General features: G+C 70.6%; 105 protein-coding genes (1 of these 105 running past the window's edge). 82 read left to right on the plus strand and 23 right to left on the minus strand.

The features are described from left to right. The 13 genes from Dac01nite_RS04735 to Dac01nite_RS04795 form a co-directional block, all read left to right on the plus strand. Positions 1-276: hypothetical protein (locus tag Dac01nite_RS04735; RefSeq protein WP_203653775.1), on the plus strand; the 276-nt coding region annotated here is incomplete at its 5' end. 11 nt (positions 277-287) lie between these two features. Next, a complete protein-coding gene (gene tsf, locus Dac01nite_RS04740; RefSeq protein WP_203653776.1) occupies positions 288-1127 on the plus strand; it encodes a translation elongation factor Ts in 840 nt (279 codons plus the stop codon). 57 nt (positions 1128-1184) lie between these two features. Then, positions 1185-1934, plus strand: coding sequence for a UMP kinase (pyrH, locus tag Dac01nite_RS04745; RefSeq protein WP_203653777.1), 750 nt, complete (start codon positions 1185-1187; stop codon positions 1932-1934). A 31-nt stretch (positions 1935-1965) separates the two neighbouring features. After that, positions 1966-2523, plus strand: a complete 558-nt coding sequence (gene frr, locus Dac01nite_RS04750) for a ribosome recycling factor (RefSeq protein ID WP_203653778.1) — start codon at positions 1966-1968, stop codon at positions 2521-2523. A 32-nt stretch (positions 2524-2555) separates the two neighbouring features. Further along, positions 2556-3752 (plus strand): phosphatidate cytidylyltransferase, encoded by a 1197-nt coding sequence (locus Dac01nite_RS04755; RefSeq protein ID WP_203653779.1) that lies wholly within the window; start codon positions 2556-2558, stop codon positions 3750-3752. Continuing rightward, a complete protein-coding gene (gene rlmN / locus Dac01nite_RS04760; RefSeq protein ID WP_203653780.1) occupies positions 3749-4858 on the plus strand; it encodes a dual-specificity RNA methyltransferase RlmN in 1110 nt (369 codons plus the stop codon). Before Dac01nite_RS04755 ends, rlmN begins: the two co-directional genes overlap by 4 nt. Next, positions 4858-5412, plus strand: a complete 555-nt coding sequence (locus Dac01nite_RS04765; protein ID WP_203653781.1) for a DivIVA domain-containing protein — start codon at positions 4858-4860, stop codon at positions 5410-5412. Before rlmN ends, Dac01nite_RS04765 begins: the two co-directional genes overlap by 1 nt. Further along, the gene (dxr, locus tag Dac01nite_RS04770) at positions 5409-6560 is read left to right on the plus strand and encodes a 1-deoxy-D-xylulose-5-phosphate reductoisomerase (protein WP_203653782.1); all 1152 of its coding nucleotides are present in this window, start codon (positions 5409-5411) and stop codon (positions 6558-6560) included. Before Dac01nite_RS04765 ends, dxr begins: the two co-directional genes overlap by 4 nt. Before the next feature lie 25 nt (positions 6561-6585). Next, positions 6586-7896 carry a M50 family metallopeptidase gene (locus Dac01nite_RS04775; protein WP_203653783.1) on the plus strand — a complete coding sequence of 437 codons (1311 nt, stop codon included), beginning with the start codon at positions 6586-6588 and terminating at the stop codon, positions 7894-7896. A 47-nt stretch (positions 7897-7943) separates the two neighbouring features. Continuing rightward, positions 7944-9098: a flavodoxin-dependent (E)-4-hydroxy-3-methylbut-2-enyl-diphosphate synthase gene (gene ispG / locus Dac01nite_RS04780; RefSeq protein ID WP_203653784.1), complete on the plus strand. Its 1155-nt coding sequence runs from the start codon at positions 7944-7946 to the stop codon at positions 9096-9098. Further along, the gene (locus Dac01nite_RS04785; RefSeq protein WP_203653785.1) at positions 9095-10018 is read left to right on the plus strand and encodes a GNAT family N-acetyltransferase; all 924 of its coding nucleotides are present in this window, start codon (positions 9095-9097) and stop codon (positions 10016-10018) included. Before ispG ends, Dac01nite_RS04785 begins: the two co-directional genes overlap by 4 nt. Before the next feature lie 482 nt (positions 10019-10500). Then, positions 10501-12555, plus strand: coding sequence for an S-layer homology domain-containing protein (locus Dac01nite_RS04790; protein ID WP_203653786.1), 2055 nt, complete (start codon positions 10501-10503; stop codon positions 12553-12555). A gap of 127 nt (positions 12556-12682) precedes the next feature. After that, on the plus strand, positions 12683-14476 hold the full coding sequence (locus Dac01nite_RS04795; protein WP_203655154.1) for a proline--tRNA ligase: 1794 nt from the start codon (positions 12683-12685) through the stop codon (positions 14474-14476). Positions 14477-14479: 3 nt separating this feature from the next. On the opposite strand, the gene Dac01nite_RS04800 is transcribed toward Dac01nite_RS04795, so the two are convergent. After that, positions 14480-15469 carry a DUF4439 domain-containing protein gene (locus Dac01nite_RS04800; RefSeq protein WP_203653787.1) on the minus strand — a complete coding sequence of 330 codons (990 nt, stop codon included), beginning with the start codon at positions 15467-15469 and terminating at the stop codon, positions 14480-14482. Positions 15470-15555: 86 nt separating this feature from the next. Here Dac01nite_RS04800 and rimP point away from each other — a divergent pair, with 86 nt between their 5' ends. The 19 genes from rimP to Dac01nite_RS04895 all read left to right on the plus strand — a co-directional run bounded on the left by rimP (position 15556) and on the right by Dac01nite_RS04895 (position 34364). Further along, positions 15556-16029 (plus strand): ribosome maturation factor RimP, encoded by a 474-nt coding sequence (gene rimP, locus Dac01nite_RS04805; RefSeq protein WP_203653788.1) that lies wholly within the window; start codon positions 15556-15558, stop codon positions 16027-16029. Next, positions 16029-17045, plus strand: a complete 1017-nt coding sequence (nusA, locus tag Dac01nite_RS04810) for a transcription termination factor NusA (RefSeq protein ID WP_203653789.1) — start codon at positions 16029-16031, stop codon at positions 17043-17045. The genes rimP and nusA overlap by 1 nt, the downstream gene beginning before the upstream one ends. Before the next feature lie 24 nt (positions 17046-17069). Next, positions 17070-17351, plus strand: coding sequence for a YlxR family protein (locus Dac01nite_RS12185; RefSeq protein ID WP_203653790.1), 282 nt, complete (start codon positions 17070-17072; stop codon positions 17349-17351). 135 nt (positions 17352-17486) lie between these two features. Beyond that, positions 17487-20174: a translation initiation factor IF-2 gene (gene infB / locus Dac01nite_RS04820; protein ID WP_203653791.1), complete on the plus strand. Its 2688-nt coding sequence runs from the start codon at positions 17487-17489 to the stop codon at positions 20172-20174. Beyond that, a complete protein-coding gene (gene rbfA, locus Dac01nite_RS04825; RefSeq protein ID WP_203653792.1) occupies positions 20174-20626 on the plus strand; it encodes a 30S ribosome-binding factor RbfA in 453 nt (150 codons plus the stop codon). Before infB ends, rbfA begins: the two co-directional genes overlap by 1 nt. Then, a complete protein-coding gene (gene truB, locus Dac01nite_RS04830; RefSeq protein ID WP_239066522.1) occupies positions 20589-21542 on the plus strand; it encodes a tRNA pseudouridine(55) synthase TruB in 954 nt (317 codons plus the stop codon). The genes rbfA and truB overlap by 38 nt, the downstream gene beginning before the upstream one ends. Positions 21543-21550: 8 nt before the next feature. After that, positions 21551-22525, plus strand: a complete 975-nt coding sequence (locus tag Dac01nite_RS04835) for a bifunctional riboflavin kinase/FAD synthetase (protein ID WP_203653793.1) — start codon at positions 21551-21553, stop codon at positions 22523-22525. 39 nt (positions 22526-22564) lie between these two features. Continuing rightward, on the plus strand, positions 22565-23338 hold the full coding sequence (locus Dac01nite_RS04840; protein ID WP_373307234.1) for an amino acid ABC transporter ATP-binding protein: 774 nt from the start codon (positions 22565-22567) through the stop codon (positions 23336-23338). 48 nt (positions 23339-23386) lie between these two features. Then, positions 23387-24259, plus strand: a complete 873-nt coding sequence (locus tag Dac01nite_RS04845) for a glutamate ABC transporter substrate-binding protein (protein WP_203653794.1) — start codon at positions 23387-23389, stop codon at positions 24257-24259. Positions 24260-24317: 58 nt separating this feature from the next. Next, entirely contained in the window at positions 24318-24971 is a 654-nt protein-coding gene (locus Dac01nite_RS04850) for an amino acid ABC transporter permease (protein ID WP_203653795.1), read from the plus strand. Beyond that, positions 24968-25894 (plus strand): amino acid ABC transporter permease, encoded by a 927-nt coding sequence (locus Dac01nite_RS04855; RefSeq protein ID WP_203653796.1) that lies wholly within the window; start codon positions 24968-24970, stop codon positions 25892-25894. The genes Dac01nite_RS04850 and Dac01nite_RS04855 overlap by 4 nt, the downstream gene beginning before the upstream one ends. A 95-nt stretch (positions 25895-25989) precedes the next feature. Continuing rightward, entirely contained in the window at positions 25990-26829 is an 840-nt protein-coding gene (locus Dac01nite_RS04860) for a glutamate ABC transporter substrate-binding protein (RefSeq protein ID WP_203653797.1), read from the plus strand. Between the two features lie 107 nt (positions 26830-26936). Further along, entirely contained in the window at positions 26937-28037 is a 1101-nt protein-coding gene (locus Dac01nite_RS04865) for an alcohol dehydrogenase catalytic domain-containing protein (protein WP_203653798.1), read from the plus strand. Positions 28038-28127: 90 nt separating this feature from the next. Beyond that, positions 28128-28397: a 30S ribosomal protein S15 gene (gene rpsO, locus Dac01nite_RS04870; RefSeq protein WP_203653799.1), complete on the plus strand. Its 270-nt coding sequence runs from the start codon at positions 28128-28130 to the stop codon at positions 28395-28397. A 307-nt stretch (positions 28398-28704) separates the two neighbouring features. Continuing rightward, on the plus strand, positions 28705-30915 hold the full coding sequence (locus Dac01nite_RS04875) for a polyribonucleotide nucleotidyltransferase (protein ID WP_203653800.1): 2211 nt from the start codon (positions 28705-28707) through the stop codon (positions 30913-30915). A 137-nt stretch (positions 30916-31052) separates the two neighbouring features. Then, the gene (locus Dac01nite_RS04880) at positions 31053-31673 is read left to right on the plus strand and encodes a sugar O-acetyltransferase (protein ID WP_203653801.1); all 621 of its coding nucleotides are present in this window, start codon (positions 31053-31055) and stop codon (positions 31671-31673) included. 42 nt (positions 31674-31715) lie between these two features. Beyond that, positions 31716-33038: a M16 family metallopeptidase gene (locus tag Dac01nite_RS04885; RefSeq protein ID WP_203653802.1), complete on the plus strand. Its 1323-nt coding sequence runs from the start codon at positions 31716-31718 to the stop codon at positions 33036-33038. 105 nt (positions 33039-33143) lie between these two features. Then, entirely contained in the window at positions 33144-33887 is a 744-nt protein-coding gene (gene dapB, locus Dac01nite_RS04890) for a 4-hydroxy-tetrahydrodipicolinate reductase (RefSeq protein ID WP_373307236.1), read from the plus strand. After that, positions 33888-34364: a hypothetical protein gene (locus Dac01nite_RS04895; protein WP_203653804.1), complete on the plus strand. Its 477-nt coding sequence runs from the start codon at positions 33888-33890 to the stop codon at positions 34362-34364. It abuts the gene before it with no gap. A gap of 66 nt (positions 34365-34430) precedes the next feature. On the opposite strand, the gene Dac01nite_RS04900 is transcribed toward Dac01nite_RS04895, so the two are convergent. Next, entirely contained in the window at positions 34431-34925 is a 495-nt protein-coding gene (locus Dac01nite_RS04900; RefSeq protein WP_203653805.1) for a GNAT family N-acetyltransferase, read from the minus strand. A 41-nt stretch (positions 34926-34966) separates the two neighbouring features. On the opposite strand from Dac01nite_RS04900, the gene Dac01nite_RS04905 reads away from it, so the two are divergent. Next, positions 34967-35734, plus strand: coding sequence for a ZIP family metal transporter (locus Dac01nite_RS04905; RefSeq protein ID WP_203653806.1), 768 nt, complete (start codon positions 34967-34969; stop codon positions 35732-35734). 4 nt (positions 35735-35738) lie between these two features. Here Dac01nite_RS04905 and Dac01nite_RS04910 read toward each other — a convergent pair whose 3' ends face one another. From Dac01nite_RS04910 to Dac01nite_RS04935, 6 genes are all read right to left on the minus strand, one after another. Beyond that, positions 35739-36062 (minus strand): AzlD domain-containing protein, encoded by a 324-nt coding sequence (locus tag Dac01nite_RS04910; protein WP_239066523.1) that lies wholly within the window; start codon positions 36060-36062, stop codon positions 35739-35741. Continuing rightward, a complete protein-coding gene (locus Dac01nite_RS04915) occupies positions 36059-36748 on the minus strand; it encodes an AzlC family ABC transporter permease (RefSeq protein ID WP_239066524.1) in 690 nt (229 codons plus the stop codon). Before Dac01nite_RS04915 ends, Dac01nite_RS04910 begins: the two co-directional genes overlap by 4 nt. A 67-nt stretch (positions 36749-36815) precedes the next feature. Continuing rightward, entirely contained in the window at positions 36816-37412 is a 597-nt protein-coding gene (locus tag Dac01nite_RS04920; protein ID WP_203653808.1) for a GNAT family N-acetyltransferase, read from the minus strand. Beyond that, positions 37400-38023 (minus strand): GNAT family N-acetyltransferase, encoded by a 624-nt coding sequence (locus tag Dac01nite_RS04925; protein WP_203653809.1) that lies wholly within the window; start codon positions 38021-38023, stop codon positions 37400-37402. The genes Dac01nite_RS04920 and Dac01nite_RS04925 overlap by 13 nt, the downstream gene beginning before the upstream one ends. 144 nt (positions 38024-38167) lie before the next feature. Beyond that, positions 38168-38683, minus strand: coding sequence for a dihydrofolate reductase (locus Dac01nite_RS04930; protein WP_203653810.1), 516 nt, complete (start codon positions 38681-38683; stop codon positions 38168-38170). A gap of 10 nt (positions 38684-38693) precedes the next feature. After that, complete coding sequence (locus Dac01nite_RS04935; RefSeq protein WP_203655162.1) at positions 38694-39503, minus strand: thymidylate synthase; 810 nt, start codon at positions 39501-39503, stop codon at positions 38694-38696. Between the two features lie 97 nt (positions 39504-39600). On the opposite strand from Dac01nite_RS04935, the gene Dac01nite_RS04940 reads away from it, so the two are divergent. Further along, entirely contained in the window at positions 39601-40155 is a 555-nt protein-coding gene (locus tag Dac01nite_RS04940; protein WP_203655294.1) for a hypothetical protein, read from the plus strand. Here the strand turns inward: Dac01nite_RS04940 and Dac01nite_RS04945 are convergent. Then, positions 40152-40826: a GAP family protein gene (locus Dac01nite_RS04945; protein ID WP_203653811.1), complete on the minus strand. Its 675-nt coding sequence runs from the start codon at positions 40824-40826 to the stop codon at positions 40152-40154. The two genes, Dac01nite_RS04940 and Dac01nite_RS04945, sit on opposite strands and share 4 nt — an antisense overlap. Beyond that, complete coding sequence (locus tag Dac01nite_RS04950) at positions 40827-42527, minus strand: SulP family inorganic anion transporter (RefSeq protein ID WP_203653812.1); 1701 nt, start codon at positions 42525-42527, stop codon at positions 40827-40829. 132 nt (positions 42528-42659) lie between these two features. Between Dac01nite_RS04950 and Dac01nite_RS04955 the strand changes: the two genes are divergently transcribed. The 6 genes from Dac01nite_RS04955 (at position 42660) to Dac01nite_RS04980 (ending at position 52665) form a co-directional block, all read left to right on the plus strand. After that, positions 42660-44531 carry an alkyl/aryl-sulfatase gene (locus Dac01nite_RS04955; protein ID WP_203653813.1) on the plus strand — a complete coding sequence of 624 codons (1872 nt, stop codon included), beginning with the start codon at positions 42660-42662 and terminating at the stop codon, positions 44529-44531. A 47-nt stretch (positions 44532-44578) separates the two neighbouring features. Further along, a complete protein-coding gene (locus Dac01nite_RS04960; RefSeq protein ID WP_203653814.1) occupies positions 44579-44917 on the plus strand; it encodes a cupin domain-containing protein in 339 nt (112 codons plus the stop codon). A 196-nt stretch (positions 44918-45113) separates the two neighbouring features. After that, positions 45114-46010, plus strand: a complete 897-nt coding sequence (dapA, locus tag Dac01nite_RS04965) for a 4-hydroxy-tetrahydrodipicolinate synthase (RefSeq protein ID WP_308438277.1) — start codon at positions 45114-45116, stop codon at positions 46008-46010. A gap of 7 nt (positions 46011-46017) precedes the next feature. Then, positions 46018-47700 carry a ribonuclease J gene (locus tag Dac01nite_RS04970; protein ID WP_275404519.1) on the plus strand — a complete coding sequence of 561 codons (1683 nt, stop codon included), beginning with the start codon at positions 46018-46020 and terminating at the stop codon, positions 47698-47700. A gap of 70 nt (positions 47701-47770) precedes the next feature. Further along, positions 47771-50407: an FtsK/SpoIIIE family DNA translocase gene (locus tag Dac01nite_RS04975; protein WP_203653816.1), complete on the plus strand. Its 2637-nt coding sequence runs from the start codon at positions 47771-47773 to the stop codon at positions 50405-50407. Next, positions 50392-52665 carry a putative bifunctional diguanylate cyclase/phosphodiesterase gene (locus tag Dac01nite_RS04980; protein WP_203653817.1) on the plus strand — a complete coding sequence of 758 codons (2274 nt, stop codon included), beginning with the start codon at positions 50392-50394 and terminating at the stop codon, positions 52663-52665. The genes Dac01nite_RS04975 and Dac01nite_RS04980 overlap by 16 nt, the downstream gene beginning before the upstream one ends. A gap of 48 nt (positions 52666-52713) precedes the next feature. Here the strand turns inward: Dac01nite_RS04980 and Dac01nite_RS04985 are convergent, their stop codons facing one another. Next, a complete protein-coding gene (locus Dac01nite_RS04985; protein ID WP_203653818.1) occupies positions 52714-54063 on the minus strand; it encodes a CapA family protein in 1350 nt (449 codons plus the stop codon). A gap of 55 nt (positions 54064-54118) precedes the next feature. Here Dac01nite_RS04985 and pgsA point away from each other — a divergent pair, with 55 nt between their 5' ends. From pgsA to Dac01nite_RS05040, 11 genes are all read left to right on the plus strand, one after another. Then, positions 54119-54724: a CDP-diacylglycerol--glycerol-3-phosphate 3-phosphatidyltransferase gene (gene pgsA / locus Dac01nite_RS04990; RefSeq protein WP_203653819.1), complete on the plus strand. Its 606-nt coding sequence runs from the start codon at positions 54119-54121 to the stop codon at positions 54722-54724. Continuing rightward, a complete protein-coding gene (locus Dac01nite_RS04995; RefSeq protein WP_203653820.1) occupies positions 54711-55223 on the plus strand; it encodes a CinA family protein in 513 nt (170 codons plus the stop codon). The genes pgsA and Dac01nite_RS04995 overlap by 14 nt, the downstream gene beginning before the upstream one ends. Before the next feature lie 101 nt (positions 55224-55324). Beyond that, positions 55325-55633, plus strand: a complete 309-nt coding sequence (locus Dac01nite_RS05000; RefSeq protein ID WP_203653821.1) for a helix-turn-helix domain-containing protein — start codon at positions 55325-55327, stop codon at positions 55631-55633. After that, positions 55633-55866, plus strand: a complete 234-nt coding sequence (locus Dac01nite_RS05005) for a DUF3046 domain-containing protein (protein ID WP_203653822.1) — start codon at positions 55633-55635, stop codon at positions 55864-55866. The genes Dac01nite_RS05000 and Dac01nite_RS05005 overlap by 1 nt, the downstream gene beginning before the upstream one ends. A 222-nt stretch (positions 55867-56088) precedes the next feature. Continuing rightward, positions 56089-57195 (plus strand): recombinase RecA, encoded by a 1107-nt coding sequence (gene recA / locus Dac01nite_RS05010; RefSeq protein ID WP_203653823.1) that lies wholly within the window; start codon positions 56089-56091, stop codon positions 57193-57195. Further along, positions 57195-57713, plus strand: coding sequence for a regulatory protein RecX (locus Dac01nite_RS05015; RefSeq protein ID WP_203653824.1), 519 nt, complete (start codon positions 57195-57197; stop codon positions 57711-57713). Before recA ends, Dac01nite_RS05015 begins: the two co-directional genes overlap by 1 nt. Positions 57714-57740: 27 nt before the next feature. Next, the gene (gene rny / locus Dac01nite_RS05020) at positions 57741-59201 is read left to right on the plus strand and encodes a ribonuclease Y (protein ID WP_203653825.1); all 1461 of its coding nucleotides are present in this window, start codon (positions 57741-57743) and stop codon (positions 59199-59201) included. Between the two features lie 2 nt (positions 59202-59203). Next, a complete protein-coding gene (gene miaB / locus Dac01nite_RS05025) occupies positions 59204-60745 on the plus strand; it encodes a tRNA (N6-isopentenyl adenosine(37)-C2)-methylthiotransferase MiaB (RefSeq protein ID WP_203653826.1) in 1542 nt (513 codons plus the stop codon). Between the two features lie 55 nt (positions 60746-60800). Next, a complete protein-coding gene (gene miaA, locus Dac01nite_RS05030; RefSeq protein WP_203653827.1) occupies positions 60801-61706 on the plus strand; it encodes a tRNA (adenosine(37)-N6)-dimethylallyltransferase MiaA in 906 nt (301 codons plus the stop codon). A gap of 71 nt (positions 61707-61777) precedes the next feature. Next, complete coding sequence (gene dapF / locus Dac01nite_RS05035) at positions 61778-62674, plus strand: diaminopimelate epimerase (RefSeq protein WP_203653828.1); 897 nt, start codon at positions 61778-61780, stop codon at positions 62672-62674. 3 nt (positions 62675-62677) lie between these two features. Then, positions 62678-63265: a YdeI/OmpD-associated family protein gene (locus Dac01nite_RS05040; protein ID WP_203653829.1), complete on the plus strand. Its 588-nt coding sequence runs from the start codon at positions 62678-62680 to the stop codon at positions 63263-63265. On the opposite strand, the gene Dac01nite_RS05045 is transcribed toward Dac01nite_RS05040, so the two are convergent. Beyond that, the gene (locus Dac01nite_RS05045; protein WP_239066525.1) at positions 63262-63882 is read right to left on the minus strand and encodes a class I SAM-dependent methyltransferase; all 621 of its coding nucleotides are present in this window, start codon (positions 63880-63882) and stop codon (positions 63262-63264) included. The two genes, Dac01nite_RS05040 and Dac01nite_RS05045, sit on opposite strands and share 4 nt — an antisense overlap. A gap of 61 nt (positions 63883-63943) precedes the next feature. Here Dac01nite_RS05045 and hflX point away from each other — a divergent pair, with 61 nt between their 5' ends. From hflX to Dac01nite_RS05060, 3 genes are read left to right on the plus strand one after another with little or no spacing between them, the layout of a single operon-like run. Beyond that, positions 63944-65437, plus strand: coding sequence for a GTPase HflX (hflX, locus tag Dac01nite_RS05050; RefSeq protein ID WP_203653831.1), 1494 nt, complete (start codon positions 63944-63946; stop codon positions 65435-65437). Further along, positions 65434-67476, plus strand: a complete 2043-nt coding sequence (locus Dac01nite_RS05055) for an ATP-dependent DNA helicase (protein WP_275404520.1) — start codon at positions 65434-65436, stop codon at positions 67474-67476. The genes hflX and Dac01nite_RS05055 overlap by 4 nt, the downstream gene beginning before the upstream one ends. Before the next feature lie 17 nt (positions 67477-67493). Further along, the gene (locus Dac01nite_RS05060; RefSeq protein WP_203653832.1) at positions 67494-67712 is read left to right on the plus strand and encodes a hypothetical protein; all 219 of its coding nucleotides are present in this window, start codon (positions 67494-67496) and stop codon (positions 67710-67712) included. Here Dac01nite_RS05060 and lexA read toward each other — a convergent pair. Next, positions 67709-68413: a transcriptional repressor LexA gene (lexA, locus tag Dac01nite_RS05065; RefSeq protein ID WP_203653833.1), complete on the minus strand. Its 705-nt coding sequence runs from the start codon at positions 68411-68413 to the stop codon at positions 67709-67711. The two genes, Dac01nite_RS05060 and lexA, sit on opposite strands and share 4 nt — an antisense overlap. Before the next feature lie 175 nt (positions 68414-68588). On the opposite strand from lexA, the gene Dac01nite_RS05070 reads away from it, so the two are divergent. Then, positions 68589-68981: a LysM peptidoglycan-binding domain-containing protein gene (locus Dac01nite_RS05070; RefSeq protein WP_203653834.1), complete on the plus strand. Its 393-nt coding sequence runs from the start codon at positions 68589-68591 to the stop codon at positions 68979-68981. A 156-nt stretch (positions 68982-69137) separates the two neighbouring features. Further along, positions 69138-69608, plus strand: a complete 471-nt coding sequence (gene nrdR / locus Dac01nite_RS05075) for a transcriptional regulator NrdR (protein ID WP_203653835.1) — start codon at positions 69138-69140, stop codon at positions 69606-69608. A gap of 73 nt (positions 69609-69681) precedes the next feature. On the opposite strand, the gene Dac01nite_RS05080 is transcribed toward nrdR, so the two are convergent. Continuing rightward, positions 69682-71769 carry a DEAD/DEAH box helicase gene (locus Dac01nite_RS05080; RefSeq protein WP_203653836.1) on the minus strand — a complete coding sequence of 696 codons (2088 nt, stop codon included), beginning with the start codon at positions 71767-71769 and terminating at the stop codon, positions 69682-69684. An 83-nt stretch (positions 71770-71852) separates the two neighbouring features. Next, the gene (gene serA / locus Dac01nite_RS05085; protein ID WP_203653837.1) at positions 71853-73058 is read right to left on the minus strand and encodes a phosphoglycerate dehydrogenase; all 1206 of its coding nucleotides are present in this window, start codon (positions 73056-73058) and stop codon (positions 71853-71855) included. A 91-nt stretch (positions 73059-73149) separates the two neighbouring features. Between serA and Dac01nite_RS05090 the strand changes: the two genes are divergently transcribed. Continuing rightward, positions 73150-73947, plus strand: coding sequence for a hypothetical protein (locus tag Dac01nite_RS05090; protein WP_203653838.1), 798 nt, complete (start codon positions 73150-73152; stop codon positions 73945-73947). A 162-nt stretch (positions 73948-74109) separates the two neighbouring features. Here the strand turns inward: Dac01nite_RS05090 and Dac01nite_RS05095 are convergent, their stop codons facing one another. Next, complete coding sequence (locus Dac01nite_RS05095) at positions 74110-76320, minus strand: HelD family protein (protein ID WP_203653839.1); 2211 nt, start codon at positions 76318-76320, stop codon at positions 74110-74112. Between the two features lie 209 nt (positions 76321-76529). Between Dac01nite_RS05095 and Dac01nite_RS05100 the strand changes: the two genes are divergently transcribed. Next, positions 76530-77453, plus strand: a complete 924-nt coding sequence (locus Dac01nite_RS05100; RefSeq protein ID WP_203653840.1) for a PAC2 family protein — start codon at positions 76530-76532, stop codon at positions 77451-77453. A 144-nt stretch (positions 77454-77597) separates the two neighbouring features. Beyond that, entirely contained in the window at positions 77598-77801 is a 204-nt protein-coding gene (locus Dac01nite_RS05105) for a cold-shock protein (RefSeq protein WP_203653841.1), read from the plus strand. A 97-nt stretch (positions 77802-77898) separates the two neighbouring features. Here the strand turns inward: Dac01nite_RS05105 and Dac01nite_RS05110 are convergent, their stop codons facing one another. After that, entirely contained in the window at positions 77899-78675 is a 777-nt protein-coding gene (locus tag Dac01nite_RS05110; RefSeq protein WP_203653842.1) for a spermidine synthase, read from the minus strand. Between the two features lie 87 nt (positions 78676-78762). Between Dac01nite_RS05110 and Dac01nite_RS05115 the strand changes: the two genes are divergently transcribed. Beyond that, positions 78763-79152: an SCO2097 family morphological protein gene (locus tag Dac01nite_RS05115; protein WP_203653843.1), complete on the plus strand. Its 390-nt coding sequence runs from the start codon at positions 78763-78765 to the stop codon at positions 79150-79152. Positions 79153-79187: 35 nt separating this feature from the next. On the opposite strand, the gene Dac01nite_RS05120 is transcribed toward Dac01nite_RS05115, so the two are convergent. The 3 genes from Dac01nite_RS05120 to Dac01nite_RS05130 are packed head-to-tail and all read right to left on the minus strand — an operon-like array spanning position 79188 to position 83753. Then, a complete protein-coding gene (locus Dac01nite_RS05120) occupies positions 79188-81377 on the minus strand; it encodes a transglutaminase TgpA family protein (RefSeq protein WP_203653844.1) in 2190 nt (729 codons plus the stop codon). Between the two features lie 2 nt (positions 81378-81379). Then, a complete protein-coding gene (locus tag Dac01nite_RS05125; protein ID WP_203653845.1) occupies positions 81380-82699 on the minus strand; it encodes a DUF58 domain-containing protein in 1320 nt (439 codons plus the stop codon). Positions 82700-82736: 37 nt separating this feature from the next. After that, complete coding sequence (locus Dac01nite_RS05130; RefSeq protein ID WP_203653847.1) at positions 82737-83753, minus strand: AAA family ATPase; 1017 nt, start codon at positions 83751-83753, stop codon at positions 82737-82739. 236 nt (positions 83754-83989) lie between these two features. Here Dac01nite_RS05130 and mraZ point away from each other — a divergent pair, with 236 nt between their 5' ends. The 11 genes from mraZ (at position 83990) to murC (ending at position 97107) form a co-directional block, all read left to right on the plus strand. Further along, complete coding sequence (mraZ, locus tag Dac01nite_RS05135; RefSeq protein WP_239066526.1) at positions 83990-84457, plus strand: division/cell wall cluster transcriptional repressor MraZ; 468 nt, start codon at positions 83990-83992, stop codon at positions 84455-84457. 106 nt (positions 84458-84563) lie between these two features. Beyond that, complete coding sequence (gene rsmH, locus Dac01nite_RS05140; RefSeq protein WP_203653859.1) at positions 84564-85547, plus strand: 16S rRNA (cytosine(1402)-N(4))-methyltransferase RsmH; 984 nt, start codon at positions 84564-84566, stop codon at positions 85545-85547. Continuing rightward, positions 85544-85960: a cell division protein FtsL gene (gene ftsL / locus Dac01nite_RS05145; protein WP_203653860.1), complete on the plus strand. Its 417-nt coding sequence runs from the start codon at positions 85544-85546 to the stop codon at positions 85958-85960. The genes rsmH and ftsL overlap by 4 nt, the downstream gene beginning before the upstream one ends. A 95-nt stretch (positions 85961-86055) precedes the next feature. Beyond that, positions 86056-87849: a peptidoglycan D,D-transpeptidase FtsI family protein gene (locus Dac01nite_RS05150; RefSeq protein ID WP_239066527.1), complete on the plus strand. Its 1794-nt coding sequence runs from the start codon at positions 86056-86058 to the stop codon at positions 87847-87849. 11 nt (positions 87850-87860) lie between these two features. Next, positions 87861-89507: a UDP-N-acetylmuramoyl-L-alanyl-D-glutamate--2,6-diaminopimelate ligase gene (locus Dac01nite_RS05155; protein WP_203653862.1), complete on the plus strand. Its 1647-nt coding sequence runs from the start codon at positions 87861-87863 to the stop codon at positions 89505-89507. Further along, entirely contained in the window at positions 89504-90880 is a 1377-nt protein-coding gene (locus Dac01nite_RS05160) for a UDP-N-acetylmuramoyl-tripeptide--D-alanyl-D-alanine ligase (RefSeq protein ID WP_203653863.1), read from the plus strand. Before Dac01nite_RS05155 ends, Dac01nite_RS05160 begins: the two co-directional genes overlap by 4 nt. Beyond that, positions 90877-91974 (plus strand): phospho-N-acetylmuramoyl-pentapeptide-transferase, encoded by a 1098-nt coding sequence (gene mraY, locus Dac01nite_RS05165; RefSeq protein ID WP_203653865.1) that lies wholly within the window; start codon positions 90877-90879, stop codon positions 91972-91974. Before Dac01nite_RS05160 ends, mraY begins: the two co-directional genes overlap by 4 nt. Beyond that, complete coding sequence (gene murD, locus Dac01nite_RS05170) at positions 91971-93350, plus strand: UDP-N-acetylmuramoyl-L-alanine--D-glutamate ligase (protein ID WP_203653873.1); 1380 nt, start codon at positions 91971-91973, stop codon at positions 93348-93350. Before mraY ends, murD begins: the two co-directional genes overlap by 4 nt. A gap of 10 nt (positions 93351-93360) precedes the next feature. After that, positions 93361-94578, plus strand: coding sequence for an FtsW/RodA/SpoVE family cell cycle protein (locus Dac01nite_RS05175; RefSeq protein WP_203653881.1), 1218 nt, complete (start codon positions 93361-93363; stop codon positions 94576-94578). After that, positions 94571-95686, plus strand: coding sequence for an undecaprenyldiphospho-muramoylpentapeptide beta-N-acetylglucosaminyltransferase (gene murG, locus Dac01nite_RS05180; RefSeq protein ID WP_239066528.1), 1116 nt, complete (start codon positions 94571-94573; stop codon positions 95684-95686). The genes Dac01nite_RS05175 and murG overlap by 8 nt, the downstream gene beginning before the upstream one ends. Next, complete coding sequence (gene murC, locus Dac01nite_RS05185; protein WP_239066529.1) at positions 95683-97107, plus strand: UDP-N-acetylmuramate--L-alanine ligase; 1425 nt, start codon at positions 95683-95685, stop codon at positions 97105-97107. The genes murG and murC overlap by 4 nt, the downstream gene beginning before the upstream one ends. A gap of 12 nt (positions 97108-97119) precedes the next feature. On the opposite strand, the gene Dac01nite_RS05190 is transcribed toward murC, so the two are convergent. After that, the gene (locus Dac01nite_RS05190) at positions 97120-97533 is read right to left on the minus strand and encodes a hypothetical protein (protein ID WP_203653883.1); all 414 of its coding nucleotides are present in this window, start codon (positions 97531-97533) and stop codon (positions 97120-97122) included. Here Dac01nite_RS05190 and Dac01nite_RS05195 point away from each other — a divergent pair. The 10 genes from Dac01nite_RS05195 to Dac01nite_RS05240 all read left to right on the plus strand — a co-directional run bounded on the left by Dac01nite_RS05195 (position 97520) and on the right by Dac01nite_RS05240 (position 104902). Then, entirely contained in the window at positions 97520-98251 is a 732-nt protein-coding gene (locus Dac01nite_RS05195) for a cell division protein FtsQ/DivIB (protein ID WP_203653892.1), read from the plus strand. The genes Dac01nite_RS05190 and Dac01nite_RS05195 overlap by 14 nt on opposite strands. A gap of 274 nt (positions 98252-98525) precedes the next feature. Next, positions 98526-99698: a cell division protein FtsZ gene (gene ftsZ, locus Dac01nite_RS05200; protein ID WP_203653894.1), complete on the plus strand. Its 1173-nt coding sequence runs from the start codon at positions 98526-98528 to the stop codon at positions 99696-99698. A 7-nt stretch (positions 99699-99705) separates the two neighbouring features. Continuing rightward, positions 99706-100425 (plus strand): peptidoglycan editing factor PgeF, encoded by a 720-nt coding sequence (gene pgeF / locus Dac01nite_RS05205; RefSeq protein WP_203653902.1) that lies wholly within the window; start codon positions 99706-99708, stop codon positions 100423-100425. Positions 100426-100527: 102 nt separating this feature from the next. Further along, on the plus strand, positions 100528-101010 hold the full coding sequence (locus Dac01nite_RS05210; protein WP_239066530.1) for a cell division protein SepF: 483 nt from the start codon (positions 100528-100530) through the stop codon (positions 101008-101010). A gap of 19 nt (positions 101011-101029) precedes the next feature. Then, positions 101030-101326 carry a YggT family protein gene (locus tag Dac01nite_RS05215; RefSeq protein WP_203653904.1) on the plus strand — a complete coding sequence of 99 codons (297 nt, stop codon included), beginning with the start codon at positions 101030-101032 and terminating at the stop codon, positions 101324-101326. A 122-nt stretch (positions 101327-101448) separates the two neighbouring features. Then, the gene (locus tag Dac01nite_RS05220) at positions 101449-102318 is read left to right on the plus strand and encodes a DivIVA domain-containing protein (protein WP_203653911.1); all 870 of its coding nucleotides are present in this window, start codon (positions 101449-101451) and stop codon (positions 102316-102318) included. A 114-nt stretch (positions 102319-102432) separates the two neighbouring features. After that, positions 102433-102885 (plus strand): TraR/DksA family transcriptional regulator, encoded by a 453-nt coding sequence (locus Dac01nite_RS05225; RefSeq protein ID WP_203653912.1) that lies wholly within the window; start codon positions 102433-102435, stop codon positions 102883-102885. Then, positions 102882-103490: a signal peptidase II gene (gene lspA / locus Dac01nite_RS05230; protein ID WP_203653914.1), complete on the plus strand. Its 609-nt coding sequence runs from the start codon at positions 102882-102884 to the stop codon at positions 103488-103490. The genes Dac01nite_RS05225 and lspA overlap by 4 nt, the downstream gene beginning before the upstream one ends. Then, entirely contained in the window at positions 103483-104400 is a 918-nt protein-coding gene (locus Dac01nite_RS05235) for an RluA family pseudouridine synthase (RefSeq protein WP_239066531.1), read from the plus strand. The genes lspA and Dac01nite_RS05235 overlap by 8 nt, the downstream gene beginning before the upstream one ends. A gap of 4 nt (positions 104401-104404) precedes the next feature. Continuing rightward, complete coding sequence (locus tag Dac01nite_RS05240) at positions 104405-104902, plus strand: GNAT family N-acetyltransferase (protein WP_203653918.1); 498 nt, start codon at positions 104405-104407, stop codon at positions 104900-104902. A gap of 135 nt (positions 104903-105037) precedes the next feature. Here Dac01nite_RS05240 and hrpA read toward each other — a convergent pair whose 3' ends face one another. Beyond that, positions 105038-109255, minus strand: coding sequence for an ATP-dependent RNA helicase HrpA (hrpA, locus tag Dac01nite_RS05245; RefSeq protein WP_203653927.1), 4218 nt, complete (start codon positions 109253-109255; stop codon positions 105038-105040). Between the two features lie 287 nt (positions 109256-109542). Here hrpA and dnaE point away from each other — a divergent pair, with 287 nt between their 5' ends. Beyond that, positions 109543-113085, plus strand: coding sequence for a DNA polymerase III subunit alpha (dnaE, locus tag Dac01nite_RS05250; protein WP_203653929.1), 3543 nt, complete (start codon positions 109543-109545; stop codon positions 113083-113085). Between the two features lie 95 nt (positions 113086-113180). Here dnaE and Dac01nite_RS05255 read toward each other — a convergent pair whose 3' ends face one another. After that, positions 113181-113765, minus strand: partial view of an SDR family oxidoreductase gene (locus tag Dac01nite_RS05255; protein ID WP_203653931.1) — the 3' portion only. 276 nt of this gene lie beyond the right edge of the window; the window shows 585 of its 861 coding nt (coding positions 277-861); the start codon falls outside the window, past its right edge; the stop codon is at positions 113181-113183.

The following is a 113765-nucleotide window of genomic DNA, read 5'->3' on the forward strand; positions in this document are numbered from 1 at the left end:
CCCAAGGCTGACGAGAAGGCTGACGAGAAGGCCGAGGAGCCCAAGGCTGACGAGAAGGCCGACGAGAAGGCCGAGGAGCCCAAGGCTGACGAGAAGGCTGACGAGAAGGCCGAGGCCGACGACGCGGAGGACAAGCCCGCGAAGAAGCCCGCCGCCAAGAAGCCCGCTGCGAAGAAGGCGCCGGCCAAGAAGCCGGCCGCCAAGAAGACCACCACGGCTGCCGACAAGGCGGACGAGCCCACCGAGGCCGCTGCCGACGCCGCCGACGAGAAGTAAGGGAATCGCACATGGCGAACTACACCGTTGCCGACATCCAGGCACTGCGTGAGCGCACCGGCGCCGGCATGCTCGACGTCAAGAAGGCGCTCGACGAGGCGGAGGGCGACCTGGACAAGGCCGTCGACATCCTGCGCGTCAAGGGCCTGAAGGGCGTCACCAAGCGCGAGGGCCGCTCGGCCTCCGAGGGCCTCGTCGCCGCGTCCATCCAGGACGTGGACGGCGGTCAGGTGGGCACGCTCATCGAGCTCAACTCCGAGACCGACTTCGTGGCCAAGAACGACAAGTTCGTGGCGCTCGCGGACCAGGTCCTCGCCACGGTCGTCGCCTCGGGCGCCGACTCGGCAGAGGCCGCGCTCGCGACCGACGTCGACGGCAAGACCCTGCAGGAGGTCATCGACGCCGAGGCCGGCATCCTGGGCGAGAAGATCGTCCTGCGCCGCGTCGCCCGCATCGCGGCGCCCGCCGTGACCGAGTACCTCCACCGCACCAACAAGGACCTCCCCGCGCAGGTGGGCGTCCTGGTCGGCTCGGACGCCAAGGCCGGCGAGGTCGCTCGCGACATCGCGATGCACATCGCCGCCTACTCGCCGTCGTACCTCGTGCGCGAGGAGGTCCCCGAGGACGTCGTCGCCAACGAGCGTCGCGTGGCCGAGGAGACCGCCAAGGCCGAGGGCAAGCCCGAGCAGGCGCTGCCCAAGATCGTGGAGGGCCGCCTGAACGGCTTCTTCAAGGAGAACACCCTGGTGGACCAGGCGTTCGCGAAGGACCCGAAGACCACGGTCGGCAAGGTCATCGAGAACTCGGGCGGCGAGGTCCAGGCCTTCGCTCGCTTCCGCGTGGGAGCATAGGCTTCCAGGCAGGAGACACCAGACCACAGCAGCGCGCCGCAACCTCAGGAGGAGCCGATGTCCGAGTCCACGATCGTGAATCCGGACACCGGAGACTCCTCCGAGGTGCGGCGCGTTCTGCTGAAGCTGTCGGGTGAGATGTTCGGCGGCGGGTCCGTGGGGCTCGACGCAGACGTCATCAACCGCATCGCCCGCGAGGTGGCGGTCGCCGTCAAGGACGGCGTGCAGGTGTGCATCGTGGTGGGCGGCGGCAACTTCTTCCGCGGAGCGGACCTGTCGCAGCGCGGCATGGAGCGCGCGCGAGCCGACTACATGGGCATGCTCGGCACGGTCATGAACGCGCTGGCGCTGCAGGACTTCCTCGAGCAGGCAGGCGTCGCGACGCGCGTCCAGACCGCCATCACCATGGGCCAGGTCGCAGAGCCGTACATCCCGCTGCGCGCCGTGCGGCACATGGAGAAGGGGCGCGTGGTGATCTTCGGCGCAGGCGCCGGCATGCCGTACTTCTCCACGGACACCGTCTCGCTCCAGCGGGCCCTCGAGGTGCGCTGCACCGAGGTGCTGATGGGCAAGAACGGCGTCGATGGCGTCTACACGGCGGATCCGCGCGAGGATCCCGACGCGACGCTGCTCGAGCACGTCACGTATGCGGACGCTCTGCAGCAGGGCCTCAACGTGATGGACGCCGCCGCGTTCTCGCTGGCCAAGGACAACGCCATGCCCATGAGGGTGTTCGGGCTCGAGGAGCCAGGCAACGTGACTCGCGCACTCGCGGGTGAGAGAATCGGGACGCTGGTCACGGCCTGAGGCCGCCGGCGACGAGACTGAAGGAGCACAGGTGATCGACGAGATCCTCCTCGAGGCAGAGGAGCACATGGACAACGCCGTGGCGGTCGCGAAGGACAACTTCGCCGGCATTCGCAGCGGCCAGGCGTCTGCGGCGATGTTCGCCAACATCACGGTCGACTACTACGGCGCTCCCACGCCGCTGCAGCAGCTGGCGTCGATCACGCTCCCGGAGGCGCGGATGGTGCTCGTCGCCCCGTACGACGCCTCCGCGAAGCAGGAGATCGAGTCCGCGATCCGCAACTCGGACCTGGGCGTGAACCCCTCGGACGACGGCACCGTGCTGCGCATCGTGATGCCGCAGCTCACCGAGGAGCGCCGCCGCGACTACGTCAAGCTCGCGAAGTCCAAGGCCGAGGACGCTCGCGTCACGGTGCGCAACATGCGACGCAAGGCCAAGGACCAGATCGACGCCGCCGTCAAGGATGGCGAGGTGGGCGAGGACGAGGGCTCCCGCGCGGAGAAGGAGCTCGACGGCCTCACCAAGAAGCACGTCGACGCGATCGACGCGCTGCTGGCGCACAAGGAGAGCGAGCTGCTCGAGGTCTAGCCTCGGGCCGCGTCGTGCGCGGTGACCCCTCCATGAGCATCTTCCGCCGCCGCGACAAGGACCCCCGTGGGCCCCAGCGGGATGCTGGCACGCCGGAGCCGCAGCCCTCCGCGTCGCCGTGGGCGGCCACCTCCGAGTTCCAGCCCGCGCCGTACTACGTTCCCGGGATGCCGTCGCTGCACGACGACGGCCCCGAGCAGCCGGCCGATGCGCCGGAGCCCGCAGCGCCGGTCCAGCAGGACCGCGCGGGGCGCCCAGGGGAGGGCGCGCCGGCTGTCGCCGGGGCGCCCAGGGCCAGCGCCGCATCGGCCGCACCCGTCCCTCATGGTGCGAGCGCGGATGCGGTGGACGATCCCCGCATCGACCCCGAGACGCCCCGGCCCGTGGAGTCCCCGGTGCCTCAGGTGGCGCCCGTGTCGCGAAGCGGACGGAACATGCCGGCAGCGGCCGCGGTCGGCATCGGCCTGCTCGCGATCGTCGTGGTCGCCGCCTGGTGGGATCCGCTGGCCTTCACCGTGCTCGCGTGCCTGTTCTCCCTGGCCGCCGTGGTGGAGTGGCGAACGGTGCTGGCCAAGCAGGCGCGCCAGGTGCCGCTCATCCCCGTCGCGCTCGCGACCGTGGGATTCATGATCTCGACCTGGTACTACGGTCCCGAGGGGCTCGTGGTGGCGCTCATGGTGGGCTGCGCCGGCACCGTCGCATGGCGCGTGGTGGACGAACGCATCGAGAACACCCTCGCCGACTCGCTCGCGAGCATGCTCACCCTGCTGTGGATCCCGTTCATGGCGGCGTTCCTGGTGCTGCTGGTGCTCGCGGACGACGGCTGGCACCGCGTGCTGGTGGTGATCCTCGCGGTCGCGGGTGCCGACTCGGGCGGCCTGTTCGCGGGCATGCTGTTCGGCCGCCACCCCATGGCTCCACGCGTGAGCCCCAAGAAGACCTGGGAGGGCTTCGCAGGCGGACTGGTGCTGGGCACCCTCGCCGCCTCGATCGCCGCGTACTTCTTCTACGACGGTCAGTGGTGGATCGGCGCGCTCGTGGGCGCGGCGTGCGTGGTGGCCGCCGTGCTGGGCGACCTCGCGGAGTCCGCCGTCAAGCGCGACATCCAGGTCAAGGACATGAGTTCGCTGCTTCCGGGCCACGGAGGCATCATGGATCGCATCGACTCTCTGCTGCTGGCCGCGCCGGTGGCATACGTCGTGTTCGCACTTCTCCAGGGAGCCGTATGACCGACCGACCACTTCTCCAGTTCGCGGCGCCGCGCCGCGGCAAGCCGCCACGCCACTTCGCGGACCTCACCACGGACGAGCGGATCGAGACCGTCCGCGAGATGGGCCTGCCCGCGTTCCGCGCCAAGCAGCTCGCGACGCACTACTACACCCACCTGACGGTGGATCCCGCGGACATGACGGACCTGCCGGCCGCGGCGCGCGAGGAGATCGCTCAGCAGGTGTTCCCTCCGCTCATGAAGCCGGTGACGTCGCTGGTCGCCGACGGCGGCGCGACCCGCAAGACGCTGTGGAGCCTCCACGACGGCGTCAAGGTCGAGTCCGTGCTGATGAAGTACCCGGAGCGGGCGACGCTGTGCGTCACGAGCCAGGCCGGCTGCGGCATGGCGTGCCCGTTCTGCGCCACCGGCCAGATGGGGCTGACGCGCAACCTGTCCGCCGCGGAGATCATCGAGCAGGTGCGCCTGGCCGCCAGGTCGGCGCGCGACGGCGACCTGGGCGAGCAGGTCCGGCTGTCCAACGTGGTCTTCATGGGCATGGGCGAGCCGCTCGCCAACTACAAGGCCGTGATGCAGACCGTGCGCGCGCTCGTCGCGCCCGAGCCGCACGGCTTCGGCCTGTCCGCGCGCCACGTCACGGTCTCCACGGTGGGCCTGGTGCCCGCGATCGACAAGCTCACCAAGGAGGGCATCCCGGTGACGCTGGCGCTCAGCCTGCATGCGCCGGACGACGAGCTGCGCAACGAGCTGGTGCCCATCAACACGCGGTGGACCGTGGACGAGGCCCTGGACGCGGCACGACGCTACTTCGACGCCACGGGCAGGCGCGTCAGCATCGAGTACGCCCTGATCCGCGACATGAACGACCACGCGCATCGCGCAGACCTCCTGGGCCGCAAGCTCAAGGAGCGCGGCGACGGCTGGGTCCACGTCAACCCCATCCCGCTGAACCCCACGCCCGGGTCGAAGTGGACCGCATCGGACCCTGAGGTCGAGCGAGAGTTCGTCCACACCCTGCGCGCTCACGGGATTCCGACCACGATCCGGGATACTCGAGGCAGTGACATCGATGGAGCGTGCGGCCAGCTCGCGATCAAGGAGGTCTGATGCCTGACCTGTTCCCCCGTGCGGGTGCGACCAAGCTCGGCTATCGCCGTGATGACGTCGACGCCTACTTCGCTCAGGCGCGACACGTGTACGAGCAGCCCGGCGCCGCGGACGACCTCGCGTCCTTCGACGTGCGACGGGCATCGTTCGGCCTGGCCCGTGGCGGGTACTCGACGGCCTCGGTGGACAGCGCGCTCGACCGGCTCGAGGTGGCGTTCTCCGCTCGCGTGAAGGAGCGGTTCATCAAGGAGCACGGCCAGGACGCGTGGATGGCGCAGCTTGCCGAGCGCGCCCAGAGCCTGTACCCGCGCCTGCGCCGCCCGGCGGGAGAGCGCTTCGACCGTCCCAGCGGACTGCACGGCGGCTACGCACAGGCGGACGTCGACCAGCTGCTGGACCGGCTCACCGCGTTCTTCGACCAGGGCAAGCCGCTCACCGCGGACGAGCTGCGCAGCGCGACGTTCAAGCGGCGCTCGTCCTGGGCCGCCTACGAGGAGCGCGTGGTCGACGCGTACCTCGCCCGCGCGGTCGACATCCTGCTCGGGGCCGCGTGAGCGACAGCCCTCGCACCGTCTCGCTGCTGGGCTCCACCGGGTCGATCGGCACGCAGGCGCTCGACGTCATCGCGCGCAACCCTGACCGCTTCCGTGTGGTCGCGCTCGCCGCGGGCGGCTCCGACCCCGATGCCGTGATCGCGCAGGCGAAGGCGACACGGGCACCGCTGGTGGCCGTCGCATCGGCCGATGCCGTGCGCGCCATCTCCGCCGCCCTGCCCGGGGTCGACGTCCGCTCCGGCGCCGATGCGGTGGTCGCCGCCGCAGGGTGCGGCGCCGATGTGGTGCTCAACGGGATCACCGGGTCCGTGGGGCTGCGGCCCACTCTCGCGGCGCTCGAGGCCGGGAGCACGCTGGCCCTGGCGAACAAGGAGTCTCTCGTGGCGGGCGGCGCGCTCGTGAAGGCTGCCGTGCGGCGCCCGGGTCAGATCGTCCCGGTCGACTCCGAGCACTCGGCGCTGGCCCAGGCTCTGCGCGGCGGCGCTGCCAGCGAGGTCGCGCGCTTGGTCGTGACCGCCTCCGGCGGCGCGTTCCGCGGCCGCAGCCGTGAGGAGCTCGCCCACGTGACCCCCGCTGACGCCCTGAACCACCCCACGTGGGACATGGGCCCCGTCGTGACCATCAACTCCGCGTCGATGGTCAACAAGGCGCTCGAGGTGATCGAGGCGCACCTGCTGTTCGACATCCCCATGGACCGCATCGACGTCGTGGTGCATGCGCAGTCGATGGTGCACTCGATGGTCGAGTTCGTCGATGGCAGCACCCTGGCGCAGGTGTCGCCTCCGGACATGCGGCTTCCCATCGCCCTGGGACTGTCGTGGCCCGACCGCGTCGCGGACGCCGCGCCTGCATGCGACTGGAGCCAGGCGTCCACGTGGACCTTCGAGCCGCTGGACGAGCGAGCCTTCCCCGCGGTGCGCGTGGCCCGCGAGGCCGTCGCGGCGTCGGCACTGCATCCGGCGGTGTTCAACGCCGCGAACGAAGAGTGCGTCGCAGCGTTCGTTGCAGGATCGTTGCCGTTCCTCGGGATCGTCGACACGGTCAGGAGCGTTGTGGAGGAGTACGAGGCGCCCAGCGAGCTGTCGCTGGACGCGGTCGACCATGCGGAGCGGTGGGCGCGCGAGCGCGCTCGTGCCCGCATCGGCTGAGGCAACGGCTACGTAGGGTAGGGACATGTTGACGCTGGTGGGCATCCTGGTGCTCGTGGTCGGGCTGCTGATCTCGATCGCGCTGCACGAGGTGGGGCACATGGTGCCCGCGAAGAGGTTCGGCGTGCGCGTGAGCGAGTACTTCGTGGGGTTCGGTCCCACCCTGTGGTCGCGTCGCGGCCGCGAGACCGAGTACGGCGTCAAGGCCATCCCGCTGGGCGGCTACGTGCGGCTGGTGGGCATGATCCCCCCGGAGGACCGCGTGAAGCCCGTCCGCGGCACCGGATGGGTGGCGCGCGTCATCGGCGATGCGCGTGAGGCCGCGGTCGAGGAGATCCAGCCGGGCGAGGACCACCGCGCCTTCTACCACCTCGCGTGGTGGAAGAAGGTCATCGTGATGATGGGTGGACCCCTCGTGAACCTCGCGCTGGCGGTCATCCTGTTCACAATCGTGCTCACCACCATCGGGGCACCCACGCAGACTCTGACCGTGGGTCAGGTCGTGCCGTGCGTGCCGGCCGCCGGGGCGACCGAGTGCGCCGCCGGCGATCCCGCGTCGCCCGCAGCCGAGGCCGGGCTCGAGGACGGCGACACCATCACGGCGGTCGACGGTGTTCCCGCCGAGGACTGGCAGCAGGCCACCGCGATCATCGCGGCGAGCCCCGGCCAGACCATGCCGCTCGAGGTGCTGCGCGACGGAGAGCCGCTGACGCTGTCCGTGACTCCCGGCGAGCGGGAGCGGACCGTGACGAACGATGCGGGGGAGCCGGTGCTCGACACCAGCGGCGAGCCGATGCTCGAGACCGTCGGCTACCTGGGCGTGACCTCGGAGTTCGTGACCGAGCCGCAGCCGCTCACGGCCGGCGCCGTGCAGACGTGGAACTACCTGGTGGCGACCACCGAGGTCATCGTGAACCTGCCGCAGCACCTGTGGGACGTGACGCGGGCCGCGCTGGGTCTCGAGGAGCGCAGCACGGACTCGATCATGGGCGTCGTGGGCGTGGGCAGGGTCGCGGGTGAGATCACCAGCGCCGACGTCGAGGGCTACGGGCTCACCGAGAAGTTGGGCGACATGCTGAACCTGCTCGCCGGCCTCAATCTCGCGCTGTTCGTGTTCAACATGATCCCGCTCGTGCCGCTCGACGGCGGCCACGTCGCCTCGGCGCTGTGGCAGGGGATCAAGAACGGTTGGGCGCGCCTGCGCGCGCGCCCGGCCCCTGCGCCCGTGGATGTGGCACGCATGATGCCGCTGGCGTACGGAGTGTTCGGAATTCTGCTGGTCATGGGCGTCGTTCTCATCTATGCGGACATCGTCGCGCCCGTCAACGTGCTGTGATCGCCGCGCCTGGAAATCGAAACGACGTCTGAGGAGATAATGAGACTGTGACTGCCATCGGACTCGGAATGCCTGCCATGCCCGCCCCCACGCTTGCCCCGCGCAAGAAGACCCGCAAGATCAAGGTGGGGAGCGTCTACGTCGGGGGCGACGCGCCGGTCTCGGTGCAGTCGATGACCACCACCAAGACCACGGACATCAACGCGACGCTGCAGCAGATCGCGGAGCTGACGGCCGCCGGTTGCGACATCGTCCGCGTCGCCTGCCCCACGCAGGACGATGCCGAGGCGCTGCCCATCATCGCGAAGAAGTCCCAGATCCCGGTGATCGCGGACATCCACTTCCAGCCCAAGTACGTGTTCGCCGCGATCGAGGCCGGTTGCGCGGCCGTGCGCGTCAACCCCGGCAACATCAAGCGCTTCGACGACCAGGTCAAGGAGATCGCCGCGGCCGCGAAGGACCACGGCACGTCGATCCGCATCGGCGTCAACGCCGGAAGCCTCGACAAGCGCATCATGGACAAGTACGGCAAGGCCACCCCGGAGGCACTCGTCGAGTCCGCCGTGTGGGAGGCCAGCCTGTTCGAGGAGCACGGCTTCCACGACTTCAAGATCTCCGTCAAGCACAACGACCCGGTCGTGATGGTGGAGGCCTACCGCCAGCTCTCCGAGCGCGGCGATTGGCCCCTGCACCTGGGCGTGACCGAGGCCGGCCCCGCCTTCCAGGGCACCATCAAGTCCGCCACCGCGTTCGGCGCTCTCCTCAGCCAGGGCATCGGCGACACCATTCGTGTGTCCCTGTCCGCGCCTCCGGTCGAGGAGGTCAAGGTCGGCATCCAGATCCTCCAGTCGCTCAACCTGCGGCCGCGCAAGCTCGAGATCGTGTCCTGTCCGTCCTGCGGGCGCGCGCAGGTGGACGTGTACGAGCTCGCGGAGAAGGTCACCGCAGGACTCGAGGGCATGGAGGTGCCGTTGCGCGTCGCCGTCATGGGCTGCGTCGTGAACGGGCCCGGCGAGGCCCGTGAGGCGGACCTGGGCGTGGCCTCGGGCAACGGCAAGGGACAGATCTTCGTCAAGGGCGAGGTCATCAAGACGGTGCCCGAGAGCCAGATCGTCGAGACGCTGATCGAGGAGGCGATGCGCATCGCCGAGACGATGGAGCCCGAGGAGGGCGCGTCTCCGCAGGTGATGGCCGCCCAATGACGGACTCGCTGCTCCGGCGCGCTCAGCACTCGCTGACGCCGGCGCAGCGCCGCGATCTCGACGCGCTCACGGCGCTGTGCGAGACGGATCCCGTCACCACCGTGGTGCCGGCGATGCACCTCGAGGCTGCACGTGCCTCGGGCGTGATGCCCGCGGGGCTGTGGGTCATTCGCCGCAGGCACGGCTGGGGGCGCGAGCTGGCGGGCCTGGTGTGGTCCGGCGCGAATCTCTGCGCGGTCGTGGCCCCCACCGGCGACCAGGACGCCGATGAGGCGTTGCGCGCCGACCTTGCAGCGGCGGCGATCGGGCGACTCGCGCGCCCGGCGGCGATCGTGGGCGAGGCGGACCTGACGCTGGATCTGTGGGGACGCGTCGAGCCGTGGTGGGGCCCCGCCCGGGAGGTGCGTCCCCGTCAGGTCTCGATGGTCGCCGATGCGCCCGCGCCTCACGCCGCGCCCGTGGACGCGGCGGACCTCGCGCTCGACGCCGTGCGGCGCGCGCGCGACGAGGACTACGAGGCCCTTCTCCCGGCATGCGTGCACATGTTCATCGGCGAGGTGGGCTACGACCCGATGCGGCACGGCCGAGCGGCGTACGAGGAGCGGCTCCATCATCTGGTCCGCGCGGGACGCGCCTACCTGCAATACGGCACGGTGCACGGCCGGCGCGAGGTGGTGTTCAAGGCGGAGGTGGGCGCGCTCGGCGGGGGCGTGGCGCAGCTGCAGGGCGTGTGGGTCCACCCCGATCTGCGCGGTCGCGGCCTCGCGCGCGCGGGCCTCGCAGCCGTGATCTCCGCCGTCCGCGTGGAGCACGCTCCCACGGTGTCCCTCTACGTCAACGACTTCAACGCACCCGCGCTCGCGGCGTATGAGGCCGTGGGCTTCCGGTGCGTGGGGACCTTCGCGACCGTGATGTTCTAGGCCGAGCTCGAGGCGCGTCGCGCGTCCGGACCCGCACCACCGTCTCCTGGACATCCGCGCTCGTGCTCAGCGGCTGCGCCCCGGCACCGCGGGCGAGGTCACGGTGGCCCGCAAGCATGCTTCGCCTTGGCCCACGCTCCCGCCGGGAAGGATGCCTTCGTGACGAACGGGCGGCGGCTCGAGGGTCCCACTGGCGCGGCGTGTGTCGACGCCGGAGGCGCGGAGGGCGTGGACCGCAGCTCCGCGCACCCGTGTATCGCATTCTCCTGAACAATGTCACGGAGATTGCCGAGCAGCACCAGCGCGAGCGTAAGGGCGCAAAAAGGGGACGTTTCGGAAAAGTGTCGCGCGGATCTAGTGGACTTCATCACACATCGGAGTACCTGTTCCACGTCCATTATCAGTATCGATAGGGTTCAAGGGCTCATAGGTATGCGACTGCTGAATATCGTCATGCCACGAAGATTCTGAGGGGATTCTTAATGCGAAACACCACTGCCCGCACGGTTGCGGGAGTCTCGATCGCGGCGCTGGCCGCGACCCTGGTCGGCACCGCCGCCCAGGCCACCAGCACGGAGGACGCGAGCAGCGTCGTCTTCTCGTCACTGCCCGCCGAGGCGCCCGCCTCGTACCCGAGCATCGGCTTCAACGCCCGCTCGACCCTAGCCGTCGGCGACATCGTCGAGCTCGCCGGTGCCAACCGGATGCTCGACCAGATCGAGGTCAGCCTCAACAGCTGGGCATGCGAGTCCGGCACGGGCGCCGAGTGCGTGTCGACTCCCGGATCCTCCTACACCCATCCGGTCACGGCCACGGTGTATGCCGTCGACGGCGAAGGTGCCGCTGCGGCACCCAGCGCCGTGCTGGCCGAGCTCACGCAGGACGTCGACGTCCCGTTCCGTCCGTCGGCGAACGCCGAGGAGTGCGGCGAGGGCGCCAGCACGTGGCACGACGCCGCACTGGACACGTGCCAGAACGGCTTCTCCTTCCCCGTCACCTTCGACTTCTCCGCCACCGCAACACCCCTGCCTGACGAGGTCGTCGTGGCCTTCTCGACCTACACGAGCAAGAACAGCGACCTGGCGAAGGGCCCGTACGACAGCCTGAACATCGACCTGGGGGACACCTCCGCGTCGGTCGGTACCGACTCGGACATCGACTCCATCGTGATCGACGCGTACGCGCCGGTGGGCTACAACGATGACGGCGAGGCGGGCCTCGGTGCGCTGCGCCAGGACCTCGGCTGGACCGGCTACGCACCGGTGTTCTCGATCTCGGCCACGCCGGTGCCGAGCATCGCCTCGACGCTCATCGACTTCGAGGATGCCTCTGACAGCGCCTCCGCAGACGGTGGGCTCTCGGGCGTGTCGATCGTCGAGAGCACGGACGAGCTCGCCGCTGCCGGTGGCTGCTACTACGCGACTGCGCCGGTGATCGAGTACAACGCGGACGTGTTCACGCGCTTCGGCGGCTACGCCTCGGCGTTCCCCGCGCACGGCTGGTTCAGCTCGGCGGACTTCTACTTCGACACCCAGTCCGAGGCAGGACAGTTCCAGTGGTCGCTCGGCGTCAACGGCACCGACGGCGCGCACCAGCGCGACTTCGTGTTCACCGTGGGCACCGCTGGCGAAGGCACCTGGACCGCTGGCGCGTCGAACAACGCCGCCAACTCGACGCCGTTCATCGGCGGCTATGGCGAGGACCCGGCGACGATCACCGAGTCCGGGTGGTACTCGCTCGGGGCGTCGTTCTACGAGCAGGATGGCCTGCTCTACGTCGACATGCGTGTCGTGGACGCGACCGACTCCGTGCTCAAGCAGTGGACGCTCGGCGGGAACGCAGCCGACACGATCAACGTCGCCGTGGGCGGCAACCGCTACGGCTGGCTCGTGAACAACTCGTTCGAGGGCCTCGCGATCGACAACGTGCTCCTGAACGCCGACCGCCCCGCGGCCGGCTGCGAGGACGACGTGACCCCGACGGTGTACACCTCGTCGTTCACGGACGTCCCTGACACGCACCCGTTCTACAAGCACATCTCGTGGCTGTCGCAGTCGGGGATCACCTACGGCTACGCCAACGGTGGATTCGGCCCTTCGGACGAGATCTCGCGCGGCCAGGTGGCGGCGTTCCTGTACAAGATGGCCGGCTCGCCGGCATGGACGCCTCCGGCCGAGTCGCCGTTCGCGGACGTGTCGACGTCCAACGTCTTCTACAAGCACATCACCTGGATGGCGAACGAGGGCATCACGTACGGCGTGGGCGACGGCTCGAGGTTCGGAGTGTCGAACGACCTCAATCGTGGCCAGATGGCGGCGTTCCTCTACAAGCTCGCCGGCTCGCCGGAGTACACGCCCCCGGCGACCCCGACGTTCGATGACGTTCCCACCACTCACACCTTCTACAAGCACATCGAGTGGCTGGCCGAGTCCGGCATCGCCTCGGGCTACGCGTCGGGCGGCTACGGCCCCTCCGACGACGTGACCCGTGGCCAGATGGCGGTGTTCCTGTTCAAGCTGAACGGCGTGCTCCTCTAGGGCACTGCGCTCCTCGGCCCGCGGACGCCCACCGGCGTCCGCGGGCCTTGCCACGTCCGCGGCGAGCGCGCCACCGCATCGGCCGGACGGTGCATGCGACGCCACTAGGCTTGACCCCATGCTTCGCATGTCCACGCTCTTCCTTCGCACGCTGCGCGAGGACCCGGCCGACGCCGAGGTCGCCTCCCACCGGCTCCTGATCCGGGCCGGCTACATTCGCCGCGCCGCCCCCGGCATCTACTCGTGGATGCCCCTGGGCCTGCGGGTGCTCGCCAAGGTCGAGGCGGTGGTGCGCGAGGAGATGGAGCGCGCCGGCAGCCAGGAGGTCCACTTCCCGGCGCTGCTGCCCAAGGAGCCCTACGAGGCGACGGGGCGGTGGGACGAGTACGGCCCCAACCTCTTCCGCCTGCAGGACCGCAAGGGCACGGACATGCTGCTCGCCCCCACGCACGAGGAGATGTTCACGCTGCTCGTGAAGGACCTGTACAGCAGCTACAAGGACCTCCCGCTGTCGCTGTTCCAGATCCAGACCAAGTACCGCGACGAGGCGCGCCCGCGCGCCGGCCTGCTGCGCGGCCGCGAGTTCATCATGAAGGACGCGTACTCGTTCGACGTCGACGACGCCGGGCTCGAGGCGTCGTACCAGGCCCAGCGCGAGGCCTACATCCGGATCTTCGAGCGGCTGGGCATCGATTACGTGATCGTCACGGCGACCTCTGGCGCGATGGGCGGCTCGAAGTCCGAGGAGTTCCTCGCCCCCACCGTGATCGGCGAGGACACCTTCGTGCGGTCTCCTGGCGGCTATGCGGCCAACGTCGAGGCCGTCACGACGCCTGTGCCTGACCCGATCGACTGGACCGACGCCCCCGACGCCCATGTCGAGGACACCCCCGACACCCCCACGATCGACACCCTGGTGGCCGTGGCGAACGAGCGGCACCCCCGGCCCGAGCGACCCTGGACCGCAGCGGACACGCTCAAGAACGTGGTGCTCGCCCTCACGTCTCCCACGGGCGAGCGGTCGCTGCTCGTCGTGGGCGTGCCCGGCGACCGCGACGCGGACCTGACGCGCCTCGAGGCCGCCCTTGCGCCGCACACCGTCGAGCCCGCGACCGAGGCGGACTTCGCTCGGCACCCGCAGCTCGTCAAGGGCTACATCGGCCCGGGCGCTCTGGGTCCGCAGGCCCGCGACGAGGGCGTCGCCCGCGGCGACGAGGGCGACACGGCCATCCCCTACCTGCTGGACCCGCGCATCGTGCCGGGCACCCGCTGGATCACGGGAGCCGATGCGCCGGGCAAGCACGTGTTCGACCTCACCGCGGGCAGGGACTTCAGCGCGGACGGCACCGTCGAGGCGGCAGAGGTGCGCGAGGGCGACCCCGCGCCGGACGGCTCCGGGCCCCTGGAGCTCGCGCGCGGCGTCGAGATTGGCCACATCTTCCAGCTGGGACGCAAGTACGCCGAGGCCCTGGGGCTCCAGGTGCTCGACGTCAATGGCAAGCAGCAGACGGTGACCATGGGCTCGTACGGCGTGGGCGTGACGCGCGTGATGGCGCTGCTCGCGGAGCTCAACAACGACGAGCTGGGGCTGAAGTGGCCTGCGCACGTGGCCCCGTTCCACGTGCACGTGGTCGCCACCGGCAAGGACCAGGACGTGTTCGACACCGCCGAGCGCCTCGCGGGGGAACTCGAGGCGGAGGGCCTCGAGGTCCTCTACGACGACCGCGCGGGCAAGGTCTCGCCCGGCGTGAAGTTCAAGGACGCGGAGCTGGTGGGTGCGCCCTTCATCCTCGTCGTGGGACGCGGGCTCGCGGATGGCGAGGTCGAGCTCAAGGTCCGTGCCGAGGGCTCGAGCGAGGCGCTTGCGCTGGCCGAGGCCGTGCCCACGGTCGTCGAGCGCGTGCGCGCCGCCCTCGCGTAGGGGCTAGTCCGAGCCCACGGACTCGATGCCGGGCAGCGCTGGCACCGGGTAGGGGCTGTCGGTGGGCTCCCCGAAGGCCGCCGCCTGCGCGTACGCATCGAAGGCGGCGCCCAGCAGCCACGGCTTCTCGCCGGCGCCGGCCGTGGCGGCCAGTGCCGCGTAGGCGGCGCCCAGACGGTTCTCGATCTCGATTGCGGTCGCCACGCGCTGAGCGCTGTCGCCGGACTGCTCGGGGCTCAGCACGTACACCGCCGCGCGCTGGTCCTCCACCCCCGGGAGGTCCACCAGCGACTGTGCGCGCGCGTCCTGCAGTGCGCGCCGCGCAAGCCACTGCTCGCGCTCGTCCTCCGCCGCACGGGCGGCCAGCACCTCATACGCGTAGCGCGCCTGATCGTGTGCCAGCCCGAGCTCGCTCAGCGTCTCCTCATCGGTCGTCGAGCCCTCTGCTGGCAGCAGCGACGGCTCCGGGATCACCGGGGTCGACAGCAGTCGCTCCTCGACCACGGGCTGCGTCTCCCCGGCGACCTGATCGTCGACCCAGATCGCGAACCAGCTCGACAGCGCGTGGGACAGGCCGGCGGCGGTCAGCAGCGAGGCGAGGTCCGCGTCCTGCGCGACCAGCGCATCGGCCAGGTGGCCGTCGCGAGCGGCGGTGACGGCGGCGACCACGTCCGTCGGCACGGCCGATGCGACGGGAGTCGGGGAGGAGTCGGGGTACGCGATGTACAGGCCGCCCAGCGCCTCGAGGCGCTGGGGCGCGGCGGCCCCCTCGATCTCTGCGATCACGACGGCCTGCGGGGTGCCCGCCCCTGCTGCGGTGGCGATGGCATCGATGACGGCCTGCTCGCGCTGCGCCGCGTCGTCGCGCATCACCGTGACCGCGTCCGGCGACGGCCACTGCGGCGCAGGAGTCTCCATGCGCCAGGAGCATCCCGCGACGAGGAGCGTCGCGGCCACCACAGCTACGATCCCCCAGGTGTGGCGCGTCCTCATGGCCGTCATCATCCCATGCAGCGCAGGTAGACTGTCCGCGACCGAATTTCAGGAACGGAAGCGCTTGCGCACAGGAGGCTGGGCCCATGGACCTCACGACCAGGATCGCCGAGCTGGCCGCGCCGGGCGCAGCCGCCGCGGGTCTCGAGGTCGACTCCGTGTCCGTCTCGCCCGCAGGCAAGCGCACGCGCGTGACCGTCACCCTCGACCTCCCCGAGACCGAGGTGGGCGGGGCCGATCTCGACGCCATCGCGGCGGCGTCACGCGCCATCGGCGCGGCGCTCGACGAGGCGAACGTCCCGTCGACCCCCTATGTCCTCGAGGTGGGAACGCCCGGCACGGACCGGCCCTTGACGGAGCGTCGCCACTACCTGCGCGCACGCACCCGACTGGTGGCCCTCGTCCTCGTCGATGGGACCACGACCACCGCCCGCCTCACGGATGTCGACGGCGACACGCTCGTGCTCGGCGCGCCGCACGGCGAGGAGCGCATCGCGATCGACAACGTCGCGGAGGGCCGCATCGAGGTCGAGCTCAAGCGCATGGATCAGGAGGACTGATGGACATCGACATGGTGGCCCTCAAGGGCCTGGAGAGAGAGCGCGAGATCCGGCTCGACGTGCTCGTCGACGCGATCGAGCAGGCACTGGTCTCCGCGTACCACAAGACCCCGGGCGCCTACCGGAACGCTCGCGCCCACGTGGACCGCGACAGCGGCAAGGTCTCGATCTTCGCGCGCGAGGACGTGGACCCCGAGTCCGACGATGTGCTCGAGGACCAGCCCGAGTTCGACCACACCCCGGACAACTTCGGTCGCATCGCGACGGCGACCGCCCGCCAGGTGATCGTGCAGCGCATGCGCCAGGTGGGTGACGACGCGGTGCTGGGGGAGTACGCGGGCAAGGAGGGGCAGCTCGTGTCCGGCATCATCCAGCAGAGCGCGGACCCCCGCAACGTCCACGTGGACATCGGCGAGACCGAGGCGCTGCTGCCGCCGCACGAGCAGGTGCCCACGGAGACCTATGTGCACGGCGAGCGTCTGCGCGGCTACGTGCTCGAGGTCACGCGCGGCCAGAAGGGCCCCTCGATCATGCTCTCGCGCACGCACCCGGGCCTGGTCCGCAAGCTCTTCGAGATGGAGGTGCCCGAGATCGCGGACGGCACCGTCGAGATCATGAGCCTGGCGCGCGAGGCGGGCCACCGCACCAAGGTCGCGGTGCGCGCCACCGAGCCGGGGGTCAACGCCAAGGGCGCGTGCATCGGTCCCATGGGATCGCGCGTGCGGGCAGTGATGAGCGAGCTGCGCGGCGAGAAGATCGACATCGTCGACTGGCATGAGGACCCCGCCACGTTCGTGGGCAACGCCTTGTCGCCGTCGCGGGTGGTGTCCGTGACCGTGGTGGATGAGGAGGCTCGCGCCGCGCGCGTCGTGGTGCCGGACTTCCACCTGTCGCTGGCGATCGGCAAGGAGGGCCAGAACGCCCGTCTCGCCGCCCGTCTCACGGGATGGCGCATCGACATCCGCTCGGACGAGGCGCCGGACGTTCCGGGGCGCGCCGACGCCCCCCGGTCCTAGCCGCCGCTGCAAGCCGCTAGACTGATGGGGCCGAGTTTGCCTTCCGGCGACACCGATGCGCGTCCGCACGAGCCCGTGCGCACGTGTGTGGGATGCCGCCGCAAGGCTCCTCGGTCGGTTCTGGTGCGTCTCGCACTCGAGGGCGACCGCGTGGTCGTCGACGAGAGCGCGACGCTGCCGGGTCGGGGTGCATGGCTGCATCCCGATGCCGACTGCCTCGCTTTGGCGTCGCGCCGCAACAGCATCGGACGAGCCCTGCGCTCGCCCGGCGCGGATGCGACGGGCGTCGCCCTCCCGGGCGCGTAGGTTCCGGAGCCGCCATCATGCCCGCCATCGAAGATTGGGACGAAAGCCCATGGTCATCCGATGAGTTCCTCACGATGAGTACCCACCCGTAACGATGGTTCGACCCTGTCTTGGTCGGACCAAGACAGGAGAATTGTGGCAAAGCCCCGCGTTCACGAGATCGCGAAAGAGCTCGGAGTTCCGAGCAAGGATCTGATCGCCAAGCTCAACGAGCTCGGCGAGTACGTCAAGGGAGCCTCCTCGGCTCTCGAGGCGCCTGTCGTGCGCAAGGCCCGCGAGGCCTTCCCCGCGGCGCCCGGCAAGGACGACGCCTCCCAGACCCCCGCGAAGCCCAAGGCGAAGCCGGCTCCCAAGCCTGCCGCGCCCAAGCCTGCCGCGCCTGCGGAGCCCGCCCCCGAGGCGGCCCCGGAGGCCAGCGCACCCGCGCCGAGCGCACCCCAGGCTCCTGCGCAGGAGTCCGCGCCTGCCGCCGCCGACGACGGACCCAAGCCGGGCGCGGCCACGCCGGCGGACATGCCCAAGCCCCGCCCCCGCCCCGGCGGCAACAACCCCTTCTCGGAGCGCACCGCCGGACCTCGTCCGCGCCCGCGTCCGGGTGGCAACAACCCCTTCCAGACCACGCGTCCCGGCGCGCCCCGCCCGGGCGCACGTCCCGGTGGCCCTGGCGGTCCCGGTGCAGGCGGTCCTGGCGGCCGTCCTGCCGGTCCCGGCGGGCGACCCACGCCCGGCCAGATGCCCAACCGCGCCCCTGGGCGCGGAGGCCCAGGTGGCCCCGGCGGTCCTGGAGGCCGTCCCGGTGCTCCCGGCGCTGGCGGCGGTCCCGGTGGACGGCCCGGATTCGGCGGCCCCGGTGGCCGTCCGGCCGCGGGTGGTCGCGGACGCGGCGGCGGCACTGCCGGCGCATTCGGACGCCAGGGCGGACGCCCTGCGCGCTCACGGAAGTCGAAGCGTGCCAAGCGCGCCGAGTACGAGCAGCAGCAGGCTCCGTCGATCGGCGGCGTGCAGATCCCTCGCGGTGACGGCAACACGCTGATCCGCCTGCGCCGTGGCGCGACCATCACGGACTTCGCCGAGAAGATCGATGTCAACCCCGCGTCGCTCGTGACCGTGATGTTCCACCTGGGCGAGATGGCCACGGCCACGCAGTCTCTCGACGAGGCGACCTTCGAGACCCTGGGTGCCGAGCTGGGCTACAAGATCCAGATCGTGTCCCCCGAGGAGGAGGACCGCGAGCTGCTCGAGGACTTCGGCCTCGACATCGAGGCCGAGCTCGAGGCCGAGGGCGACGACGTCCTGGAGGCTCGTCCTCCGGTCGTCACCGTCATGGGCCACGTCGACCACGGAAAGACTCGCCTGCTGGACTCGATCCGCAAGGCGGACGTCATCTCTGGCGAGGCCGGCGGCATCACCCAGCACATCGGCGCCTACCAGGTGCACCATGAGCACGACGGTGAGACCCGCGCGATCACGTTCATCGACACCCCGGGTCACGAGGCGTTCACCGCCATGCGTGCTCGTGGTGCGAAGGTCACCGACATCGCCATCCTCGTGGTCGCGGCGGACGACGGCGTGATGCCGCAGACCATCGAGGCGCTCAACCACGCCCAGGCGGCGAACGTTCCGATCGTCGTCGCGGTCAACAAGGTGGACAAGGAGGGGGCCAACCCCGACAAGATCCGCCAGCAGCTCACCGAGTACAACCTGGTCGACGAGGAGTGGGGAGGCGACACGATGTTCGTCAACGTCTCCGCGCTCAAGAGCCAGGGCATCGACGAGCTGCTCGAGGCCGTCCTGCTGACCGCCGATGCGGGCCTGGACCTGCGGGCCAACCCGGACAAGGACGCTCGCGGTGTTGCCGTCGAGGCGCACCTGGACAAGGGCCGCGGCGCCGTCGCGACCGTGCTGGTCAACTCGGGAACGCTGCGCGTGGGCGACTCGATCGTCGCGGGAACGGCCTATGGCCGCGTCCGTGCGATGTTCGACGAGCACGATCAGCCGGTGGAGGAGGCGCACCCCGCGCGTCCGGTCCTGGTGATCGGACTGACGTCGGTGCCCGGCGCCGGCGACACCTTCCTGGTGGCGGACGACGACCGCACCGCGCGTCAGATCGCGGAGAAGCGTGAGGCCGCGAACCGTGCCGCACAGCTCGCGAAGCGTCGCAAGCGCATCAGCCTCGAGGACTTCGCGAAGGCGATCGAGGACGGCAAGGTCGACACGCTCAACCTCATCATCAAGGGAGACGTCTCCGGTGCCGTCGAGGCGCTCGAGGACGCGCTGCTGCAGATCGATGTGGGCGACGAGGTCGACCTGCGCATCATCCACCGCGGCGTGGGTGCCGTGACGCAGAACGACGTGAACCTGGCGACGGTCGACAACGCGATCATCCTGGGCTTCAACGTTCGCCCTGCGGAGCGCGTGCAGGACCTCGCGGACCGCGAGGGCGTCGACATGCGCTTCTACTCGGTCATCTACCGCGCGCTGGAGGACGTCGAGGCGTCGCTCAAGGGCATGCTCAAGCCCGAGTTCGAGGAGCGTCAGGTGGGCGCCGCGGAGATCCAGGAGATCTTCCGCAGCTCCAAGTTCGGCAACATTGCCGGCTGCCTGGTGCGCAACGGCAAGATCGTCCGCAACGCGAAGGCGAAGGTGGTCCGCGAGGGCGTCGTCATCGGCGAGCCCACGATCGACACCCTGCGCCGCTTCAAGGATGACGTCACCGAGGTCAAGGACGGCTTCGAGTGCGGAATCGGCCTGGGCAAGTTCAACGACATCCAGGTCGGTGACATCATCGAGACGTTCGAGATGGTCGAGATCCCGAGGTCCTAATGGCAGACAGCGCACGCGCTCTCAGGCTCGCGGGCACCATCAAGAAGCTGGTGGCTCGCGCGCTCGAGACCGAGATCAAGGACCCTCGCCTGGGGTTCGTCACGGTGACGGATGTTCGCGTCACCGGCGACCTGCAGCAGGCATCGGTGTTCTACACGGTGTACGGCGGGGACGAGGAGCGTGCGGCCACGGCCGCCGCCCTCGCCTCGGCCAAGGGGCGACTGCGCTCGATCGTGGGAGGTGAGCTGGGCATCCGGCTCACCCCCACGCTCGACTTCATCCTCGACGCGGTGCCGGAGACGGCCGCGAGCCTCGACAGGGCGCTGCACGAGGCGCAGCAGCGTGACGCCGAGCTGGCGAAGCTGCGCGAGAACGCGAAGTACGCCGGCGACGAGGACCCGTATCGTCACCCCGATGAGCACGACGCGGATGGCGAAGACCCCTCAGCCTGAGCCCGCGCCCGGGCTGGTCGTGGTGGACAAGCCTGCGGGCTGGACGTCGCACGATGTCGTGGGCCGCATGCGCAGGCTCGCGCACACCCGCAAGGTGGGCCACGCCGGCACCCTCGATCCGATGGCCACGGGCGTGCTCGTGATCGGGATCGGGCGCGCCACCCGTCTGCTGACCTACATCGTGGGTCACGACAAGGAGTACACGGCGACCATCCGCCTGGGGCAGACGACGGTGACCGACGACGCCGAGGGCGAGGTCACGGCGACGGCCGATGCGTCGGCCGTCTCGGACGACCAGGTCGCCGATGCGGTGCTCGCCCTGACGGGGCAGATCCAGCAGGTGCCCAGCTCCGTGAGCGCCATCAAGGTCGACGGGGTGCGGTCCTACAAGCGCGCCCGCGACGGCGAGGACGTCCAGCTCGCCGCCCGCCCCGTCACCGTCAGCGCCTTCGAGGTGCTCGACACGCGGCGGGCCGATGCGCTCGTCGACATCGACGTGCGCGTCGCCGTGTCCTCGGGAACGTACGTGCGAGCGCTCGCACGCGACCTGGGAGCCGCGCTGGGCGTAGGAGGACACCTGACCGCACTGCGGCGCACGCGGGTGGGCGGGCTCACTCTCGACGACGCAGTGACGCTCGAGGCGCTCGCGGAGCTGGTCGACGCGGGCGACGAGGTGCCGCGCGTGCCCCTGGGCACTGCCGCATCGGCCGTCCTTCCCGTTCTCGACCTGGACGAGCGGGACGCCGTCGCGCTGGGCTACGGCCAGGCGATCGACCCGGACGGTGCAGCAACGCTCGAGGGAGACGGGCCCTTCGCCGCATTGGCTCCGGATGGCGACCTGGTCGCCGTGGTCGAGCGCGGCAGGGGAGGCCTGCGCCCCGCCGTCGTGTTCCGTCCGTCCTCGCCTGCGGCATGATGGGCGCCATGCACGTCTGGAACTCGCTCGAGGAGGTCCCCGCGGACCTGGGCCCCACCACCGTCACGCTCGGCAACTTCGACGGCGTCCATCGCGGTCACCAGGCCGTCCTGACCCGGATGGTGGAGGACGCCGAGGCGCGCGGACACCGCGCCGTCGCGATGACGTTCGAGCCGCACCCCAAGGCCGTCCACGACCCGGAGCACCCGCCGCTGCTCATCATGGGCCTCGATGACAAGCTGACGTTCCTGGAGGAGACCGGGCTCGACGGCATCATCGTGGTGCCCTACACGCTCGACTTCGCGCAGCAGACGCCGCAGCAGTTCGTGCGGACGTGGCTCGTGGACGGGCTCGGCGCGGCCCGCGTGGTGGTGGGGCGCGACACCAAGTTCGGGCGGGGCAACGCCGGCGACGTCGACACCCTGCGCGCCCTGGGACAGACCATGGGCTTCGACGTCGAGGTGATCGACGACGCGTGCGCGATCTCGGAGTCCGGCCGGCGCTGGTCCTCGACGTGGGTGCGCGAGCTGCTCGAGGACGGCAAGCTCGACGAAGCCGCGGAGGTGCTGGGCCGCCCGCATCGCCTGAGGGGCGTCGTCGTCGACGGCGACAAGCTGGGACGCACGATCGGCTTTCCTACGGCGAACCTGGATGTCAGGGCCGGGATGATCCCGCGTCACGGGGTGTACGCGGGCTGGCTCACCGTGCTCGACGCGCGCGGCAATGACAAGGCGGACCTGGTCGCAGGGGTGGCGCTGCCCACAGCCGTCAGCCTGGGCTTCAACTACACCGTGGGCAGCGAGGGCCTGCGCGTCGAGGGATTCGTCATCGACCGCGACGATCTGAACCTGTACGGCGCGGAGGTCGCGTTCGACCTGGTGCGATGGAGGCGGCCGATGCTGGACTTCGGGTCGCTCGAAGCGCTCACCGATGCGCTCGGATCTGACGTCGAATGGTGCCGGGACGTGTTACAACTCGATTAAACCGGGCAAACACCGCAAGAATCCGGCTATGGTCGAATCATGAGCGAAAGCCCTGGAAGCAGCGCGGAGTCCGGCGACAGGCCACTGGTCAGGCTCGAGCACGTCAACAAGCACTTCGGCGAGCTCCATGTGCTCAACGACATCAATCTCGATGTCACGCGCGGCGAGGTGGTGATCGTGATCGGGCCGTCGGGCTCGGGCAAGTCGACGCTGTGCCGCGCGATCAACCGCCTCGAGACCATCGACGACGGCGTGATCGAGATCGACGGCGTCCGGCTGCCGGAGGAGGGCAAGCCGCTCGCGCAGCTGCGTGCGGACGTGGGCATGGTGTTCCAGTCCTTCAACCTCTTCGCTCACAAGACCATCCTCGAGAACGTGACGCTCGGCCCCATCAAGGTGCGCGGCCTGCCCAAGGCGCAGGCCCGCGAGGAGGCCATGGCGCTGCTCGAACGAGTGGGGATCGCCAACCAGGCACAGAAGTACCCGGCGGCGTTGTCCGGAGGTCAGCAGCAGCGCGTCGCCATCGCTCGCTCGCTCGCCATGCGGCCCAAGGTCATGCTGTTCGACGAGCCCACCTCCGCCCTGGACCCCGAGATGATCAACGAGGTCCTCGACGTGATGACGGACCTCGCGAAGGAGGGCATGACGATGATCGTCGTGACCCACGAGATGGGCTTCGCGCGCAAGGCCGCGAACCGCGTGGTCTTCATGGCGGACGGGCTGATCCAGGAGGAGGCGACGCCGGAGGAGTTCTTCACGAACCCCCAGTCGGAGCGCGCCAAGGACTTCCTGTCGAAGATCTTGACGCACTGAGTGCGTGAGGGCCCCGTGCATCCCTCGGGGCGGGAGAGAGGAGACAACATGTTCACGAAGACCAAGGTGGCCGCTCTGGGAGCGGCCGTGGTGCTCGCGCTGGCGGCGTGCTCATCCGGAGATGATGGCAATGGCGGGGAGGACGTCGACCCCGGCGAGTTCCCTGAGGGCTCGACCATGGCGGAGCTGGCGGAGGCTGGCTCGATCACCATCGGCACCAAGTTCGACCAGCCGCTGTTCGGGCTGCTCGCGCCGTCCGGCGTGCCGGAGGGCTTCGACGTCGAGATCGGCACGATCATCGCGTCCGAGCTGGGCATCGACGAGGACGGCATCGAGTGGGTCGAGACGGTGTCCGCGAACCGTGAGCCGTTCATCCAGGACGGCACCGTGGACATCGTGGTCGCGACCTACACGATCAACGACGACCGCAAGGAGCTCATCAGCTTCGCCGGTCCGTACTACAACGCCGGCCAGGCACTCATGACGCTGTCCGGCAACACGGACATCACCGGGCCGGACGACCTCGCCGGGATGAACGTGTGCTCCGTGACGGGATCGACGCCCGCGCAGAACATCTCCGACAACTATCCGGACGCCGAGCTCTCGCTGTTCGACGCCTACACCGACTGCCTCGAGCCGCTGCGCAATGGGCAGGTCGACGTGGTCACCACGGACAACGTGATCCTCGCGGGCTACGTCGCGGACTCCGATGGCGAGTTCGAGGTGGTGGGGGAGCCCTTCACCGAGGAGCCCTACGGCATCGGCGTCGAGCGCGAGGACACCGAGTTCCGCATGTGGATCAACGACGTCCTCGAGGAGATCTTCGAGGACGGTCGCTGGCTCGAGGCGTGGAACGAGACTGCCGGCACGGTCCTGCCGGAGCCCGAGGTTCCCACCGTCGACCGCTACGAGGTCGGATAGGGGATCACCCCGTGCGGCCCCTCTGACGAGGGGCCGCACGGCTCATCCGGAGGAGAGCATGGTCACGTTCATCGAGGAGTTCGGCGCCGTCTGGGGCGGCTTCCTCGGCACGCTGTCGTTGACGGTGATGGCCGGGGTGCTGTCGCTCGTGGGAGGCACGCTCCTCGCGGTCATGCGGGTGTCGCCCGTCGGGCCACTGAGGACGTTCGGCACGCTCTACGTGGAGATCGTCCGCAACACCCCGCTGACCCTCATGTTCTTCTTCTGGGTGTTCGTCGCGCCCAGCGTGGGCCTGCTGTTCCCCGATCTTGGCTTCTGGCCGGCCGTGACGGCGCTGAGCATCTACACCAGCGCCTTCGTGTGCGAGGCGCTGCGCTCGGGCGTGAACTCCGTCGGGATCGGTCAGGCGGAGGCCGCCCGCAGCATCGGCCTGACGTTCCGGCAGTCGCTCATGCAGGTGGTGCTTCCCCAGGCGTGGCGCACCGCGATACCGCCGCTCATCTCCGTGCTGATCGCGCTCACCAAGAACACGTCGGTTGCCGCGGGCTTCGCCTATGTGGAGCTCGTCACCGTGCAGCGCACGCTGATGACCTCGAACCCCACTGACGGACTGTGGATCTTCTTCGGCATCGCGCTCATGTACCTCGTGATCACCATCCCGCTGGGCGTGCTCGCCGGGCAGGTCGAGAAGAAGGTGGCGTTCGCGCGATGAAGTCCGAAGCATCCGTCCTCTACGACGTCCCCGGCCCGCGGGCGAAGCGGCTCGACGTCATCCTCAACTGGGTCTTCACCGGAGTGTTCCTCGCCGTGGCGGCGTGGGTGATCGTCGCGTGGTACGACCGCGGCATCTTCGACGACAGGTGGCAGATCCTCTGGGACCCGCCCAAGGGCCAGACCGCGGGCGACGTGTGGAGCTCGCTGTTCACCGGCGTCCTGAACACGCTCAAGGCCGCCGCGGTCGCGGCCCCCATCGCGGTCGTGTTCGGCGCCACGGTGGCGATCATCCGTCGCGGGGCACGTCGCCGCGTGCTCTCCGGCTCCTCGGCCGTCGTCACCGAGCTCGCGCGCGGGCTGCCCGTGCTGATGCTCATGTTCCTGGCGAAGCTGTTCTTCGGCTGGTCGCCGCTGTGGTCCGTGGTGTTCGGCCTCGTGGTCTACAACGCCGCGGTCGTCGCCGAGATCCTGCGTGCGGGCCTGGCCGCCCTGCCGGCGGGGCAGAGGGAGGCCGGGCTGAGCATCGGCCTGTCGCCGATGCGCACCACGCTGCTGATCGAGCTTCCGCAGGCGGTTCGCATCATGCTGCCAGCGCTCATCAGCCAGATGGTGGTGCTCCTCAAGGACACCGCGCTGGGCTACATCGTGTCCTACAACGAGCTGCTGCGCGTCATCAAGACCAACCGCGACTACTTCGGGGACCGGTACCTCATCCCGCTGTTCCTCGTGGGCGCGGCGATGTTCATCATCATCAACCTCACCATCTCTCGTCTCGCGATCTGGATCGAGGGTCGGATGCGTCGGTCCAAGCATGTCGCCAGCAAGGACGATGGCTCCGAGGCGATGCACGAGGGCGGCGCCGAGTCTGCGCGGTACTCCGCGAACACCGGCTACGGAACGGGCGGCACCCCAGGTCCGTAGCGCGCGCCTCGGCGCGAGCAGATCGGGCGCGCTGCGCGCGGCGTCGAGTCCGCGGCGTCCCCTTCGCTAGTCTCGGACGCGAGGGAAGGGGTGCCATGCGCACGACGAGCGTGAGGAGCGTCGCCGCAGCGGCCGTCGCGGTGCTGCTGTCAGCGGTGCTGGCGGGGTGCAGCAGCAATGAGTTCGCGCCTGATTCCACGATGGCACGCCTGGCCGAGTCCGGCGCGATCACCATAGGGATCAAGGCCGACCAACCGCTGTTCGGGGAGCTGGACGAGTCCGGCGCCGCGCGCGGGTTCGACACCGAGATCGCGCGCATCGTCGCGGACGAGCTGGGCATCGCCGAGGACGGCATCGCATGGGTCGAGGCGGTCTCCGGCGAGCGCGAGCGGATCCTGGCGGACGGCGAGGCGGACCTGGTGGTCGCCACCTACACCATCTCGAGCGAGCGCAAGGAGCGCGTGGGCTTCGCGGGGCCGTACTACGTCGCGGGGCAGAGTCTCCTGACCCGTATGGACGATGCGACGATCGCCTCCGTGGCGGACCTCGCAGGCAAGGACGTGTGCTCGGTGCAGGGGTCGACCGGCGCGCGCACCATCCGCGATCTCGCTCCCGAGGCGAACGTTGTCCTGTTCGAGGACTACAGCGCGTGCGTCGACGGGTTGGGAGAGGGCCAGGTCGACGTGGTCACCAGCGACGACGTGATCCTCGCCGGCTACGCCGCACAGCGTCCCGGCGAGTTTCGCCTGGTGGGCGGGAACGTGACGGCGGAGCCGTACGGGATCGGCGTGGCGCTCGAGGACGACGAGTTCCGCATGTGGATCAACGACGTCCTGGAGGAGGCCATCGAGGATGGCCGCTGGAAGGCTGCGTGGGACAGCACTGCGGGAGCGGTGCTGCCAGAGCCGCAGCGCCCCTACATCGACCGGTACTGACGTCGCGCGCCTGCCAGCATGAACAGTCGCTGAACGCGCGCTGAACTCTTGACGGCTGGCGGGTCGCGGGCTTGCTCTCAGCCGCTGTGAACCGGCACATTCTGCCCATGCCTGACGCCCAGCATCGCCCTGCGCTCGCCGCCGAGCGCGCGCGCGTGGCGCTGTGGCGCGGCGCGGGCGATGTGAGCCTGAGCGACGTCTCCCTGCCTCCTCTGGAGCCCGGTCAGGTGCTCGTCGACGTGTCCTGCGCCACCGTGTGCGGATGCGTGCGCCGGGTGATGGCCGAGCGGCGCTTCGGTGGTGCGCCGACGGTGCTGGGGCACGAAGGAGTGGGCACGGTGGTCGCGACCGGCTCCCCGGTGCGAGCGGCCGGCGGCGGCGCACTCGTCCCCGGCGCCCGCGTGGTGTGGTCGCCCACCGTCACCTGCGGGGTGTGCCCGCGATGCGCCGCGGGCTCGCGAGCGACGTGCAGGGGTGCGATCGAGGTGGGCTCGGAGCCGGTGTCGCAGGCGTGGGCGCTGAGCGGGGCGTTCGCCTCCCATCTGCTCCTTCCCGCGGGCGCGACGATCGCGACGGTGCCCCCCTGGGCTCCCGATGGGCTCGTGAGTCCCGCAGGGTGTGCCATCGCCCGTGCGTGCGCTGCCGTCGAGCGCGTGGGTGGTCTCGCGGGGCGCAGAGTCGTGGTGCTCGGCGCCGGGCTCATCGGCCTGGCCGTGGTCGCGATGGCGGCGGAGGCGGGGGCAGCGTCCTGCTCGGTGGTCGATCCGGACCCGCACCGCAGGCGCCGCGCGTTGGACTTCGGTGCGGACGTGGCGCTCGATCGCGGCGCCCGGGTGCCCTCCTGCGACGCGGTGATCGACGCCTCGGGCGTGGGCGACGGGGCCAGCGACGCGCTGCGCTCTCTCGCGGGCGGCGGCGCACTCGCTCTCGTGGGCACCGCTCAGCGCGCGACCGTCGAGATCGACGTCGCACGCGTCGCGCGCGAGGCCCACACGATCGTGGGCGTGGCCGGAAGCGAGCCTCGGCACCTGGTCGAGGCGGTCGAGTTCCTCGTCAGCACCCATGCCGTGCGACCATGGGCGCAGCTGGTGGGGGAGTCGATCCCCCTCGAGCGTCTCGCGGGCGCGCTGCTCGCTGATCCGCCGCGCGAGCGCATCCGGATCTCCGCTCACGCCTCGGTCGCACCCGCGACGCCGCTTCCTGTATGATTGGACGTCGCCGTGTAACGGCCGCGGATTCGAGAGCCCCCAGAGAACCTGCCTGGGAGCGCCGCGCAACGAGACAAGAAGGAGTGCGCCGTGCCTTTGGACGCAGCCACCAAGAAGTCCATCATGACCGAGTACGCCACCAACGAGGGCGACACCGGTTCCCCCGAGGTCCAGGTCGCGCTTCTCACGCAGCGCATCAACGACATCAACGAGCACCTCAAAGAGCACAAGCACGACCACCACTCGCGCCGTGGTCTGCTGCTGCTCGTCGGTCAGCGCCGCAACCTCCTCAACTACCTCCAGCGAGTCGACATCGAGCGCTACCGCTCGTTGATTGAGCGCCTGGGCCTGCGCCGCTAGGTCGCAGCCAGTCGCGCTCGGCCCGGCCGCTCCCTCCTCACGGAGGTCGAGCGGCCGGGTCTTTCACTTTCCCGGCCTCCACCGCATCGGCCGCCATGACTGATAGAGTGGAGACGGCCCGCCACCCGTGGCGCGCCCACTTTCATACACCTGGCAGGCCAGCTGGACGCTGATCCTCGGTGGAGATGAGCAGACTCCCGCATCGCACGCGGTGGGCGAATCTGAGCATGTCGACTGACGATCAGTGGTGCTGAAGCCCCTTTGAGTTCGGCCTGGCCTGCTCCAACAGAAATGGAGCGACTTCCACATGGAAGGTCCTGAGATCCAGTTCGCCGAGGCAACCATCGACAATGGTTCGTTCGGCACCCGCACCGTCCGCTTCGAGACTGGCCGTCTGGCCAAGCAGGCCGCCGGCTCCGCCGCCGCCTACCTCGACGGCGAGACGATGCTGCTGGCCGCCACCACGGCCGGCAAGCACCCCCGCGAGGGCTTCGACTTCTTCCCCCTGACGGTGGACGTCGAGGAGCGCTCGTACGCCGCCGGCAAGATCCCCGGCTCGTTCTTCCGTCGCGAGGGCCGTCCCTCGACCGACGCGATCCTCACCTGCCGTCTGATCGACCGCCCGCTGCGCCCGTCCTTCGTGTCCGGCCTGCGCAACGAGGTCCAGGTCGTCATCGACGTCCTCGCCATCCACCCGGATGACGCGTACGACACCCTGGCCATCAACGCGGCGTCCATGTCGACGCAGCTGTCCGGCCTGCCCTTCTCCGGCCCCATCGGCGGCGTGCGCGTCGCGCTGGTGGACGGCCAGTGGGTCGCGTTCCCGAAGTACTCCGACAAGGAGCGCGCGGTGTTCGACATGGTCGTCGCCGGCCGCGTGGTGGGCGACGACGTCGCCATCATGATGGTCGAGGCGGAGGCCACGGACGACGCCTTCAACCTCATCTCCGAGGGTGCCCAGGCGCCCACCGAGGACGTGGTGGCTGAGGGCCTCGAGGCCGCCAAGCCCTTCATCAAGGCGCTGTGCGACGCCCAGGCCGAGCTCGCCGCGAAGGCCGCCAAGCCCACCGTCGAGTTCCCCCGCTTCCTCGACTACGAGGACGACGTCTACTCGGCCGTCGAGCCGCACGTGTCCGGTGACCTCACCGCCGTGCTGCAGATCGCTGACAAGCAGGAGCGCGAGAACCGCCTCGACGAGATCAAGGCGAGCACGCTCGAGCACTTCGCCGGCCAGTTCGAGGGCCGCGAGAAGGAGGTCTCGGCAGCGATCCGCTCCGTGACCAAGCAGACCATCCGTCAGCGCATCCTCAAGGACGGCGTCCGCATCGACGGTCGTGGCCTGGCGGACATCCGCCCGCTGTCGGCAGAGGTGGGTCCCATCCCGCGCGTGCACGGCTCCGCGATCTTCGAGCGCGGCGAGACCCAGATCATGGGCATCACGACGCTGAACATGCTCAAGATGGAGCAGCAGATCGACTCCTTCAACCCGGAGACGAAGAAGCGCTACATGCACCACTACAACTTCCCGCCCTTCTCCACGGGCGAGACCGGTCGCGTGGGCTCCCCGAAGCGCCGCGAGATCGGCCACGGTGCGCTCGCCGAGCGTGCCCTGGTGCCGGTGCTGCCGTCGCGTGAGGACTTCCCGTACGCGATCCGTCAGGTCTCGGAGGCACTGGGCTCGAACGGCTCGACCTCGATGGGCTCGGTGTGCGCCTCGACGCTCGCCATGCTCAACGCCGGCGTGCCCCTGAAGGCCCCCGTCGCGGGCATCGCGATGGGCCTCGTGTCCGACACGGTGGACGGCGAGACCCGCTACGCGGCGCTCACCGACATCCTGGGCGCGGAGGACGCGTTCGGCGACATGGACTTCAAGGTCGCCGGAACCTCCGAGTTCATCACCGCGATCCAGCTCGACACCAAGCTCGACGGCATCCCTGCCTCCGTGCTGGGTGGCGCCCTGGGCCAGGCCAAGGACGCGCGTCTGCACATCCTGAGCGTCATGAACCAGGCCATCTCCGAGCCCGACGAGATGAGCCCCACGGCTCCGCGCATCATCACCGTGCGCGTGCCCGTGGACAAGATCGGCGAGGTCATCGGCCCCAAGGGCAAGATGATCAACCAGATCCAGGACGACACCGGCGCGGACATCAGCATCGAGGACGACGGCACCGTCTTCATCGGCGCTGACAACGGCGAGTCCGCCGAGGCCGCGCGCTCCGCGATCAACGCGATCGCGAACCCGCACGTGCCCGAGGTCGGCGAGCGCTTCGTCGGCACCGTCGTCAAGACGGTCGCGTTCGGCGCCTTCGTCTCGCTCAGCCCCGGCAAGGACGGTCTGCTGCACATCTCGCAGATCCGCAAGCTCGTGGGCGGCCAGCGCGTCGAGAACGTGGAGGACGTCCTGTCCATCGGCCAGAAGATCCAGGTCGAGATCCAGGAAGTGGACCCGCGCGGCAAGCTGTCGCTCGGCGTGGTCGAGGAGAAGTCCGCGGACTCCTCCGACGAGGCCGGCGAGTAGCACCCGCCAGAACTGACGCTCACGAGGGCGGTCCCGGTAGCCCGGGGCCGCCCTCGTGGCGTGTGGGGGAGGGAACGCGCTGGACTTCAGGGCTCGCTCTCGTTATGTTGGAGTCAACAACAAACGGGAGTGTGGCGATGAGGCTCGAGCTCGAGCAGGTGGTCCGGCGGGTGCGGGACCACACGGACGGCGAGGACGATCTGCGGCGGCTGGTCGACGGCGAGTGGGTCCAGTACCGGCTGTCCCGCTCCCTGCTCGATCACACCAGCCACGCGCACACGCTGTGCGAGCGGATCTCGCGTGCGCTCGATGAGGATGCCGCTGAGGCGACCCGGCTCCTGCGCGAGCTGGTGCCGGGACTGGGCGACGGCGTCGATGTGCGTCCGCCGTTCAGCATCGACTACGGACTCACCCTCACGGTGGGGGACCGCACGTTCATCAATGCGGATCTGCTGATCATCGGCGGAGGCCCGGTGGTCATCGGCGAGGACTGCCTGATCGGCCCACGGTGCGGCATCTACACGCCCAACCATGCCGAGGACCCCGTCCGCCGGCGTGAAGGCTTCGAACGTGCCGCCCCCGTGGTCATCGAGGACAACGTGTGGCTGGGAGGCTCCGTCACGATCACTCCCGGCGTGACCATCGGCCGCGACAGCATCGTGGGGGCGGGCTCCGTGGTCACCCGCGACGTCCCGCCCGGCGTGGTGGCGGCGGGCAACCCGTGCCGCGTGCTGCGCGACCTCGTGACGCAGGCCTGACCCGCGCTCGGCGCGGTCGAGAGGCGGGCTAGGCTCGCAGGCATGCCTCACGCACTCCCTCTCGTCGCCGCATCGGCCATCGGCGCCCACCTCACCGTCGAGCAGGACCAGGGCGCGGTGATCCAGCGCTCCGTCCTGCCCGGTGGCGTGCGGGTGCTCACCGAGCACATCCCCGGCATGAGATCGGCGACGCTGGGCGCGTGGATCGGCGTCGGCAGTCGTGACGAGACCCCGGAGCATGCGGGCTCGACCCACTTCCTCGAGCACCTGCTGTTCAAGGGCACGGCCCGGCGCAGCGCGCTCGACATCGCCGAGGCCTTCGACCGGGTGGGCGGCGAGTCCAACGCGCTCACGGGCAAGGAGTACACCTGCTACTACGCCCGGACCATCGACACGGACCTGCCGCTCGCGATCGACGTGATCCTCGACATGGTGACCTCCGCGAGGCTCGACGAGGCCGACTTCGACATGGAGCGCGGCGTCATCCTCGAGGAGCTCGCGATGGCGGAGGACGATCCAGGCGACGTCGCTCACGAGCGCTTCACCGAGGCCGTGCTGGCCGGGCATCCGCTGGGCCGGCCCATCGGCGGGACGCCCGACATCATCCGCTCGGTGTCGCGCGACGCGGTCGAGGAGCACTATCGCCAGCACTACGGCCCCCAGACCCTGATCGTCACCGCCGCTGGAAACGTCCACCACGAGACCGTGTGCGCCATGGTGGCCGATGCGCTGACCGCGGGCGGCTGGGACCTCACCGGCGAGACGGCTCCGGTCGCTCGGCGCGACGCGCTCGCGCCGGTGGACGCGGGCCTGACGCCCCAGGTGCGCATCACCCGGGATCTGGAGCAGGCCCACGTGATGCTGGGCACGCGGGGCTTCCGTGCCACCGATGAGCGCCGTTCGACCCTGAGCGTGTTCAACGCGATCCTGGGTGGCGGGATGTCCTCGCGCCTGTTCCAGGAGATCCGCGAGAAGCGTGGGCTGACCTATGCGGTGTACTCGTTCGGGGCGCCCAACGCGGAGACCGGCATCTGGGGGATGTACGCCGCCTGCAATCCGCGCGTCGCGGACGAGGTCGAGGGCCTGCTCGCCGTCGAGCTCGAGCGCATGGCTCAGGGCGTCACCGCGGAGGAGCTCGAGAAGGCCAAGGGGCAGATCGCGGGCACCACGGTGCTGCGCCTGGAGGACAGCTATTCGCGCATGTCGCGCCTGGGCAAGTCCGAGCTGGTGTTCGGCGAGCTGTGGAGCATCGCCGAGGCCCTCGACCAGGTGCGCTCGGTCACCGCTGATGCGGTGGTGGGCCTGGCGGCGGAGCTCGCGTCGCGCGATCGCTCGAGCGTGAGGGTGGGCCCGGCGGTCGCGTAGCCCTGCGCGCTCGCAGTCGTCGAGCGTCGGATCTCGCCGGATCCCTGCACTGGATGACTGCTGGGACGCACGGCCGCGTTCGCGACCGCCCGTAGAGTGGACGCCATGATCAACGTCGCAGTGCTGGGCGCCGCAGGGCGCATGGGAAGTCACGTGGTGCAGGCCGTGGAGGCCGCGGATGACCTGGCGCTCGTGGCCGCCCTCGACACCGATGACGAGATCGCCGCGGCGACTCACGCCAAGGCGCACGTCGCGGTGGACTTCACGGTTCCCGACGCCACCGAGGCCAACGTGCACGCCCTCATCGATGCGGGAATCCACGCGGTGGTGGGCACCACCGGCTGGACCGAGGACGCACTGGCGCGCGTGGACGAGCACCTGCGGGAGCGTCCCGACCTGGGCGTGCTGATCGCCCCCAACTTCGCCATCGGCGCGGTGCTGGCGATGCGTTTCGCCGCCGCGGCCGCGCCGTACTTCGAGTCGGCCGAGGTGGTCGAGCTGCACCACCCGGACAAGGTCGACGCCCCGTCGGGCACCGCGCTCCACACGGCACGCGGCATCGCCGCCGCCCGCGCCTCGGCCGGTCTGGCCCCCAGCCCCGACGCCACCACTCACGACCCTGATGGCGCGCGCGGCGCGAACGTGGACGGCGTCCACGTCCACGCGGTGCGCCTGCGCGGTCTGGTCGCTCACGAGGAGGTCCTGTTCGGCAACGCCGGCGAGGCCTTCACCATCCGCACGGACAGCTTCGACCGCGTGTCCTTCATGCCCGGTGTGCTGCTGGGCGTGCGGGAGGTCGGCAACCATCCCGGCCTCACCCTGGGCCTCGACCGGTACATGTCGCTGTAGATGGGCGTCTTCCGCAACCCCGGCTTCCTCGCGGCGGTCGCCATCACGGTGATCGTCGCGCTGTACTTCGCGTTCGTCGCGAACCTCGCGTTCGCGTTCGTGCGCGCCCCCGAGCTCGCGGCGAAAGGCTTGGGGCTGGCGATGCTGGTGCTGCCGCTCGTGGGCGCATGGTGGCTGTTCCACGAGTGGAGGCTCGGCATCACCGTGCAACGCATGGCCAGTCAGCTCGAGCGCGAGGGACGCCTGCCGCTGCATGATGGCGAGAGGGACCGCACGGGCCGGCTCACCCAGGATGCGGCGGAGGCGGTGTTCGAGGTAGCACGCCGCACGGCCGAGGACCGGCCGGAGGACTGGGTCGCCTGGTTCCACGTCGCTCACGCGTACGACGCCAACCGCGATCGGAGGATGGCTCGCAGCTCGATGCGCCACGCCGCGGAGCTGTACCGCGCGGAGCGCAAGGCCGCCCGGCAAGGCTGACCGCGCGAAGGGCCCGGCCGATGCGCGGCCCAGTCGCCGTGCGGGCGACGTCTCGCGCGCGGACCGCTACTGCGCGAGCTCCGCGCGGAACATGCGCTCGGCGAGCTCCCCGTCGGGGCCGTCCATGCCGCGCCTGACGCCACCCTCGCCCAGGCCGGCGCCCGTCAGGAACGCCTCCCGCGCATCGTCGCCCTCCAGTGCCCATGCCCGCAGCGTGGTGCCGCCCTGGATGCGGAGCGTGTCGACGCAGGCCGCGAGCAGTCGCGAGCCGTGACCGGCGCGCCTGTGCTCCGGGGCGACCTCGAGGGCCACGATCTCGCCGCCTGAGGCCATCGCCGCGAAGCCCACCACGTGGGGGCCGTCTGTGGCCACGAACACCTTGTGCTCGCGGGACGGCGGCGACTGGATCGCCGCACCCCAGGTGGCGAGCACCTCGTCCCGCGGCACCGCATCGACCGCCGCGTCGCCCAGGAATCCGCGCCACGCGGCCAGCTGGATGTCCGCGATCGCGTCCTCGTCTCCGGGGACGGCGGGACGGGCGGAGACGTCTGCGGTGGGCATGGCCACCAGCCTACGCGGCGGCGGCCCGATAGCCTGGCGGGATGATCGTGGGCACCGCCGCGCTGGCGTCACTGGTGGGCATCGGCGCGCTGCTCGTGGGCGCCGCCATCGCCTGGCGGTGGGACGTGTCGAAGCGGGTGACGGCCGGGGTGATGGCGTTCGGCGCCGGAGTGCTGATCGCGACGCTCGCGCTCGAGCTCGTCACCGAGGCCCACGAGGCTGGTGGGGTGTGGCCCGTGGTGATCGGATTCGCGGGTGGCGCGCTGCTGTACGTGGGCGGCGACGCGCTCGTGACGCGTCTGGCGCAGCGGCACCGGCATCCCGCGCAGGTGCCCTCGGGGTCGCGCAACGCGACCGCCAAGCGCGGCGGCGACAGTCCGGGCGGTGGGGCGCCCATCGCGGTGGGAGCCCTCTTGGACGGGATTCCAGAGGCGATCGTCATCGGGCTCGCGGCCGCCAGCGGCGGCTTCCCGGTCGCGATCGTCGCGGCCATCGGCCTGAGCAACGTGCCGGAGGGGCTGGCCGGCACGGTGCCCCTCAAGCGTTCGGGCAGGGGTGCGGGATTCGTGTTCGGCCTCTGGGCAGGGATCACGGCGCTGGCGGTGCTCGCCACGGTGATCGCCGTGCTGTTCCTGCAGGGCGCTCCGGGAGCCACCATCGCCGTCATCCAGTCCGTCGCCGCGGGCGCGCTTCTCGCGATGGTGTGCAACGCGATGATCCCCGAGGCCTTCGAGCAGGACCACTGGGCCACGGGGCTTCTCGCCACCGCGGGCTTCCTGGTCGCCTTCGCGCTGGGCGAGCTGCTCTAGCCCGTCAGCCCCAGCCCAGCAGTCGCAGCCCGGCGGCCACCGCAGCCGCCGCCGCGACCACGACGATGAACGGTGCACGCCGCCACAGCAGCACCGCCGCGACCGCGACGCCGGCGACGCGGGCGTCGAGCACCACGCTCGGGCCCGACGTGAAGGCCTGCACGGCGAACAGGGCCGCCAGCAGCGCGACCGTGACGAAGGCCGCGATGCGGTGAACCCGGGGGTTCTCCAGCCAGGACTCGGGCACCACATGCCCGGCGAACTTGGTGGCCCACGCGAGCACGCCTGCCGCCACGATCGCGACCCACGTCCACAGGTAGGGCGTCACTCGGGCACCTCCTGTGTGGACGCAGGCGGACGCCACCCGACCGCGACCGCGACCACGGCCGCGGCGAGGATGGGCAGGCCCGCGGGGAGGACGGGGGTGAGGGCGAGCGCGAGCACGGCCGATGCGGCGGCCACCGCCTGCGCTGGGCGGGAGGCCAGTCGCGGCCACAGCAGCCCCAGGAACGCGGCCGCGGCGGCTGCGTCCAGCCCCCACTGGGCGGGATCGCCGATGCGCGACCCCAGCAGGGCTCCCACCACCGTGATCGCGTTCCAGGCCAGGAACACGCCCACGCCGGTCCACCAGAAGCCCTCGCGCCGTGCGGGCTGATCGTCCGCGGGCTGCGCGAGCGCGACCGCAGTGGACTCGTCGATGGTGACCTGCGCGGCCCACGCGCGCCTCATCCCGTGCATCGGCCGCATCGCCGGAGCGAGCCCCACGCCGTAGAAGCCGTTGCGCAGCCCCAGGAACGTGCTGGTGACCACCGCTGCCGCGGCCGTCCCGCCGGCGGCGATGACGCCCACGAACGCGAACTGGGAGCCGCCGGAGAACACCAGCAGGCTGAGCGCCATGGTCTGCCACAGATCCAAGCCTGCGGCGATGGACAGTGCGCCGAAGCTGATCGCGTACGCGCCGGTCGCGACGGACACCGAGACCGCCTGCTGGCGGGCGGGGGACAGGCGCGGCATGGGCCTCATCCTGGCACGGGGCGGGGGTGCCGCATGGCGCGGCGGTGGCGCCTGGGTGGCGGGCCGGTCAGGCGCGTTTCGCGTCGAGCGGTGGCGACCACTCGGCGTCCGCGAGCCACACGTTCATGAGGGGCGGCGGACCCTCGTGATCGCGATAGGACGGGCGAGTGCCGTCGAGGCGGTAGCCCGTCCGTCGGGCGACGGCGTTCGACGCGAGGTTGCGGGCATCGGCCCACAGCTCGAGTCGCGGCAGGCCCAGCTGGCGCAGCGCGACGTGCGTCAATGCCGTCGCGGCCTCCGTGGCGTAGCCGCAGCCGGTGTGGGTGACTCCCAGCCAGTAGCCGATCTCGATCCGGTCCGGAGCGGCGCCGGTGACGAGCGCGGCGCTGCCGAGCAGCATGCCGCAGCCCGGCAGCTCGATCGCGTAGTGCGCCGCGGCGCCGGACTGGAGCTGGCCTCCCAGGTCCGCGAGGTCGCGGCGGCGTCGCTCCAGGGGATGCGGCTCGTGAGCGGCCCACGGCTCCCACGGCAGCAGGTGGTCGATGCTCGACATCACCAGGGCATCGAAGTTCTCCGCGTCCTCAGCGCGGAAGGGGCGCAGCAGCAGTCGCCTGGTGCGCACCTGGGTGGGCACCCCGGAGAGCGGGGCGGTCACGGCGGCCATGGGATCTCATCTCCGTGCCGGTCGACGGCGCGCGGGCGCACGGCGGATGCGAGAGGCTGGCGCGCGAGGTCCGCACGCGTGGCGAACCACGTGACGGACGGCTCCTGGCATCCGGAGTCGAAGCACTGCTCGCCAGTGGCGTCCTGCCGGTGGAAGCCCAGACGCTGCGGGATGGCCGCGCTGCGCACGTTGGACGGCGCGTGCGAGATGTCGACGAGGTCCGCCCCGGTCAGCTCGAGCGCCACGCGGGTCAGCGCGGTCACGGCCTCTGTGACCAGGCCCCTGCCCTCGTGCTCGGCGTCGATCCAGTAGCCGATCGCGAGGCGGTCGGGCTCGGTGCGCACGTGGAACCCGGTGCCGCCCACGAGCGTGCCGGCGAGGAGGAAGATGCCCAGGGTGAAGTCCTCGCCGGCATCGGCCTTGGCCGCGACCTCCGCGATCCACGCTCGCCGCTGGTCCACCGTCTGCGGCTCGAACGCGGTCCACTCCATGTACTGCCCGAGGTGATCGAGGTTGCGGGGGATCAGGGTGGCCAGCGCCTCGGCGTCGTCGTGGACGTAGCGGCGCAGCACGAGGCGCTCGGTCTCGACGCGGTGCGGCACGGCGTACATGAGGACATCCTGCCAGCCGGGGCCGCTACAGTGACGGATCATGAGCGATGACAAGCGGCAGCGCCGCGTCCGCATCGTGGCGGGGGTGACCATCGTGGCGCTGATCCTGGGCACCACGGGCGGGGTGCTGCTGAACGCGCTCCTCTAGGCGGTCGAACGCCTGGCGTAGCTCAGGAACCGGTGACGCGGGCCCGTCGCGGAGTCTCGCCAGCCCGAGTCGCCGACGACCTCCCACACGGCAGGATCGACCTGCGGCGCGAAGGTGTCGCCGTCCACGACGAGGTCGATCTCCGTCACCTCGAGCCCGTCGACGGCCTCGAGGGCCGCGCCGTACACGCGACCGCCGCCGATCACCCAGACCTCGCCGTCCGGCGTGAGCCGCGCCGCGGCCTCGAGACCCGCGTCGAGCGAGGCGACCACCGCGTCGGCCCCCTCGAGGGACGGCGCGGACGTGATCACCACGTTGACGCGGCCCGGCAGCGGCCGGAAGCGCTCAGGGAACGACTCCCACGTGCGTCTGCCCATCACCACGGCACCGCCGCGCGTCAGCGACGAGAAGTGCTGGAGGTCCTCCGGCAGATGCCAGGGCATGTCGCCGCCGGATCCGATCACGGGCCGTCCAGCGCCGTCACGGGCCTGCGCCCAGATGGCCCTCAGCATCGAGCGGGGCTCAGACCGCCACCGGGGCCTTGATGCCCGGGTGGTGCTGGTAGCTCTCGAACACCACGTCCTCGAGGTCGTAGTCCATGAGCGACGGCTTCGAGGCGAGCGTCAGCGTGGGGTACGGGTACGGGTCGCGCGCCAGCTGCGTCTGGACCTGCTCGAGGTGGTTCGAGTAGATGTGGCAGTCCCCGCCGGTCCACACGAAGTCGCCCACCTCGAGATCGGTCTGCGCGGCGATCATGTGGGTGAGCAGCGCGTAGGAGGCGATGTTGAACGGCACGCCCAGGAACAGGTCCGCGCTGCGCTGGTACAGCTGGCAGCTCAGGCGCCCGTCCGCGACGTAGAACTGGAACAGCGCGTGGCACGGGGGCAAGGCCATGTCGTCGATGAGCGCCGGGTTCCAGGCGCTGACGATGTGCCGGCGCGAGTCAGGGTTGGTGCGGATGGACTGGACCACGTTCGCGATCTGGTCCACGTGCGAGCCGTCCGGGGCGGGCCACGAGCGCCACTGGTAGCCATAGACGGGACCCAGCTCGCCGTCATCGTCCGCCCACTCGTCCCAGATCGAGATGCCGCGCTCCTGCAGCCAGCGCACGTTCGTGTCCCCGCGCAGGAACCACAGCAGCTCGCCCACGATCGAGCGCACGTGCACCCGCTTGGTGGTGATGAGAGGGAAGCCCTGCGAGAGGTCGTAGCGCAGCTGGCGGCCGAACACGGACAGCGTCCCCGTCCCGGTGCGGTCCTCCTTGCGCGTCCCGGTCGCGAGCACGTCGCGCAGCAGGTCCTCGTATGGCGTCACGATGCTGTCCACGGGCATCACCCTACGCCCGCGAGGCGCCGATGCGGTGGAGACCTCGCGGATGCGCCAGACTGGGAGCGGCGACCGCCACCAGCGTCGATCAGGGGAGTGTTGTGTGAGCGAGAAGAAGAGCGACAGCACGGAGCACGCCACCCGCGCTCCGCGCACGGACACCAGCCGCATGAAGGTGATCGCCATCGTCACCATCGTGGCTCTCGCCTTGGGGCTCTTCGGAGGCTGGGCCATCGCTGCGCTCAGCCAGCCGGACGCCGAGGGCGACGTGTGGGTGATCGGCGCTCGCGGCTCCCAGACCAGCGTCAACGAGATCGTGCTGACGGATCCCACCGCCACCGTGGTGGGCGTCACGTTCGACGGCGAGCGGCAGGCGACCGACGCCCCCATCTCGAAGGTCGTGCAGGAGTGGGACGACGTGTTCGGTGACACCACGCCGCGCGCGATCCTGGTGGGCACCTCCGCCGCAGGAAGCCACTCTGTGGTGGTCACGCTCGGCCGGCCGGAGGCGACCGCGGACACGCTGACGTTCCCGGCCACGCCCGTCGGCGGCTCGGAGATCCCCGAGTTCACCGCCGGGGACTCGACGCTGCTGATCGACGGCGCCGGCGTCCTCGAGGCGGGCGACCTCGAATCGCTGACCGCCCTGGGCGGCTAGAACTGGGCGATGCCCTTCCCCAGCAGCACCACGCCGATCACGAGCACCAGCACGGTCATGATGACCGCGTTGTTGCCCGCCAGCCAGTCGCGCAGCCGGTCCAGCGGGCCGCGGAGCCGGTCCGCCGCGATCAGGTAGCCGATCACCGGCACGGCGACGGTGGACGCGGCGAGGACCGTGAACACCGCGATCGCCGTCGGTGCCGCTGAGCTTGGCGAGGTTGCGCTGACAGTGCCGATGGTCAGACCGGCCGATGCGGCTAGCAGCAGGTTCTTGGGATTCACCCCTGACAGCAGGAAGCCCAGTCCCGCCGCCTTCGCGAACGTGAAGGTGTCGATCGCGGACATCCAGGCCGGCATCGTCGGCTCCGCGCCGTCGCGCGGCCTGCTCCGCCATTGCTTCAGCGCGAGCAGGAGCAGCAGTGCGGCGAGGACGATCTGGATGATGCCCACGACCGGGCTCGAACCGCCGTGGTCGCCGCCGAGCGAGCCCGCGAGCAGCGTGAAGATGGTCGTGGCGATCAGGATCCCCAGCACCCAGCCCAGCAGGAAGCCCACGCTGGTGACGCGGGCGCGAGGCGACAGCAGCATCAGGATCGACGCGATGATCGGGATGGGGCTGATCGCGACGCCGAGCGCGAGGGGCAGGACTTCGCCGATGATGCCGTTCATTCAGGACTCCTGGGTGGTGGACGTCGCACGCAGTTGTTCGGCGCGCGCGTAGCCGAGCTCGACGGACTCCATGAGACGCTCGGTCTCGGCGAAGACGTTCTCGGGGCCGATGCGGTCGAGCGCACCCGTGCGCCCGAGCAGGTCGTGGAGCGTGTCGGGAACCCCGCAGATGACGAGCGCCACGCCGTGCTCGCGCATGCGCTCGGCCTTGCGGTCGAGCATCTTCAGGAAGGTCGCGGACGGGATCGCCAGCGACCCTCGGGTCGACACCACGAGCGCCGCATCGGTGGCCCCGTCGGTGTCGGGCCACTCCTGCTCGAGGCGGCCCACCTCCGCGAAGAAGCCCACGCCGCTGTAGTGGACCACCGTGGTGCGGTGGGACGGGAGCGCACGTGGCGCATCGGCCACCTCCCAGCCGCCGTCTTCCCGGCGCTTGAGCTCGATCAGCCGGCCGGTGCGGCTCGACTGCACGGAGGTGAGCAGGATCGAGATGGTCGCGCCGATGAAGATCGCCTGCTGCAGCGGGAGGGCCGTGGTCGCGACGAAGGTCAGCACCATCGCGACCGTCGACGGAACCGAGGTCTTCAGGACCAGGCGGATGTCCGCGAGCCGCCCCAGGATGAGCTCGCCGCCGATCACGAGCATGAGGCCACCGATCACGGCCATGGGGATCGCACCCGCCAACGGGCCCACCGTGAGCACGATGAGGCCCAGCGACAGCCCGGCGAAGATGCCAGCCCATCGCGTCTGTGCCCCGGCGCTCGTGGCGACGCCCGTGCGGGACAGCGAGCCGCCCGTGGGGAGGGCTCCGAAGAAGCCTCCGCCGATGTTGGCGATGCCCTGAGCGGTGAAGTCCTGGGACGCATCGGCGCGGGAGCCGTCGGGATTGGCGACGGCCGCGCTGATGCCCGCCGCCTGAGCGAGAGCGACCAGCGCGATGGCGACGGCACCGGTGAGCAGGTGCGGGATCGCGGACGGGTCCGGCAGAGTGAACGGTGGTAGCGAGCGGGGGATGGGGGCGATGTCCTCGACGATCTCGATGTCGAAGGCCGCCACCACGGTCACCACGGTCGCCACCACGAGCGCGATGAGAGTCGCGAACTTCTCGAGGGGCCGGAACATGCGCGCGATCGCCCAGATCGCGACCGTCCCGCCCGCGACGGCCGCCGTCGTGGCGTCCCACGCGCCGATGTTGACGATGCCCTCGACGATCTCGCCCACCGTGTTGTCCGAGGTAGGCGCGTAGCCCGTCGCATCCTCGACCACTCCAGCGAGGATCTGGACCGCGATGCCTGTGGTGAAGCCCGTCATGACGGCCGTGGAGACGAAGGCCATCACCGAGCCCAGACGGAGCACGCCCAGCAGCAGCATCACGAGGCCGGTCATGACCGTCATGGTCGCGATGGCGCCGATGTCGTCGAGCGCGAGCCCGGCCTCGTTCAGGACGCTCTGCGACGTGAACACGATTGCCGAGGTCAGCGTGGTCACCATGAGGACCGTGCGGGCGAGCATCGATCCCAGGATCGTGGGCACCACGCCCGACCACAGTCCCAGCGGCGCCGCGAAACCTCCCACCGAGGCGTATGCCATGCCCTCGGGGATCGAGAACAGGCCGGTGACGAAGCCCGAGGCGGCGTCCTTGAAGGTGGGGCGGCCCAGCCTGCCTCGTCGCTGTCGCGCGCCCGCGGTGTCCTGAGCCATGAGGCCAACCTAGCGAGATGGACCCCGGCACGGCGGGCGTCAGCGGACTCTCATGCCTGCGGCGATCTGTCCTGTTGCAGCGGTGGACCACAACGGCCATGCTTGCGAGACGAGCACCCCAGGAGGAGACCCATGTCCCACCATGACGCCACCGCGGCCATCCGAGCGGCGCACCGCCACCACCTCGAGACCATGCCGTTCGCGGATCGCCAGGACTTCGAGGACGCCGACCGTGGCTTCCTCGGGACGCTCGAGGACACCCGGATCCGCAACGAGGCCGGCGACGTGGTGTGGGACAACGCCGCCTACGACTTCCTGGAGGGCGAGGCGCCTCACACGGTGCACCCCAGCCTCTGGCGTCAGGCGCAACTGGTCGCGAAGCACGGCCTCTATGAGGTCGTCGAGGGCGTCTATCAGGTGCGCGGCTACGACCTGTCGGTGATGTCGCTCATCGAGGGCGACGAGGGCGTGATCGTGGTCGATCCGTTCATCGGCAAGGAGAATGCGGCGGCGGGCATGCGGCTGTACCACGAGCACCGCGGCGAGCGGACGGTGAGGGCCGTGATCTTCACGCACTCGCACATCGACCACTTCGGTGGCGTGTTCGGCGTCGTCTCGCAGGAGCAGGTCGACGCGGGCGAGGCCGCGATCATCGCCCCCGAGGGAATGGTCGAGCACGCGGTCGCCGAGAACGTCTACGCGGGTACGGCGATGGCGCGCCGCGCGGGCTACATGTACGGCGCGCGACTGCACAAGGGGCCGAACGGCCAGGTGGGCGCGGGCCTGGGCCAGACCACCTCCACGGGCAACGCCGGTCTGATCGTTCCGACCATCGACGTCGCCCAGACCGGGGAGACCCACACCATCGACGGCGTGGAGATGGAGTTCCAGATGGCGCCTGGAACCGAGGCGCCTGCGGAGATGCACCTGTACCTGCCTCGGTATCGCGCGCTGTGCATGGCGGAGAACGTCACGCACACTCTGCACAACCTGCTGACGCTGCGCGGAGCCCTCGTGCGCGACCCGAACGTGTGGGCGCGCTATCTCACGGAGGCCATCGCGGCGTTCGGCGATCGCACCGAGGTCCTGTTCAGCTCGCACCACTGGCCCACGTGGGGCCGCGAGCGCGTGGTCGAGTACCTCGGCGTCCAGCGCGACCTGTACAAGTATCTGCACGACCAGACCTTGCGCATGCTCAACCAGGGCATGACCGGCGCGGAGATCGCGGAGGCCATCGAGCTGCCGCCCGCGATCGAGAAGGTGTGGGGCACCCACGGCTACTACGGCTCCGTGAGTCACAACGTCAAGGCCATCTACCAGCGGTACATGGGCTGGTTCGACGGCAACCCGGCGCGCCTGTGGCCTCACCCGCCCCAGGCGCAGGCCGAGCGGTATGTGGCGGCGCTGGGGGGAATCGACCGGGTCGTGGAGATGGCTCAGGGCGCCTTCGACGAGGGCGACTTCCGCTGGGCGGCGACCCTGCTGGACCACGCGATCTTCGTCGACAAGGATCACGCGGCTACGCGCGAGGTCTACGCGAACACGCTCGAGCAGCTGGGCTACGGCTCGGAGAATGGCACGTGGCGCAACTTCTTCCTGTCCGGAGCGCAGGAGCTGCGCGAGGGGAATTTCGGCACGCCCACGCAGACCGCCGCGCCCGAGATCGTCGCGCAGCTGACCCCCGAGCAGATCTGGGACGCCATGGCGATCGCGGTCGACGGCCCCCGGGCCTGGGACCTCGACCTCGTCACGGACGTCACGCTCACGGACCTGGGACGCTCATTCCGCGTCACGCTGCGCAACGGCGTGCTGGTGGGCCACGAGCGCGAGCCTGGGGACGACGCCGCTCTGCATGCCTCGCTGACCAAGGCCAGGCTGATCGCACTCACCGCAGGAGACACGGAGTCGCCGGGCATCGAGCTCGAGGGAGACGCCTCCGTGCTGACGAGTCTGCTGAGCGTGATGCAGCCCGGTGACCCGAACTTCGAGATCGTCCTCCCCTGACCGAGCACGGCCGGCCGATGCGCGATTGAATGGGCGTGGAGGCTCCCATGGACATCGTCGACCTGGACACGCTGGTGGATGAGCAGCTCGCGCTCGCGTACGAGGAGCACAGCGGGCGCCACGCCGTGACGATCGCGGGTGACCACCGGCATGATCTTCGCCAGACGCTCATCGCGGTCGCCGGCGGCAACACGCTGGGCGAGCACGACGCTCCGGCGGAGGCCACGCTCCAGGTGCTGCGCGGCGAGGTGACCTTCCGTGCGGGCGAGCGAGAGCTCGCACTCAGCAAGGGCGACTACTTCGTGATCCCACCGGCCCGTCACGGCTTCGAGGCGGTGACGGACTGCGCGGTGCTGCTCACCGTGGCGACCCGCGGCGAGCGGTGAACGGCAGGGGAGAGGCGACCCCGCATCGGCCGTGCGGGCGCAGTCGGCCACCACACGCGTGTGACGAGTGATGCGCATGGGACCCGGGGGAAGCCTCCGGCGCCTCGTCCGTCCCATCAGTCACAGCCGTGTGGTGGAGTGGTGTCGCCGCGTCGGGAGCGGCTTCGGCGGCGGTGGGGCGCGGTAGGTTATGCCCATGAGCGAATCGCGCCCGCTGGGCACCGTGCTCACCGCGATGGTGACGCCGATGCACGCAGACGGCTCCATCGATGTCGACAGTGCCATCGCACTCGCGAACCACCTGCTTGACCACGGGTCGGACGGCCTCGTGATCTCCGGCACCACCGGCGAGGCGCCCACCACGCACGCTCCCGAGAAGCTCGAACTGACCGCCGCTCTGGTCGATGCGGTGGGTCACCGCGCGACCCTCATCGCGGGGGCCGGATCCAACGACACGGCGCACGCCGTGATGATGGCGCAGCAGGCCCAGGAGGCCGGCGTCGACGCCGTCCTGGCTCTGGTGCCCTACTACTCGAAGCCGTCGCAGAAGGGCGTGGTCGCCCACCTGAGCGCGATCGCCGGTGCGACGGACCTGCCGGTCATGCTCTACGACATCCCCGGGCGCACCGGGATCGCACTGACGGACGGCTCGCTGGACGAGCTCGCCGAGGTGAGCAACATCGTCGCGAACAAGGACGCCACCGGCGACGTGGGGGCCGCGAAGGACCGCATCGCCCGCACCGGCCTGGACTGGTACTCCGGCGACGACCCGCTCACGCTCGAGTTCCTGCGCGCCGGTGCGGCGGGAGTCGTGTCGGTGAGCGCCCACGTCGCAGGGACACGCATCGCCGCCATGATCGCCGCGCACCACGCGGGCGACACCGCTCGTGCGGACAGCCTCCACGAGGAGCTGCTGCCCGTGCACGACGCCATCTTCAACGGTCCTGGCGCCTCCAACGCCAAGGCCGCCATGGAGCTGCTCGGGGTCATCCCCGGCCGCCACATGCGCCTGCCGCTGCTGCCGCTGGACGACGACGAGCTCGCTGCTCTCGCGTCCGCGCTGCGCGCCGCGGGCGTACCCATCACCACCTAGGAGACCCGTGAACTTCCACCCCGAGCTGACCGAGCCCAAGCCACTGCTGCCGGGCACCCTGCGCATCGTCCCCCTGGGCGGCCTGGGGGAGGTGGGTCGCAACATGGCGGTGTTCGAGATCGACGGCCGCCTGCTGATCGTCGACTGCGGCGTGCTCTTCCCCGAGGACCACCAGCCGGGCGTCGACCTGATCCTGCCGGACTTCAGCTACATCGAGGACCGGATGGACGACATCGAGGCGATCGTGCTGACGCACGGCCACGAGGACCACATCGGCGCGGTGCCCTACCTGCTGCGCCTGCGTCAGGACATCCCGATCCTGGGCTCCCAGCTCACGCTGGCCTTCATCGAGGCCAAGCTCAAGGAGCACAGGATGAAGCCCGTCACCCTCGCGGTGAAGGAGGGCCAGCACGAGCAGCTGGGCAAGTTCGGCCTCGAGTTCGTCGCGGTCAACCACTCCATCCCTGACGCGCTCGCGGTGTTCATCACCACGGACGGCGGCACGGTGCTGCACACCGGCGACTTCAAGATGGACCAGCTTCCCCTGGACGGCCGCATCACGGACCTGCGCGCCTTCGCCTCGCTGGGCGAGCGCGGCGTGGACCTGTTCATGACGGACTCCACCAACGCGGAGGCACCCGGCTTCACGACGTCCGAGGTCGAGATCACGCCGGTGCTCGACCAGCTGTTCGCGAATGCGACCGGGCGGCTGGTCGTGGCGAGCTTCTCGAGCCACGTCCACCGCGTGCAGCAGGTCATCAACGCCGCGCACGCGCACGGACGTCGCGTGGCCTTCGTGGGCCGCTCGATGGTGCGCAACATGAACATCGCCGCGGAGATGGGCTACCTCGAGGTGCCGGCCAACATCCTGGTGGATGCCCGCAAGGCGGACGACATGCCGCCGGAGAAGGTCGTGTACATGTGCACGGGCTCGCAGGGCGAGCCCATGGCGGCGCTGAGCCGCATCGCGTCGCTGGATCACAAGCTGCGCGTGGGACCGGGCGACACCGTGGTGCTCGCGTCGTCCCTGATTCCCGGCAACGAGAACGCCGTGTTCCGCGTGATCAACGGGCTCATGCGCCTGGGCGCGACCGTGGTGCACCAGGGCAGCGCGCGCGTCCACGTGTCCGGTCACGCGAGCTCCGGTGAGCTCCTGTACTGCTACAACATCGTGCGGCCCAAGAACGTCATGCCGGTGCACGGTGAGGTGCGTCACCTCCTGGCCAACGGCAAGCTCGCGATGAAGACCGGCGTGCCGGAGAAGAACGTCATGTTCGCGGAGAACGGCGTGGTCGTGGACCTCAAGGACGGTCGTGCGCGCGTGGTGGGCGCCGTGGAGACCCACAACGTCTACGTGGACGGATCCTCGGTGGGCGAGATCACGGACACCGAGCTCAAGGACAGGCGCATCCTCTCGGAGGAGGGCTTCGTCTCCGTGTTCGCGGTCATCGACTCCTCCAACGGCAAGGTGGTCTCGGGGCCGGAGGTGCACGCTCGCGGACTGGCGGAGGACGACTCCGTGTTCGACGCCGTGCTGCCGCAGATCAAGCAGGCGCTCGAGGAGGCCGCCCGCAAGGGCTCGACGGATCAGCACCAGATGCAGCAGGTGATGCGCCGCGTCCTGGGACGCTACGTGGGCACCAAGCTGCGCCGCCGCCCCATGATCATCCCGATCGTGATCGAGTCGTAGCCTCGCAAACGGGCCGATGCGCGGGGTGGCAACGCCCAGGACGGCCGATGCGCGGGTAGCGTCTCGAAGCATGGCTCAGTCACGTTCCACGAGCACGCGCTCCAAGCCGTCCTCCCCGCGTTCGAAGGCACCCGCGAAGAAGCAGCCGCCTGCCGTCCTGCGCGGCGTCGCCGCGATGGGACGCGGTGCCTCCCATGCCGTGGGCGGCGGCGTGCGCAGCATCGGCCACGGCGCCAAGCAGGTGAGCCCTGACGTGCGACGCGATGGCCTGGCGATCACCCTGGTGATCGTCGCGATCCTCATCGCCGCGCGCGAGTGGTGGGGCCTGTCCTCGTGGGCAGGCACGGCCATCCACTGGGTGGTGGCGGGGACGTTCGGCGTGCTCGCGGTGGCGATGCCGCTGGTGCTGCTGGCGTTCGCCGTGCGCCTGTTCCGTGCGCCTGGCGAGGAGGAGGCCAACCACCGCATCACGCTGGGCGCCGTGCTGCTCGTGCTGACGATCGACGGGCTGCTGCAGATCAACGCCGGCCGTCCCGGACCCGATGAGGGCCTCGAGGCGATCCAGGCCGCGGGCGGCATCCTGGGCTTCCTGGTGGGCACCCCGCTGGCGTGGGCGCTGACCGCGCCGCTGGCCGTGGTGGTGCTGATCCTGCTGGGCCTGCTGTCCGTGCTGATCATCATCGGCATGCCCCTGCGGGAGCTCATCGCTCACGCGCGCCGTGGGGTGCAGCGCCTGCGCGGCGAGCCAGTCGCCGACGAGGACGCGCTCGACCTTCCCGAGCACGGCACCCTCGAGCGCTCGGGAGAGACCAGGCCCAAGGCACCCAAGCATCGGCGCCGCCTGCTGGGCCGCGGCAGGACGGACGCCGAGATCGCCCGCCAGGCCGAGCTCGATGCGTACGAAGCGGACGAGGCCTTCGCAAGCGCCGCGAGCGTCGACCGCTCCGACACCGAGCCCAGCGACTTCGACGAGATCATCAACCCGCCGTGGGACGAGTCGCCCGGCGCCACCGAGGTGCTGCCCACGGCGACGGGACCGGTGTCGCCGTACGACGCCTACGAGCCCGCCGGCGAGGACGTCGACACGGCCGCGCTGGTGGCGGCGCCGGGCGAGCGCGCGGCGCCGCCCTCCACGAGCATCGTCCCGACGGGGGAGCAGGGCGAGCTCGAGAACTCCACGCCGTACGTGCTTCCGGACGTGGACGTCCTCGCCAAGGGGGCGCCCCACAAGACCCGTTCCGCGGCCAACGACCGGGTGGTCGAGTCGCTCAAGGGCGTGCTCGAGGACTTCGGCGTCAACGCCACCGTCACGGGATTCACCCGCGGCCCCACGGTGACGCGCTACGAGGTCGAGCTGGGTCAGGGCGTCAAGGTCGAGAAGATCACCCAGCTGTCCAAGAACATCGCCTATGCGGTCGCCAGCGCGGACGTGCGCATCCTGTCGCCCATCCCCGGCAAGTCCGCGATCGGCATCGAGATCCCCAACGTGGACCGCGAGACGGTGTCCCTGGGAGACGTGCTGCGCTCGCCTGCGGCCACCAAGAACGACCATCCGATGGCGATCGGCGTGGGCAAGGACGTCGAGGGCGGGTTCGTGCTCGCCAACCTCGCGAAGATGCCGCACCTGCTGGTGGCGGGTGCGACGGGCGCCGGAAAGTCGTCGTTCGTCAACTCGATGATCACGTCGATCCTCATGCGTGCCACGCCGGACGAGGTGCGCATGGTGCTCGTGGACCCCAAGCGTGTCGAGCTCACCATGTACGAGGGCATCCCGCACCTCATCACTCCCATCATCACGGACCCCAAGAAGGCCGCGCAGGCCCTCGAGTGGGTGGTGAAGGAGATGGACGTCCGCTACGACGACCTCGCGCTCTTCGGCTACAAGCACATCGACGACTTCAACAAGGCGGTGCGCGCGGGCAAGGTCAAGCCGCTGCCGGGCTCCGAGCGCAAGATCCGCACGTATCCGTACCTGCTGGTGATCGTGGACGAGCTCGCGGACCTCATGATGGTGGCGCCGCGCGACGTGGACGAGTCGATCCAGCGCATCACGCAGCTCGCCCGTGCCGCCGGCATCCACCTGGTGCTCGCCACGCAGCGTCCGTCCGTGGACATCATCACCGGAACCATCAAGGCCAACGTGCCCTCGCGCCTGGCGTTCGCGACCTCCTCGCTCGCCGACTCCCGCGTGGTGCTCGACATGCCGGGCGCGGAGAAGCTCATCGGCCAGGGCGACGCCCTGTTCCTGCCCATGGGCGAGTCCAAGCCGATGCGCGTCCAGGGATCCTGGGTGAGCGAGTCCGAGATCCATGCCGCGGTGGACCACGTCAAGAACCAGGCGAACCCGGAGTACCGCGACGACGTCACGCAGCCGCAGGGCGGCTCCGCTGTCGTGGCGGAGGACATCGGGGACGATCTCGACGATCTGATCGCGGCCGCGGAGCTCGTCATCACCACGCAGCTGGGCTCGACCTCGATGCTGCAGCGCAAGCTCAAGATGGGCTTCGCGAAGGCGGGTCGCCTCATGGACCTGCTCGAGACGCGCGAGATCGTGGGCCCGTCGCAGGGGTCGAAGGCTCGTGAGGTATTGGTCACTCCTGACGCATTGGCATCGACGCTGGCTATTCTGCGAGGCGAGTCTCCGGCTACCGTGGAGGCTTCGGCTGTCGATGACGAGGCTGAGGGAGAGACATGGCAGGGGTCGTAGAGCTGTTCGAGCAGCCCGCCGTCGGCGTGCCCGTCACTGCGCTGCTCCTCGCTCTCGCCGGCCTCGCCTGCTTCTTCTTCTGGCGCTCGTACCGCGCGCGCAAGCTCCGCGACGCCACGCTCGCTCGCGAGCGGCAGCTCCGGAGCCAGTTCGAGGCCGTCCTGTCCTCGGCCAGAGACGGCGTCATCATCGTCACCCAGGCGGACGAGCTCGCGCTGATCTCCGATGTCGCGGCGAACATCCTGGGCGTCACCCGCGCCGATGCGGTGGGTCTGCCGATCGCCCGCCTGAACCTGCGCGCCGTGGACGACCAGATGCATCCCATCCTGCTGCGCGAGGCCTTCGGGATCGGGCGCACGGATGACAAGCCCCGCATCGTGGGCGTGCCGGGCCGCCGTGGCGCGGAGGACGTGCGCTGGATCCAGGTGCGGTCGCGCGTGGTTCCCGACGGCTGGGACAACGGTCCGGTGACGGTCGTGACGATGATGGACACCTCAGGACTGCGCGAGGCGGCGGAGGCTCTCAACAGGTCCGATGCGCAGTTCCGCAAGGCCATGGAGAACGCCCCGGTGGGCATGGCGCTCGTGGACCTCGAGTGGCGCCTCATGGAGGTCAACCGCGCGTTCGCCGAGATGATGGGCTCCACGGTCTCCGCGCTGCGCTCGACGCCGTTCAGCGCCCTGAGCCACCCGCAGGACCTGCACGCCGAGCGCGATCAGCTCCAGCGGCTCTACGACGGCCACTCCAGCCGCTTCACGGTGGAGAAGCGCTACGTGCGGGCGGACGGCAACGTGGTGTGGGCCGTGCTGGACGTGGGCCTGGTCCGCTACGCCGGCGGCGCGCCCGACCACTACGTGGTGCAGGTGCGCGACTCGACCGACGACCGCATGCACTCCGAGCTCATGGCGCACCGCGCCATGCACGACCCGCTCACGGGCCTGGCGAACCGCACGCTGCTGCAGGACGTGCTGCAGAAGGTGCTCGAGCAGCCGGACGCGGAGTCGCGCGTGGGCGTGATCGCGGTGGACCTGGACGGCTTCAAGGGCCTCAACGACCGGTTCGGCCACGCGATGGGCGACAACGCCCTGGTGCACGTGGCGGGGGTGCTGCGCACCGCGACGGCCGGCCGCGGCACCGTGTCGCGCATCGGCGGCGACGAGTTCGTGATCGTGGTGCAGGACCCGGACTGCTCGAAGGCGCTGTTCGACATCGCCGGTGCGATCCACCAGGGCCTCAAGCGCCCCGTCCAGGTCAAGCGCCACCAGATCACGCTGCACGCATCGGTGGGCATCGCGATGGCGGACGAGGAGACCACCTCGGGCGGCGCGCCCACCCTGCTGAGCGCCGCGGACGCCGCGATGTACCGCGCGAAGTCCAGCGGGAAGTCGCGCACGGAGGTCTACGAGCCGTCCATGCGCACCACGTCCGATGCGCAGTCGGCTCTCGCCTCCGACCTTGCCGGGGCGATCGAGGCCGGGCAGCTGGTGCTGCACTATCAGCCCATCCTGGAGCTCGCGACGCGCACGATCGTGGGATACGAGGCGCTGGTGCGCTGGCAGCACCCCACGCGAGGGCTGCTGCTGCCGTCGAGCTTCCTGCCGCTGATCGAGGACAAGAACCTGTCCGTGTCCCTGGGCACCGCGCTGGTCGATCAAGCCGCCGAGTTCCTGGCGAGCGGGCCGTCGCCCACCACGTGGGTCTCGCTCAACGTCAGCGCGGACCAGCTGGGCGACTCGGAGTTCGCGGACCGCGTGCTCAGCGCGATCGGCCGGTACCACCTGAGCCCGCAGCGCCTCGTGGTCGAGCTGACGGAGGCCTCGCTGGTGGCGCCCAACACGCGCATCCGTCACGAGCTCACGGAGCTGCGCAACGCGGGGGTGCCCATCCTGCTCGACGACTTCGGCACGGGCGTGTCGCCGCTGTCGTACCTGCGCGACCTGCCCGTGTCAGGCGTGAAGCTCGACATGTCGTTCGTGGCGGGCATCCCGGAGGACCCCGCCGGCGCACGCGTGTCGCGAGCCCTGGGCGCCCTCGCGCGGGAGCTGGGCCTGGCCACCATCGCGGAGGGCATCGAGACCGAGGCGCAGGCCGAGTTCCTCGCCGGCTGCGGCTGGCGCTACGGCCAGGGGTGGCTGTTCGGGGTCGCGCAGCCGGCCAGCGCGGTCAGCGAGTCGAGCCCTCAGTTCACGACGAGCCTGATCGACCCGCGGCCGCAGGAGCACGACAACCCGTTGAGCCTGGGCGACCGCACGTTCTAGCGCCGGCAGGCGCGCGGCGCGGCCCTCGCATCGGCCGCTGCGGCGGCTCTACATCCCCGCGTGCCACCAGCGCAGGTCGCTGTACGCCGCGTCGGCCAACGGCTGCGGTGCGGATGCGCGCTCGGGCGCCTGGTCGCCCACCGCATCGGCCACCCGCCGCCAGCGCGCCTGTGCCTCGGACGCGCTGAGGTTCCCGGCTCCCGTGTCGAGGATGTTGCGCAGCACGTGCATGGTGTGGTTGTCGAGCCGGTCGACGGTGACGGCGGTCCACTCGACGCTGACGTCGACGGCGCCCTCGGGGTCCACGGTGATGGTGGACGTGGTCACATAGCCGGAGTTCGCATCCGCGACGCAGCACTGCGTGTCCTGGTTCGACAGGTAGTTGCCGTGCCCGGTCGCCGCCCACATGCCCTGGCCGGAGGGCCCTCCGTCCACGAGCTGGATGGGCTGCGGCACGTGAGCGTGGTGGCCGATGTACAGGTCCACCAGTCCGGAGGCGCCGATCTGGTCCACGATGCTCTGCTGAGCCGGCGACGGCGCGACGCGATACTCGACGCAGCAGTGCACCGAGGCGACCACCACGTCCGCGCCGTCGTCCCGCGCCGCCTGCGCGGCGTCGAGGATGGGCTGCACGTCCGCCGCGTCCGCATCGAAGGTGTCCACGGCCCAGGGCTTGCCGTCCGGCTTGGGCAGGCCGTTGAGACCGTACGTGAAGGAGACCTGCGCGACGGAGACGGTGCGGCCGCCCTCACGCACCGTGTACATCTGGGTGGACGCCGCCTCCGCCTCGGTGCGGGCGGTGCCGGTGTGGCCCAGGCGCACGTCGTCCATCGCGTCGAGCGTCGCCTCGAGTCCAGCGAAACCACGGTCGACGGAGTGGTTCGAGGCCACCGAGCAGCCGTCCCATCCCTCAGCGTCGATCGCGGTGATGAGCTCGACGGGCGCGCCGAACACCGGGTAGCCGGACGGCTGGGTGCCCGCGGGCGCGACCGGCACCTCGAGGTGGCACAGCGCCAGGTCCGCGCCGTCGACGTACGGCCGCACGTTCGCCATGAGCGGCGCGAAGTCGTACGCGCCGTCGCCTTGGCGCTGGGCCGAGTCGAGCACGGGACCGTGGGTGAGGATGTCGCCGCCCGCCACCAGGGTGAACGTCACGTCGGGCGTGGGCTCAGGGCTGGGCGGCGGCGGCTCGGGGGAGGTGCTCGTGGTGGGTGCGGCCGGAGCCGAGGGCTCGACGCTCGCGGGGGCCTCGGCGGAGCCGGGCGGGCCTGCTCCATCCGGCGCGCCCGACGCGAGCACGAGGGCGACGCTCACGGCGATACCGGCGAGCACGGCGGCGATGACGATCGCCATCACGGGCGTCCGGCGGCTGGCATGGAGGGGCGGACGTGATGGCATGGCGACCATTATCCCGGAGGGCCGGGCCCGCGCCCGCCCCCGCTAGTGTGTGCGTGTGAGCGCCGCCCTGCCCAACCTCCTGACCGCCGCCAGGCTGGTCGCCGTGCCCATCGTGGTGTGGCTGCTGGTGGTGGACGGCGGCGAGGACGGCGCATGGCGCTGGTGGGCCCTGCTGATCTTCCTGGTCGCGGCCGCGACGGACTATCTCGACGGCTACCTCGCGAGGCGCTGGGAGGTGGTGTCGTCCTTCGGCAAGCTCGCGGATCCCATCGCGGACAAGGCGTTGGTGCTGTGCACCCTCGCGACCATCGTGTGGATCGATGGCGTGCCGTGGTGGCCGCTCGCGATCCTGGCGGTGCGCGAGGTGGGCGTGACCCTGGGCAGGCTCGCGGTCGCGGGCGACACCGTCATCGCCGCCTCGCGGGGCGGGAAGCTCAAGACGGTGCTCCAGCTCGCGGCGATCACGTTCTACCTGTGGCCGGGCGGTCCCGCGTGGCTCGACGCCGTCGCGTGGTGGTGCCTGGTCGCGGCGGTGGTCGTCGCGGTGATCACGGGCGCCGACTATGCCAGGCGCATCGCGGCGGCAGTGCGTCACCGGCGTACGGCTCGCGCGCGTGGCGTGGGTGCACAGGAGGGGCCGGGCGCGGATGCGCGCCGGTGACCCTCGCCCGCTCACCACGGCGGCCCGGGCGGCCGCCGTCATCGAGGCCGCGCGAGCAGCGGGGCTGTCGATCGCTACGGCAGAGTCGCTCACGGGCGGCGCGGTGAGCGCGGCGCTGACCGCGATCCCCGGAGCCTCGGACGTGATGCGCGGCGGCGTGGTGGCGTACCTGCCTGCGGTCAAGACAGCGGTGCTGGGGGTGGCCGAGGCGACCCTCGCATCGGCCGGAGTGGTGTCGGAGGCCACGGCACTCGAGATGGCGCGGGGCGCGAGAGGAGCGCTGGGCGCTGACGTGGCGGTGGCGACCACGGGGGCGGCCGGCCCCGAGTCGCACGACGGTGCCTCCCCGGGCACGGTGTGCCTGGCGGTGGCCGATGCGGCAGGTGGCGAGTCCCACACCGTGCGCCTGACGGGGGAGCGCGGTGCCGTGACGGCCGCCGCCGTGGACGCGGCGCTGGACCTGCTGGCGGCTCGTCTGGCCGGTTCCGCTGACCGCTGAATCCTCCAGAGGTGAGCCTCGTGGACTCAGGGAACAGGGCTGGGGTACTCTGCGTTAAACGTGACGTGAGAGACTTCAGCGCCACCTTGGGGAGGAACCGCATGCCTGTGCTGCGCAACGAGATCGGCGACGTCCTGCGAGACGCCCGCCTGACGCAGGGGAAGACCCTGCGCGACATCTCCTCGGGCGCGCGCGTGTCCCTGGGATATCTCTCCGAGGTCGAGCGCGGGCAGAAGGAGGCCTCCTCCGAGCTCCTCGCGTCGATCTGCGTCGCGCTGGACGTGCCGATGTCCGCGATCCTCCGCGAGGTCTCCGACCGCTTCGAGACCGCGGAGCTGCAGACCGTCGACGTCATGCCCTCGATCCCGGACACCGTGCCCGAGCTGCTCGGCGAGGTCCGCGCGCGCTAGTGCGGCACAGCGAGTTCTGGGCCCTGCTGGACTCCGTGTTCGGCGAGGCCTACTCCCGTACCCTCGCGCGCGACCTGGCGCTCGACGCCCTCGACTCCCGCACATGCGTGACGGCGCTCGATGACGGCGTGCCGCCGCGGGACGTGTGGCACGCGCTGTGCGATCAGATGGACGTGCCGCTGTCGCAGCGCGACGGCGGCGAGCGCGAGCGCATGGTGCCGCCCCCGCGCTGACAGCCCTGGGCGATGGGCCCGCGGCGGCCGATGCGCGACACGCCGCGCGCGTGTCGCTTCCCTTCGAACATGCGTTCGATTACGCTGGTCCACAGGACGGTGCACGACGCCGGCCCTCCCCAGTGGAGGGGACCACGTCGGGCCGATGTCAGAGGCGCGTCATAGCGTCGTTCATGGAATGACAAGGCACGGCAGCAATGCCACCGACGATTGGGTTACGACATGGCACAGGCGGCAGACCGCTCGAAGGCGCTCGAGGCAGCACTCGGACAGATCGACAGGCAGTTCGGCAAGGGATCGGCGATGCGCATGGGCGACCGCCAGGTGGTGGCCGTCCCGGCGATCCCCACGGGCTCGGTGGCGCTGGACATCGCGCTCGGCATCGGCGGTCTTCCGCGCGGTCGCGTGGTGGAGATCTACGGCCCGGAGTCCTCAGGAAAGACCACCGTGGCGCTGCACGCGGTTGCGAACATGCAGAAGCAGGGCGGCACCGCGGCGTTCATCGACGCCGAGCACGCCCTCGACCCCATCTACGCCAAGAAGTTGGGCGTGGACGTCGACAACCTGATCATCTCGCAGCCGGACACCGGTGAGCAGGCGCTCGAGATCGCGGACATCCTGATCCGCTCGGGCAGTGTGGACGTGCTCGTGATCGACTCGGTTGCGGCACTGGTGCCCAAGGCGGAGATCGAGGGTGAGATGGGCGACAGCCACGTGGGTCTCCAGGCCCGCCTGATGTCGCAGGCGCTGCGCAAGATCACCGGCGCCATCTCGCAGACCGGCACCACGGCCATCTTCATCAACCAGCTGCGCGAGAAGATCGGCGTGTTCTTCGGCTCGCCGGAGACCACCACGGGTGGCAAGGCGCTCAAGTTCTACGCATCGGTCCGCCTCGACGTGCGCCGCATCGAGACCCTCAAGGAGGGCACCGAGCCCGTCGGCAACCGCACCCGCATCAAGGTCGTCAAGAACAAGATGGCGCCGCCGTTCAAGCAGGCCGAGTTCGACATCCTCTACGGCCAGGGCATCTCCAAGGAGGGCGGCATCATCGACCTGGGAGTCGAGCACGGCTTCGTGAAGAAGTCGGGTGCGTGGTACACGTACGAGGGCGACCAGCTGGGGCAGGGCAAGGAGAATGCTCGCAGCTTCCTCAAGGACAACCCTGAGCTCGCCACGGAGATCGAGACCAAGCTCAAGGCCAAGCTCGGCATCGGGGTGTCCGCCGACGAGGGCGACCAGTCGCCCGCGATCGCAGCTGAGGACGAGGCCAAGGCTGAGTCCAAGGCGGCGACCAAGGCCGCAGCCGCCAAGGAGCGCGCGACCTTCTGATGTCCCCGCGCGCTCGGCCAGACTCCGCACCCACGACACCAGCGGACCCGGCCGAGCGCGCGCGGGAGATCGCGCTGCGCCTGCTCACCCACTCCTCGAAGTCGGAGGAGCAGTTGCGCGACGGCCTGATCTCCCGCGACGTCGACCCGGCGATCGCGGACGAGATCATCGCCCGCTTCCGCGAGGTGGACCTTCTCGACGACACCGCGCTCGCCGCATCCATCGCGCGGACGCGACATCAGGAACGGGGCAAGTCCCGTCGCGCGATCGATCAGGAGCTCCGTCGCAAGGGCTTCTCGAGCGATGACATCGGTACCGCCCTGGACCAGATCTCCGTGGACGACGAATGGGAGGCGGCACGCTCGCTGGCCGCCAAGCGTTGGAGCTCCTTGAACGGCCACGACGATCAGGTCAAGGTGCGCCGAGTGGTCGGAATGCTGGGCCGCAAGGGATACTCGCCTGATCTCGCCTTCGGGGTTGTGAAAGAGCTGCAACGTGCCGATAGAGCGGATACGTAGCATGTCCTGAGACGAGGAGGGTGCCCAGTGCCCCAGCTGATCGCCACCGTGGCGACCCTTCTCCTGCTGCTCGCCTCCGTGCTCGTGGTGCACTTCGCTCGCCGTGAGGCGGCAGAGATTCGGCGCGACACAAGCAACGAGACGCAGGGCATCCGTGAAGAGGCCCGCGACCTGCTCTCCGAGGCGCAGCGCCGCGAGGAGCGCGTCGCGCAGCGCGAGAAGGAGCTCGCCGCAGATCTGCGGGCCGCGCAGAAGTTCTCCCGCAGCCTCGACGAGCGCGCCGCAGTGGTGGCGCGCGACGAGAAGCGCGTGGTCGCCCAGCGCCAGGAGCTCACGTCGCGCGAGCAGGCCGCGCTGGCCGAGATCGCCCAGCTCACCCAGGAGGAGGCCCGCGAACGCCTCATCAACGAGCAGATCGACCTCGCGCGCGAGCGTGCACGCATGGACGTGCGTCGCATCGAGCGCTCCACGAAGGCCACGGCCGAGGCGCGGGCCCGCTCCGTCCTGGTGACGGCCATGCAGCGCCAGACCAGCGAGGTGGTGACCGAGACCGCCAGCACCTGGATCACTCTTCCCAGCGAGGAGATGAAGGGCCGCATCATCGGTCGCGAGGGACGCAACATCCGTGCCTTCGAGGCGCTCACAGGTGTGAACGTAATGGTCGAGGAGGGCGTCAACGCGGTGCAGCTCTCGTCCTTCGACGTCGAGCGTCGCGAGATCGCAGAGGTCACCCTGCGCGACCTCATCGAGGACGGTCGCATCCAGCCCCAGCGCGTCGAGGCGGCGTACGCGCGCGCGGTCGAGGACGCCGAGCAGCGGCACGTCGATGCCGGACTCGACGCAATCGAGGCAGCCGGAGTCCTGGGCATCGCGCAGGATCTGGTCGCCATCCTGGGCCGCCTGCGCTTGCGCACCTCGTACGGACAGAACGTGCTCGCTCACCTGGTGGAGACCGCGCAGCTCGCCGCGGACATCGCGGCGGAGATCGGCGCGGACGTCGAGCTCGCGCGGCGTGGAGCCTTCCTCCACGACATCGGCAAGGCGTTCACCCACGAGCGCGAGGGAACGCACGCCGCCATCGGCGCCGCCCTGGCCGCCGAGCACGGCGAGGCCCCCGAGGTCGTCAACGCGATCGCGGCGCACCACGACGAGGTGCCGCAGGACTCCCTTGAGGCAGTGATCGTGCAGGTCGCGGATGCGATCTCCGCCTCGCGTCCTGGTGCTCGTCGGGAGGACGCGGACGGCTACGTGGAGCGCATGGAGGGACTCGAGCGCATCGTCGCCTCCCACGATGGGGTCGAGAAGGTGCTCGCCATGGCCGCGGGACGCGAGGTGCGCGTGGTGGTCGAGCCCGACGTTGTGGACGACGAGGGCGCGCGCGAGCTGGCGCGTACAATTGCTGAGCACATCAGCAAGGACTTCTCCTTTGCTGGAGAGATCAAGGTGACGGTGATCCGCGAGCTGCGGGCCGAATCCGTCGCAGGGTAGGCATGACACAGACCGCACTCGCACCCACGTACCTCGTCAGGACGCTCGGGTGCCAGATGAACGTCCACGACTCGGAGCACATGGCCGGGCTGCTCGAAGGCGCCGGCTACACGTCAGCTCCCGCGGGCGCCGAAGCGGCCGATGTGGTGGTCATCAACACCTGTGCCGTGCGCGAGAACGCCGCCACGCGTCTCTACGGCAACCTGGGGCAGCTGGCCTCGATCAAGGCGCAGCGACCCGGCATGCAGATCGCTGTGGGCGGCTGCCTCGCGCAGAAGGACCGCGGCGAGATCGTCGAGAGGGCGCCGTGGGTCGATGTGGTGTTCGGCACGCACAACCTCGACGTGCTGCCAGCGCTGCTGGACCGGGCGCGCCACAACGCCCAGGCGCAGGTCGAGATCGAGGAGTCGCTGCAGGTCTTCCCCTCCACCCTTCCCAGCCGCCGCGACGCGATCGCGAGCGCGTGGGTGTCCATCTCCGTGGGCTGCAACAACACCTGCACGTTCTGCATCGTGCCCAGCCTGCGCGGCAAGGAGCGCGACCGCCGTCCGGGCGAGATCCTCGCGGAGATCGAGGCGCTGGTGTCCCAGGGCGTGGTCGAGATCACCCTGCTGGGTCAGAACGTCAACTCGTACGGCGTCGAGTTCGGCGACCGCGGTGCATTCGCGAAGCTGCTGCGCGCATGCGGCGAGATCGACGGACTGGAGCGCGTGCGCTTCACGTCGCCGCACCCGGCCGCGTTCACGGACGACGTCATCGACGCGATGGCGCAGACCCCCAACGTGATGCCCAGCCTGCACATGCCGCTCCAGTCCGGCTCCGACTCGGTGCTGCGCGCGATGCGCCGCTCCTACCGCTCGGCGAGGTTCCTGGGGATCCTCGACACGGTGCGGGCAGCGATGCCCGATGCCGCCATCACCTCCGATGTGATCGTGGGCTTCCCGGGCGAGACGGACCAGGACTTCGAGGACACGCTCCGGGTGGTCGAGGCGTCGCGCTTCTCGAGCGTGTTCACCTTCCAGTACTCCCCGCGCCCCGGCACGCCGTCCTACGAGCTTCCGGAGATTCCGGCGGAGGTGATGAAGGCGCGCTACCAGCGCCTGCACGCTCTCCAGGAGCGTGTGTCGCTCGCGGAGAACGTCGGGATCGTGGGGCGCGACGTCGAGCTCATGGTGCTCGACAGCGCCGGGAAGGACACGGGCGGCCGCAAGGACGCCGAGCGCTCGCGCCTGTCCGGCCGCGCGCCCGACAACCGCCTGGTGCACTTCACGGTCCCTGACGGCTCCGACGCGCCGCGGCCGGGAGACATGGTGACCGTCCAGGTCACCCACGCCGCCCCGCACCACCTCATCGCGGACAGCGGCCTGGCGGGCGGCCCCTACTCCGTGCGGCGCACCCGCGCGGGCGACGCGTGGGACAGCGTGCAGGCCGGGGAGCACGACCACGGCTCCGGCGGCTGCGGCTCGTCCTGCGGCACGGGCGCAGGGGCGTCCAGCGGTCCCGTGGGCCTTGGTATGCCATCGCTGCGTTCCGCCGGCGCCTGAGGCACGTGTGAGCGCGCTGGGGCCCCGCGCAGGGGCAGGGCAGGACGCGCCGCCCGTGATCGCCATCGTGGGTGCGACCGCGACGGGCAAGTCAGCGGTGTCCCTCGCCCTCGCGGAGCGGCTGGGCGGCGAGATCATCAACGCGGACGCCATGCAGCTCTACCGCGGCATGGACATCGGCACCGCCAAGCTGCCGGTCGCGCAGCGGCGCGGGATCCCGCATCACCAGCTCGACACTCTCGAGGTCACCGAGGATGCAGCCGTCGCCTCCTACCAGCGCGATGCCCGCGCGGACGCGGAGTCGATCCACCAGCGCGGAGGGCGTGCCGTGGTGGTGGGCGGCTCCGGTCTGTACGTCAGGGCGCTGCTGGATCGCTTCGAGTTCCCCCCGACGGACCCGCAGGTCCGCGCTCGCCTCGAGGCGCGCGCCGACGCCGAGGGTCCCGGCATGCTGCACCGCGAGCTCGCCGCCGCAGACCCCGTCGCCGCGGCGCGCATCCCCGCGCAGAACGCCAAGCGCGTCGTCCGTGCACTCGAGGTGATCGAGCTCAAGGGGCGACCCTTCTCCGCGAGCCTGCCCACCCACCAGTACGAGATCCCGGCCGTGCAGATCGGACTGCGACTCGCGTACGAGGAGCTCGACCCGCGCATCGAGGCGCGCGTCGAGCACATGTGGGACGCCGGGCTCGTGGAGGAGGTGCGGGCACTCGACTCCCGAGGCATCCGCGACGGCGTCACAGCGCGCCGCGCCGTGGGTTACGCGGAGACGCTGCGTCACCTCGACGGAGAGCTCGACGCGGACGCGACCCGCGCGCTGATCCAGCAGAACACTCGGCGGCTCGCGCGCCGCCAGGCCAAGTGGTTCCGGCCGGACGGCCGCGTGCACTGGATCGACGCGCCGCGTGACGAGGCGGACGTCGACCGCGCAGCGGAGGACGCCCTCGCGCTGATCCCGCGCTAGCCACCTTCGTCGCGCACGACGGCGACAGCCGGGGCTTCGGTGCATCGACCGGGCCCGGGTAGCCTGGTCGCATGACCGCCACGCTGCGCTTCACCAAAGGGCACGGCACGGAGAACGACTTCGTGCTGCTGTTCGACGAGCGCGACGAGATCGACCTCACCCCCGAGCTCGTGCGCTTCCTGTGCGACCGCCGCGCGGGCATCGGCGGCGACGGCGTGATCCGTGCGGTGCGAGCGGGGGAGATCCCCGCGGGCGCCGGTCTCGACGCTCGCACGTGGTTCATGGACTACTGGAACGCCGATGGCTCGACCTCGGAGATGTGCGGCAACGGCGCACGCGTGTTCGGCGCGTTCCTGGAGCGCGACGCGGGCATCGACCTGACGGGCGGCCTGACCATCGGCACCCGCGGTGGAACCCGCACGTTGACGTCCCTCGGGGACGGCCGCTACGCCGTGGGCATGGGCGAGTACCGCCTGGGCGACGCCACGGACGGCTTCGACTCCGAGGTCGAGGCACACGGCCTCACGCCGGCACGCCCCGCGCTGTCCGTCGACGTCGGCAACCCGCACCATGTGGTGGCGCTCGCGTCGACGGACGAGCTCGCCGCGCTCGACCTCACCCATGCGCCTCGCGTGCGCCCCGCTGCGCCGGCTGGCTCGAACGTCGAGTTCGTCGTCACCCGCGGTGGGGAGATCCGCGACGGCGTCGAGCGCGGTCGCGTGCGCATGCGTGTGCACGAGCGCGGCTCAGGCGAGACGCGCTCCTGCGGCACGGGAGCCTGCGCGGTGGCGCTCGCGGTGCGGGAGTGGGCGGGCGAGGGCGCGCCCGACGTCTGGGACGTCGAGGTGCCAGGCGGCATGGTCACGGTGCGCATCATCGGCACGCGCACCGTCCTCGAGGGCCCCGCGGTGCTGGTCGCGGACGGCACGGTCGACGTCTCCCACGTGCTCGCCGTCACGCCCGCCTGACCCATGCACCCGATCGAGCCGGATGTGGACGGCGCGCTCCGCATCCATCCCGAGGACGCCGCCGAATGGCGCTCGTGGCTGGCGCGGCACCACGCCTTGGAGTCCGGAGTGTGGGTCGCGCTCTGGCGCAAGCAGTCCGGCCGCACGGGCCTCACCTACGACGAGGTGGTGCGCGAGTGCCTGTGCTTCGGGTGGATCGATGCGACCACCAGGAAGCTCGACGAGAACCGCACCCTTCAGTACTGCTCTCCACGCAAGCGGGGCTCTGGCTGGGCCCGCACCAACAAGGCGCGCATTCTCGAGCTCGAGGCAGCAGGCCTGATGGAGCCTCCCGGCGCCGCCGTGATCGCCGCCGCCAAGGCGGATGGCTCGTGGACGCTGCTCGATGACGTGGAGGCGCTGGTGGTGCCCGATGACCTCGCCGCCGCGCTGGCCCAGGCTCCGGGCGCCCGCGACTTCTGGGACGCCATGCCGCCCTCCGCGCGCAAGTTCGCTCTGGCGCAGCTGGTCCTGGCCAAGCGCGAGGTCACGCGCTCGCAGCGGCTCGCGACGATCGCCGATGCGGTGGCCAGGGGAGAGCGCCCCTACTAGTCGCGTACGAGACGCAGCACCCGGAACCCCTTGGCGCTGCCCACCTTCTCGAGCCTGCCCCAGGGCTCGCCGTCGGCGCCGCGCTGATCGGAGATCCATCGCGCGAGCGAGTCCGCGCCCAGGTTCCTCTGGACCACGAGCCACGCCTCGCCGTCGGCGGCGAGCCGCGGCAGCCACGCGGCCAGCAGCTCGTGCAGCGCGTCCTTGCCGATGCGGATGGGCGGGTTGGACCAGATCGCGTCGAACCGAGCATCGGCCGGCACCTCGTCCGCCGTCACGGCGGCGACCCGGTCTGCGACGCCCAGCCGTGCGGCGTTGCGGGACGCCAGGTCGAGCGCGCGGCGATTGACGTCGAGCGCGGTGACCCGCGCATCGGCCGTGCCCAGCGCCGCCGTGAGCGCGAGCGGACCCCAGCCGCAGCCCAGGTCGAGCACCGCGCCGGCCGGCGCCGGCGGGAGGTGGCGCAGCAGCACCTGCGTCCCGAGGTCGATGTGACCGGGGGAGAAGATGCCCGATGCGGTCTCGACCTCGACGTCCCGGCCCGCCAACCGGACGGGTATCAGGCGGCGCTCATCGGCGGAGGCCGGCTGGGCGGAGAAGTAGTGGTCCTCGCTCACGGAAGCGACTGTACCGCCGGTGGTGGTGCCGGTCGGCGGCCGGTGCGACAATGGGACGAGCATGAGCGAATCCCTGCCGAACGACCTTGACGACCAGAGCCCCTCTCGCGCGGATGCGGTGATCGAGCGGGTGCTCTCGCGCGCCGGCACGGCGGTCGCCGCCGGCGGCACCGCCCGCACCGACTACGACGGCGACCAGTTCGACCGTGAGGAGCGCGCCGCGCTGCGTCGCGTCGACAACCTCTCGACCGAGCTCGAGGACATCACCGAGGTCGAGTACCGCCAGCTGCGCCTGGAGAAGGTCGTGCTCGTGGGCCAGTGGTCGCACGGCACCGCCGCGGAGGCCGAGGTGGGTCTGCGCGAGCTCGCCGCGCTGGCGGAGACCGCCGGCTCGCAGGTGCTCGACGGCGTGCTGCAGCGGCGTCCGCACCCGGACCCCGCCACGTACATCGGCAAGGGCAAGGCGCAGGAGGTCAAGGAGATCGTCGCGGCCGTGGGGGCGGACACCGTGGTCGTGAACGACGATCTCGCGCCCAGCCAGCGCCGTGCGCTCGAGGACGTGGTCAAGGTCAAGGTGATCGACCGCACCGCGCTGATCCTGGACATCTTCGCGCAGCACGCGAAGTCCAAGGAGGGCAAGGCGCAGGTCGAGCTGGCGCAGCTCGAGTACCTGCTGCCGCGACTGCGCGGCTGGGGAGACTCGATGTCCCGCCAGGCGGGTGGTCAGGTGGGAGGCGCCGCTGCGGGCATGGGCTCGCGCGGCCCCGGTGAGACCAAGATCGAGCTGGATCGCCGTCGCATCCACACTCGCATGGCGCAGCTGCGGCGCCAGATCAAGGCGATGGAGCCCGCGCGCAACGTGCGCCGTGACCGCCGCCTGTCGCTGCCCAACGTCGCGATCGTGGGGTACACCAACGCAGGCAAGTCCTCGCTGCTGAACCGCGTGACCGGCGCGGGCGTGCTGGTCGAGAACGCGCTGTTCGCGACGCTCGACCCCACGGTGCGTCGCTCCCAGACGCCCGACGGCCGCGAGTTCACGGTGTCCGACACCGTGGGCTTCGTGCGCGACCTGCCCCACCAGCTGGTGGCGGCGTTCTCCTCGACCCTGGAGGAGGTCGCACACGCGGACCTCATGCTGCACGTGGTGGACGCCTCGCACCCGGACCCCGAGAGCCAGATCTCGGCCGTGCGCACCGTGCTGGCCGACGTGCCCGGCGCGGATCAGGTCAAGGAGGTGCTGGTCCTCAACAAGGCCGACATCGCGGAGCCTGAGACCCTCATGCGCCTGCGCGCACGCCCGGAGGTCACCATCGAGGTCTCCGCGCTCACCGGTGCCGGCATCAGTGAGCTGATGGAGCTCGTCGCCCACCAGCTGCCGCGCCCCGAGGTCAAGGTCGACGTGCTCGTGCCCTACACGCGCGGAGACCTGATCAACGAGGCGCACCTGCACGGCGAGATCCTCGAGGAGAGCCACGAGCCCGAGGGCACGCGGCTCGTGGCGATGGTCGACGACGGCCTCGCGGCGCGCCTCCAGGCCGCGGCCCTGGCGGCGTGAGCCCCGCGGACCCTGCCACGGCCGAGGATGCCGTCGAGGACAGTGCCGAGGCTGTGCACGATGACGGCCCGCTGGACGCGACCGAGGCCGTGCGGCTGCTCGACATCGCCGTCTCCGCGCTCGGCGGTGCGCGCCGCGACGGTCAGACACGCATGGCCCAGGCCGTCGAGCGTGCGCTCAGCGATGGCGAGAACGCGCTGATCCAGGCCGGCACCGGCACCGGAAAGTCGCTCGCGTACCTGGTGCCGGCAGTCGCGCACGCGGCCCGGGAGAAGCAGCGCATCGTCGTGTCGACGGCCACTCTCGCGCTGCAGCGGCAGGTGTTCACCAAGGACCTTCCGATGGTCCTCGACGCCCTCGAGCCCGAACTGGGGCATCGGCCCGAGGTCGCGCTGTTCAAGGGGCGCAGCAACTACCTGTGCAAGCACAAGATGGCTGGCGGATACGGCGAGCCCGACGACGACATGCTGCCGTTCCCCGCAGGGCCAACGAGCGACCTCGGACAGGAGGTCGCGCGGCTGCACGCATGGGCGGAGGAGACCGACACCGGCGACCGGGACGATCTCGTGCCGGGCGTGTCGCACCGGGCATGGGCGCAGGTGAGCGTCACCGGGCGCGAGTGCCTCGAGTCCAAGTGCCCCCTGCTGAAGGAGTGCTTCTCGCAGCAGGTGCGCGACCACGCGGCCGTCTCGCGAGTGGTGGTGACCAACCACGCCGTGCTGGGGGTGCAGGCCGCCAGTCACGATATGCTGGGCGAGCATCACGCGCTGATCGTCGACGAGGCGCACGAGCTGGTGGGCCGCATCACCTCGGCTGCGACCCACGAGCTGACCGTGCGCGGCGTGGACCGCGCCGCCCGAACCGCGAGGCGCGTGGGCGTGGCGTCCGATGACCTCGACCGCGCTGCGCGCGCTCTCGACGGCGCGTTGGGTGACTGCGAGCCGGGCCGTCTTCGCCTGGGTCTCCCGGAGGAGCTGGCTGAGGCCGTCGACCTCATCCGCGGCGCAGCCCGCACCATGCTGACGCAGGTGCAGAAGGCGACCAAGGACTCGGGCGAGGCGCGGGGACCAGGAGACAGCGCATCGGCCTCCGCCAAGGTCGCGACGGCAGCGCTCACCGAGGTCTTCGACGTGTGCGAGGAGCTGCTCGGGGAGGCCGGCCGCTACGTGATCTGGCTCGCTCCTCCCGATGGCGACTACGAGTCGCGCCAGGCCGTGCGCATCGTCGCGGCCCCGCTTGACGTCGCCGGCCTGATCCGCCACAAGCTCATCGAGGACAAGGCCTCCGTGTTCACGTCTGCCACGCTCGCACTGGGCGGCAACTTCGACGCGATGGCGCGGCACCTGGGTGTGGACGATCCCATCGCGATGGACGCGGGAAGTCCCTTCGACTACGGCAAGCAGGGGATCCTGTACGTCGCCTCGCAGCTGCCGCGTCCCGATGCCGGAGGCATCTCGGCGCAGGCGTTGGACGAGATGGCCGCGCTCATCGAGGCCGCAGGCGGGCGCACGCTGGGACTGTTCTCCTCGCATCGCGCCGGCCAGGCGGCTGCCGAGGCCATGCGGGCTCGGCTCGACGTGCCGGTCATGTACCAGCTGGACGACCAGCTGCCCACGCTCGTCGAGCGCTTCCGCGACGATCCCCGCGCGTGCCTGTTCGGGTCCACCTCGCTGTGGCAGGGGATCGACGTGCCCGGGCCCACCGCCTCGCTGGTGATCATCGACCGCATCCCCTTCCCCCGTCCCGACGAGCCCATCTCGCAGGCGCGCACCGAGGCGGTCGCGCAGTCCGGAGGCAATGGGTTCATGGCCGTGTCGGCGACGCACGCGGCGCTGCTGATGGCACAGGGGTCGGGACGCCTGATCCGCACGCAAGGCGACCGCGGCGTGGTCGCCGTGCTGGATTCGCGCCTGGCCACCGCGCGCTACGGCGGATTCCTCGCGCGGTCCATGCCACCCCTGTGGCCCACAGCGGACCGCGACACGGTCCTGGAGGCGCTGCGCAGGCTCGACGCGGCGGCCCAGGAGCGCGGGGAGTAGGCAATAGGCTGGGAGCCATGACTGACAGCACCGAGTATGAGCGCGGGCAGGCCGAGGAGCGCGCGCGGTTCGCGGAGTACCTCGAGCACTTCGAGAAGAGGGGCCGCGACCTCGCGGACAAGGCGGAGACCGAGGAGTCGCGCGTCTACCAGACCACCGTCGCCAACTCGATGCAGGCGATGCGCCGCGCCATCAAGGGCGGCTTCCACTGGCAGGACGGCTGGCGCCAGAGCTAGATCCGTCGCAGGACGGACACCACCTTGCCCATGATCGACGCATGCGTGCCGTCGATGGGCGTGTAGGCCGGGTTGTGCGGCATGAGCCACACCTGGCCGTCCTTGCGGCGCAACGTCTTGACGGTCGCCTCGTCGTCGAGCAGCGCCGCCACGATGTCACCGTTCTCCGCCGTCTGCTGACGGCGCACCACCACCCAGTCGCCGTCGCAGATCGCGGCGTCGATCATGGAGTCCCCGGCGACGTTGAGCATGAACAGCTCCCCTTCGCCCGTGAGCTGCTTGGGCAGCGCGAAGATGTCCTCGACGGCCTGATCGGCGAGCACGGGGCCACCGGCCGCGATCCGGCCCACCAGGGGCACCATGGAGAGGTCGTCGCGTTCGGCCGCTGCGGCGGCGGGCTCGGGTGCGGACACCACGGGGGAGTCATCGCTGGGCAGGACGACCTCGATCGCGCGTGGCCGGTGCGGGTCGCGGCGAAGGAATCCCTTGGTCTCGAGCGCGGACAGCTGATGCTTGACCGATGAGGTCGAGGTGAGGCCCACCGCCTCGCCGATCTCTCGCATCGACGGCGGATAGCCGCGCGACTCCACGGAGTCGCGGATGGTCTCGAGGATGCGGCGCTGACGATCGGTGAGGCGATCCCCAGGCGCGCTCGGGAACTCGTGGATGGTGGCGCCGCTGTCGCCCGTGCGCTCGTCCATGTCTCCTCCTCGTCGAGATCCGATGTCAGACCCCGCTGATGTGCTGTCTTCCATGACGGTAGGGCAGAGGACGCTCGAAATCAAACACATGTTCGAGCGTGTCTTGCCGTTGTCCGATGTGGATGCTACAAATAGAACATGTGTTCGACGAACACCTGTTCGAATGGAGGATGACATGACTGCATATGCGATGAACCCGGTGATGACCGGCCAGCGCCCGGTGCGCCGTGCGGTCCCTGCCCGTTCGAGCCGCCCTGCGCGCCTGCGCGTCCAGCTCATCCAGACGCCTGCGGCCAGGGCGCGGCGCCGCGGCGTCCTCGTCGCGATGGTTCTCGCTGCCGTGGCGATCGTCGCCCCGCAGGCATTCGCGAACGACGACTCCGCACCGCCGGTGGTGTTCGACACGTACACGGTGAGCTCGGGAGAGACGGTGTGGTCCATCGCCGCCGGCATCACGCCTGCTGGCGTGGACGTGCGTGACGTCGTCGAGGACATCATCACGCTGAACGCGATGGGCGGCTCCGCTCTGCAGGCAGGCGAGCAGTTGCTGCTTCCCGAGGTCGGCTGACGCATCTTGCTTTCGCGGTAGGCGAGCCGCGTTCGCTCGGCTCGCCGTTGATCGCAGGCACTGCGTTGGTGGGACAGAGGGTGTTCGTGGGACAGACGGTGTTGGTGGGACAGACAGTGTTCGTGGGACATGCGTTGTTCGTGGGACAGTAGTGCCATGCACTGCCCCTTCTGCCGCCATACGGACTCGCGCGTGGTCGACTCGCGCACGGCCGAGGATGGCTCGTCGATCCGGCGGCGGCGCGAGTGCCCCAACTGCGGCAAGCGCTTCTCGACGGTGGAGACCGCGAGCCTGTCCGTGGTCAAGCGCAACGGCGTGGTCGAGCCCTTCAGCCGCGACAAGGTGGTGTCGGGGGTGCGCAAGGCCTGCCAGGGCCGCCCCGTCAACGACGATGACCTCGCGGTGCTGGCGCACAAGGTCGAGGAGTCCATCCGTGCCGCGGGTCAGGCGGAGATTGACGCCACGGACATCGGGCTGGCGATCCTGCCGCCACTGCGCGAGCTCGACGAGATCGCCTACATGCGCTTCGCGAGCGTGTACCAGGCGTTCGAATCCCTGGATGACTTCGAGGCTGCGATCGCGCGCCTGCGAGCCGAGGACGCCGCCGCCGAGCCGGATCCCTCCTGACTGACCGCCAGGGCACACGCACACCCTGTTTGCGTCCCTGAGGGACCGATGGGCCGCTCAGGTGGAGAGGGGGCTACTTCTTCTTCTTGGGGCGGGGCTTGCCGCTGCGGCCCGTGGGCTTGGACGGGCCCTTCTTGCTCTTCTTGGGGCCAAAGCCGGGTCCTGTCTTCGGCTGCCTGATCCAGGGTGCGTCGCCCTCACGCTGGTCACGGTCATCCCGTGAGCGCGACGCCTTGCCGCCTCGGTCATCTCGTGGAGCCGTGCGCTTGCCGGACTTGTCCTCCCAGCGGTCGTTGCGGGGCCTGCCGCTCTCGCGATCGTCGCGCTCGCCGCTGCGGGGCTTGCCGCCGGCGCGGGCGTCGCGCCTGTCGTCGCGCTCGTAGCGTCCGCGCGAGTCACGCGCGGGGCGACCGCGGTCATCGCGATCGCGCGCCGGTCCACGGCCACGGCCGGGCGATGAGGAGCGACCGTCGCGGCTGTCATCCCTGCTGCGAGGGTCGCGGGAGCGATCGTCCCGACCAGGGCGGCGCTGGTCGCGATCGCGGGCATCGCGCCTGTCGCCATCCCTGTCCCGCTTGCGGTCATAGCTGTTCGAGCCGCGGCCGTCGTCGCGGTCGCGGCCGTCACGCCGGGGTCCACGACTGTCGTCCCTGCCGCGGGTGTCGCGTGAGCTGCGGCCCCCGTCGCGGCTGCCACGGGAGTCATCGCGGGAGTCGTAGCGTGGCTTCGAACCGCGTGCGTCACGCGAGTCGTCGCGGCGACCGGCAGGCCGCTCGCGGCGCGGGGCGCTCTCGCGGTCGCTGAGGTTCTGCTCGCGCAGCTCGAGCTGGCGCTCGCGCTCCGCAAGGCGGCGCTCACGCTCCTCGATCTCCGCACGTCGCTTGGCGCTGCGGTGCTCGTCGGACGGACCGCCGCCGCTTGCCGCGCGCGAATGGGACGGCCTGCGACCTCGCTCGCCACGGGCCCCACGCCCGCCATCACGGCCGCGTCCGCGCCCGGCGTCGTGGCCTCCGCGTCCGCCTGCGATGCGGGGCTCGGCCACCGGAACGCCTGACGGCTCGACGGCCCCGGTGAGGTCCGCGAGCATGCGGAACGTGTCCTCGTCCTCGCCGCGGACCTTCCGGAACGTGGCGTCCACTCCGGCATTCTCGATGATGCGGTCCACCGTCTTGCGCTGGTGCGGCAGCGAGAGCATCACGACCAGGCCCTCGGCGCCGGCGCGTGCGGTGCGACCTGCACGGTGCGTGTAGTCCTTGTGGTCGTGCGGCGGGTCCATCTGCATCACCAGGTCCACGTGGTCCACGTGGATGCCTCGCGCGGCGACGTCGGTGGCGACCAGCACGGGGATCTGCCCGGCGCGGAAGCCGGTGATCGCGCGGTTGCGGTCCTCCTGCGACTTGTCGCCATGGAGGGCGACGGCGAGCACGCCGGCCTGGCGCATCTGCTCGGCGATCCGGTCGCAGGCGAGCTTGGTGCGCACGAACACGATGGTGCGGCCCTCGCGCGCGGCGATGCGAGTGGCGAGCTGATACTTCGCGTGTGGAGGCACGTTCAGGACCACATGCCGCATCGAGGCGGGACCCTCGTCGCCGCCCGTCACGTCGTGCAGGACGGGCTCCTCCATGTACGTCGAGACCAGGCGGTCCACGTCGCCGTCCAACGTCGCGGAGAAGAGCAGACGCTGCCCACCCGCAGGCACCCCGGCGAGAATCTCCTCGATCTCGTCCATGAAGCCCATCTCCGCCATGTGATCGGCTTCGTCGAGCACCACCAGCTGCGTCTGGCTGAGGTCCGCGTTGCCGCGGCGCACCAGGTCCGCGAGGCGGCCGGGTGTCGCCACCAGCAGGTGCACTCCACGCTCGAGGGAGCGGATCTGCTTGGACATCGACAGCCCGCCCGCCACCAGTCGCAGCGACACCTTCATCGCGTGAGCGAAAGGCTCGAGCGCGTCGTTGACCTGCATCGCGAGCTCGCGAGTGGGGACCAGGACGATGGCACGTGGCTGCAGGGGAGTGGCCGGTCCGGTCTCCGCCAGTCGCGCGATCGCCGGCAGCCCGAATCCGAGCGTCTTTCCCGACCCCGTCCGCGCCTTGCCCAGCACGTCCCGACCGGCCAGCGCGTCGGCGATGGTCGCGGACTGGATGGGGAACGCCGTCTCCATGCCCGCGTCGGCCAACGACGCGACGAGCGCGTCGGGAAGACCGAGGTCTCGGAAGGCGACGGCGTCGGTGGTGGCCCCGGAGGCTATGAGAGCACCCGCAGGCGCACCGTGCCGGGCATGGCGCCCAGCGCGGCGACCGCATCGTCCGTGAGGCCCGCGGCGACGTCGGTGACCACGTAGCCCAGCTCCCCACGGGTCGCGAGCAGCTGGCCATCGATGTTGACGTTGTGCTCCGCGAGCTCGCGGTTCACGGCCGCGAGGACACCAGGGATGTTCTCGTGGAGGTGAGCGATCCGGTGCGAGCCTTGCGGCTGCTCGAGCTGCAGGTTGGGCAGGTTCACGCTCAGCGAGGTGGAGCCGTTCTGCACGTAGTCGCGCAGGCGCTTGGACACGAAGATGCCGATGTCGCGCTGTGCCTCCTCCGTGGACCCGCCGATGTGCGGGGTGAGGATGACGTTCGGGATGTTCTGCAGGGGCGACACGAACGGATCGCCCTTCTTCTTGGGCTCCTCGGGGAACACGTCGATCGCGGCGCCGCCGATGGCTCCGGACTCGAGGCCCTCCTTGAGGGCGTCGACATCGACGATGAAGCCGCGGGAGAGGTTGAGGAACAGCGCGCCAGGCTTCATCATCTCGAACTGCGTGCGGCCAAAGAAGCCTTGGTTGCCGGCGCGTCCATCCACGTGAAGCGTGACGACGTCCGCGGCCTGCAGGAGCGACTCGAGGGTGGGCATGCGCGTCGCATTTCCCAGCGCGAGCTTCTCCGCGTTGTCGTAGAAGATGACGTTCATGCCCAGCGCCTCGGCCACCACGGACAGCTGCGAGCCGATGTTGCCGTAGCCCACGATGCCCAGCGTCCGGCTCCGGATCTCGTGTGCGCCGTCAGCGCTCTTGTTCCACACGCCCTCGTGCATGAGGCGGTTGTGCACCTGGAGGCGACGGGTCAGCGAGATCATCTCCGCGACGGCCATCTCCACCACGGACCGCGTGTTCGAGAACGGTGCGTTGAACGCGGCGATGCCGCGACGAGCGGCCGCGGCCAGGTCGATCTGGTTGGTGCCGATCGAGAACGCACCCACGCCGATGAGCGAGGGGCAGGCCTCCATGACACGCTCGGTGAGCATCGTCTTGGAGCGGATGCCCAGCAGCTCGACGCCGTCGAGCGCCTCGATCAGCTCGTCCTCGTCCAGCGCTCCCGCCTGGTTGACGACGTCGATGCCGGCGGCCTCGAGGTTCTCGGTGGCCTGGGGGTGAAGGTTCTCTAGAAGAAGTGCGCGCACGGGGGACATACTCTCGCACCCGGGGCAGTGTTACCAACTCCACACCCGTTCCGGGCCCGCTGGGCTCCTCGATGGGCCGCGCCCGTGGCAGGCTTGCGGGATGAATGCGGCGGCCCGCCTCGGGATCATCATGGTCACTGGCGCCGTGGCGATCGCCGCCGTGGGCTACGCCACAGGCTTCGAGTGGCAGGCGTGGGACAAGATCGGCCAGCCGCGCAACGTGCTGATGGTCGATGGCGAGCAGATCCGCATCCCCTTGCCTGATGGGGAGCCACGGCGACTCGCGGCCGAGGTGTCGGTGACGACCTCCGGGTCGCATGGCTTCATGTTCGAGGAGGCCGGTCAGGGACCCACCCTCTACGACCCGTGCCGACCGCTCGCATGGGTGGTCAATCCGGACGGGATGCCCGAGGGCGCGCAGCAGATGATCGAGGAGGCGGTGGCGGACGTCTCGCGTCGCACGGGCCTCGTGTTCGAGTACGGCGGCACCACCACCGAGGTCGCGAGCTTCGACCGCCCTCTGTTCCAGGAGCGGTACGGCGAGGACTTCGCCCCGATCATCGTCGGGTGGTCGGACGAGGACACGGTGTCCGACCTCGAGGGATCAGTGACGGGGCTGGGCGGCTCGAGCTCTGTCAACGGAGCGTACGGAGAGCAGCGCTACCTTGCGGCTGGCGTCGTGATTCTCGACAGCGAGGACGTCGCAGATCTGATGGCGTCGCAGCGAGGCACGGCGCTCGCCACAGCGGTGATCATGCACGAGCTCGCTCACGTGATCGGTCTGGCACACGTCGAGGACCCCTCCGAGCTGATGAACGCTGAGAACAGCATGCTGATCACCTGGGGGCCGGGCGACCTGCAAGGGCTCGCGATGGCTGGCGCCGGGCCCTGCCAGTAGCGCACCGCCGACAGTTCGAACCACCAGCCGCGCGACACCCCGCGGCCCCGGGCCCGCGCAGCGGACCGGCTCCGCGTGTCGCACCCCGCGTGGTTCGCTCTGTCGGGCCGACACGCGCGTTGGCCCGACAGTCCTAGCGAGGCCGCGTGCGGAGCACACGGGTCAGCCGAGCCCCGTGGGAAGCTCCTCCGCGTGCACGATCTCGAGGCGGCGCGTGGGCCTGGTGAGCGCCACGTACAGATCGCCGGGGCGCGCCGCGATCGCGGCCGGCTCGACCACGACGGCGACGTCGAACTCGAGCCCCTTGGTCTCGCGCGCGGTGTGCACCTCGACCGTTGTCCCCTCGACGTCGGACGCGGCGACTGCTGACCGCATCTCGTCCACCATCGCATCGGGCGCGATCACGGCCACCAGGCCGCCCTCGCCGTCTGCCATCTCGGACGCGTGCCGCGCGGCGATCCGCGCCGCGGCCGGCACCAGCGCATCGGCGCCGTCCGCACGGGTGATCGCCACCGCGTCGTCCAGCTCGCGCGCCGCGCGCAGCTCGCTCACGGGCAGCCGGGCTCCGGTCGCGAAGGCCTGTGCGGCCTCCGCGACGGCGGCGGGGATGCGATACGAGATGGTGAGCTCGCGCAGGTTCCACGTCTCGCCGAAGATCGGGTCCATGGTCTCCGGCCACCACTGGGTGCCCGCGGGCGACGCCACCTGTGCGACGTCTCCCACGATGGTGAAGGAGCGCGTGGGGCAGCGGCGCAGCAGCATGCGCCACGCCATGGGGGACAGCTCCTGCGCCTCGTCCACCACCACGTGGCCGTAGGTCCAGGTGCGGTCGCGCATCGCACGCTCGGCGACGGACAGCCGCGAATCGGACCCGCGCATGCGCTCCGCGAGCGTCTCGGCCGTCACCATGCCGTCGCCGCCGAAGGTGTCGAGCACGGACTTGGCGTACTCGATCTCCTCCGCACTGGCACCGTCACCGCGCTCGCGGGGCGCCGAGCCGGGCATGTCTCCCAGCAGCTCGGCTGCCTCGTCCAGCAGCGGCACGTCAGCCTCGGTGAACGGCGCCGACGCCGGCCGCAGCAGCGCGTCGCGCTCCGCCTGCGAGAAGGAGCGCGCCGCGTAGTCCAGCAGGTGCGGCTTGGAGAAGAGGTCCTGCAGCAGACGGGCGGGGGACACCGGCAGCCAGCACAGGTTCAGCGCGATGCGGATGGTCTTGGAGTCGCGCACGTCGCGCGTGAGCTCGCGGCGATCATCCGCGTCGCCCAGGCCGTCCAGCTGCTCCATGAGCTGGGTGGTCAGGCGCGAGATCATCTCCTTCGCGAAGCTGGCACGGGCCTCGTTGTGGGGCTTGCCCTCCCGGCGCGCCTTGGCCTGCGCCTCCTTGATGTCGGAGCGGCGGATGATCACCGGGCGCCCGTCGATGCGCACCTCCTGGTCGCGCCGCGGCAGGCGCTGGCGCTCGCGGACAGCGGCCTTGATCACGTCCGCCATCTCCATGCGTCCCTTGATCGACGCCACCGCGTCGGCCTCCTCGCCCGTGATCGGCACGCCGCGCACCAGTCCAGCGAGCGTGGTCGACACCGCACCGGTCTCACCCAGGGACGGCAGCACGTGGTCGATGTAGCGCAGAAAGTCGCGCGAGGGGCCGATGAGCAGCACCCCACGCCGCTCCAGCTGCTCGCGGTGGTGGTAGAGCAGGAATGCGGCCCGGTGCAGCGCCACGGCCGTCTTGCCGGTGCCCGGACCGCCCTGGACCACCAGCGCGCCGGTCATGGGGGCTCGGATCACGTCGTCCTGCTCGGCCTGGATGGTCGCGACGATGTCGCCCATGCGGCCGGTGCGGCGCGCTCCCAAGGCCGCCAGCAGTGCGCCCTCGCCGGCCAGGCCCTCGTCCAGGCCAGCCTCGTGCAGGCGCTCGACGTCGAGGACGTCGTCCTCGACGGCGACCACGGTGCGGCCGCGCGTGGTGAGGTGACGGCGGTTGACCACGCCACCCGGGTTGGCGGCCGTCGCGGAGTAGAACGCCTGCGCGGCGGGCGCGCGCCAATCGGTCAGCAGGGGAGCGTGCTCCTCGTCGGACAGGCCGATGCGGCCCACGTAGAAGCGCTCGCCGTCGCTCATGTCGAGGCGACCGAAGCACAGCCGGTCCTCGACCGCGTTGAGCTGCATGATCCGATCCTCGTACAGCGTGGCGAACGCGTCGCGCTCCGAGCGGTTCTGAGGCGAGCCGCTGGGGCCCTCACGGCGCACGTCAGCCAGGCGACGCTCAGTCTCATCCCTCAGCTCGTCCACCCGGGCGTACAGCCCGTCGACAACGTGCTGCTCGGCATCCAGCCCGCGGCGCTCCGCGGCCAGGGTGCGGTCGTCTTGCATCGGCATACCCTTCGCCGCCCCGGTGTTGTCCTGTCCGAGGCAGTCCTCCATTATCCCCGTCGCACGGCCTCACCGCTACCACCTGCAGCCGATCACGACGGAGCCGGTGAACGCCAGCCAGCGCGAGCGTCTGCTGGCATTTCGCGGACAGCGTGAGAGCAGGGTGAACGGGCGTCGGGCCCGAGGACGCGTGAAACAATGAGGAGACTATGGACACCCCACTCGTGAGCTGGAGCGCCGAGGGCGTCGAGGCATGGGCCTCGGTCGCCCCCCAGGAGGGCGCCGTTCTGCTGCACTCGCTGCGCGGCTTCATCGACGCAGGCAAGGCCGGCGCGCTGGTCGCGGAGCACATCCTCGAGGAGAGCGAGCCCGTGCGCATCGCCACCTTCGACATCGACCAGCTGCTCGACTACCGCTCGCGACGCCCAGAGATGACCTTCTCCGTGAACCAGTGGACGGCGTACGACGAGCCGCATCTGTACCTCGACATGGTCACCGATGCCGAGGGACGGCCATTCCTCTTCCTGCACGGATTCGAGCCTGACGTGCAGTGGGAGGCCTACATCCGCGGCGTGCGCGCGATCGTCGAGAGGCTGGGCGTCGAGCTCACGCTTGGCACCCACGGCATCCCCATGGCCGCGCCTCACACCCGGCCGTTGAACGCGACCATCCACGGCACGTCGCAGGACCTGCTTCCAGACTCGCCCAGCCTGTTCGGGACCGTGACGGTGCCGGCGAGTGCGCAGAACCTCATGGAGTACCGGTTCGGGCAGTGGGGCCTGGCGGCGATCAACGTCGCCGTGCACGTGCCCCACTACCTGGCGCAGTCGCCGTACCCGCAGGCCGCGCAGAAGGCCATGGAGGCCATCGAGGACATCTCGGGCCTGGCGCTGTCGACCGATGCCCTGGACGACGAGGCCGCCGCGGCGGCCGAGGAGATCACCCGCCAGACCGCCGACAGCGAGGAGGTCCAGGCGCTCGTGTCGCAGCTCGAGGAGCAGTACGACGCGTTCATGGATCAGCGCGAGAGCGGCATCGAGGTGGACGGTCCGCTGCCCTCAGCAGATGAGCTGGGAGCTGAATTTGAGAGATTTCTTCAGCAACAACGAGGAGATTCTCCCCCAGGACCGTGATTTCGTGTCATGCTTGTCCTGGTTGCAAGAACGTAGTGTGCATGATCCGGTCAGTTTCTGACCCGGGGAGCATCATTGCGGCGACGAGCGAGGACACGGTGTCCGCGCTTCCCGTCACCCGGGCAGTAACGATAGGAAATACGCATGGCACAGGGTTCTGTGAAGTGGTTCAACGCTGAGAAGGGCTACGGCTTCATCGCTCAGGACGGCGGCGGCGCCGACGTCTTCGTGCACTACTCCGCGATCGAGACCGATGGCTACAAGTCCCTCGAAGAGGCGCAGCGCGTCGAGTTCGAGGTCACCGAGGGCCCCAAGGGCCCCCAGGCTGAGACGGTTCGCCCGATCTAAGGCCACCTAGGCTTCAGCCAGAAGGCCGTCACCCCTGTGGGGTGGCGGCCTTCTGCTGTCCCCGGCCCGTGCGGGCGCTCGCCCCCTCCGCTCGCCGCTAGCGAGGCCAGCCGAAATCGACGCCCGTGGGCAGGGGAGCCGATGCGGCGTAGCGGCGCAGCGCGTCCGTGTCGATCCCGTCGCTCGCCACCAGCACCACGTTTCCGCGCCGCTTGCCCTTCAGCACCGCGGGCTCGCCGATCGCGAGCACGTCCCGGAACGCGGCCCGCGCCGCGGCCGCGTCCGGCCGATGCGTGGCCAGGTCGGGCGCCGACTTCACGTTCGCGACCACGAGCCCGCCGGGGCGCACCGCGCGCCGAGCGTGCATCCACCACTCGCGACCCGCCAAGGGCGCGGGAGTCGAGTCGCCGGCGAACGCATCGCGCAGGAGGAGGTCCAGCGAATGCTCGTGCCGCGTCGCGACGGCGTCGAGGCCGTCCTGGGACCGCACGCGCAGCTGCGGCGAGCGCGGCAGGTCCCACCACTGACGCGCGAGCTCCGGCAGGGTCGAGTCGACGTCGACCGCGATATGGCGTGAGTCGGGGTAGGCGTGGGCGAGGTGGCGCGCCATCGTGCACACCCCAGCGCCCACGTGGAGCGCGAGCATCCGCTCGGGTCGTTCCCAGGCCGCGATCGCGGCGGCGAAGTGGCGCATGTACTCGAAGTCGAGCACCTCCGGCTCGACTCGCATGGTCGAGCTGGGAACTCCATTGACCCATACGGTCGTTACACCGTCAGGGTCGTCCGTCAGGAGCACAGCTCCGGACGCGATGGGGATCGAGGTGTCGCGCGGAACGTCCGCCGCGATGGCTGTGCGCGAGGCGCGACGCGGCATCGATTCTCCTTCGTGGTCCGGGTAGTGCTCACCGGACGGTTCCAACTACACTATCCGTATTCGCAGGCCGCAATGAAGGAGGTCGCCATGCCGCTCTCGGAGTACGAGCAGCGCGTGCTGGACCAGCTCGAGCAGGATCTCGGGCAGGATCCTTCGCTTCATCGAGCGATGAGCAGGGGTCCTCGCACACCTGGTCGTGTCATCGCCGCCGTCGCCGGTGTCGTGGTCGGGCTCGGGATCGTCGTGGTCGGCGTGGTCACGCAGATCCCGCTCATCGGCGTCGCCGGATTCGGCGTGATGGTCGCCATCGCGCTCTGGGCGCTGCTGTCGCCTCGCAAGAAGCCCGTGCCGGTGTCGAGCGATGCGCCCCGCGGCGCGGCGCCGCGCGGCAAGCCTCACGCGCCCAAGCAGCACAAGCCGTTCATGGAGCGCATGGAAGAGCGCTTCGAGCGCCGCCGCGAGCGCGGCGACTTCTAGTCTCGCGACGGCGCCGGCGGCTTCCGCCGGTCCTGCTACCGCCCAGCGCCGCTGCGCTGAGCCCGGGCGCTGTCACTCTCGGCGCTCTGGGCCTCGGCGTCGACCGCCGCGGCCCATTCGCTGAGCGTGTCCAGCGACGCGAGCGTTCCGTCAGGCGCATACCTGTGATCAGCGACCGCGTTGGCCAGGCGCGTGAGGTCCTCGCGCGCCTGACCGGACAGGCCGGTGTCGAACTCCCGCATGCCGGCCTCGACGTGCTGAGCAGCCTCGTGAGGCGTGAGGTCGCTCGACCACCGCATGGGCTCAGGCAGCGACTCTCTCAGACGGGACCACACGTCCTCGGCGTCCTTGGGGGCACCGTGGGGACGGCGTGACCGGTGCATCCACCACCACGCGCCCAGTCCGCCCAGTACGAGCACCGCGCCGGCGAGGACGAACACCAGGATTGGGATCTCCGGTCCCTGGTCCTCGACTGCGGGTATCCCCGTGGTGTTGGGCACATCCTCCGGCAGCTGCGGCTGGAGCGGCTGGCCGGGAGCCGCGCCACCGTTGAGCACGTCCTCCGGGATGGGCGCGTTGCTGGTGAAGGGATCTGCGTACTCGGGCGGTGCACCGGTCTGAACCGCGGGTGTGGGCTCGAAGCGCACCCAGCCTGCGCCGGGGAACCACAGCTCGGGCCACGCGTGTGCGTCGCCGCCCTGGATGACGAAGGTGTCCGCATCGGTCGCGCTGCCCGCGAGGAAGCCCACGGACATGCGTGCAGGGATGTCGAGCGAACGCGCCATCATGACCATCGTGGTCGCAAACTGCACGCAGTAGCCCGAGCGGTCGTCCAGGAACGTCGAGATCGCATCGCCGCCGCTGGGGCTCACGGAGGTGTCGTAGGTGAACTGCAGGGGGTCGCGCAGGAACTGCTGGATCGCTATCGCCTGGTCGTAGCGGGTCTCGGCCTCCGACGTGAGCTCGGTGGCGAGGCTCTCCACCCGGCTGGCGTCGATGGCAGGGGAGATGGAGAGGTAGCGCGGGTCGGTGGGATCCTCACCGCCGTCGATGCGCTCCTGCGTCTCACGGAGGTCACGGTCGGAGACGAAGCGGGGATCCGTCACGATGGAGTACTGCATCTCGCGCGCCGTCGCCTCATCGCTCACGACCTCGTCGCGCTCCGAGTCGTAGAACCACGGCCCCTCGAGGTCGAGCGTGCGGGGGGACGGGGGCAGCGGCAGGTTGGTCTCCTGCAGGTTCAGCACCTGCATGTCGATGCGCTGGCGGCGCTGATCGTTCCAGCTCTCCACGGGCTCGGGCCACAGCAGCCCGGATCCGGCGGCGATGCCCGGCAGCGGCGCCTCCTCGCGAGACCACTTCACCCCGTCGAAGTCCGTCAGCGCGTACAGCTTGAAGGCGTCGGGCTTGGGGCCCTCCGTGGTGTAGACCATGACGGGCGTGGTCGAGTTGGTGGTGAGCGACGTGCGCAGGTCGAGGTCGAGGTTCAGCCGCGTCGCGGTCTCGAGCGACGCCGGGGCATCGATGCGGGGAATCATGCCCCATCCCAGTCCGCCCAGCGCCGTCGGTGCCACCAGCAGCACTCCGCCCATGGTCGCTGCGGTAGCGGTGAGCGCTCCGGCGACCGCGGGGCGCCGTTCGGAGCCGGCGACGCGCCGGGCGAGCGCCAAGGCGAGCAGCCACGCGATGATGGCCGCGATGAGCGCACCTGTCGAGATGCGGTGCTGGAAGATCACCGCGGGCAGCCACGGGATGAGCAGGAGCAGGCCGGCGGTGGCGGCGGCACGCCACGACACCGCGAGATGCTCGGCGACCAGGAACAGCGCCACGGTGACGGCCGTGATCAGTGCGGTGAGCGGCAACGCCTCGGGAGCCGGCGCGATGGTGACGGCGGCGTACTCGACGCCGCCGCGCATCGCCGCTCCCAGGTCCCCCAAGCCACCCGGCGTGGGCAGCAGGTGCGCGGAGCCGTCCTCGCGGCGTGCGAACAGCGGAATCATCACCACCACGGACACGAGAGCGGCCAGCAGCGTAGGCAGGACGCGCGAGCGCGACAGCAGGCGGGTGATCACGAGCGTCGCGGTCGCCACCAGTAGCACCACCGCGACGGTGCGCACCCAGGGACCCATCTCCAGCATGGTGCTCAGGCCGTACAGACCCAGGAACGTGGCGATCGCGATGAAGGGCGTCGCCTGCCACGGGGTGCGGGACGCGTGCGCAGCCATGGTCACTCCATCTCCCCGGCGGTGAGCATCCGGCTCCACAGCGCCTCGAGGTCGTCGCCGGACGTGGCGGTGGCCGCGCGCCACCCGGCGCGCCTCAACGCGCGGACCGTGTCGCGCGCATCCTGCTCGAGAGGGGCGTCGGCGCGCACGATCGCCCAGGCGCGACCGGAGTCGCCGATGGGAACGAGGGCGTCGATCGCAGCCTTCTCGAGGGGGTTGACGACAGCGACCGTCACCTCGCCGTGGATCGCGTCCGTGGCGGCGAGCGAGGCGGAGCGCACCACGTCAGCGGTGGCCGCGGCCCGGGACACCGGCGATGCGAGGTCCACTGTCTGATCGAGGAGCTCGATGCGGGCTGCGGCGGATCCGCGATCACCCAGGTGGCGCACCGAACCCGGATCGATGCCTCCGCCGATGAGGCGCACCGGATGTCCGGATTCGAGGACGGAGACGGCGATGGACGCCGCAGCGGAGATCGCCCACTCGAGGGCGACGGGCTCGCGCGGCGCGTCGAGGATCACGCTTGCGGGACGGCGGCCGGCACGCTCGTCGGAGCGCACCAGCATGGTGCCGCGCCGAGCGGAGCTGGGCCAATGGACACGGCGGAGGTCGTCCCCCTCGCGGTAGTCGCGCAGCGACGAGTCGTCCGGCGACGGTGTCCGCGCGCCCAGGACGATGCGGTCGGCGTGGCCCATGAGCGCGCCCGCCGTGGCGGACAGGTCCACGACGGCTGGCCACACCGGCACGTGCTGCGCCTCGCCCACCGGGGTGTCCGCGAGGAACATCGCGAACGGGTCGGACGAGTGGATCAGGGAGGGGCCCAGCGGCCAGCGGCCGCGGCGTGACGGGTGCAGAGAGTAGGTGAGCTCGAGGCGACCGGGCTCGCGCGTGACCGTGGCCTTGGTGCCCATGCCGCCGGTGAGCTCGGCCGCAGCCTGCTCGCGGATGTCGAGATGATCGGCGAGGGCGCGGCCCACGCGTCCGCGACCGGGCCGCGACGACCGCCCTGCCTCGATCGCGACCGTCACGGTCCCAGGGCGGCCGGCGGTCAGCGGATGAGGAGTGACGTCGCGCCGGGCCCGAGGGAAGACTCGCAGGAAGGAGTCGACCGCGAGCAGCACCCACACGTACGCGACTGCCACGGCGCAGACCATCGCGACGCCGATGTAGACGAGGATGGGCGTCGACAGCCCCACTCCCAGCACCGCGATCACCACGCCGCACGACAGCATCCCGACGCCGCGGCTGGTCATGCGGGTGTCCGGGCGCAGTCGCGACCGCGCGCCGGCGGCAGCGGGGGAACGGGTGGCAGCGGCGGTCATCGAAGCGTGAGCGCCTCCGTCGTGTCCGTGCGCGTGCTCACGGTGCACGCACCACGGCTGCCTCGCGCGGCGCGGCGGCGTCGCGAGCAGCGCTGGGCACCGCAGTGGCGGAGACGATCTCGCGCGTGATCTGCTGCGCGGTGCGCCCCGCCAGCCGCGCCTCGGTCGACACGATGAGCCGATGCGCCAGAACGGGCACCGCGAGCGCCTTCACGTCGTCAGGGAGCACATGGTTGCGCGCGGCCATCGCGGCTCGCGCCTTGGCCGCTGCGAGCAGCTGGAGCGATGCGCGTGGCGACGCGCCCAGGCGCAGGCCCGACTCGTCTCGCGTCGCTGACACCAGGTCCACGATGTACTGCTTGATGGCGGGTGCTGCGTAGATGCGCCGGGCGACGTTGATCGCGGCCAGCAGGGTCTCGGCATCGGCGACGGGGCGCACATCCTTGAGCGGGTCGTGACCGTCGTGGGAGTCGAGCATCGCCATCTCGGCACGAGCCTCGGGGTAGCCCACGGAGACCTGAGCCATGAAGCGGTCGCGCTGAGCCTCGGGCAGGGGGTAGGTGCCCTCCATCTCCACGGGGTTCTGCGTGGCCACCACCAGGAACGGCGCGGGCAGCTGACGCGTCGCACCGTCGACCGTGACGGAGCCTTCCTGCATGGACTCCAGCAGCGCCGACTGCGTCTTAGGCGACGCCCTGTTGATCTCGTCGGCGATCACGACGTTGGCGAAGATCGGCCCCGGCCGGAACTCGAAGCGGTGCTCGTCGGAGCGGTAGATGCTCACGCCCGTGACGTCGGAGGGCAGGAGGTCAGGAGTGAACTGGATGCGGCCCACGGTGCAGTCGACGCTGGCCGCGAAGGCGCGGGCGAGCGTGGTCTTCCCCACGCCGGGCACGTCCTCCATGAGCAGGTGGCCCTGCGCGAGGGCGGTCGCGAGGGTGGCGGAGATCGCCTGATCGAGCCCGGACAGCACCGTGGAGATGGACGCACGGATCCGTGACGTGACCTCCGCGACGTCGCTCAGCTCGGCGTCGGTGGGCAGGGGTGGGGTCATGAATGCTCCTTCGCAGTCTCCTGACGAGCCTAGGCGATTCCGTGCGAGAACGGGACGCGCCGTGATGGGGTCCACACGCGTGGGCGTGGAAAACCCCTCCACCTCTCTCCACACCGATCTACCTGGGTCTATCACCGACATGGCGAAGAATTGTGCGCAGGAATCCCCCAAGGTGGAGAGAAGTGGAGTAATGTGGAGCGCACTGGCGAGTCGTGGCGTTGGGAGGTGAGGCCGTCGTGTCCGATGCAGTGGTGCACGGCCCGGGACCCACAGGGGTCTTCCTCGGCACGTTCACGCCTCGTCTGGACGACAAGGGACGGCTGATCCTGCCGGCCAAGTTCCGCGGCCGCCTGGCCTCGGGACTCGTGGCCACGCGTGGGCTCGACCGGTGCGTCTTCCTGTTCCCCTTGGACGAGTTCGCGACCATCCACGACCGGTTGCGACGCGCTCCGCTGGAGAACAAGAAGGCGCGCGACTACCTGCGCAACTTCCTGGGCCACGCCCAGGACGACATCCCGGACAAGCAGGGACGGATCCTGCTGGCTCCGCCGCTGCGCCGCTATGCCGGGCTCGACCGCGAGGTCGCGGTCGTGGGCATGGGGTCGCGCGTGGAGATCTGGGACGCCGCCACCTGGGAGCAGTACCTGGAGGACGGCGAAGAGGACTACGCGGCAACCGCCGCAGAGGTATTCGACGAGATGTGACACCACCGTGGCCTGCGGCCTCCTCCCGCGCCGCTCTGACGGACTTCCCCCCGTCAGAGAGCCGGAGGGAGACCACGGGTCACGGCGGCACAGGAGGGGAGAGGGAATGGCCGATGCGGCATCGCGTCACCAGCCGGTGATGCTTCAGCGTTGCGTCGACCTGCTCGCCCCCGCGCTCGAGCGTCCGGGCGCCGTCGTGATCGACGGCACGCTCGGCATGGGCGGCCACACCGAGGCGATCCTGGACCAGCACCCCGGCGTCACGGTCGTGGGCATCGACCGCGACCTCGACGCGATCGCTCTCGCCTCCGAGCGCCTCTCGCGCTTTGGCGAGCGGTTCGTCGCCCACCACGCGGAGTACGACGACATCGATGGCGCGCTCGGGCGCGCAGGAGCGCAGGCGTGCGACGGCATCCTGCTCGATCTGGGCGTCAGCTCGCTCCAGATCGACGAGGCCGAGCGCGGCTTCTCCTACGCGCAGGACGCTCCGCTGGACATGCGCATGAATCGCGAGGACCCCATCACGGCCGCAGACATCCTGCGCGACGCGGACCAGCGCGAGCTCACGCGTATCTTGCGCGAGTACGGCGAGGAGCGCTTCGCGGCGCGCATCGCGGAGTCGATCGTGGCCCGGCGCGCGCAGGCGCCTCTGACCCGCAGCGACGAGCTCGCCGACGTGGTGCGCGCCTGCATCCCGGCAGCCTCGCGCCAGCCCGGCTCCAATCCCGCCAAGCGCACCTTCCAGGCTCTGCGGATCGCGGTGAACCGCGAGCTCGAGGTGCTCGAGCGCGCCATCCCGGCGGCGATCGAGGGCACCCGGGTTGGTGGGCGCATCGTCGTCATGTCCTACCAGTCGCTCGAGGACCGCATCGTCAAGAACGCGTTCGCGGCCGGCGCGACGTCATCCGCTCCTCCAGGCATGCCTGTGATCCCGGACGAGGACCAGCCGTACCTGCGCCTCATCACCCGCGGCGCGGAGAAGGCGGGCGCGGACGAGGCGGAGGCGAACCCGCGCTCGAAGCCGGTCCGCCTGCGCGCCGCCGAGCGCACGCGCCCCACGCCACCTGCGCGCCTCAGGAGGGCCGCGTGAGCGCCGCGCCCCTGCGGAGGCCCCGCACCTCAACTGCCGTCCCCACCCGAGCCACGCAGCCGCGCGAGCGCGGTACCTCCCAGGACCGTCGCCACCTGCGTGCTGTGTCCGCGCCCGAGCAGGCGCGCTCGCTGGCGCCGTTCGCCTGGACCTGCGTGCTGATCATCATGGCCGCGCTCGCGTCCGTGCTCGCGATCACCACCGCGATGTCGGAGGGCGCGTACGAGCGCCGCGACCTCAAGATCGAGATCGCCCAGCTCCACCAGCAGCGCGCCGCGCTGGTGAGCGAGCTCGAGGCGAACTCGTCGCCCACGTACCTGGCGGAGGCGGCGCGCGGCCTGGGCATGGAGCCCCACACGACGTTGGGCTTCGTGTCGCTCACGGATCAAGCAGTGCTGAAGCAGGGGGAGTAGGGATGGCGGACCAGCGACCGAGGACTGGCCAGCGCGGGCAGGGTGCCCAGCGGCCCGGAACGCCGCGCACCGCGGGGCGTCCTCGCACGGTGCCGGTGACCGCCACCGGCGCGCGCCTGCCGCGGGTGGGCGACCCGCGCACCCGCCAGCGTCTCGTCACGCTGCTGTCGCTCGCGCTGCTCGCGGTGTTCGCCGTGCGTCTGGTGACCATCCAGGGCGTGGAATCCTCCGCGATGGCCGCCGCCGCGCTCGAGAACCGCCTCGCGACCACCACCACGGAGCCGCTGCGCGCGGACATCACCGATCGCAACGGCGTGGTGCTCGCGACCAGCGCCGAGCGCTACCACGTGTTCGTCAACCAGCAGAAGCTGCAGGAGTGGAAGCGCGTCGACGGTCAGGCGGTGGTGGCGGAGGGCCCGCTCGACGCGGCACGCATCCTCGCGCCCATCCTGGGCACCAGCGAGGCAGAGCTGTCGGCTGACCTCGTGGGCGACCAGCCCTTCCAGTACCTGGCCAAGTACGTGACGCCGGAGACCTGGGATCTCATCGCGGACGAGGGCATCTACGGCATCGATCGCGAGCCCGTCTCCGAGCGCATCTACCCCAACGGCTCGATCGCGGGCAACATCGTGGGCTTCGTGGGCGGCAAGGAGGACCACCAGGGTGTGAACTGGGGACTGGCCGGCATCGAGGCCAGCTTCGAGGACGAGCTCCTGGGAGAGCCAGGCTCGCTCACCTACGAGCGCGGCGTGGGCGGCACCGTCATCCCCACGGGCGTGCTCGAGGAGGAGCCCGCGGTGCCCGGATCGACCGTCGAGCTGACGATCGATCGCGACATCCAGTACTACGCGCAGGAGCGCCTGGCGGAGGCCCTGCGCGTCACGGGCGCTCCCCGCGGAATCGTCACCGTCCAGGAGGTCGAGACGGGCGAGATGCTCGCGCTCGCGGACTCCGGCACCGTGGACCCCAACGACCCGGGCGCGACGGATGCGTCGAGCCGCGGCTCGCGCGCGGTGGAGGACGTGTTCGAGCCGGGCTCGACCGCCAAGGTCATCACGGTGGCCGCGGCCCTCGAGGAGGGCCTCGCCACGCCTACCAGCCGCTACGTCGCGCCGTACCAGTACACGACGGACAACAACCAGACCTTCAAGGACTCCCACGACTACGGCGACCAGAAGCTCACGCTCGCCGGCATCCTCGTGAACTCCTCCAACACCGGCACCATCCAGGCTGGCGAGCGCCTCACCGAGGCCCAGCGATACGAGTACCTGTCGAAGTTCGGCTTCGGCACGCCCACCGGGGTGGGCCTGCCGTCCGAGTCGGGCGGCATCCTGCACCCGTGGGAGAACTGGGACGGCCGCACGGAGTGGGCGGTGCTGTACGGCCAGGGCGTGTCCGTGACCGCGCTGCAGACCTCGCAGGTGTTCCAGACGGTCGCCAACGGCGGGGTGCGCGTCCAGCCGTCGGTGGTCAAGGGCCTGCGCGACGCGGACGGGACCTTCGTGGAGCGAGAGAGGTCCGAGCCCACCCGCGTGATCTCCGAGGAGACGGCTGACCAGCTGATGCTCATGCTCGAGGACGTCACCGAGGAGGGCACCGGCTCGCTGGCGCAGATCGATGGATACCGCGTCGCTGGCAAGACGGGCACCGCGCAGGCGGTGGGCCCCAGCGGCAAGCTCGACTCGATCGTCGCCTCCTTCGTGGGCATCGCCCCGGCGGACGACCCGCGTATCGTCGTGTCGGTGACGCTCTTCGATCCGAAGTCCTCGATCTGGGGCGGCGAGGTTGCCGCACCGGTGTTCTCCGACGTGACAACCTTTGCACTGCAGGCCCTGCGCGTTCCGCCGTCGGGCCCGGCCGAGGAGCTGTACCCGACCACCTGGGAGTGAACGTGCAGGACATGGCACTGCGCCCCTCGCGAGCAGTGCCGCGCACGCTCGCCGAGGTGGCGTCGCGCGCGGGCGCGAGCCTCCGCGCGGCCGATGCGGTGGCCGCGGCGCAGATCGCGGTCACCGGCGCGACGGTCGACTCCCGCGACGTGCGTCCGGGAGATCTGTTCGGAGCGTTCACCGGGCTGAAGGTGCACGGAGCGACCTTCGCCGCCGCTGCGGCAGACGCGGGCGCCGTCGCCGTCCTCACCGACGCCGCCGGCGCCGAGGTCCTCGCCGAGCTGGGGGTGTCGTTGCCGGTGCTGCTGGCGGCCGATGCGCGGGTCGCGATGGGAGAGGCGGCCGCGCTGGTCTACGGAGACCCCTCGCGCGAGCTCGCGTTCGTGGGGGTGACCGGCACGAACGGCAAGACCACCACGGCGTACTTCATCGACAACGCGCTGGCCCAGGTGCACGAGCGCCGCGGGATCATGGGCACCGTCGAGCTGAGGATAGGCGAGGAGACCATCGAGTCGCCGCGGACCACCGTGGAGGCGCCCGTGCTGCACGGGCTGCTCGCACGCATGCGCGAGGAGGGCGTCACCGCGGCCGTCACCGAGGTGAGCTCGCACGCCGCCGCGCTCGAGCGCATCGCCGGCGTGGACTTCTCCGTCGCGGTGTTCACCAACCTGCAGTGGGACCACCTGGACTTCCACGGCACCATGGAGGAGTACCTGGCCGCCAAGGCCAAGCTCTTCGCCCCGGGTCGCGCGCGCCGTGGCATCGTCAACGTCGACGACCAGTGGGGGCGGCGCCTCGTGGAGACCGTGCAGATCCCCATCGAGACCGTGTCCACGCACGTCGACGATCCTCAGGACGCGGACTGGGTGGTCACCGAGGCGGACATCGGCCTCGACGGCGTGGGATCGCGGTTCTCCTTCACGGCCCCCGATGGCTCCGTGCACCGCGCCTTCTCGCCGCTGCCGGGACTGGTGAACGTGTCGAACGCGATGGTCGCGATCGCCGCGGCGCACGCCGCCGGAGTGCCGCTCCCGCATGCCATCGAGGGCGTCGCGACGGCCCACGGCGTCCCCGGCCGCATGGAGCGGGTGGTCGAGCGCAGCGACAGGGATCCGCTCGCGATCGTCGACTACGCCCACACCCCGGACGCGCTCACGCTGGCCCTCCAGGGGGTGCGGCCCATCACGCCCGGGAGGCTGATCCTGATCTTCGGCTCCGACGGGGACCGCGATCAGGGCAAGCGCCCGGTCATGGGGGGCATCGCAGCCGATCTCGCCGACGTGATCGTGCTCACCGACGAGAACCCGCGCTCGGAGGAGCCCGCCGCGATCCGGACGGCGATCCGAGCAGGCATCGAGCAGGCCCGTCCGGACCTCCACGACGTGCACGAGGTCGAGCCTCGCGTCGCGGCAGTGGAGTACGGACTGCGCTTGGGCCGCCCCGGTGACACGGTCATCGTGACTGGCAAGGGTCACGAGCCCACGCAGGAGATCGCGGGGGTGTTCCATCGCTACAACGACCGCGATGCGTACCTTCAGGCTCAGGCGCGCATCGTCGCCGAGCGCGAGGGTCGCGCCGTCGACCCAGGCGTCGCCGCGACCGTGACGGTCCACGGTCCCGTGACAACACCGACATCAGGCAGGGAGGACCGCGCATGAGGCCCGTCACCGCGCAGTGGATCGCCAACGCCGTCTCCGGCGAGCTCGCGGCCGAGGTCGATGCGCTCATCACCTCCGTCGAGAAGGACTCGCGCGAGGTGCTGCCCGGTGCCCTCTACGTCGCGTTCGTCGGGGAGCGCGTGGACGGTCACGACTACGCGCCTCAGGCCTTCGCATCGGGCGCGAGCCTGGCCCTGGTCTCGCAGCCGGTCGCCGGGCCCCACGTGCTGGTCGAGGACGTCGCCGCGGCCCTGGGACGCCTGGCGAGGGCGTACCTCGCGCTGCTGCGCACCGAGGGCGATCTGACCGTCGTGGGCATCACCGGCTCCAACGGCAAGACGAGCACGAAAGACCTGCTGGCGCAGATCCTGCCCGCCGTGGTCGCGCCCGTCGGCAGCTTCAACAACGAGATCGGACTGCCACTCACGGTGCTGCGAGCGGATCCGGACACGCGGCACCTCGTCCTGGAGATGGGCGCCTCCGCGCCCGGCGACCTCGCGTACCTCACGGACATCGCACCGCTGGACATCGCCGTGGTCCTCACGGTGGGCAGCGCCCACCTGGGCGGCTACGGCTCGCCCGAGGCTCTGGCCGAGGAGAAGGCGACGCTGCTGGATGGCCTCGTCCCCGGCGGGGTGGCGTTGCTGAACGCGGACGACGCCCGCGTGGTGGCCATGCGCGAGCGTGCGGTGCTCACGCATGACGGGCGTCAGGCGCGCACGTTCGGAACCACGGCTGGTGCCGACGTGCTCGCCGAGCGCGTGCGGCTCGACCGCGGTCGCGCGGCGTTCGAGGTGGACGAACACGCGGTGGCGCTGCGACTGGTGGGCGAGCACCACGTCACCAACGCCATGGCAGCGATCTCCGTGGGTCTCGCCTGCGGGCTGCCCATCGGCGACGTCACGGCGCTCGTGAGCCACGCGACGGCACTGAGCGCCCATCGCATGGCGCTGACCGAGCGCGCGGACGGCGTATGGATCCTCGACGACAGCTACAACGCGTCGCCGGAGTCCATGCGGGCCGCGCTGCGAGCGCTCAAGGAGGTCGCCACCACCGGACGGTCCTTCGCGGTGGTGGGGGAGATGCGCGAGATGGGCGACGCCTCGCGCGCCGGCCACGAGGAGGTGGGGCTGGACGCCGTGCGGCTGCGCATCGACCACCTGCTCGTGGTGGGCGAGGGTGCCAAGCCGGCCTACGCATCGGCCGTCCGCGAGGGCTCGTGGGGCGACGAGGCCGCGTACGTCGCTACCATTGACGAGGCCCGCGCGTTCCTCGATGGGCGTCTGAGCGCCGGCGACACCGTGCTCATCAAGGCGTCCCACGGCTCCGGGCTGTGGAAGCTGGCCGACGACCTTCTGGGAGTGAATGCATGAGAGCGGTGGTCCTTGCGGGAGGAGTCTCGCTCTTCATCGCGCTGTTGGGCACCCCGCTGTTCATCCGCTTCCTCACACGCCATCAGTACGGGCAGTTCATCCGCCACGACGGACCCGCGACCCACCTGGTCAAGCGCGGCACGCCCACCATGGGCGGCGTGGTGATCATCGGAGCCACCGTGCTGGGCTGGCTGCTCGCGAACCTGCTGACCGGCCGCACCCCGTACGCCTCCTCGATGCTCGTGGTGTTCCTCATCGTGGGGCTCGGCTTCGTCGGCTTCCTCGACGACTACATCAAGATCCGCCAGGAACGGTCGCTGGGACTGCGGGCCCGCTACAAGATCCTGGGTCAGGCCGTCGTGGGAATCGCCTTCGCGGCGCTCGCGCTGCAGTTCCCCAACCAGCACGGCGACACGCCCGGATCGACCGCGATCTCGTTCCTGCGCGACACCGCGCTGGACCTCGCGTACTGGGGACCGGCGATCGGGATCATCCTGTTCGTGATCTGGGCCAACTTCCTCATCACGGCCTGGTCCAACGCCGTCAACCTCACAGACGGCCTCGACGGCCTCGCCACCGGCGCATCGCTGATCTTCTTTGGCGCGTACACGATCATCGCGATCTGGCAGTACAACCAGTGGTGCAGCCTCGACGGCTCGAACAGCCAGTGCTACGAGGTGCGCGACCCACGCGACCTGGCGATCCTGTGCGCAGCCATCGCCGGCGCATGCTTCGGCTTCCTGTGGTGGAACGCGAGCCCAGCGAAGATCTTCATGGGCGACACCGGCTCGCTCGCGCTGGGTGGCGCGATCGCCGGCGTGACCATCATGTCGCGCACCGAGCTGCTGGGCGTCATCATCGGCGGCCTGTTCGTGGTGATCGTCGCGAGCTCGGTGATCCAGATCGGCTGGTTCAAGATCTCCGGCGGCAAACGCGTGTTCAAGATGGCCCCGCTGCATCACCACTTCGAGCTGCTGGGCTGGGGAGAGGTCACGATCGTGATCCGCTTCTGGATCATCGCCGGCCTCGCCGCCGCTGCCGGCGTGGGGCTGTTCTACACCGAATGGGTGGCCACGCTGCCCGCAGGCGAATGACCGCGCCGAGTCCGATCGACGGGCTGCGCGTCCTCATCCTCGGCCTGGGCGTCGCTGGGCGCTCGGCGCTCGAGGCCTGCCGCGAGCTGGGAGCCGAGGCCGTCGTCGTCGACCCCGGACAGGCCGACGCGGACGCCGCCTCGCTCGACGGCCTCGACCTGGCGAGCTTCGACCTGTGCATGGCCTCTCCCGGCTTCTCGCCGCTGTCGCCCGAGCTGCGCGCGATCGAGGCGGCCGGCCTCGAGGTGTGGTCCGAGATGGAGTTCGCCTGGCGCGTGCGCCGCCACGGGATCCCGTGGGTGCTCGTGACGGGCACCAACGGCAAGACCACCACCACGCAGATGGTGGGCGCCATCGCCGCCGCCGGCGGTCTCGACGTCGCGACGTGCGGCAACATGGGCATCCCCGTCATCGCGGCGGCGCGAGAGCAGCACGACCTGGTCGCCGTCGAGATCGCGAGCCTGCAGCTGCACTACACGTCGACGCTGTCGCCGCACGCGGCCGTGTGCCTCAACGCTGACGAGGATCACCTGGACTGGCACGGCTCGGTCGAGGCCTACCGCGCGGACAAGGCGCGGGTCTACCGCCACGTCCAGGTCGCCTGCGTGTACGGCGCTCACGACTCCGTGGTGGAGGCGATGGTCGAGGACGCGGACGTGGTCGAGGGCGCGCGAGCCGTCGGCGTCACGTTGGGCGCTCCGGCCGTCTCCCAGCTGGGCATCGTCGAGTCCCTGCTCGCGGATCGCGCGTTCCACGAGTCGCGCCGCACCGAGGCGCTCGAGCTGGGCCACGTCAGCGACCTGTCTCACCTGGTCGCGGGAGACGTGCCGCCGTACCTGCTGTTCAACGCGCTCGCCGCGGCCGCACTGTGCCGGGCGGTGGGCGTCGAGCCGGCGGCGGTCGCTCGTGGACTCGCCTCCTTCTCGCTGGACGCGCACCGGACCGCGCACGTGCGCGACCTGGGCGGCGTCTCCTTCGTCGACGACTCCAAGGCGACCAACGCGCATGCCGCGATCGCCGCGTTCGGGGGGCGCGCCCCCTCCTCCGTGGTGTGGATCGCCGGCGGCCAGGCCAAGGGCCAGGAGTTCGACGAGCTGGTGCGCGCCGTGCGCGACCGCGTGCGCGCGGTGGTGCTCATCGGGGCCGATCCTGAGCCGCTCGCCGGGTCGCTCGCGGGACACGCGGCCGATATCCCCGTGACCCGCATCGAACCGGGCGACACTGTGATGGAGCAGGCGGTGCGAGCGGCTCGTGACCTGGCCATGCCAGGCGACACGGTCCTCCTGTCACCCGCCTGCGCTTCGTTCGATCAGTTCCGCAGCTACGCGGATCGAGGGGACGCCTTCGCGGCAGCGGTGGGGGCGCTGGAGCAGTAAGGGAGGCGTCATGACGGCCACGGCCCCGCGGCGCACCCAGAATCCCTCGGCACCGTCCGGCTCGCCGGTCCTGACCTACTACCTGCTCGCCGCGGCCACCGCACTGCTGGTCGTGGTCGGGCTCGCGGTGGTCCTGTCCAGCACGTCCTCCGACGCGCTCAACCGCGACGGCGGCAACCCCTACTCGCTGTTCCTGATCCAGGCGGCGGCGCTGGGCATCGGCCTGGCGGCGCTGGTGTTCGGCTCGCGCATGCCGGTCGCCTTCTGGAAGCGCGTGGCCGCGCCCATCCTCCTCGGCTCGCTGGTGCTGCTGGTGGTCGTGGTGTTCGCGGGAGTGGCCTCCGGCGGCAACAAGAACTGGCTCCCCGTGGGCCGGGTGACGTTCCAGCCCTCCGAGGTCGCGAAGCTGGGTCTCGCCCTGTTCCTGGGCGTCGCGCTGTCCGTGGGCCGGCGCCAGCTCGGCACGCTCAAGGGCCTCCTCGTTCCCGGCGGCGTCGCCGTCGCTGCCGTGCTGGGCCTGGTGCTCGTGGGGCGCGACATGGGCACCGCCCTGGTGATCGCCCTCATGGCCGCCGCAGCCTATTGGGTGGCCGGCGCTCCGCTGCGCTACTTCGCCGTCGCGGGTGCCGCCGGCGTGGTGGGAATCCTGGTGCTGCTGAACGACGGCACGTCGCGCAACTCCCGCATCGACGCGTGGCTCAACCCCGAGTCCTGCGACGCGCAGGGCGCGTGCATGCAGACCCTTCACGGCACGTGGGCGCTGGCCTCCGGCGGACTGTGGGGGCTCGGTCCTGGCATGAGCCGCGAGAAGTGGGGATACCTGCCGGTCGCGGACTCGGACTTCATCTTCTCGATCATCGGGGAGGAGTACGGGCTCGTCGGCACGCTGCTGATGCTGATCGCGTTCGGCATGATCATCGTGGCCGTGAACCGCCTGGTCACCCGCCACTCCGACCCGTTCGTGCAGATCGCCGCCGCGGCGATCGGCGCGTGGATCGTCGGCCAGGCCTGCATCAACATCGCAGTCGTCGTGGGGCTCGCGCCCGTCACCGGCGTGCCGCTGCCCCTCGTCTCCTCAGGAGGCTCGTCCTTGATCGTGTCTCTGGCTGCCATCGGCGTGCTCATGGCCTTCGCGCGACGTGAGCCAGGGGCGCACGAGGCGCTCTCGGCACGCCCGTCCGTCATCAAGCGCTCGTTCGCCGTGATCGCGCGGGGACGGCGTGGCTAGCTCCTTCCTGCTCGCCGGCGGCGGCACTGCCGGCCACGTCAACCCGCTCCTGGCGACGGCATCGGAGCTGTCCTTGCGCGGCCACGACGTCGCCGCGCTCGGCACCGACGAGGGACTCGAGCGGGACCTGGTGCCTCGCGCCGGCCTGACGCTGCACACCGTCCCCAAGGTGCCCATGCCCCGTCGCCCGTCGGGGGATCTGCTGCGGCTGCCGGGGCGGCTCAGCGCAGCCATCCGCGCCGCGGAGGACGCGATCGACGCATCGAACGCCCAGGCCGTGGTCGGGTTCGGCGGGTACGTGTCGACGCCCGCGTATCTCGCGGCGCGGCGTCGCAAGCTGCCCATCATCGTCCACGAGGCGAACGCCAGGCCCGGCGTGGCGAACAGGCTCGGTGCGCGCTTCACCGAGCATGTCGCCATCACCTTCGAGGGCACGCCCTTGCGCGGCGGCGTCGTCACCGGGCTGCCGCTGCGTCCCGAGATCGGCGATCTCGCGCAGGTGCTCGCGGATCCCTCGGCAGGCTCCGAGGCCCGCGCCGCGGCGCGTGCGGTCGCAGGCTGGGAGGCCGATGCGCCGGTGCTGCTGGTGACAGGAGGCTCGCTGGGCGCGGCGAGCCTCAACGCGGCGATGGTCGAGGCCGCGCCGCGCCTGGTCGCGCACGGCGTCCATGTGTGGCACCTGACAGGGCAGGGCAAGAGCGAGGAGGCGCGTCGCGTGTTCGGCGATCTGTCCGCCGCGCACCGGCCGCTGTACCGGGTCGAGGAGTACAGCCACGACATGGCCACCGCGCTCGCGGCCGCGGGTGCCGTCGTGTGCCGTGCTGGTGCGGCCACGGTGTGCGAGGTCACCGCGCTGGGCGTGCCCGCGATGTACGTGCCGCTGCCTCACGGCAACGGGGAGCAGGCGGACAACGCCCGGCCCGCGGTGGCCGCTGGCGCCGCGACCATGGTCGAGGACGCGGACCTCACCGCGGCGGCGATCGAGCAGAGCGTCGAGCGCATGCTGCTGGATCCCAAGGCCGTCACCGCGATGCGCACGGCGGCGGACCGGATCGCGATTCGCGACGGCGCCGCGCGCCTGGCGGACATGATCGAGGGGGCGCTGTGAGCGGTCGGATGCACTTCATCGGCGTGGGCGGATCAGGCATGTCCGCGGTCGCACGGCTCGTGGCGGCGCGCGGCATCACGGTCACGGGCAGCGACCAGCGCGAGTCGGCGTACTTCCTGGCGCTGCGCGAGGCCGGGATGGACGTCAGCATCGGCCACGACGCCGCGAACGTGGATGGCGTCGACGCGGTGGTGATCTCCACTGCGGTGCGCGAGACCAATCCCGAGCTCGCCCGCGCTCGTGAGCTGGGCATCCCGGTGATGCATCGCTCCGAGGCGCTCGTGTACGCCCTCGAGGAGGACCGTCTGGTCGCCGTGGCGGGCTCGCATGGCAAGACCACCACCTCCGCGATGGTCGCGCACGCGCTGCACGCCGCCGGCGTCGATGCGTCCTTCGCGGTAGGAGCGCGCGTGTTCGGAGTCGACGGCGCCGTCGCCGGCGGCTACGCGGGCACGGCCGGCATCGGGGTGGTCGAGGCGGACGAATCCGACGGCTCGTTCCTGCGCTACCACCCCGAGGTGGGGGTGCTGCTGAACATCGAGCCCGATCACCTCGACCACTACGGCACCGAGGCGCGGCTCGAGGAGGCGTTCCTGGAGTTCGCGCTGTCCTGTCAGGTGCTGGTGGCGTGCGCGGAGGACGCGACGGTGTCCCGCATCGCACAGCAGGCGCGGCGCGCGGGCGTGCGGGTGGTCACCTATGGCCGGGCGGAGGCGGACGTCGTGGTGACCCCCACCCACCTCTCCCTCCAGAATTTGGCACCATTTTCATCGTCTAGGCGGCTACACGATGAAAATGGTGCCAAATTCACGGAGCTGGAGGGCCAGGAGCTGCCGCTCGAGGTCCCCGTCCCCGGCGAGCACCAGCGCCTCAACGCCGCGGCCGCGTGGGCGGCAGCGGTCGCGATGGGCGCCGATGCGCGGGCCGCGGCCGCGTCCTTCTCCGGCTTCGCCGGCACGGGACGGCGGTATCAGCTGCGTGGGGAGGTCGCCGGCGTGCGGGTGGTGGACGACTACGCCCACCACCCCACGGAGGTTGCCGCGGTCCTGGCAGCCGCGAGGAGCGCGGGGGTCGAGCGCCTGGTGGTGCTGTTCCAGCCCGCCCTGTTCACCCGCACCCAGCTGCATGCCCAGAACTTCGCCGACGCCCTGTCCGTGCCGGATGCGGACGTGGTCATCGCCGCCGTCCACGGTGACCGTGAGGACCCCATCGAGGGCGTCACCTCCCACAGCATCCTCGAGCGCATGAGCGTGCCCGCCGGGTCCTCCGCCCAGGTGGTGGAGGACCTCCGGGAGGCCGCCGCCGTGGCCGCGTCGCTCGCGAGGCCGGGCGCCCAGGTCATGACCGTGGGCTCCGGCACCGTGACGCTCGCAGCGGACTGGATCCTGGACGCGCTGCGCACGGGGGACGGCGATGGCTGAGCCGCGCCGCCCTCAGAGCCCGGTGCGGCCCGCCTCGCCGCGCAAGCCTCGTCCCACTGCGGATGCTCCGGCATCCGCGCGGTCGGCCTCGGCGCCGCGCACGGGCACGGTGCGCACAGGCTCGGGACGCGCCGGCGCCCCCCGCGCGGACAGGCCCCGCTCCGGCACCGTTCGCCGATCGGCTGCCGCGCCCGCGTCCTCCGCACGCTCGACCCGCACGGCACCCTCCGCCGCATCGGCGCCCCGCACGTCCAGCGCACCGGTGATCGGGCCGCTCGGCCGCGTGATCGCGAAGGTCACGCGCAGCGTGCCTATCGCCGGCGCATCGGAGCGCGCCCCGGCGTCGGTCGCGCCGCCGCGCAGCGGCACCCTGGCGACGCCGTGGGCCAAGGTGAGCGCCGCATCGTCCACCGTGACCACGCGCATGGAGGAGCGGCTGCGCGAGCGCCGCTCCGCGCACCGGCGCCTGCTCACCGGCCGGTGGGTCACGCGGCTGCTCATCGCCGGCGCGGGGGCGGTGGGCGTCTGGCTGCTCCTGCTGTCGCCCGTGTTCGCGCTCGAGCAGGACAACGTCGAGGCCAGCGGCTTCGGCACCGTGGTCGATCCCGCGACCGTCGCCGGCATCGTGGCGCAGCAGGACGGCACGTCGCTGGTGCTGGTCAACACGGGCCACATCGAGGATCAGCTCGAGGCGCTGGTGGGAGTGCGCGACGCGGTGGTGGAGCGGGTGTGGCCGGCGGGGCTGAGGGTCACGCTGACCTCCGCGGAGCCGGTCGCTGCGATCCCGCACGGAGAGACCTTCGTGCTCTTGGACGAGGACGGCGTGCAGGTGGACGAGGCCGCCGAGGCGCCGGCTCACCTGCCGGTGGTGAACGTGCCTCTGGAGGCGGAGAACACGCGCATCCTGGACGGGGTGATCGCGGTCATCGACCAGATGCCGGTCGAGCTGCGCGAGCGCGTGCAGGATGTCGAGGCGACCACCGAGGACTCGATCCACTTCGTGCTGCGCGACGGCCCGCGGGTGGAGTGGGGGAGCGCGGAGGAGTCCGCACTCAAGGCCGAGGTGCTCGCGGTGCTGCTGCAGGAGGCCAGCGACGCCGAGCTGATCGACGTCTCCGCGCCAACGCTGCCCACCGTGGTGTGACGGGATCGCGCGCCGGGACCGACCGCTCACCACACGCGCGTGACGGGTGGTGCCCGTGTGGCGCCAGGGGATTCACACGGGTGCCTCGTGTCCCAGGCGCCCCACCTGTGTGGTGAGAGGCCGGGCTCGCGGCGCTGCCGAGCTTCTGCGCCGCGATTATCCCGCGACACGCGCGCGCCTCACCGGCCGATGCGCGTGGCGGCCGTACCTTCTCAGTGGAAGCAGTTGACATAACTATAACCTTCAACTTGAAGGTTAAGGTTGGGAGAGGGCCATGGCCGCACCGCAGAACTACATCACCGCCATCAAGGTCGTCGGCGTGGGCGGCGGCGGCGTGAACGCCGTCAACCGCATGATCGACGTGGGGCTCAAGGGCGCCGAGTTCATCGCCATCAACACCGACGCGCAGGCGCTGCTCATGTCCGATGCGGACGTGAAGCTGGACATCGGCCGCGAGCTCACGCGCGGGCTGGGAGCCGGCGCCGACCCCGAGGTCGGGCGCCAGGCGGCGCAGGACCACGAGGACGAGATCGCGGAGGCCCTCAAGGGCTCGGACATGGTCTTCGTGACCGCGGGCGAGGGCGGCGGCACCGGCACCGGTGGCGCACCCGTCGTGGCACGCATCGCGCGCGGACTGGGCGCACTCACCGTGGGCGTCGTGACCCGCCCGTTCGGCTTCGAGGGCCGCCGCCGTGCGGACCAGGCCGACGCCGGTATCCAGACGCTGCGCGAGGAGGTCGACACCCTCATCGTCATCCCGAACGACCGTCTGCTCGACATCCAGGACGCGGAGCTGTCCGTGCTGGGAGCCTTCGCCGCGGCGGACCAGGTGCTCCAGGGCGGCGTCCAGGGCATCACCGACCTCATCACCACGCCGGGCCTCATCAACGTCGACTTCAACGACGTGAAGTCCGTCATGCAGGGTGCCGGCACCGCGCTCATGGGCGTCAGCTCGTCGCGCGGCGAGTCGCGCGCGCTCGAGGCCGCCGAGGGCGCGATCTCCTCGCCGCTGCTCGAGGCCTCGATCGAGGGCGCCCACGGCGTGCTGCTGTCGATCGCCGGCGGCTCGAACCTGGGCATCAAGGAGGTCGAGACGGCCGCCCGCCTGGTGCGCGAGGCCGCGCACGCCGAGGCGAACATCATCTTCGGCACCGTGATCGACGACTCGCTGGGCGACGAGCTGCGGATCACCGTGATCGCCGCCGGATTCGACGGCGGCTCTCCCACCGTGCGCAAGCACACCGGTGCGCTCGGACAGATCGACGGCGCCAAGGCCACCCCGACCGCACAGGAGCAGGAGCCGCTCAAGGCTCCCGTCGAGGAGTCCTCCGCGCCCGTGCCGCAGGCGATCGACGCGGACGAGCCAGCGCCGGAGACGGACGCGATCGAGGTCACGGCCGTGCGCACCGACTCGGAGGCGCTCGACGTCCCCGAGTTCCTCCGGTAGCGGCGAGGTGATCGACGCCGGACTCGAGGTCCGCGCGTTCTTCACCACCCGTGAAGGCGGCGTCAGCGCGCGCCCGTACTCGAGTCTGAACGTCGCCCAGCACGTGGGCGACGAGCCCCGTGACGTGGCGACCAACCGCGCCATCGTGGGGGAGCTGGCCGGTACCCCGGTCACGTTCCTCAAGGCCGACCACGGCATCCGCGTCGCGCGCATCCTCGAGCGCGGCGAGGACCCTCCCACGGCCGATGCGCTCGTCACCGACGTGCCCGGCGTCGCCATCGCGGCCATCGCCGCCGACTGCGTGCCGGTGCTGATCCATGACGCGGCGAGCGGGGCGGTGGCGGCAGTCCACGCTGGGCGCGAGGGCCTGTTCGGCGGGGTCATCGACGCCACGATCGCGGCGCTGCTCGACATCCGCGGCGGGTGGCGCGTGCCCGGCGAGATGAGCGCGTCCATCGGCCCCGCGATCTGCGGCCAGTGCTACGAGGTGCCGGAGGACCTGCGCGCGCGTGTGGGCGCCCGGCATCCTTCCGCGTTCGCGACCACCCGCAGCGGGACGCCCGCGCTGGACCTGCCCCGAGCCGTCGAGACGCGGCTGGGGCAGCTCGGGCTCGAGCAGATCGTGCGGATCCGCGAGTGCACCGCGGAGTCCGACCGCCTGTTCTCGCACCGGCGCGACGGCGCGACCGGGCGCTTCGCAGGCGTCATCGTGTGCGACGGACAGTAGCGGGCGCCGACGCCCCAGAGCGCGGCGTGTCGGTACGGGGCGGGGGCGCTGACTCTGCCTACCGTTGTACCAACAGCGAGCAGACCTTCGAAGGAGCCCCCGATGAGCGCGATGCGCAAAGCGATCCAGTACCTCGGCTTCGACGTGAGCCAGCACGAGGAGTACGACTACGCGGATGACGAGCTCGCGCCCGTGACGAACATCCACGACATGTCCGAGGTGCGCGAGAAGCACGAGGCGCCCTCCAAGGCTGCCCGCGCCGAGCGTCAGCGCACGCCCGCGAGCCACATGTCCGCGACGGACCTGCGTCGCATCCAGACCGTCAAGCCGCGCACCTACAACGACGCCCGCCTGATCGGCGAGGCGTTCCGCCAGGGCGTTCCGGTCATCATGAACCTCACCGAGATGTCGGACGCGGACGCGAAGCGCCTGGTCGACTTCTCCGCCGGGCTGTCCTTCGGTCTGCACGGCTCGATCGAGCGCGTCACGACCTCGGTGTTCCTGCTGTCGCCCGCGCACGTGGAGATCGGCATGGACGCGGAGAAGCCCCCCGTCCAGGAGAGCGAGTTCTTCAACGAGCGCTAGCCTCGGTTAGGCTCATCGGGTGGAACTCCTCATCGACGCAGTGCGCTTCGTGCTGTTCCTGTTCATGATCGTGCTCTTCGCACGCGTGATCCTGGGACTGGTGCTCTCGTTCGCGCGCGACTGGCGCCCCGCCGGCGCGATGCTCGTGGTGACGGAGTCCGTGTTCTCGATCACGGACCCGCCCCTGAAGGCGCTGCGCAAGGTGATCCCTCCGCTCCAGCTCGGCCAGATTCGCCTCGACATCGCCTTCCTGGTGCTGTTCTTCGGCTGCTCGCTCCTGTACTCGTTCCTGGGCGTCCTCCGACTCCAGCTCTAGGAGCTCCCACATCGCTTGAGGGCGGCATCTGAGATGCCGATAACCAAATTTGAGTAGAGTGACCGTTATTGTCGCTCGGGCCGGGCTACCGGCAGCATTAGAGACACGAAGGTGGTTTGCACATGGCACTGCTGTCCGCAGAGGACGTCCTCAACAAGGCGTTCTCCAAGACCAAGTACCGCGAGGGGTTCGACCAGGACGAGGTCGACGACTTCCTCGACGAGGTGGCTCACACCATCCAGTCGCTGACCGCCGAGCGCGACGACCTCGCGCAGCGCCTCGCTCAGGCGCAGGCCGGCGCTCCCACGACCCCGTCGCAGCCCTCGGCTCCCGAGCCCGCGCCGTCGACCGAGGGTGGTCTGCTCGCAGCCGCGACGGATCCCACCCCTCCCAGCGCCACCGGCATGCTCGCCATGGCCCAGAAGCTGCACGACGAGTACGTGTCCGCAGGCGAGGAGGAGCGCGACCGCATCATCGACGAGGCCAAGAACAAGGCCGAGACGATCGTCGAGCAGGCGGAGACGGACGCCAAGGACCGCATGGACCAGCTGGTGAGCGAGCGCAGCGAGCTCGAGCGCAAGATCGACGATCTCCGTCGCTTCGAGCGCGACTACCGCGCGCGCCTCAAGAGCTACCTCGAGAACCTGCTGGGCGACCTGGACCACGGCTCGAAGGCTGACGCGCCCAGCGCCGCATCCGCGCCTGCGCCGGCGTCCGCGCCCGCGTTCGACGGCGGCTTCGGTCAGAGCGACGATGCGGACGAGTCCGCCTCGTCCATCGACTCCGCGTCGGTCCCCTCCGCTCAGGACGGCGACAGCGCTCCCAAGGCCGCGGACAGCCCGTGGGCCCAGGTGCGCCACCAGGACAGCGCTCAGGACTCCGCCCAGGAGGAGGCCCCCACCCCCTGGGGCGGATCCAGCTACAGCCCCACGAGCAACGTGGCGCAGTCGTTCGGAGCCGACGAGCAGCAGGCCGGCGACGAGCAGCGCTGACACGATTTTCTGACGATCGCGCACACGGGTGCGCGTCCGGTGCTGGCGTGGCGCTTTGCGATGCCGGGCAAACGGGATTAGTCTCTCGTCACTACCCAGATTCGAGGATGAGGCATGACCAGTACTGACGTGACGATCGTGGTCGTCGACCCGGCGGAGCTCAAGGCGGCCGACGCCAAGAAGCTCACGGTGCGCGACGGCGACGAGCCCTGGAAGGTCGCGGAGCTCCGCGCGATCGTCAAGACCCTCAACTCGGATGTCGAGCGCCTGGTGCAGGAGTTCCACGGCGCCGAGCACGAGCTGGACGACCTTCTCCACACCTCCGAAGGCGCGGGGGACGATCAGGCCGACGCCGGCTCGACCGCCCTGGAGCGCGAGCAGGAGATGTCGATCGTGAACAACACGCGCGACATGCTCGAGCAGAGCGTCGACGCGCTGCGTCGCGTCAACGCCGGCACCTACGGCACGTGCCAGGTGTGCGGAGAGGGCATCGGCAAGGCTCGTCTGCAGGCCTTCCCTCGCGCGACCCACTGCGTCACCTGCAAGCAGCGCGAGGAGCGGCGGTGACCTGGCGACCAGCTCTCTGGCTGGTCGCCTTCGCCGTAGTGGTGGTCGATCAGGCCACCAAGCAGATCGCACTCGAGACGCTCGAGCCCTACGAGGTTCACGAGGTCCTGGGCGAGTTCCTGTCGATCCAGCTGGTGTTCAACTCGGGCGCCGCGTTCTCGCTGGGTGACGGCTACACCTGGGTGATGACCATCATCGCGCTCGTCGTGACGGCCGGCATCGTCTACTACGCGCGCCGCGCCCAGTCGAACGCAGCCGTGTGGATCTTCGGCATCGGACTGGGCGGCGCCATCGGCAACCTCATCGACCGCCTGTTCCGTGACCCATCCTTCGGTCAGGGCCACGTCGTGGACATGATCAACTACAACGGCTGGTTCGTGGGCAACGTCGCGGACATCGCGATCGTGGGCGCGGCCGTGGCCGTCCTCGTGCTGGGCATGATGCACACGCCGCTGCTGGCCCCCGTCGGGTCTGCGGGGGACGACGGGAGCGAGCCGTCCGCGGATGCGGCGACGCCGTCCGAGGCGACCGGCGCATCGTCCGCCGCGATCGATGCCTCCGAGCCCGCGCCCTCCGCCGCGAGCCCCAGCGAGCCTCGTGGCTGACACCCGATTCCTGCCCGTCCCCGACGCGGTCGTGGGCGAGCGCGCGGATGCGGCATTGGCTCGCATGCTCGGCCTGTCACGCACCAAGGCCGCAGAGCTGCTGTCCGCCGGTGCCGTCGCTCTGGACGGACGCACCCTGGGCAAGTCGGACCGCGTCAGCGACGGCGTGCTCGCCGTCGACATCCCTGACGAGCGAGAGGCGGGTCCCGAGCCCGAGATCCCCGGCGGCCTGCTGATCCGGTACCAGGACGACGATCTCGTCGTGGTCGACAAGCCCGTGGGCGTCGCAGCCCACCCCTCGCCCGGCTGGACCGGACCCACGGTGGTGGGGGGACTCGCATCGGCCGGTGTGACGCTCGCCGACGCTGGCCCCGCCGAGCGCAAGGGGATCGTGCACCGGCTCGACGTCGGCACCTCCGGGCTCATGGTGGTCGCGAAGTCCGTGCCCGCGTACTCGGCGCTCAAGGCGGCGTTCAAGGAGCGCACGGTGGAGAAGGTCTACCACGCCGTCGCGCAGGGCCACCTGGACCCCACCGCCGGGACCATCGACGCGCCCATCGGCCGTCACCCCAGCTCCGACTGGAAGTTCGCCGTCACGCAAGACGGCAAGCCGTCCATCACGCACTACGAGGTGCTCGAGATGTTCCCCTCCGCGTCGCTGCTGGAGATCCACCTCGAGACCGGGCGCACGCACCAGATCCGCGTCCACATGACCGCGATGCGCCACACCCTGGTGGGCGACCTCACCTACGGCGCAGACCCCTCGATCGCGAAGCGCCTGGGGCTCACGCGCCAGTGGCTGCACGCGCACGAGCTCGCGTTCGAGCACCCCACGCAGGGCGGCGAGGTGCGCGTCCGCAGCGAGTACCCCGAGGACCTGGCCGCGGCGCTGGAGATCCTGCGAGGCTGAGCGCATGCGCATCGAGACCGTCACCACCGAGAAGCACTTCGCGGACGCGCTGGCCGTGCGCTTCGCGGTGTTCGTCCACGAGCAGGGAGTGTCGCCCGAGGGCGAGCGCGACTGGCTCGACGACGATCCCCGCACGCTTCACCTGGTCGCGTACTCCGACGACGGCACGCCGCTGGGCGCCGGGCGGCTGCTCGCGCCGCACACCGACACTGCCCACGGCGAAGGCTCGGGTCATGGCGCGATGGACCCGGCGAACCCGCACATCGGGCGGCTGGCGGTCACGGCCGATGCACGGGGCACCGGGGCAGGGCGGGCGCTGATGGCGGCGCTCGAGGCCGCCGCTCTCGAGCGGCACGGGGCGCACGGGCGGGTCCGCGTCGAACTCTCCGCGCAGGATCAGGCGATGCCGTTCTACGAGCGCTGCGGGTACACCGCGCACGGTGACGCGTACCTGGATGAGGGCATCTCGCACCACGACGCGTACAAGGACCTCACCGCGTAGGAACGCCGGCCTTGCCCGGCCGCTCAACACACGGCTGTGGAGTGTGTGACTGGTGGGGCGCCTGTGGTGACCCTCGAGTCTCGTGCATCACTCTCGTCACGGCTGTGTGTTGAGCGGCCGGCGGTAGCGCCGGGCTCAGGCCAGCAGCGCCCGGATGCGCTTGTCGCTCACCGGCTCCGAGGTGCCCAGGCCCTGTGCGAAGAGCGACACCCGCAGCTCCTCGATCATCCAGCGCGCACGCTCCAGCCGCGCCGCACGCTCTGGATCCGGCCGGCCGTTCTCGACGGCGGCTCGCACCGTCGCCACCTCGTCGCTGACCTCCCGCACCTGCCACATCAGCGCCGCGTCGCGGTTCGGATCCGACTGCGCCTTGTCCAAGCGCAGGGCGGCGGCCTTGAGGTAGCGGGGCAGGTGGGAGAGCCGGTCCAGGGGAGTGCGCTCGAGGAAGCCCTCGCCCACCAGAGCGCTCGACTGCGACCGCAGGTCGGCGACCACCGCGAGCAGCGCCATCGACGTGGCGCCGGAGAGCGCCGCGTCCAGGTCGCGGTACGCGGCCAAGGCGTCAGCGACCAGGCCCGCGATCCGGTACGCCTCGTCCTCGAGCCCTGCCCGGACGTGCTCGCGCGCTCGCTCGTAGGCACCGGCGTCGCGCACGGCGCCGGCGTCGACCTCGGGTCCCGACGTGAGCGCTCGCACCGCCACCGCCTGCAGCGCTGCGACCAGCGCATCCGTGGTGCGATACGGCGACGCGGACAGGGTGAGCGACTGCTGCGGGGACCAGCGCGTGGTGATCCGCTTGGTGCCCAGAGCGCACTCGGTCAGCAGCAGGCGCCGCACGCCAGCGGGGTGCGACGCCTCTCGCACGGCGGCGTCCGCGAGCACGCGCAGAGCCGCGCCGCCCTGCTCGTCCACCAGTGACGGGTAGCCCCGCACGGTCGCGCCTCCCACGGTGCCGGTGACCTCGTCCGGGATGGCGCCTCCGGGAAGGTCCGGCCACGTGCGGAGCTGCGCCTGCTCGGGAACGGCGGCCGATGCGGGCCGGGCGTCCGGCTCGACGGTCTCCGTCGCGCTCGCAGGGCTGGGCGTGCCCGCGCGCCGGCCCACGGCATCGGCGGCTCGTGACACCGCGCTCTGCACGGCCGTCTGCGCGGCGGGGGCCAGCGAGCGCTGCAGGCGCACCAGGTCCGTGGACTCGTCCAGCGCGCGCCCGCGCTCGTCCTCGACCCTGAAGGTGACCCGCAGGTGAGCCGGAAGGCGCTCCTCCAGGCCGTCCCACGCATCGGCCGGGATCTCGACGTCCCGCACCGCGCGCACGGCGCGCGTGAAGGCGTCCCGGTAGGGCTCCGCCATGTCGCCTGCGCGCGCCATGTCCTCCCACGCGGGCGTCTCGCGGGCGAGCCAGGCGACCACGTCGCGCGCCGCGTCCGGAGCGGGAACCAGGAGCCTGCGCACCGGCTTGGGCAGCGCGCGCACGGTGGCGGTCGCGAGATCGTCGGCGAGCCCCGGCACCATCCAGTCGAAGCCGTCGGGCGTGACGCGGGGGAGCACGGCCACGGGGATGTGCACCGTGATGCCGTCCGCGTCGCTGCCGGGCTCGAACTGGTACGTGAGCGGGAGGGTCAGGTCGCCCTGCGGCCATACCGCAGGAAACAGCGACGTGTCGATGTCCTCGTGCTCGGGGGCGACGGTGTCGAGGGTCAGCGTCAGCAGCTCGGGGGAGCGGCGGCGCTCGTCCTTCCACCAGCGGTCAAAGTGGCGCTGGGACACGATCGTGTCCGGCAGGCGCTCGTCGTAGAAGTCGAACAGCGCGTCGTCGTCCGCGATGAGCCCGCGCGTCCTGGACCGCGCCTCGAGCTCCTCCGCCTCCTGCATGAGGCGCTGGTTGTCCTTCCAGAACCGGTGGTGGGAGTCCCACTCGCCCTGTACGAGCGCGTGGCGGATGAACAGGTCGCGCGCCTCGGCGGGCTGGATGCGGCCCCACAGCACGGTCCTGTCGGCGACGATCGGGACGCCGTACAGCAGCACCTTCTCCGTCGCGACGGCGGCGCCGCGCTTCTTGGACCAGTGCGGGTCCGAGTAGGTGCGCTTGGCGAGGTCGCCCGCGAGCTCCTCCGCCCACTGCGGGTTCACGGCCGCGACGTCGCGCGCCCACAGCCGGCTGGTCTCCACCAGCTCAGCTGCCATGACGAACGCGGGCGGCTTCTTGGACAGCGGAGATCCAGGGAAGATCGCGAAGCGGGCACCGCGCGCGCCCAGGTACTCGTTGCGGGACTGCTTCTTGGCCCGCCGCATCGCGGCCTCCCGCGCGCCGCCCTTGAGGTGCGAGAACTGCGAGGCCTTGGGCTCGGCGGTGTCCTGCATGCCCAGCTGCGACAGCAGGCCTGCGAGCACCGAGCGGTGGATGGCGTCCGCGTCCCACACATAGCGGTGTGCGTCACCGTACGGCTTCGCATCGCCCGAGCGCTGTGCCTCCTTGCGCTCCATCCGGATCCCCAGCGGCTTCGCGGTCTGGCGGATCTGCTCCACGACGTCCTGCCATTCGCGCACCCGCAGGAAGTTCAGGTGCTCGGAGCGGCACAGGCGCCGGAACGCGTTGCCGGACAGCTCGGCTCGCTGCTCGCGCAGGTACTCCCACAGGTTCAGGTACGCGAGCAGGTCGGAACCGGGATCCGCGAACCGCCGGTGCAGCGCATCCGCCTTCTCGCGCTCCTCGCTGGGTCGCTCGCGCGGGTCCTGGATCGACAGCGCGGCGGCGATGATCGCGACCTCGCGCGCGACGCCGTGGCGCTGCGCCTCGACGATCATGCGGGCCTGGCGCGGGTCCATCGGCAGGCGCGACAGCGTGCGGCCCACCTCGGTGAGCCGCGTGCGGCCGTCGCGCAGCTCCAGCGCGCCCAGCTCCGTGAGCAGGTTGACGCCGTCGCGGATGGCCCGCGTGTCCGGCGGCTCGACGAACGGGAAGGACGCCATCCCCTCGGGGCCCTCCACGACGCCCACGGAGATCATCTGCAGCAGCACCGAGGCCAGCGACGTGCGCAGGATCTCGGGCTCGGTGAACTCGGGCCGGCCCTCGAAGTCGTCCTCGGCGTACAGCCGGATCGCGATGCCGTCCGCGAGTCGCCCCGCTCGCCCGGAGCGCTGGTTGGCGCTGGCCTGCGAGATGGGCTCGATGGGCAGCCGCTGCACCTTGGTGGCCTTCGAGTACCGGGAGATGCGCGCGGTGCCGGGGTCCACGACGTAGTGGATGCCGGGCACGGTCAGCGATGTCTCCGCCACATTGGTCGCGAGCACGATGCGCCGCGTTGCGTGCCGCTCGAACACGCGGTGCTGCTCGGCCGCGCTCAGGCGGCTGAACAGCGGCAGCAGCTCGACCGCCTGCGGGTGACGCGGATCGCGGGCGCGTGGGCCCAGGTCCGCCGCCAGCGCATCGGCCGCATCCCGGATGTCCCGCTCGCCGGACAGGAACACCAGGATGTCGCCCGGCCCCTCCCGCATGAGCTCGTGGCACGCGTCGACGATGCCCGTGGCCTGGTCCTTCTCCTCGCCGCGCTTGTCGCCCGCCAGTGGCCGGTAGCGGATCTCGACCGGGTACGTGCGCCCGGTGACCTCGACCACGGGGGCCAGGCGCGCATCGGCCGTCTCCGTCTCGAAGGGGACCGGGCCGCCCGGCGCGAAGTGGCGCGCGAAGCGCTCGGAGTCGATGGTCGCGGAGGTGATGATGATCTTCAGGTCGGGGCGGCGCGGCAGCAGGTTCGTCAGGTAGCCGAGCAGGAAGTCGATGTTGAGGCTGCGCTCGTGGGCCTCGTCGATGATGAGGGTGTCGTACGCGAGCAGGTCGGGGTCGCGCTGGATCTGCGCCAGCAGGATGCCGTCCGTCATGACCTTCACCAGGGTGCGCTCGCTGGACTGGTCGGTGAAGCGCACCTGGTAGCCCACGATCTCGCCCAGGGTGGTGCCGAGCTCCTCCGCGATGCGCTCCGCGACCGAGCGCGCCGCGATGCGACGGGGCTGGGTGTGGCCGATCTGCCCGGCACGCCCGCGACCCAGCCCGAGCGCGAGCTTGGGCAGCTGGGTGGTCTTTCCCGAGCCGGTCTCGCCTGCGACGATCACCACCTGGTTGTCGCGGATGGCCGCGGCGATTTCCTCGCGGCTGGCGCTGACGGGCAGCTCCGGCGGGTAGGCGAGGGGCGGGACCTCGACGGCCCCGCGCGCCCGGGCCGCCGCCTCGAGCTCGCGCCGCGCGACCGGCCGATGCGGGTCGCGCTGGCCGCCCCCGCGTCGCCCGGACCGGCGGTCACCGCGGGGCGCGCGGGATCGCTCGGGACGGGGGGACGGCTCGTTCACGTGAGCCATTGTCCCAAGGTCCCGCGCTCCGTCCCGCCACCCTCGCACGACCGCCCACCACGCGCCCGTGACAGGTGTGGCGGGTGAGTCCAGAGGTGGTGCTCAGAAGTCCCATTCGCCACTCCCGTCACAGCCGTGTGGTGCGGTGCTGCGCGACGGCCTCCCACCACCGTGACGCCGACACGCCGAGCCCTCCCGCGCATCGGCCGTGGTCTCGCGGCGTGTCGCGCGGAGGTTGGCTCGAACTGTCCCCGAGGTGGGGTCTCGTGTCCGTCGCCGCGCCTAGAATCGGGGCCATGCCCGGCAGTGACTTCGTCCACCTCCATGTCCACACCGAGTACTCGATGCTGGACGGGGCGGCGAGGCTGAACGACCTGTTCTCGCACGCGAAGGACCTGGGCCAGACGGCGCTCGCGACCACGGACCACGGCTACATCTTTGGCGCCTACGACTTCTGGGCCAAGGGTCGCGAGCACGGGGTCAAGCCCATCATCGGCGTCGAGGCCTATCTGACCCCCGGCACGGCCCGCCAGGACAAGACTCGAGTCAAGTGGGGAGAGCGCGGTCAGGAGCGCGACGACGTCTCCGCGAACGGCGCGTACACCCACATGACCATGTGGGCCGCGAACACCGAGGGCATGCACAACCTGTTCCGCATGTCCTCGTACGCGTCCCTCGAGGGACACTTCCACAAGCCGCGCATGGACCGCGACCTGCTGCAGCGGTACGCGAAGGGCATCATCGCGACCACCGGCTGCCCGTCCGGAGAGGTCCAGACACGCCTGCGGCTGGGACAGTACGACGAGGCGCTCAAGGCCGCCGGCGAGTTCCAGGACATCTTTGGCGCGGAGAACTTCTACGTCGAGCTCATGGACCACGGGCTGGACCTCGAGCGCCGCGTGCGCGAGGACCTGCTGCGACTCGCGCACCAGCTGGGCGCGCCGCTGGTGGCGACCAACGACTCGCACTACGTGAAGAAGGAGGACTCGGTCGCGCACGAGGCGCTGCTGTGCGTGCAGTCGGGCTCCAACCTCAACGAGCCCACCTACGACCAGGGCGGCAAGCGCTTCGCTTTCAACGGCGACGGCTACTACCTCAAGTCGGCCGAGGAGATGCGCCACCTGTGGCGCGAGCTCCCGGAGGCGTGCGACTCGACCCTCGAGATCGCGGAGAAGTGCGAGGTCGAGTTCAACACCAAGGCCGACTACATGCCGGTCTACGACGTGCCACAGGGCGAGGACGAGACCTCGTGGTTCGTGAAGGAGGTCCAGCGCGGCCTGCACGAGCGGTTCGGCGAGACGATCCCCGGCGAGGTCCAGGACCGCGCCAACCTCGAGATCGAGGTCATCACGGACAAGGGCTACCCGGGCTACTTCCTGGTGGTCGCGGACTTCATCAAGTGGGCCAAGGAGCAGGGCATCCGTGTGGGGCCCGGACGTGGATCGGGCGCCGGCTCGATGGCCGCCTACGCGATGCGCATCACGGACATTGACCCGCTGGTCCACCAGCTGTACTTCGAGCGCTTCCTCAACCCGGAGCGCGAGTCCAAGCCCGACTTCGACATCGACTTCGACGAGCGCAGGCGCGGCGAGGTGATCCGCTACGTCTCCGACAAGTACGGCGAGGAGAAGGTCGCGATGATCGCGACCTACGGCACCATCAAGGCCAAGCAGGCGCTCAAGGATGCGACCCGCGTGCTGGGCAAGCCGTTCAGCCTGGGCGAGCAGCTCACGAAGGCCTATCCGGAGCCGCAGCAGGGCCGCGACATGCCGCTGGACGGCATCTTCAACCCCGAGCACCCGCGCTACAACGAGGGCGGCGACTTCCGCCAGCTGCTCGAGACCGACCCCGACGCCCCCCAGGTGGTCGAGCTCGCCAAGGGTCTCGAGGGCCTCAAGCGCCAGTGGGGCGTGCACGCCGCCGGCGTGATCATGTCGAGCCACCCGCTCATCGACATCATCCCCATCATGCGCCGCGAGCAGGACGGCGCCGTCATCACCCAGTTCGACTACCCCACGGCGGAGGGCCTGGGGCTGGTCAAGATGGACTTCCTGGGGCTGCGCAACCTCACGATCCTGGACGATGCGCTCTACAACATCGAGCACAACGGCAAGGAGCCGCTGGTGCTCGAGGACCTCGAGCTCGCGGACGAGGAGACGTTCAAGCTCCTGGGCCGCGGCGACACGTTGGGCGTGTTCCAGCTCGACGGCGTCGCGATGCGCCAGCTGCTGCGCCAGATGCGCCCCGACAACTTCGAGGACATCTCCGCCGTCTTGGCGCTGTACCGCCCCGGGCCCATGGGCGTGAACTCGCACACCAACTACGCCGAGCGCAAGAACGGCCGCCAGAAGGTGGACTACATCCACCCCGAGCTGGAGGAGCCGCTCAAGGAGGTGCTCGACGTCACCTACGGGCTGATCGTCTATCAGGAGCAGGTGCAGCGCATCGCGCAGATCGTCGCGGGCTACACGCTGGGCGCCGCAGACCTGCTGCGCCGCGCGATGGGCAAGAAGAAGCCCGAGGTGCTGGCCAAGGAGTTCGAGCCCTTCAGCGCCGGCATGCGCAAGAACGGCTTCTCTGAGGAGGCCATCAAGAAGCTGTGGGACACCATGGTCCCGTTCGCGGACTACGCCTTCAACAAGGCTCACACCGCGGCCTACGGAGTGCTGTCGTTCTGGACTGCGTACCTGAAGGCGCACTATCCCACGGAGTTCATGGCGGCGCTGCTCACCTCGGTGGGCACGGACAAGGACAAGTCCGCGCTGTACCTCGCCGAGTGCCGCCGCATGGGCATCACCGTGCTGCCGCCGGACGTCAACGAGTCCATCGCGAACTTCAGCGCCGTTGGAACCGACGTGCGGTTCGGCCTCACGGCCGTGCGCAACGTGGGTGCCAACGTGGTGGCCGGCATCATCGAGGCCCGGGACAGCAAGGGCACGTTCGAGTCCTTCCAGGACTTCCTCGACAAGGTGCCCGCCACCGTGTGCAACAAGCGCACCATCGACTCGCTCATCAAGGCCGGCGCCTTCGACTCGCTGGGCTACACCAGGCGTGCGCTCAACGCGGTGCACGAGCAGGCCATCGACTCCGTGGTGGGCGTCAAGCGACAGGAGGCCACGGGCCAGTTCGACCTGTTCGGCGGCGACGCGGACCTGGGCGGGGGAGTGACCGTGGTGGTCCCGCAGCTCGAGGAGTGGGACAAGAAGACCAAGCTCAACCTCGAGCGCGACATGCTGGGCCTGTACGTCTCGGATCACCCGCTGGCGGGCTTGGACCACATCATTCGCTCCGAGGCCTCGCATCAGATCCTCAACGCCACGCCCGCCAACGGCGTCGCGGACGGCGGGCAGGTCTCCTTCGCAGGCCTCGTCACCCGCGTGGACCGGCGCGTGGCCAAGTCCGGCAACGCGTACGCGATCGTCACCCTCGAGGACCTCAGCGGCGAGACGGAGATCTCGTTCTTCGGCAAGACCTACGAGACCTACGCCAGGGACCTGGCGGACGATGCCGTGGTCGCCATCAAGGTGCGCGCCCGGGAGCGCGGCGACGGCGGCCTCCAGTTCAGCGCGGTGGAGCTGCGCGTGCCCAACCTCAACGTGGTGGACACCTCTCCGGTGTCGATCACGCTGCCGGCCGCGCGGGTCAACCCGCCCATGGTGGAGGAGATCAAGGGCATCCTGCGCTCGCACCCCGGCTCCGTCGAGGTGCGGATGGTGCTCACCGGCTCCGGCGACCCCGTGACGATGCGCCTGGGCGACGAGTTCCGCGTGGCTCGCTCGAGCGCTCTCTACGGAGACCTCAAGGCGGCGTTCGGCCCCAGCTGTCTCGCCCCGGCGTGACGCCTCGCTCACCTGAGCGTCCCATCGGTCCGTGAGTGTCGATCTCGCTGGCCGTGCGTCTCCTATCGGTCAGCCACGGCCGCACATGGCCTCGATCAGTAGAGGCTCAGCCCGCCGTCCGACTTGAGCACCTGGCCCACCACCCACGAACCCTCATCGGACACCAGCCACGCAATCAACCGCGCCGGGTCAGTGGGTTCGCCGAATCGTCCAAAGGGTGTGCGCTCTCGCCACTCGTCGATCGGGCCCAGGTCACGGTCGGTGGAGTCCGAGTCGAGATAGCCGGTGTTGACGGGGCCAGGGTTGAGGGTATTGAGGATGATGCCGAGTTCAAGGAGCTCCGCGGCGACGGTGGCGGTGACGCCCGAGAGCGCAGCCTTCGACGCTGCGTAGGCCACCTCGCCTGGCATCGCCCCGTCTCCTTGCCCCGACGTCATCCAGATCACGTGACCCATCGGTCCGGGCAACGGATCGCGCGTGGCGCGGTCGCCAGGGCGTGCGCCGCTTGGTGCGCCGCCGTGCAGGCTGGCGAATGCGCTGGTCAGAAGCAGCGTCGCCCGGGTGTTGGTCTCCCAGAACGCGCTCAGGCGCTCGGCGTTCATGTCGTGGATCGAGCCGTCATCCCCGCTCTTGGCGTGGTTGCACACCAGGATCTCGAGCTTTCCGGTGAGCGCCGCGGC

It is taken from the genome of Demequina activiva, assembly GCF_016862815.1.
GTDB classification, from domain to species: Bacteria; Actinomycetota; Actinomycetes; order Actinomycetales; family Demequinaceae; genus Demequina; species Demequina activiva.

What these genes read in the sequence shown, in the direction of transcription:
- tsf (WP_203653776.1), top strand. Translation starts at nt 288, where the DNA reads ATGGCGAACTACACCGTTGCCGACATCCAGGCACTGCGTGAGCGCACC.
- pyrH (WP_203653777.1), top strand. Translation starts at nt 1,185, where the DNA reads ATGTCCGAGTCCACGATCGTGAATCCGGACACCGGAGACTCCTCCGAG.
- Dac01nite_RS04755 (WP_203653779.1), top strand. Translation starts at nt 2,556, where the DNA reads ATGAGCATCTTCCGCCGCCGCGACAAGGACCCCCGTGGGCCCCAGCGG.
- rlmN (WP_203653780.1), top strand. Translation starts at nt 3,749, where the DNA reads ATGACCGACCGACCACTTCTCCAGTTCGCGGCGCCGCGCCGCGGCAAG.
- Dac01nite_RS04765 (WP_203653781.1), top strand. Translation starts at nt 4,858, where the DNA reads ATGCCTGACCTGTTCCCCCGTGCGGGTGCGACCAAGCTCGGCTATCGC.
- Dac01nite_RS04775 (WP_203653783.1), top strand. Translation starts at nt 6,586, where the DNA reads ATGTTGACGCTGGTGGGCATCCTGGTGCTCGTGGTCGGGCTGCTGATC.
- Dac01nite_RS04785 (WP_203653785.1), top strand. Translation starts at nt 9,095, where the DNA reads ATGACGGACTCGCTGCTCCGGCGCGCTCAGCACTCGCTGACGCCGGCG.
- Dac01nite_RS04790 (WP_203653786.1), top strand. Translation starts at nt 10,501, where the DNA reads ATGCGAAACACCACTGCCCGCACGGTTGCGGGAGTCTCGATCGCGGCG.
- Dac01nite_RS04795 (WP_203655154.1), top strand. Translation starts at nt 12,683, where the DNA reads ATGTCCACGCTCTTCCTTCGCACGCTGCGCGAGGACCCGGCCGACGCC.
- Dac01nite_RS04800 (WP_203653787.1), bottom strand. Translation starts at nt 15,469, where the DNA reads ATGAGGACGCGCCACACCTGGGGGATCGTAGCTGTGGTGGCCGCGACG.
- rimP (WP_203653788.1), top strand. Translation starts at nt 15,556, where the DNA reads ATGGACCTCACGACCAGGATCGCCGAGCTGGCCGCGCCGGGCGCAGCC.
- nusA (WP_203653789.1), top strand. Translation starts at nt 16,029, where the DNA reads ATGGACATCGACATGGTGGCCCTCAAGGGCCTGGAGAGAGAGCGCGAG.
- Dac01nite_RS12185 (WP_203653790.1), top strand. Translation starts at nt 17,070, where the DNA reads ATGGGGCCGAGTTTGCCTTCCGGCGACACCGATGCGCGTCCGCACGAG.
- rbfA (WP_203653792.1), top strand. Translation starts at nt 20,174, where the DNA reads ATGGCAGACAGCGCACGCGCTCTCAGGCTCGCGGGCACCATCAAGAAG.
- truB (WP_239066522.1), top strand. Translation starts at nt 20,589, where the DNA reads ATGAGCACGACGCGGATGGCGAAGACCCCTCAGCCTGAGCCCGCGCCC.
- Dac01nite_RS04835 (WP_203653793.1), top strand. Translation starts at nt 21,551, where the DNA reads ATGCACGTCTGGAACTCGCTCGAGGAGGTCCCCGCGGACCTGGGCCCC.
- Dac01nite_RS04840 (WP_373307234.1), top strand. Translation starts at nt 22,565, where the DNA reads ATGAGCGAAAGCCCTGGAAGCAGCGCGGAGTCCGGCGACAGGCCACTG.
- Dac01nite_RS04845 (WP_203653794.1), top strand. Translation starts at nt 23,387, where the DNA reads ATGTTCACGAAGACCAAGGTGGCCGCTCTGGGAGCGGCCGTGGTGCTC.
- Dac01nite_RS04850 (WP_203653795.1), top strand. Translation starts at nt 24,318, where the DNA reads ATGGTCACGTTCATCGAGGAGTTCGGCGCCGTCTGGGGCGGCTTCCTC.
- Dac01nite_RS04855 (WP_203653796.1), top strand. Translation starts at nt 24,968, where the DNA reads ATGAAGTCCGAAGCATCCGTCCTCTACGACGTCCCCGGCCCGCGGGCG.
- Dac01nite_RS04860 (WP_203653797.1), top strand. Translation starts at nt 25,990, where the DNA reads ATGCGCACGACGAGCGTGAGGAGCGTCGCCGCAGCGGCCGTCGCGGTG.
- Dac01nite_RS04865 (WP_203653798.1), top strand. Translation starts at nt 26,937, where the DNA reads ATGCCTGACGCCCAGCATCGCCCTGCGCTCGCCGCCGAGCGCGCGCGC.
- Dac01nite_RS04875 (WP_203653800.1), top strand. Translation starts at nt 28,705, where the DNA reads ATGGAAGGTCCTGAGATCCAGTTCGCCGAGGCAACCATCGACAATGGT.
- Dac01nite_RS04880 (WP_203653801.1), top strand. Translation starts at nt 31,053, where the DNA reads ATGAGGCTCGAGCTCGAGCAGGTGGTCCGGCGGGTGCGGGACCACACG.
- Dac01nite_RS04885 (WP_203653802.1), top strand. Translation starts at nt 31,716, where the DNA reads ATGCCTCACGCACTCCCTCTCGTCGCCGCATCGGCCATCGGCGCCCAC.
- dapB (WP_373307236.1), top strand. Translation starts at nt 33,144, where the DNA reads ATGATCAACGTCGCAGTGCTGGGCGCCGCAGGGCGCATGGGAAGTCAC.
- Dac01nite_RS04895 (WP_203653804.1), top strand. Translation starts at nt 33,888, where the DNA reads ATGGGCGTCTTCCGCAACCCCGGCTTCCTCGCGGCGGTCGCCATCACG.
- Dac01nite_RS04900 (WP_203653805.1), bottom strand. Translation starts at nt 34,925, where the DNA reads ATGCCCACCGCAGACGTCTCCGCCCGTCCCGCCGTCCCCGGAGACGAG.
- Dac01nite_RS04905 (WP_203653806.1), top strand. Translation starts at nt 34,967, where the DNA reads ATGATCGTGGGCACCGCCGCGCTGGCGTCACTGGTGGGCATCGGCGCG.
- Dac01nite_RS04915 (WP_239066524.1), bottom strand. Translation starts at nt 36,748, where the DNA reads ATGCCGCGCCTGTCCCCCGCCCGCCAGCAGGCGGTCTCGGTGTCCGTC.
- Dac01nite_RS04920 (WP_203653808.1), bottom strand. Translation starts at nt 37,412, where the DNA reads ATGGCCGCCGTGACCGCCCCGCTCTCCGGGGTGCCCACCCAGGTGCGC.
- Dac01nite_RS04925 (WP_203653809.1), bottom strand. Translation starts at nt 38,023, where the DNA reads ATGTACGCCGTGCCGCACCGCGTCGAGACCGAGCGCCTCGTGCTGCGC.
- Dac01nite_RS04930 (WP_203653810.1), bottom strand. Translation starts at nt 38,683, where the DNA reads ATGCTGAGGGCCATCTGGGCGCAGGCCCGTGACGGCGCTGGACGGCCC.
- Dac01nite_RS04935 (WP_203655162.1), bottom strand. Translation starts at nt 39,503, where the DNA reads ATGCCCGTGGACAGCATCGTGACGCCATACGAGGACCTGCTGCGCGAC.
- Dac01nite_RS04945 (WP_203653811.1), bottom strand. Translation starts at nt 40,826, where the DNA reads ATGAACGGCATCATCGGCGAAGTCCTGCCCCTCGCGCTCGGCGTCGCG.
- Dac01nite_RS04950 (WP_203653812.1), bottom strand. Translation starts at nt 42,527, where the DNA reads ATGGCTCAGGACACCGCGGGCGCGCGACAGCGACGAGGCAGGCTGGGC.
- Dac01nite_RS04955 (WP_203653813.1), top strand. Translation starts at nt 42,660, where the DNA reads ATGTCCCACCATGACGCCACCGCGGCCATCCGAGCGGCGCACCGCCAC.
- Dac01nite_RS04960 (WP_203653814.1), top strand. Translation starts at nt 44,579, where the DNA reads ATGGACATCGTCGACCTGGACACGCTGGTGGATGAGCAGCTCGCGCTC.
- dapA (WP_308438277.1), top strand. Translation starts at nt 45,114, where the DNA reads ATGAGCGAATCGCGCCCGCTGGGCACCGTGCTCACCGCGATGGTGACG.
- Dac01nite_RS04975 (WP_203653816.1), top strand. Translation starts at nt 47,771, where the DNA reads ATGGCTCAGTCACGTTCCACGAGCACGCGCTCCAAGCCGTCCTCCCCG.
- Dac01nite_RS04980 (WP_203653817.1), top strand. Translation starts at nt 50,392, where the DNA reads ATGGCAGGGGTCGTAGAGCTGTTCGAGCAGCCCGCCGTCGGCGTGCCC.
- Dac01nite_RS04985 (WP_203653818.1), bottom strand. Translation starts at nt 54,063, where the DNA reads ATGCCATCACGTCCGCCCCTCCATGCCAGCCGCCGGACGCCCGTGATG.
- Dac01nite_RS04995 (WP_203653820.1), top strand. Translation starts at nt 54,711, where the DNA reads ATGCGCGCCGGTGACCCTCGCCCGCTCACCACGGCGGCCCGGGCGGCC.
- Dac01nite_RS05000 (WP_203653821.1), top strand. Translation starts at nt 55,325, where the DNA reads ATGCCTGTGCTGCGCAACGAGATCGGCGACGTCCTGCGAGACGCCCGC.
- recA (WP_203653823.1), top strand. Translation starts at nt 56,089, where the DNA reads ATGGCACAGGCGGCAGACCGCTCGAAGGCGCTCGAGGCAGCACTCGGA.
- Dac01nite_RS05015 (WP_203653824.1), top strand. Translation starts at nt 57,195, where the DNA reads ATGTCCCCGCGCGCTCGGCCAGACTCCGCACCCACGACACCAGCGGAC.
- miaB (WP_203653826.1), top strand. Translation starts at nt 59,204, where the DNA reads ATGACACAGACCGCACTCGCACCCACGTACCTCGTCAGGACGCTCGGG.
- dapF (WP_203653828.1), top strand. Translation starts at nt 61,778, where the DNA reads ATGACCGCCACGCTGCGCTTCACCAAAGGGCACGGCACGGAGAACGAC.
- Dac01nite_RS05040 (WP_203653829.1), top strand. Translation starts at nt 62,678, where the DNA reads ATGCACCCGATCGAGCCGGATGTGGACGGCGCGCTCCGCATCCATCCC.
- hflX (WP_203653831.1), top strand. Translation starts at nt 63,944, where the DNA reads ATGAGCGAATCCCTGCCGAACGACCTTGACGACCAGAGCCCCTCTCGC.
- Dac01nite_RS05060 (WP_203653832.1), top strand. Translation starts at nt 67,494, where the DNA reads ATGACTGACAGCACCGAGTATGAGCGCGGGCAGGCCGAGGAGCGCGCG.
- lexA (WP_203653833.1), bottom strand. Translation starts at nt 68,413, where the DNA reads ATGGACGAGCGCACGGGCGACAGCGGCGCCACCATCCACGAGTTCCCG.
- Dac01nite_RS05070 (WP_203653834.1), top strand. Translation starts at nt 68,589, where the DNA reads ATGACTGCATATGCGATGAACCCGGTGATGACCGGCCAGCGCCCGGTG.
- nrdR (WP_203653835.1), top strand. Translation starts at nt 69,138, where the DNA reads ATGCACTGCCCCTTCTGCCGCCATACGGACTCGCGCGTGGTCGACTCG.
- Dac01nite_RS05080 (WP_203653836.1), bottom strand. Translation starts at nt 71,769, where the DNA reads ATGGAGACGGCGTTCCCCATCCAGTCCGCGACCATCGCCGACGCGCTG.
- serA (WP_203653837.1), bottom strand. Translation starts at nt 73,058, where the DNA reads ATGTCCCCCGTGCGCGCACTTCTTCTAGAGAACCTTCACCCCCAGGCC.
- Dac01nite_RS05090 (WP_203653838.1), top strand. Translation starts at nt 73,150, where the DNA reads ATGAATGCGGCGGCCCGCCTCGGGATCATCATGGTCACTGGCGCCGTG.
- Dac01nite_RS05095 (WP_203653839.1), bottom strand. Translation starts at nt 76,320, where the DNA reads ATGCAAGACGACCGCACCCTGGCCGCGGAGCGCCGCGGGCTGGATGCC.
- Dac01nite_RS05100 (WP_203653840.1), top strand. Translation starts at nt 76,530, where the DNA reads ATGGACACCCCACTCGTGAGCTGGAGCGCCGAGGGCGTCGAGGCATGG.
- Dac01nite_RS05105 (WP_203653841.1), top strand. Translation starts at nt 77,598, where the DNA reads ATGGCACAGGGTTCTGTGAAGTGGTTCAACGCTGAGAAGGGCTACGGC.
- Dac01nite_RS05110 (WP_203653842.1), bottom strand. Translation starts at nt 78,675, where the DNA reads ATGCCGCGTCGCGCCTCGCGCACAGCCATCGCGGCGGACGTTCCGCGC.
- Dac01nite_RS05115 (WP_203653843.1), top strand. Translation starts at nt 78,763, where the DNA reads ATGCCGCTCTCGGAGTACGAGCAGCGCGTGCTGGACCAGCTCGAGCAG.
- Dac01nite_RS05120 (WP_203653844.1), bottom strand. Translation starts at nt 81,377, where the DNA reads ATGGCTGCGCACGCGTCCCGCACCCCGTGGCAGGCGACGCCCTTCATC.
- Dac01nite_RS05125 (WP_203653845.1), bottom strand. Translation starts at nt 82,699, where the DNA reads ATGACCGCCGCTGCCACCCGTTCCCCCGCTGCCGCCGGCGCGCGGTCG.
- Dac01nite_RS05130 (WP_203653847.1), bottom strand. Translation starts at nt 83,753, where the DNA reads ATGACCCCACCCCTGCCCACCGACGCCGAGCTGAGCGACGTCGCGGAG.
- rsmH (WP_203653859.1), top strand. Translation starts at nt 84,564, where the DNA reads ATGGCCGATGCGGCATCGCGTCACCAGCCGGTGATGCTTCAGCGTTGC.
- Dac01nite_RS05155 (WP_203653862.1), top strand. Translation starts at nt 87,861, where the DNA reads ATGGCACTGCGCCCCTCGCGAGCAGTGCCGCGCACGCTCGCCGAGGTG.
- Dac01nite_RS05160 (WP_203653863.1), top strand. Translation starts at nt 89,504, where the DNA reads ATGAGGCCCGTCACCGCGCAGTGGATCGCCAACGCCGTCTCCGGCGAG.
- mraY (WP_203653865.1), top strand. Translation starts at nt 90,877, where the DNA reads ATGAGAGCGGTGGTCCTTGCGGGAGGAGTCTCGCTCTTCATCGCGCTG.
- murD (WP_203653873.1), top strand. Translation starts at nt 91,971, where the DNA reads ATGACCGCGCCGAGTCCGATCGACGGGCTGCGCGTCCTCATCCTCGGC.
- Dac01nite_RS05175 (WP_203653881.1), top strand. Translation starts at nt 93,361, where the DNA reads ATGACGGCCACGGCCCCGCGGCGCACCCAGAATCCCTCGGCACCGTCC.
- Dac01nite_RS05190 (WP_203653883.1), bottom strand. Translation starts at nt 97,533, where the DNA reads ATGCGCGTGGTCACGGTGGACGATGCGGCGCTCACCTTGGCCCACGGC.
- ftsZ (WP_203653894.1), top strand. Translation starts at nt 98,526, where the DNA reads ATGGCCGCACCGCAGAACTACATCACCGCCATCAAGGTCGTCGGCGTG.
- Dac01nite_RS05210 (WP_239066530.1), top strand. Translation starts at nt 100,528, where the DNA reads ATGAGCGCGATGCGCAAAGCGATCCAGTACCTCGGCTTCGACGTGAGC.
- Dac01nite_RS05220 (WP_203653911.1), top strand. Translation starts at nt 101,449, where the DNA reads ATGGCACTGCTGTCCGCAGAGGACGTCCTCAACAAGGCGTTCTCCAAG.
- Dac01nite_RS05225 (WP_203653912.1), top strand. Translation starts at nt 102,433, where the DNA reads ATGACCAGTACTGACGTGACGATCGTGGTCGTCGACCCGGCGGAGCTC.
- Dac01nite_RS05240 (WP_203653918.1), top strand. Translation starts at nt 104,405, where the DNA reads ATGCGCATCGAGACCGTCACCACCGAGAAGCACTTCGCGGACGCGCTG.
- hrpA (WP_203653927.1), bottom strand. Translation starts at nt 109,255, where the DNA reads ATGGCTCACGTGAACGAGCCGTCCCCCCGTCCCGAGCGATCCCGCGCG.
- dnaE (WP_203653929.1), top strand. Translation starts at nt 109,543, where the DNA reads ATGCCCGGCAGTGACTTCGTCCACCTCCATGTCCACACCGAGTACTCG.